This window comes from Klebsiella sp. KE9456 (genome assembly GCF_043832615.1).
Classification (GTDB): domain Bacteria; phylum Pseudomonadota; class Gammaproteobacteria; order Enterobacterales; family Enterobacteriaceae; genus Klebsiella; species Klebsiella indica.
In genome coordinates, this window is record NZ_JBDYQK010000009.1 from 1 (window position 1) to 115343 (window position 115343).

The 115343-nt window shown below is 53.7% G+C and carries 97 protein-coding genes, 2 other RNA genes and 2 pseudogenes; 39 read left to right on the forward strand and 62 right to left on the reverse strand.

The window, feature by feature from the left end:
* Together ABK821_RS10675 and ABK821_RS10680 are read left to right on the forward strand one after the other, a co-directional pair.
* Nucleotides 1-124, forward strand: a non-coding RNA gene (locus ABK821_RS10675) — RtT sRNA; the annotation flags it as partial.
* 46 nt (nucleotides 125-170) lie between these two features.
* A non-coding RNA gene (locus tag ABK821_RS10680) (RtT sRNA) lies at nucleotides 171-302 on the forward strand.
* A gap of 260 nt (nucleotides 303-562) precedes the next feature.
* Here the strand turns inward: ABK821_RS10680 and narI are convergent.
* From narI to ABK821_RS10705, 5 genes are all read right to left on the reverse strand, one after another.
* The gene (narI, locus tag ABK821_RS10685) at nucleotides 563-1240 is read right to left on the reverse strand and encodes a respiratory nitrate reductase subunit gamma (protein WP_012132187.1); all 678 of its coding nucleotides are present in this window, start codon (nucleotides 1238-1240) and stop codon (nucleotides 563-565) included.
* Nucleotides 1240-1950, reverse strand: a complete 711-nt coding sequence (gene narJ / locus ABK821_RS10690; protein WP_012132186.1) for a nitrate reductase molybdenum cofactor assembly chaperone — start codon at nucleotides 1948-1950, stop codon at nucleotides 1240-1242. The genes narI and narJ overlap by 1 nt, the downstream gene beginning before the upstream one ends.
* On the reverse strand, nucleotides 1947-3482 hold the full coding sequence (gene narH / locus ABK821_RS10695; RefSeq protein WP_012132185.1) for a nitrate reductase subunit beta: 1536 nt from the start codon (nucleotides 3480-3482) through the stop codon (nucleotides 1947-1949). The genes narJ and narH overlap by 4 nt, the downstream gene beginning before the upstream one ends.
* On the reverse strand, nucleotides 3479-7222 hold the full coding sequence (locus ABK821_RS10700) for a nitrate reductase subunit alpha (RefSeq protein ID WP_343178667.1): 3744 nt from the start codon (nucleotides 7220-7222) through the stop codon (nucleotides 3479-3481). The genes narH and ABK821_RS10700 overlap by 4 nt, the downstream gene beginning before the upstream one ends.
* 393 nt (nucleotides 7223-7615) lie before the next feature.
* On the reverse strand, nucleotides 7616-9004 hold the full coding sequence (locus ABK821_RS10705; protein ID WP_142501432.1) for a NarK family nitrate/nitrite MFS transporter: 1389 nt from the start codon (nucleotides 9002-9004) through the stop codon (nucleotides 7616-7618).
* 310 nt (nucleotides 9005-9314) lie between these two features.
* Between ABK821_RS10705 and narX the strand changes: the two genes are divergently transcribed.
* Complete coding sequence (gene narX, locus ABK821_RS10710) at nucleotides 9315-11093, forward strand: nitrate/nitrite two-component system sensor histidine kinase NarX (RefSeq protein WP_343178668.1); 1779 nt, start codon at nucleotides 9315-9317, stop codon at nucleotides 11091-11093.
* Nucleotides 11094-11103: 10 nt separating this feature from the next.
* Complete coding sequence (narL, locus tag ABK821_RS10715; protein WP_138360342.1) at nucleotides 11104-11754, forward strand: two-component system response regulator NarL; 651 nt, start codon at nucleotides 11104-11106, stop codon at nucleotides 11752-11754.
* Here the strand turns inward: narL and ABK821_RS10720 are convergent.
* From ABK821_RS10720 to nasR, 7 genes are all read right to left on the reverse strand, one after another.
* Nucleotides 11751-13130, reverse strand: coding sequence for a YchO/YchP family invasin (locus ABK821_RS10720; RefSeq protein ID WP_343178669.1), 1380 nt, complete (start codon nucleotides 13128-13130; stop codon nucleotides 11751-11753). The genes narL and ABK821_RS10720 overlap by 4 nt on opposite strands.
* A 187-nt stretch (nucleotides 13131-13317) precedes the next feature.
* Nucleotides 13318-15918: a molybdopterin-dependent oxidoreductase gene (locus tag ABK821_RS10725; RefSeq protein WP_395033939.1), complete on the reverse strand. Its 2601-nt coding sequence runs from the start codon at nucleotides 15916-15918 to the stop codon at nucleotides 13318-13320.
* Nucleotides 15918-19988 (reverse strand): nitrite reductase large subunit NirB, encoded by a 4071-nt coding sequence (gene nirB, locus ABK821_RS10730; protein ID WP_343178671.1) that lies wholly within the window; start codon nucleotides 19986-19988, stop codon nucleotides 15918-15920. The genes ABK821_RS10725 and nirB overlap by 1 nt, the downstream gene beginning before the upstream one ends.
* 10 nt (nucleotides 19989-19998) lie before the next feature.
* Entirely contained in the window at nucleotides 19999-20787 is a 789-nt protein-coding gene (locus ABK821_RS10735; RefSeq protein WP_138360339.1) for an ABC transporter ATP-binding protein, read from the reverse strand.
* A 10-nt stretch (nucleotides 20788-20797) separates the two neighbouring features.
* Nucleotides 20798-21682 carry a nitrate ABC transporter permease gene (ntrB, locus tag ABK821_RS10740; protein ID WP_138360338.1) on the reverse strand — a complete coding sequence of 295 codons (885 nt, stop codon included), beginning with the start codon at nucleotides 21680-21682 and terminating at the stop codon, nucleotides 20798-20800.
* Nucleotide 21683: 1 nt separating this feature from the next.
* Complete coding sequence (locus tag ABK821_RS10745; protein WP_138360337.1) at nucleotides 21684-22940, reverse strand: CmpA/NrtA family ABC transporter substrate-binding protein; 1257 nt, start codon at nucleotides 22938-22940, stop codon at nucleotides 21684-21686.
* Between the two features lie 245 nt (nucleotides 22941-23185).
* Complete coding sequence (gene nasR / locus ABK821_RS10750; protein WP_138360336.1) at nucleotides 23186-24382, reverse strand: nitrate regulatory protein NasR; 1197 nt, start codon at nucleotides 24380-24382, stop codon at nucleotides 23186-23188.
* Nucleotides 24383-24449: 67 nt separating this feature from the next.
* Between nasR and ABK821_RS10755 the strand changes: the two genes are divergently transcribed.
* Nucleotides 24450-24803 (forward strand): DsrE/DsrF/TusD sulfur relay family protein, encoded by a 354-nt coding sequence (locus ABK821_RS10755; protein ID WP_138360335.1) that lies wholly within the window; start codon nucleotides 24450-24452, stop codon nucleotides 24801-24803.
* Nucleotides 24804-25041: 238 nt separating this feature from the next.
* Nucleotides 25042-25284, forward strand: coding sequence for a DUF1883 domain-containing protein (locus ABK821_RS10760; RefSeq protein ID WP_002910387.1), 243 nt, complete (start codon nucleotides 25042-25044; stop codon nucleotides 25282-25284).
* Between the two features lie 35 nt (nucleotides 25285-25319).
* Here ABK821_RS10760 and ABK821_RS10765 read toward each other — a convergent pair whose 3' ends face one another.
* Both ABK821_RS10765 and chaB read right to left on the reverse strand, forming a co-directional pair.
* Nucleotides 25320-26000 (reverse strand): gamma-glutamylcyclotransferase, encoded by a 681-nt coding sequence (locus ABK821_RS10765; protein WP_138360334.1) that lies wholly within the window; start codon nucleotides 25998-26000, stop codon nucleotides 25320-25322.
* A gap of 149 nt (nucleotides 26001-26149) precedes the next feature.
* Complete coding sequence (gene chaB / locus ABK821_RS10770; RefSeq protein WP_343178672.1) at nucleotides 26150-26383, reverse strand: putative cation transport regulator ChaB; 234 nt, start codon at nucleotides 26381-26383, stop codon at nucleotides 26150-26152.
* A 265-nt stretch (nucleotides 26384-26648) separates the two neighbouring features.
* On the opposite strand from chaB, the gene chaA reads away from it, so the two are divergent.
* Nucleotides 26649-27749: a sodium-potassium/proton antiporter ChaA gene (gene chaA, locus ABK821_RS10775; RefSeq protein WP_142501436.1), complete on the forward strand. Its 1101-nt coding sequence runs from the start codon at nucleotides 26649-26651 to the stop codon at nucleotides 27747-27749.
* A 74-nt stretch (nucleotides 27750-27823) separates the two neighbouring features.
* On the opposite strand, the gene kdsA is transcribed toward chaA, so the two are convergent.
* From kdsA to hemA, 6 genes are read right to left on the reverse strand one after another with little or no spacing between them, the layout of a single operon-like run.
* The gene (gene kdsA, locus ABK821_RS10780; RefSeq protein ID WP_308561382.1) at nucleotides 27824-28678 is read right to left on the reverse strand and encodes a 3-deoxy-8-phosphooctulonate synthase; all 855 of its coding nucleotides are present in this window, start codon (nucleotides 28676-28678) and stop codon (nucleotides 27824-27826) included.
* 39 nt (nucleotides 28679-28717) lie between these two features.
* Nucleotides 28718-29530: an invasion regulator SirB1 gene (gene sirB1, locus ABK821_RS10785; RefSeq protein WP_138360330.1), complete on the reverse strand. Its 813-nt coding sequence runs from the start codon at nucleotides 29528-29530 to the stop codon at nucleotides 28718-28720.
* Between the two features lie 3 nt (nucleotides 29531-29533).
* Nucleotides 29534-29926, reverse strand: coding sequence for an invasion regulator SirB2 (gene sirB2 / locus ABK821_RS10790; RefSeq protein ID WP_142501438.1), 393 nt, complete (start codon nucleotides 29924-29926; stop codon nucleotides 29534-29536).
* A complete protein-coding gene (gene prmC / locus ABK821_RS10795) occupies nucleotides 29913-30761 on the reverse strand; it encodes a peptide chain release factor N(5)-glutamine methyltransferase (RefSeq protein ID WP_343178678.1) in 849 nt (282 codons plus the stop codon). The genes sirB2 and prmC overlap by 14 nt, the downstream gene beginning before the upstream one ends.
* The gene (gene prfA / locus ABK821_RS10800; protein WP_343178673.1) at nucleotides 30761-31843 is read right to left on the reverse strand and encodes a peptide chain release factor 1; all 1083 of its coding nucleotides are present in this window, start codon (nucleotides 31841-31843) and stop codon (nucleotides 30761-30763) included. The genes prmC and prfA overlap by 1 nt, the downstream gene beginning before the upstream one ends.
* Nucleotides 31844-31887: 44 nt before the next feature.
* Complete coding sequence (hemA, locus tag ABK821_RS10805) at nucleotides 31888-33144, reverse strand: glutamyl-tRNA reductase (protein ID WP_138360327.1); 1257 nt, start codon at nucleotides 33142-33144, stop codon at nucleotides 31888-31890.
* Nucleotides 33145-33403: 259 nt separating this feature from the next.
* On the opposite strand from hemA, the gene lolB reads away from it, so the two are divergent.
* From lolB to dauA, 4 genes are all read left to right on the forward strand, one after another.
* Entirely contained in the window at nucleotides 33404-34015 is a 612-nt protein-coding gene (gene lolB / locus ABK821_RS10810; protein WP_138360326.1) for a lipoprotein insertase outer membrane protein LolB, read from the forward strand.
* Nucleotides 34015-34872 carry a 4-(cytidine 5'-diphospho)-2-C-methyl-D-erythritol kinase gene (gene ispE, locus ABK821_RS10815; RefSeq protein WP_171034850.1) on the forward strand — a complete coding sequence of 286 codons (858 nt, stop codon included), beginning with the start codon at nucleotides 34015-34017 and terminating at the stop codon, nucleotides 34870-34872. The genes lolB and ispE overlap by 1 nt, the downstream gene beginning before the upstream one ends.
* A gap of 173 nt (nucleotides 34873-35045) precedes the next feature.
* Nucleotides 35046-35993: a ribose-phosphate diphosphokinase gene (gene prs / locus ABK821_RS10820; protein WP_015367113.1), complete on the forward strand. Its 948-nt coding sequence runs from the start codon at nucleotides 35046-35048 to the stop codon at nucleotides 35991-35993.
* A gap of 277 nt (nucleotides 35994-36270) precedes the next feature.
* Nucleotides 36271-37950 (forward strand): C4-dicarboxylic acid transporter DauA, encoded by a 1680-nt coding sequence (gene dauA / locus ABK821_RS10825; protein WP_395033940.1) that lies wholly within the window; start codon nucleotides 36271-36273, stop codon nucleotides 37948-37950.
* 361 nt (nucleotides 37951-38311) lie between these two features.
* Here dauA and ychH read toward each other — a convergent pair whose 3' ends face one another.
* Entirely contained in the window at nucleotides 38312-38587 is a 276-nt protein-coding gene (gene ychH / locus ABK821_RS10830) for a stress-induced protein YchH (RefSeq protein WP_138360323.1), read from the reverse strand.
* A gap of 272 nt (nucleotides 38588-38859) precedes the next feature.
* On the opposite strand from ychH, the gene pth reads away from it, so the two are divergent.
* From pth to ABK821_RS10850, 4 genes are all read left to right on the forward strand, one after another.
* Nucleotides 38860-39444: an aminoacyl-tRNA hydrolase gene (gene pth, locus ABK821_RS10835; protein WP_308561372.1), complete on the forward strand. Its 585-nt coding sequence runs from the start codon at nucleotides 38860-38862 to the stop codon at nucleotides 39442-39444.
* A gap of 117 nt (nucleotides 39445-39561) precedes the next feature.
* A complete protein-coding gene (gene ychF, locus ABK821_RS10840) occupies nucleotides 39562-40656 on the forward strand; it encodes a redox-regulated ATPase YchF (protein ID WP_138360321.1) in 1095 nt (364 codons plus the stop codon).
* 816 nt (nucleotides 40657-41472) lie between these two features.
* Nucleotides 41473-41595 carry a small membrane protein gene (locus ABK821_RS10845; protein ID WP_138360399.1) on the forward strand — a complete coding sequence of 41 codons (123 nt, stop codon included), beginning with the start codon at nucleotides 41473-41475 and terminating at the stop codon, nucleotides 41593-41595.
* A 301-nt stretch (nucleotides 41596-41896) separates the two neighbouring features.
* On the forward strand, nucleotides 41897-42541 hold the full coding sequence (locus ABK821_RS10850; RefSeq protein ID WP_138360320.1) for a hypothetical protein: 645 nt from the start codon (nucleotides 41897-41899) through the stop codon (nucleotides 42539-42541).
* Between the two features lie 867 nt (nucleotides 42542-43408).
* On the opposite strand, the gene ABK821_RS10855 is transcribed toward ABK821_RS10850, so the two are convergent.
* The 6 genes from ABK821_RS10855 to ABK821_RS10880 form a co-directional block, all read right to left on the reverse strand.
* Nucleotides 43409-44035, reverse strand: coding sequence for a transporter (locus ABK821_RS10855; RefSeq protein WP_138360319.1), 627 nt, complete (start codon nucleotides 44033-44035; stop codon nucleotides 43409-43411).
* A gap of 542 nt (nucleotides 44036-44577) precedes the next feature.
* Nucleotides 44578-45435, reverse strand: a complete 858-nt coding sequence (locus ABK821_RS10860) for a helix-turn-helix domain-containing protein (RefSeq protein ID WP_185929215.1) — start codon at nucleotides 45433-45435, stop codon at nucleotides 44578-44580.
* Between the two features lie 99 nt (nucleotides 45436-45534).
* On the reverse strand, nucleotides 45535-46944 hold the full coding sequence (locus tag ABK821_RS10865; RefSeq protein ID WP_138360317.1) for an efflux transporter outer membrane subunit: 1410 nt from the start codon (nucleotides 46942-46944) through the stop codon (nucleotides 45535-45537).
* A gap of 10 nt (nucleotides 46945-46954) precedes the next feature.
* Nucleotides 46955-50065, reverse strand: a complete 3111-nt coding sequence (locus ABK821_RS10870; RefSeq protein ID WP_142501444.1) for an efflux RND transporter permease subunit — start codon at nucleotides 50063-50065, stop codon at nucleotides 46955-46957.
* A 13-nt stretch (nucleotides 50066-50078) separates the two neighbouring features.
* Nucleotides 50079-51236, reverse strand: a complete 1158-nt coding sequence (locus ABK821_RS10875) for an efflux RND transporter periplasmic adaptor subunit (RefSeq protein ID WP_142501445.1) — start codon at nucleotides 51234-51236, stop codon at nucleotides 50079-50081.
* Between the two features lie 136 nt (nucleotides 51237-51372).
* The gene (locus ABK821_RS10880) at nucleotides 51373-52347 is read right to left on the reverse strand and encodes an NmrA family NAD(P)-binding protein (protein WP_138360314.1); all 975 of its coding nucleotides are present in this window, start codon (nucleotides 52345-52347) and stop codon (nucleotides 51373-51375) included.
* A gap of 111 nt (nucleotides 52348-52458) precedes the next feature.
* On the opposite strand from ABK821_RS10880, the gene ABK821_RS10885 reads away from it, so the two are divergent.
* Complete coding sequence (locus ABK821_RS10885; protein WP_142501447.1) at nucleotides 52459-53352, forward strand: LysR family transcriptional regulator; 894 nt, start codon at nucleotides 52459-52461, stop codon at nucleotides 53350-53352.
* Nucleotides 53353-53580: 228 nt separating this feature from the next.
* On the opposite strand, the gene ade is transcribed toward ABK821_RS10885, so the two are convergent.
* The 3 genes from ade to ABK821_RS10900 all read right to left on the reverse strand — a co-directional run bounded on the left by ade (nucleotide 53581) and on the right by ABK821_RS10900 (nucleotide 58509).
* Complete coding sequence (ade, locus tag ABK821_RS10890) at nucleotides 53581-55320, reverse strand: adenine deaminase (protein ID WP_138360312.1); 1740 nt, start codon at nucleotides 55318-55320, stop codon at nucleotides 53581-53583.
* Between the two features lie 67 nt (nucleotides 55321-55387).
* Entirely contained in the window at nucleotides 55388-57166 is a 1779-nt protein-coding gene (locus ABK821_RS10895; protein WP_138360311.1) for an adenine deaminase, read from the reverse strand.
* A 14-nt stretch (nucleotides 57167-57180) separates the two neighbouring features.
* Entirely contained in the window at nucleotides 57181-58509 is a 1329-nt protein-coding gene (locus ABK821_RS10900) for an NCS2 family permease (RefSeq protein ID WP_138360398.1), read from the reverse strand.
* Between the two features lie 692 nt (nucleotides 58510-59201).
* Here ABK821_RS10900 and ABK821_RS10905 point away from each other — a divergent pair.
* From ABK821_RS10905 to ABK821_RS10920, 4 genes and pseudogenes are all read left to right on the forward strand, one after another.
* Nucleotides 59202-59654: a MarR family winged helix-turn-helix transcriptional regulator gene (locus ABK821_RS10905; RefSeq protein WP_171034842.1), complete on the forward strand. Its 453-nt coding sequence runs from the start codon at nucleotides 59202-59204 to the stop codon at nucleotides 59652-59654.
* A gap of 773 nt (nucleotides 59655-60427) precedes the next feature.
* Entirely contained in the window at nucleotides 60428-60592 is a 165-nt protein-coding gene (locus ABK821_RS10910) for a hypothetical protein (protein WP_343178674.1), read from the forward strand.
* 139 nt (nucleotides 60593-60731) lie between these two features.
* Nucleotides 60732-62178: pseudogene (locus ABK821_RS10915) on the forward strand (sugar porter family MFS transporter).
* A complete protein-coding gene (locus ABK821_RS10920; protein WP_138360309.1) occupies nucleotides 62168-62599 on the forward strand; it encodes a PTS sugar transporter subunit IIA in 432 nt (143 codons plus the stop codon). Before ABK821_RS10915 ends, ABK821_RS10920 begins: the two are co-directional and overlap by 11 nt.
* 172 nt (nucleotides 62600-62771) lie before the next feature.
* Here the strand turns inward: ABK821_RS10920 and pckA are convergent, their stop codons facing one another.
* On the reverse strand, nucleotides 62772-64412 hold the full coding sequence (pckA, locus tag ABK821_RS10925; RefSeq protein WP_343178675.1) for a phosphoenolpyruvate carboxykinase (ATP): 1641 nt from the start codon (nucleotides 64410-64412) through the stop codon (nucleotides 62772-62774).
* A gap of 306 nt (nucleotides 64413-64718) precedes the next feature.
* On the opposite strand from pckA, the gene ABK821_RS10930 reads away from it, so the two are divergent.
* Nucleotides 64719-65612: a LysR substrate-binding domain-containing protein gene (locus ABK821_RS10930; protein WP_138360307.1), complete on the forward strand. Its 894-nt coding sequence runs from the start codon at nucleotides 64719-64721 to the stop codon at nucleotides 65610-65612.
* Between the two features lie 86 nt (nucleotides 65613-65698).
* Here the strand turns inward: ABK821_RS10930 and ABK821_RS10935 are convergent, their stop codons facing one another.
* The 11 genes from ABK821_RS10935 to hpxU all read right to left on the reverse strand — a co-directional run bounded on the left by ABK821_RS10935 (nucleotide 65699) and on the right by hpxU (nucleotide 76347).
* Nucleotides 65699-66436, reverse strand: coding sequence for a proteasome-type protease (locus tag ABK821_RS10935; RefSeq protein WP_138360306.1), 738 nt, complete (start codon nucleotides 66434-66436; stop codon nucleotides 65699-65701).
* An 18-nt stretch (nucleotides 66437-66454) separates the two neighbouring features.
* Nucleotides 66455-67270 (reverse strand): transglutaminase family protein, encoded by an 816-nt coding sequence (locus ABK821_RS10940; protein ID WP_138360305.1) that lies wholly within the window; start codon nucleotides 67268-67270, stop codon nucleotides 66455-66457.
* Entirely contained in the window at nucleotides 67267-68196 is a 930-nt protein-coding gene (locus ABK821_RS10945; protein WP_138360304.1) for an alpha-E domain-containing protein, read from the reverse strand. The genes ABK821_RS10940 and ABK821_RS10945 overlap by 4 nt, the downstream gene beginning before the upstream one ends.
* Nucleotides 68190-69629, reverse strand: coding sequence for a circularly permuted type 2 ATP-grasp protein (locus ABK821_RS10950; protein WP_138360303.1), 1440 nt, complete (start codon nucleotides 69627-69629; stop codon nucleotides 68190-68192). Before ABK821_RS10950 ends, ABK821_RS10945 begins: the two co-directional genes overlap by 7 nt.
* A 315-nt stretch (nucleotides 69630-69944) precedes the next feature.
* On the reverse strand, nucleotides 69945-71204 hold the full coding sequence (hpxK, locus tag ABK821_RS10955; protein WP_138360302.1) for an allantoate amidohydrolase: 1260 nt from the start codon (nucleotides 71202-71204) through the stop codon (nucleotides 69945-69947).
* Entirely contained in the window at nucleotides 71201-72442 is a 1242-nt protein-coding gene (locus ABK821_RS10960; RefSeq protein WP_138360301.1) for an alanine--glyoxylate aminotransferase family protein, read from the reverse strand. The genes hpxK and ABK821_RS10960 overlap by 4 nt, the downstream gene beginning before the upstream one ends.
* 15 nt (nucleotides 72443-72457) lie before the next feature.
* A complete protein-coding gene (locus tag ABK821_RS10965) occupies nucleotides 72458-73195 on the reverse strand; it encodes an amino acid ABC transporter ATP-binding protein (RefSeq protein ID WP_138360300.1) in 738 nt (245 codons plus the stop codon).
* The gene (locus ABK821_RS10970) at nucleotides 73176-73832 is read right to left on the reverse strand and encodes an amino acid ABC transporter permease (RefSeq protein WP_171034849.1); all 657 of its coding nucleotides are present in this window, start codon (nucleotides 73830-73832) and stop codon (nucleotides 73176-73178) included. The genes ABK821_RS10965 and ABK821_RS10970 overlap by 20 nt, the downstream gene beginning before the upstream one ends.
* Complete coding sequence (locus tag ABK821_RS10975) at nucleotides 73832-74497, reverse strand: amino acid ABC transporter permease (protein ID WP_138360298.1); 666 nt, start codon at nucleotides 74495-74497, stop codon at nucleotides 73832-73834. The genes ABK821_RS10970 and ABK821_RS10975 overlap by 1 nt, the downstream gene beginning before the upstream one ends.
* A 9-nt stretch (nucleotides 74498-74506) precedes the next feature.
* Nucleotides 74507-75292, reverse strand: coding sequence for a transporter substrate-binding domain-containing protein (locus tag ABK821_RS10980; protein WP_138360297.1), 786 nt, complete (start codon nucleotides 75290-75292; stop codon nucleotides 74507-74509).
* Nucleotides 75293-75507: 215 nt separating this feature from the next.
* Nucleotides 75508-76347: a MurR/RpiR family transcriptional regulator HpxU gene (gene hpxU, locus ABK821_RS10985; protein ID WP_138360296.1), complete on the reverse strand. Its 840-nt coding sequence runs from the start codon at nucleotides 76345-76347 to the stop codon at nucleotides 75508-75510.
* Between the two features lie 169 nt (nucleotides 76348-76516).
* Here hpxU and hpxW point away from each other — a divergent pair, with 169 nt between their 5' ends.
* The 4 genes from hpxW to hpxZ are packed head-to-tail and all read left to right on the forward strand — an operon-like array spanning nucleotide 76517 to nucleotide 80075.
* Nucleotides 76517-78100: an oxamate amidohydrolase gene (gene hpxW, locus ABK821_RS10990; RefSeq protein ID WP_308561361.1), complete on the forward strand. Its 1584-nt coding sequence runs from the start codon at nucleotides 76517-76519 to the stop codon at nucleotides 78098-78100.
* Nucleotides 78101-78109: 9 nt separating this feature from the next.
* Nucleotides 78110-78298 (forward strand): oxalurate catabolism protein HpxX, encoded by a 189-nt coding sequence (gene hpxX, locus ABK821_RS10995; protein WP_138360294.1) that lies wholly within the window; start codon nucleotides 78110-78112, stop codon nucleotides 78296-78298.
* Nucleotides 78295-79692: an AtzE family amidohydrolase gene (locus ABK821_RS11000; RefSeq protein ID WP_343178676.1), complete on the forward strand. Its 1398-nt coding sequence runs from the start codon at nucleotides 78295-78297 to the stop codon at nucleotides 79690-79692. Before hpxX ends, ABK821_RS11000 begins: the two co-directional genes overlap by 4 nt.
* A complete protein-coding gene (gene hpxZ, locus ABK821_RS11005) occupies nucleotides 79689-80075 on the forward strand; it encodes an oxalurate catabolism protein HpxZ (RefSeq protein ID WP_171034841.1) in 387 nt (128 codons plus the stop codon). The genes ABK821_RS11000 and hpxZ overlap by 4 nt, the downstream gene beginning before the upstream one ends.
* Nucleotides 80076-80236: 161 nt before the next feature.
* On the opposite strand, the gene puuE is transcribed toward hpxZ, so the two are convergent.
* From puuE to ABK821_RS11020, 3 genes and pseudogenes are all read right to left on the reverse strand, one after another.
* A complete protein-coding gene (gene puuE / locus ABK821_RS11010) occupies nucleotides 80237-81136 on the reverse strand; it encodes an allantoinase PuuE (protein WP_241675621.1) in 900 nt (299 codons plus the stop codon).
* A pseudogene (gene hpxA, locus ABK821_RS11015) lies at nucleotides 81054-81929 on the reverse strand (allantoin racemase). The gene puuE and the pseudogene hpxA overlap by 83 nt, the downstream one beginning before the upstream one ends.
* Nucleotides 81929-82645: a GntR family transcriptional regulator gene (locus ABK821_RS11020; protein WP_343178677.1), complete on the reverse strand. Its 717-nt coding sequence runs from the start codon at nucleotides 82643-82645 to the stop codon at nucleotides 81929-81931. The pseudogene hpxA and the gene ABK821_RS11020 overlap by 1 nt, the downstream one beginning before the upstream one ends.
* A gap of 145 nt (nucleotides 82646-82790) precedes the next feature.
* On the opposite strand from ABK821_RS11020, the gene ABK821_RS11025 reads away from it, so the two are divergent.
* Complete coding sequence (locus tag ABK821_RS11025; protein ID WP_138360289.1) at nucleotides 82791-84278, forward strand: NCS1 family nucleobase:cation symporter-1; 1488 nt, start codon at nucleotides 82791-82793, stop codon at nucleotides 84276-84278.
* A gap of 108 nt (nucleotides 84279-84386) precedes the next feature.
* The gene (gene guaD, locus ABK821_RS11030; protein ID WP_343178679.1) at nucleotides 84387-85706 is read left to right on the forward strand and encodes a guanine deaminase; all 1320 of its coding nucleotides are present in this window, start codon (nucleotides 84387-84389) and stop codon (nucleotides 85704-85706) included.
* A 671-nt stretch (nucleotides 85707-86377) separates the two neighbouring features.
* On the opposite strand, the gene uraH is transcribed toward guaD, so the two are convergent.
* The 3 genes from uraH to ABK821_RS11045 are packed head-to-tail and all read right to left on the reverse strand — an operon-like array spanning nucleotide 86378 to nucleotide 88561.
* Nucleotides 86378-86704 (reverse strand): hydroxyisourate hydrolase, encoded by a 327-nt coding sequence (uraH, locus tag ABK821_RS11035; RefSeq protein ID WP_138360287.1) that lies wholly within the window; start codon nucleotides 86702-86704, stop codon nucleotides 86378-86380.
* The gene (gene uraD / locus ABK821_RS11040) at nucleotides 86701-87201 is read right to left on the reverse strand and encodes a 2-oxo-4-hydroxy-4-carboxy-5-ureidoimidazoline decarboxylase (RefSeq protein WP_308561356.1); all 501 of its coding nucleotides are present in this window, start codon (nucleotides 87199-87201) and stop codon (nucleotides 86701-86703) included. Before uraD ends, uraH begins: the two co-directional genes overlap by 4 nt.
* A complete protein-coding gene (locus tag ABK821_RS11045; RefSeq protein WP_343178681.1) occupies nucleotides 87179-88561 on the reverse strand; it encodes a nucleobase:cation symporter-2 family protein in 1383 nt (460 codons plus the stop codon). The genes uraD and ABK821_RS11045 overlap by 23 nt, the downstream gene beginning before the upstream one ends.
* 348 nt (nucleotides 88562-88909) lie before the next feature.
* On the opposite strand from ABK821_RS11045, the gene hpxO reads away from it, so the two are divergent.
* Entirely contained in the window at nucleotides 88910-90064 is a 1155-nt protein-coding gene (gene hpxO / locus ABK821_RS11050; RefSeq protein ID WP_138360284.1) for an FAD-dependent urate hydroxylase HpxO, read from the forward strand.
* 94 nt (nucleotides 90065-90158) lie between these two features.
* Here the strand turns inward: hpxO and hpxR are convergent, their stop codons facing one another.
* Nucleotides 90159-91082, reverse strand: a complete 924-nt coding sequence (hpxR, locus tag ABK821_RS11055) for a LysR family hpxDE operon transcriptional regulator HpxR (protein ID WP_308562815.1) — start codon at nucleotides 91080-91082, stop codon at nucleotides 90159-90161.
* A gap of 125 nt (nucleotides 91083-91207) precedes the next feature.
* Here hpxR and hpxD point away from each other — a divergent pair, with 125 nt between their 5' ends.
* Both hpxD and ABK821_RS11065 read left to right on the forward strand, forming a co-directional pair.
* Nucleotides 91208-92245: a molybdenum cofactor-independent xanthine hydroxylase subunit HpxD gene (gene hpxD / locus ABK821_RS11060; protein WP_343178682.1), complete on the forward strand. Its 1038-nt coding sequence runs from the start codon at nucleotides 91208-91210 to the stop codon at nucleotides 92243-92245.
* A 12-nt stretch (nucleotides 92246-92257) separates the two neighbouring features.
* On the forward strand, nucleotides 92258-93226 hold the full coding sequence (locus ABK821_RS11065) for a PDR/VanB family oxidoreductase (RefSeq protein WP_142501456.1): 969 nt from the start codon (nucleotides 92258-92260) through the stop codon (nucleotides 93224-93226).
* 265 nt (nucleotides 93227-93491) lie between these two features.
* Here ABK821_RS11065 and leuO read toward each other — a convergent pair whose 3' ends face one another.
* Together leuO and ABK821_RS11075 are read right to left on the reverse strand one after the other, a co-directional pair.
* Nucleotides 93492-94475, reverse strand: a complete 984-nt coding sequence (gene leuO, locus ABK821_RS11070) for a transcriptional regulator LeuO (protein ID WP_142501457.1) — start codon at nucleotides 94473-94475, stop codon at nucleotides 93492-93494.
* A gap of 259 nt (nucleotides 94476-94734) precedes the next feature.
* Nucleotides 94735-95022, reverse strand: coding sequence for a hypothetical protein (locus tag ABK821_RS11075; protein WP_138360278.1), 288 nt, complete (start codon nucleotides 95020-95022; stop codon nucleotides 94735-94737).
* 46 nt (nucleotides 95023-95068) lie between these two features.
* Here ABK821_RS11075 and ABK821_RS11080 point away from each other — a divergent pair, with 46 nt between their 5' ends.
* On the forward strand, nucleotides 95069-95404 hold the full coding sequence (locus tag ABK821_RS11080) for a gamma-glutamylcyclotransferase family protein (protein WP_138360277.1): 336 nt from the start codon (nucleotides 95069-95071) through the stop codon (nucleotides 95402-95404).
* A gap of 51 nt (nucleotides 95405-95455) precedes the next feature.
* Here ABK821_RS11080 and ABK821_RS11085 read toward each other — a convergent pair whose 3' ends face one another.
* On the reverse strand, nucleotides 95456-96484 hold the full coding sequence (locus ABK821_RS11085) for an LLM class flavin-dependent oxidoreductase (protein WP_142501458.1): 1029 nt from the start codon (nucleotides 96482-96484) through the stop codon (nucleotides 95456-95458).
* A 570-nt stretch (nucleotides 96485-97054) separates the two neighbouring features.
* Between ABK821_RS11085 and ABK821_RS11090 the strand changes: the two genes are divergently transcribed.
* Genes ABK821_RS11090 through cmoB form a run of 3 tightly spaced genes read left to right on the forward strand, consistent with a single transcriptional unit; the run spans nucleotide 97055 to nucleotide 99240 of the window.
* Nucleotides 97055-97450, forward strand: a complete 396-nt coding sequence (locus ABK821_RS11090; protein WP_138360275.1) for an MAPEG family protein — start codon at nucleotides 97055-97057, stop codon at nucleotides 97448-97450.
* Between the two features lie 39 nt (nucleotides 97451-97489).
* On the forward strand, nucleotides 97490-98233 hold the full coding sequence (cmoA, locus tag ABK821_RS11095; RefSeq protein ID WP_138360274.1) for a carboxy-S-adenosyl-L-methionine synthase CmoA: 744 nt from the start codon (nucleotides 97490-97492) through the stop codon (nucleotides 98231-98233).
* Complete coding sequence (gene cmoB / locus ABK821_RS11100) at nucleotides 98230-99240, forward strand: tRNA 5-methoxyuridine(34)/uridine 5-oxyacetic acid(34) synthase CmoB (RefSeq protein WP_138360273.1); 1011 nt, start codon at nucleotides 98230-98232, stop codon at nucleotides 99238-99240. Before cmoA ends, cmoB begins: the two co-directional genes overlap by 4 nt.
* 114 nt (nucleotides 99241-99354) lie before the next feature.
* Here the strand turns inward: cmoB and cutC are convergent, their stop codons facing one another.
* Nucleotides 99355-100098: a copper homeostasis protein CutC gene (gene cutC, locus ABK821_RS11105; RefSeq protein WP_138360272.1), complete on the reverse strand. Its 744-nt coding sequence runs from the start codon at nucleotides 100096-100098 to the stop codon at nucleotides 99355-99357.
* A gap of 76 nt (nucleotides 100099-100174) precedes the next feature.
* Nucleotides 100175-100744 carry a VOC family protein gene (locus tag ABK821_RS11110; protein ID WP_343178683.1) on the reverse strand — a complete coding sequence of 190 codons (570 nt, stop codon included), beginning with the start codon at nucleotides 100742-100744 and terminating at the stop codon, nucleotides 100175-100177.
* A 293-nt stretch (nucleotides 100745-101037) separates the two neighbouring features.
* Here ABK821_RS11110 and argS point away from each other — a divergent pair, with 293 nt between their 5' ends.
* Nucleotides 101038-102771, forward strand: a complete 1734-nt coding sequence (gene argS, locus ABK821_RS11115) for an arginine--tRNA ligase (protein WP_138360270.1) — start codon at nucleotides 101038-101040, stop codon at nucleotides 102769-102771.
* Between the two features lie 254 nt (nucleotides 102772-103025).
* Nucleotides 103026-103454, forward strand: a complete 429-nt coding sequence (gene uspC, locus ABK821_RS11120) for a universal stress protein UspC (protein ID WP_138360269.1) — start codon at nucleotides 103026-103028, stop codon at nucleotides 103452-103454.
* Nucleotides 103455-103481: 27 nt separating this feature from the next.
* On the opposite strand, the gene otsA is transcribed toward uspC, so the two are convergent.
* The 5 genes from otsA to ABK821_RS11145 form a co-directional block, all read right to left on the reverse strand.
* A complete protein-coding gene (otsA, locus tag ABK821_RS11125) occupies nucleotides 103482-104906 on the reverse strand; it encodes an alpha,alpha-trehalose-phosphate synthase (protein ID WP_138360268.1) in 1425 nt (474 codons plus the stop codon).
* On the reverse strand, nucleotides 104881-105684 hold the full coding sequence (otsB, locus tag ABK821_RS11130; protein WP_142501462.1) for a trehalose-phosphatase: 804 nt from the start codon (nucleotides 105682-105684) through the stop codon (nucleotides 104881-104883). The genes otsA and otsB overlap by 26 nt, the downstream gene beginning before the upstream one ends.
* A gap of 159 nt (nucleotides 105685-105843) precedes the next feature.
* Nucleotides 105844-106824 (reverse strand): L-arabinose ABC transporter permease AraH, encoded by a 981-nt coding sequence (gene araH, locus ABK821_RS11135; RefSeq protein WP_138360394.1) that lies wholly within the window; start codon nucleotides 106822-106824, stop codon nucleotides 105844-105846.
* 14 nt (nucleotides 106825-106838) lie between these two features.
* A complete protein-coding gene (araG, locus tag ABK821_RS11140) occupies nucleotides 106839-108353 on the reverse strand; it encodes an L-arabinose ABC transporter ATP-binding protein AraG (RefSeq protein ID WP_138360266.1) in 1515 nt (504 codons plus the stop codon).
* Between the two features lie 62 nt (nucleotides 108354-108415).
* The gene (locus ABK821_RS11145; protein ID WP_138360265.1) at nucleotides 108416-109396 is read right to left on the reverse strand and encodes an arabinose ABC transporter substrate-binding protein; all 981 of its coding nucleotides are present in this window, start codon (nucleotides 109394-109396) and stop codon (nucleotides 108416-108418) included.
* Nucleotides 109397-110131: 735 nt separating this feature from the next.
* Here ABK821_RS11145 and ABK821_RS11150 point away from each other — a divergent pair.
* The gene (locus ABK821_RS11150) at nucleotides 110132-111643 is read left to right on the forward strand and encodes an MFS transporter (protein ID WP_171034848.1); all 1512 of its coding nucleotides are present in this window, start codon (nucleotides 110132-110134) and stop codon (nucleotides 111641-111643) included.
* Between the two features lie 49 nt (nucleotides 111644-111692).
* Here ABK821_RS11150 and ABK821_RS11155 read toward each other — a convergent pair whose 3' ends face one another.
* Both ABK821_RS11155 and azuC read right to left on the reverse strand, forming a co-directional pair.
* Nucleotides 111693-111944 (reverse strand): DUF2766 family protein, encoded by a 252-nt coding sequence (locus ABK821_RS11155; protein WP_138360263.1) that lies wholly within the window; start codon nucleotides 111942-111944, stop codon nucleotides 111693-111695.
* A 78-nt stretch (nucleotides 111945-112022) separates the two neighbouring features.
* Entirely contained in the window at nucleotides 112023-112106 is an 84-nt protein-coding gene (azuC, locus tag ABK821_RS11160; RefSeq protein ID WP_138360393.1) for a stress response protein AzuC, read from the reverse strand.
* A gap of 205 nt (nucleotides 112107-112311) precedes the next feature.
* Here azuC and ABK821_RS11165 point away from each other — a divergent pair, with 205 nt between their 5' ends.
* On the forward strand, nucleotides 112312-113733 hold the full coding sequence (locus ABK821_RS11165) for an MFS transporter (RefSeq protein WP_138360262.1): 1422 nt from the start codon (nucleotides 112312-112314) through the stop codon (nucleotides 113731-113733).
* A 40-nt stretch (nucleotides 113734-113773) separates the two neighbouring features.
* On the opposite strand, the gene ABK821_RS11170 is transcribed toward ABK821_RS11165, so the two are convergent.
* On the reverse strand, nucleotides 113774-114412 hold the full coding sequence (locus ABK821_RS11170; protein ID WP_138360261.1) for an RpiB/LacA/LacB family sugar-phosphate isomerase: 639 nt from the start codon (nucleotides 114410-114412) through the stop codon (nucleotides 113774-113776).
* Nucleotides 114413-114829: 417 nt separating this feature from the next.
* Here ABK821_RS11170 and ftnA point away from each other — a divergent pair, with 417 nt between their 5' ends.
* Nucleotides 114830-115327, forward strand: coding sequence for a non-heme ferritin (ftnA, locus tag ABK821_RS11175; protein ID WP_138360392.1), 498 nt, complete (start codon nucleotides 114830-114832; stop codon nucleotides 115325-115327).
* Nucleotides 115328-115343 lie beyond the last annotated feature (16 nt).

Here is a 115343-nt window from a genome sequence, read left to right on the forward strand (position 1 = left end):
CTCACGGGGAAGGATGAGAAGCTTCGACTAAGGTTCGATTCGAGCGCAAGCGAGAAAGCGTTGCCGAAGGCAACGACCCGAAGGGCGAGGCGCAACGCGCCGAGTAATCCTTCCCCCACCACCATTATTTCCTGAAAGCACACAAACTACTTTTAGTAACCTTGCCCCATATTCTGCCCTCACGGGGAAGGATGAGAAACTTCGACTAAGGTTCGATTCGAGCGGAAGCGAGAAAGCGTTGCCGAAGGCAACGACCCGAAGGGCGAGGTGCAACGCGCCGAGTAATCCTTCCCCCACCACCATTACTTCCTGAAAGCACACAAACTACTTTTAACAACCTTGCCCCATATTCTGCCCTCACAGGGAAGGATGAGAAACTTCGACTAAGGTTCAAATTCCTGTACTCCATATTTTGCCCGGTGGCACTCCGTTTACCGGGCCTGGATGATCGCATAACCACATGTTATGTCCGATCGTAGGCCGGATAAGGCGCAGCCGCCATCCGGCAGACAGACATAAAAAAACCCTGCCGAAGCAGGGTTTAGCCGCACGCAAAGCCATATCAGCGACGGGCACGCACGACCTGGTACTTACGCGTCAGGTACTCGACCGGCGCGCTCCAGATGTGAACCAGGCGCGAGAACGGGAACAGCAGGAACAACGTCATCCCCAGCACCAGGTGCAGGCGGAAAATGAACGCTACGCCCTCTAAATGCTCAGACGCGCCGCCGTGGAACGTCACCACAGATTGCGCCCATCCCACCAGTTTCATCATTTCGCTACCGTCCATATGTTGCGCAGAGAACGGAATAGTCAGCAGTCCCAGCGCGCACTGAATCACCAGCAGAGAAAGGATCAAAATATCCGCTCCCGTGGTCGTTGCACGCACGCGTGGGCTGAACAGACGGCGTTTAAGCAGCAGTACGCCACCGACCAGCGTCATCACGCCACAGGCGCCGCCGGCAATCATCGCCATTTTCTGCTTCACTTCAATCGGCAGGAACGCTTCGTACATCCAGTGCGGCGTCAGCATCCCCAGGAAGTGACCCGCGAAGATCCCCAGAATACCGAAGTGGAACAGGTTCGAAGCCAGGTTCATCCCTTTGCGATCCAGCATCTGGCTGGAAGCCGCACGCCAGGTGTACTGACCGTAGTCATAGCGCAGCCAGCTGCCAATCAGGAACACTGACCCGGCAATGTACGGGTAGATATCAAAGAAGAACATATTCAGGAAGTGCATTATTGCTGTCCTCCGGTGGTGATATTCAAATATTGCGGAGCGACAGCCCCGGCAAAACGACGCTGGTGAGCGGAAATCTCCGACTCACCGCAACCCTGCTCAGCAAAGAATTTCACCTGTTCTTCTTCCCAGACGGCATCCAGTGCTTGCGGGGTATCGTCACGGACTTCATCCGCAATTTTCTCTGCCACTTTGTCGCTGTCGATAACGGTATTAGCCAGCTTCAGCAGCAGATCGAACAGCACCGCATAGCGACTTTCCCGCTGTTGCAGACGTGCGCCCAGCAACGCCAGAATCGGCGCGATGTCCTGCAAGCCGCCAAGCGCGTCGTTTTTCGGCAACTGCGCCAGATACTCCAGATACAGCGGCAAATGGTCAGGCAACTCACGACTGTCGAGTTGCAGGCCGTGCTGCTCGTACTGCGCCATCAAATCGACCATTGCCTGGCCGCGATCGCGGGATTCACCATGAACATGCTCAAACAGCAATAGCGACGTGGCGCGACCGCGATCAAACAGTTCGCTGTAGCTTGCCTGTACATCCAGCATCTCCTGCGCAGTGAGATCGCGCAGGAAAACCGCCAGACTCTGGGCATCTTCTTTATCCAGGTTTTCGGATGACGCGAGTGCATCGAAAAGTTCCTGTTGATGCTGCCATAAGGCAGCATCCGGGTACTCGAGCAGACGCGAAACAATGACGAGTTCAATCATTGGTGCGGCTCCGTTTTGCTGCTCACATCGATGGCATCAATGCGGCGGCTGTTGAACAGGTTGAATTTGGTATCTGAACCGTGGCAACCATCGCCGAACGTAAAGCCGCAACCGCTTTTCTCCGGGAACGCCTCACGCGCCAGCTCACGATGGCTGCTAGGGATAACGAAACGGTCTTCATAGTTCGCAATTGCCAGGTAACGGTACATTTCCTGCGCCTGCGCTTCGCTCAGACCCACTTCTTCCAGCGCGCGGGTATCCAGTTTACCGTCAACGGTTTCCGCACGTTTGTAGTGACGCATCGCCAGCATACGTTTCAGCGCCAGCAGTACCGGCTGGGTGTCGCCTGCGGTCAGCAGGTTCGCCAGGTACTGAACCGGGATACGCAGGCTTTCCACGTCCGGCAGGATGCCGTTGCTGCCCAGTTCACCTGCGTCCGCCGCAGACTGAATCGGTGACAGCGGCGGCACGTACCAGACCATCGGCAGCGTACGGTATTCCGGGTGCAGCGGCAGCGCCAGCTTCCAGTCCATCGCCATTTTGTAAACCGGGGACTGCTGCGCCGCATCAATAACGCTCTGCGGAACGCCGTCTTTCAGCGCTTGTTCAATGACCGCCGGATCGTTCGGGTCGAGGAACACATCCAGTTGGCGTTGATACAGATCTTTCTCGTTCTCCGTGCTGGCTGCGCTTTCAATCGCATCGGCGTCATACAGCAGCACGCCAAGGTAACGGATACGACCCACGCAGGTTTCGGAGCATACGGTCGGTTGACCCGCTTCAATACGCGGATAACAGAAAATACACTTCTCGGACTTCCCACTCTTCCAGTTGAAGTAGATCTTCTTGTACGGGCAACCGGTGATGCACATACGCCAGCCGCGGCATTTGTCCTGATCAATCAGGACGATGCCGTCCTCTTCACGCTTGTAGATGGCGCCGCTCGGGCAGGTCGCCACGCACGCCGGGTTGAGGCAGTGCTCGCACAGGCGCGGCAGATACATCATGAAGGTGTTTTCGAACTGGCCGTACATCGCCTTCTGCATGTTTTCGAAGTTCTGGTCTTTGGCGCGTTTTTCAAATTCGCCGCCCAGAATTTCTTCCCAGTTCGGACCGCTGGTAATTTTGTTCATCCGCTGACCGGTGATCAGCGAGCGCGGGCGCGCAATCGGCTGATGCTTGCTTTCCGGCGCGGTATGCAGGTTCTGGTAGTCGTAATCAAACGGCTCGTAGTAATCATCAATGCCCGGCAGATGCGGGTTAGCGAAGATTTTACCCAGCAGCATCGCGCGGTTGCCCATGCGAGGTTGCAGTTTGCCGTTAATTTTACGGACCCAGCCGCCTTTCCATTTTTCCTGGTTTTCCCAGTCGTTAGGGAAACCGACGCCAGGCTTACTTTCCACGTTATTGAACCAGGCGTATTCCATACCTTCACGGCTGGTCCAGACGTTTTTACAGGTCACTGAACAGGTGTGGCAGCCGATGCATTTATCGAGATTCAGCACCATGCCGACTTGTGAACGAATTTTCATTTTACGCTCTCCTGTACCTGGTCATTGCCTTCGCCATCCAACCAGTTAATGTTCTTCATCTTACGCACCACAACAAACTCATCGCGGTTTGAACCGACCGTACCGTAGTAGTTAAAGCCGTAGGCCAGCTGCGCATAGCCGCCGATCATGTGGGTCGGCTTCGGCGTGATACGGGTTACCGAGTTGTGAATACCGCCGCGCTGCTGGGTAATTTCTGAACCCGGCAGGTTAACGATACGTTCCTGCGCGTGGTACATCATGGTCATCCCAGCCGGAACACGCTGGCTTACCACCGCGCGTGCCGTCAGCGCACCGTTGCTGTTAAAGACCTCGATCCAGTCGTTATCTTCAATACCCAGATCTTTGGCATCGGTTTCGCTCATCCAGACAATCGGCCCACCGCGCGACAGCGTCAGCATCAGCAGGTTGTCGCTGTAGGTGGAGTGGATACCCCACTTCTGGTGCGGCGTCAGGAAGTTGAGCGCTTTTTCCGGGTTGCCGTTAGATTTCTCACCCATCACCGCTTTCACTGAACGCGTGTCGATTGGCGGACGGTAAACCAGCAGGCTTTCGCCAAAGTCACGCATCCACTGATGATCCTGATACAGGGACTGGCGGCCAGACAGCGTACGCCACGGAATCAGCTCGTGAACGTTGGTATAACCGGCGTTGTAAGAGACGTGTTCATCTTCCAGGCCAGACCAGGTCGGGCTGGAGATAATCTTACGCGGCTGCGCCTGAATATCGCGGAAGCGGATTTTCTCTTCTTCTTTATTGGTCGCCAGATGCGTATGGTCGCGACCGGTGAACTCACTCAGCGCCGCCCAGGCTTTCACCGCTACGTGGCCGTTAGTTTCCGGCGCCAGCGTGAGGATCATCTCGGCGGCATCAATCGCGGTATTCAGCATCGGCTGGCCTTTTGCCGGGCCTTCAGCTTTGGTGTAATTGAGCTTACGCAGCAAATCCATTTCGCTCTGAGTGTTCCAGGCGATGCCTTTGCCACCGTTGCCGATTTTCTCCATCAGCGGGCCGATAGAGGTAAAGCGCTCATACGTCGCCGGGTAGTCGCGTTCCACCGGAATGATGTGCGGCGCGGTTTTACCTGGGATCAGGTCGCATTCGCCTTTTTTCCAGTCTTTCACGTCCAGCGGCTGCGCCAGTTCGGCAGCGGAGTCGTGCTGAATCGGCAGCGTCACCACATCGGTTTCTTTGCCAAGGTGTCCCACGCAGACTTCAGAGAATTTCTTCGCGATGCCTTTATAGATTTCCCAGTCGCTTTTCGATTCCCAGGCCGGGTCAACGGCGGCAGACAACGGGTGAATAAACGGATGCATATCCGAGGTATTCATGTCGTCTTTTTCATACCAGGTGGCGGTCGGCAGTACGATGTCGGAGTACAGGCAGGTGCTCGACAGACGGAAGTCCAGCGTCACCACCAGGTCCAGTTTGCCGTCAAGACCGTTATCCCGCCATTCCACTTCTTCCGGCTTCACGCCGCCCTGCATACCCAGATCTTTGCCCTGAATACCGTTTTCCGTACCCAGCAGGTACTTCAGCATGTACTCATGCCCTTTACCGGATGAACCCAGCAGGTTCGAGCGCCAGATAAACAGGTTACGCGGGTGGTTTTTCCCGTTTTCCGGCTGCTCCGCCGCAAAACGAATCGAGCCTTCTTTCAGCGATTTCACGGTGTAATCCACCGCCGTCATCCCGGCTTTTTCCGCCTCACGCGCGATGTACAGCGGGTTAGTGCCCAACTGCGGCGCAGACGGCAGCCAGCCCATGCGTTCAGCACGCACGTTGAAGTCGATCAGATGACCGCTGTAGCGGGATTTATCCGCCATCGGCGACAGCAGTTCCTGCGCGGTAACCGTCTCGTAGCGCCACTGGCTGGAGTGGTTATAGAACCAGGAGGTGCTGTTCATGTGACGCGCCGGACGCTGCCAGTCAAGAGCAAACGCCAGTGGCTGCCAGCCGGTCTGCGGACGCAGTTTTTCCTGGCCGACATAGTGCGCCCAGCCGCCGCCGCTCTGACCGATACAGCCGCAGAACACCAGCATGTTGATAAGCCCACGATAGTTCATATCGAGGTGATACCAGTGGTTCAGACCGGCGCCAACAATGATCATTGAACGGCCATGCGTCTTATCGGCGTTATCCGCAAATTCACGGGCGATACGGGTGATTTGCGCACGCGGTACGCCGGTTATCTGCTCTGCCCACGCCGGAGTATAGGCTTTAATGTCGTCGTAGCTGGTTGCGCAGTTTTCGTCGTTCAGACCGCGTTCCAGGCCATAGTTCGCCATCGTCAGATCGTAAACGGTAGTCACCAGTGCGGTGGTTCCGTCCGCCAGTTGCAGGCGTTTCACTGGCAGCTTGTGCAGCAGAACGTTTTGCAGCTCGACTTTGTTGAAGTGTTCAGTGCCTTCACCGCCAAAGTACGGGAAGCCCACTTCTGCGATATCGTCCAGGCTACCCAGCAGGCTGAGTTGCAGTTCGGTTTCCTCGCCTGACGTACCGTCACGCTGTTCGAGGTTCCATTTGCCTTTCTCGCCCCAGCGGAAGCCGATAGAACCGTTCGGCGCAACCATATCGCCGCGGGTGTTGATGGCAACGGTTTTCCATTCCGGGTTGTTTTCCTGACCCAGCGCGTCAATAAGATCGGCGGCACGCAGCATACGGCCAGCGGCATAGTAACCGTCGCGTTCTTCAAGCATCACCAGCATCGGCATGTCGGTATAGCGACGGACGTAATCGGTGAAATACTGGCTCGGGTTATCAAGGTGGAATTCACGCAGCATGACGTGGCCCATCGCCAGCGCCATCGCGGCGTCAGTCCCCTGCTTCGGCGCCAGCCACAGGTCGCACAGTTTGGCGATTTCAGCGTAGTCAGGCGTAACGGCAACCGTTTTGGTGCCTTTGTAACGCACTTCAGTAAAGAAGTGGGCATCCGGGGTACGGGTCTGCGGAACGTTAGAGCCCCAGGCGATGATGTAGCTGGAATTGTACCAGTCAGCGGATTCCGGTACGTCCGTCTGCTCGCCCCAGGTCTGCGGAGACGCAGGCGGCAGGTCGCAGTACCAGTCGTAGAAGCTCAGGCAAGTCCCGCCGATCAGAGACAGGTAACGCGCGCCGGATGCGTAAGAGACCATCGACATCGCCGGAATCGGCGAGAAGCCCGCTACGCGATCGGGACCGTAATTTTTGATGGTATAAACGTTGGATGCCGCAATCAGTTCGTTCACTTCCTGCCAGGAAGAACGAACGAAGCCACCACGACCACGCGCTTGTTTGAAGCTTTTTGCTTTATCGGCGTCTTCGATGATGGAAGCCCAGGCGTCTACCGGATCGCTGTGCAGTTTTTTCGCATCACGCCACATTTTCATCAGGCGCTTACGCATCAGCGGATATTTCAGGCGGTTTGCGCTGTAGAGATACCAGGAGTAGCTCGCGCCGCGCGGGCAGCCGCGAGGTTCATGGTTCGGCATATCCGGGCGGGTGCGCGGGTAGTCTGTCTGCTGGGTTTCCCAGGTGACCAGACCGTTTTTCACATAAATTTTCCAGCTGCAAGAGCCGGTACAGTTTACCCCGTGGGTTGAACGCACGACTTTGTCATGCTGCCAACGCTGGCGGTATCCATCCTCCCAGTCCCGGTTTGTTTCGAGAAGCTGGCCGTGCCCATTGGCAAAGGTTTCGCCCTTCTGTTTGAAGTAGCGAAACCGGTCCAGGAATTTACTCATCGGGTTTCTCCTGTGTGGAGCCTGATGGCTCTCTGATAAATCGACATTGCTGAATTAGCTGCGACGGTAACGCTATGAAGGCGGTCGGGAATTGATAACGATCAAGGCGAAATAGCTTATAAAGATGGTCAAAAATAACCATTACCACCAAGGTAGTATCTATTTATATTCTTTATCTATATGATTAATATGGCTTTTTATTTAAAAACATTGCTATCAATAGAGGTTTATTATTCCTCTGGGTATTAAGTGGTAGATGTCATAGTGGGTAATTTCTTTGTGATTTAAGTACGGTATAAAATAATTCAAAACAAATAGTATGTTGTAACTAATTAATACCTCAAAAAAAGAGCGCAAATATTTCTGCGCTCTTGAATGAAAATAGGCAAAAAATTATTTCTGCTTCCGCCCATAAGCGGCCCAGGTAATCACCACGCAGGCAATATAGAACACCAGGAAGACTTTCATCGCTCCGGCCGGAGAACCGGTGAGATCCAGTGAAATACCAAACGCTTTCGGGATAAAGAAGCCGCCGATAGCGCCAATCGCCGAGATAAAGCCTAACGCAGCCGCCGTGTCGGTGGCCGCTTCACGCATCGCCTGCGCGTCGCTGCCGCCCTGCTCTTTCACGCGATCCATGGTCATTTTACGGAAGATAACCGAGATCATCTGGAAGGTAGAGGCGCTTCCCAGCCCGGCGGTCAGGAACAGCACCATAAATACCGCGAAGAAGGCAATAAAATTACCGCCCTCGCCGTGAGATGGCAGCGTCAGGAATAACAGGCCGCAGAAGATTGCCATCAACACAAAGTTCACCAGCGTCACGCGGGTTCCACCCAGACGGTCGGAGATCGCGCCGCCGCAGGAACGCGCCAGCGCACCAATAAACGGCCCAAAGAAGGCGTAATGAAGGATCTGAACATCAGGAAACTGGGTCTTCGACAACATCGCGAAGCCTGCGGAGAAGCCGATAAATGAACCGAAGGTCGCCAGATAGAGCAGTGCCATAATCCACAGATGCGCACGCTTCAGCACCGGGAGCTGTTCGCGAAGAGAAGCCTTCGACGCCGACAGATCGTTCATAAAGAACCACGCCGCGAGGGTGAAGATAATCAGAAACGGTACCCAAATCCACGCCGCGTTTTCCAGATACAGCGTTGATCCATCCGGTAATTCGCTGCCCCTCCCGCCAAAGATGGCGAAAATCGACAGAGATACCACCAGAGGAGCGACCAGTTGCATCACGCTGACCCCCATATTGCCGAGGCCGCCGTTGATACCCAACGCGCCGCCCTGCTTCTGTTTCGGAAAAAAGAAGCTGATATTGGCCATACTGGAAGCAAAGTTCGCCCCCGCAAAGCCACACAACAGGGAGATAATCACAAATACGCTAAAGGGTGTCGCGGTATCCTGTACCGCGAAGCCCAGCCATACGCAGGGGACGATCATGATCCCGGTACTAAATGCAGTCCAGCGACGGCCGCCGAACAGCGGGACCATAAAAGCATAGGGCACGCGCAGAAGCGCGCCGGACAACGCGGGTAGCGCGGTCAGCATAAATAACTGATCGGTTGAAAACTGAAAACCGACTTTATTCAGATTGACGGCGACGGCGCTGAACAACATCCAGACGCAGAATGCCAGTAAAAGACAGGGAACGGAGATCCACAGATTGCGGCTGGCGACACGATGACCACGCTGCCGCCAGAACTCAGGATCTTCAGGACGCCAGTCGCTAATGACTGGGCTGTTAGTCTTCTCCGGGATTGAAGAGTGACTCATAGACACCTCTGATGATTCATATTAACCCTGGCTACCTTATGGGTTACCGGCGGCGGTAAGTTGATATAAATCAAAGCAAAAGCGGGCGAGAAATTCGCTAAAAAAAGCACATCCTCCCTAATGAGTAGCTATTTCTGCGCAAAAAAGTGTGTTTTATCACACGGCTGCTGTCATTCCACAAATGCGTGCCACCAGGCTATCAAAGACTGACAATTAAGGGGTAATCCTTTTGGGGTATGGGTATACTCCAGAGGATGTCCGAGAATAAGCCACACGCCCGGATGACTGGCCGATCAGGAGCCATTTTGCCATGTTGAAACGTCTTTTTACGCCGCTAACGCTGGTGAATCAGCTCGCGTTGATCGTTTTATTGGTTGCGGTGATAGGTGTTGCCGGAATGGCGATTTCCTCTCGCCTGGTGCACGGCGTTCAGGGCAGCGCGCACGCCATTAATAAAGCCGGTTCGCTACGTATGCAGAGCTATCGCCTGCTGGCGGCGGTACCGTTGCACGCCGATGACCAAAAACTGCTGGATGAAATGACGGCGACGGTCTTCAGTCCGGAACTGCAGTACGCCGCGCGCCATGACGATCAGCAGCAACAGCTTCAGGCTTTACAGCGCTACTGGCAACTGGAGCTGGCGCCGGAAATGCGCCGTGCGCAGCATCAGGCGACGGTAGCGGCGAACGTTGCCGGTTTTGTCAACCGCATAGATCAGTTGGTCACCGCTTTCGATCACACCACCGAAGAGCGGATAAAGCAGGTTGTCTGGACCCAGCGTTTGATGGCTGTCGGCATGGCGCTACTGCTGGCGTTCACTATCGTCTGGCTACGCGCCCGGTTGTTACGCCCCTGGAAACAGCTGCTGGCGATGGCCCGCGCGGTGAGCCAGCGCGATTTTACCCAGCGTGCGCAAATTGGCGGACGCAACGAAATGGCGACGCTGGGTATGGCGCTGAATAATATGTCGGAAGAACTGGCCGAGAGCTATTCGGTGCTTGAACGGCGGGTACAGGAAAAAACCGCCGGACTTGAACAAAAAAATGAGATCCTCGCATTCCTGTGGCAAGCCAACCGCCGTCTGCATTCGAACGCCCCACTCTGCGAACGTATCTCGCCCGTGCTTAACGGTTTGCAAGGGTTAACCCCGCTGCGCGATATTGAAGTCCGGGTTTACGATCTCGAAGATGAAGATAACCATCAGGAGTTTTCCTGCCACTCCGACATTCAGTGCGATGACCGAGGCTGCTATCTCTGCCCGCGCGACCTGCCGGCGTTGCCCAATGTCGGCACCACATTAAAATGGCGACTGTCGGATGCCCATAATCAATATGGTATTCTGCTGTCTACCCTCCCTACCGGTCTTCACCTGAGCCACGATCAGCAGCAACTGGTCGATACGTTAGTTGAGCAGATCGCCGGGACCCTGGCCCTCGATCGGCATCAGGAGCGCCAGCAGCAGCTTATCGTGATGGAGGAACGGGCGACTATCGCCCGCGAACTGCATGACTCCATCGCCCAATCGCTCTCCTGTATGAAAATGCAGGTCAGTTGCCTGCAGATGCAGGGTGACAGGCTACCGGAAGAGAGTCGCCAGCTTTTGGGGCAAATCCGTAATGAACTGAATACCTCATGGGCACAGCTGCGGGAACTGCTGACAACCTTCCGTCTGCAGTTAACCGACACCGGTCTGCGCCCGGCGCTGGAAGCCAGTTGTCAGGAGTACAGCGCCCATTTCGGCTTTACAGTGCGACTGGATTATCAACTACCGCCGCGTTTTGTGCCCTCGCACCAGGCTATCCACCTGCTGCAAATCGCCCGCGAGGCGCTAAGCAATGCCCTCAAGCATGCCAATGCCACAGAAGTCAGCGTTACGGTAACGCTAAAGGATAATCAGGTCCGGCTGGTGGTGGCCGATAACGGCCGCGGGGTACCGGAGAATGCGGAACGCAGCAACCATTACGGCTTAATCATTATGCGCGATCGCGCTCAGAGCCTACGCGGAGACTGTCAGGTGCAGCGTCGGGAAACCGGCGGCACGGAAGTGGTGGTCACCTTTATCCCTGAAAAATCGTTTTCAATCCAATAAGGAGAACGCTATGAGTCAACAGGAACGAGCAACCATCCTTCTCATTGACGATCACCCGATGCTGCGTACCGGCGTCAAACAGCTTATCAGTATGGCACCGGATATTCAGGTGATTGGTGAAGCCAGTAACGGCGAACAGGGTATCGCGATGGCGGAGTCCCTGGACCCGGATTTGATTCTGCTGGATCTCAATATGCCGGGGATGAACGGCCTCGAAACTCTGGACAAGCTGCGCGAAAAAGCGCTTTCCGGTCGCGTGGTGGTATTTAGCGTTTCCAACCATGAAGAAGATGTCGTGACCGCGTTGAAACGCGGCGCCGACGGCTACCTGTTGAAAGATATGGAGCCGGAAGATCTGCTGAAAGCGCTGCAACAGGCGGCGGCGGGCGAAATGGTGCTCAGCGAAGCATTAACGCCGGTGCTGGCAGCCAGCCTGCGGGCTAATCGCGCCACCTCCGAGCGCGACATTAGCCAGTTAACACCGCGCGAGCGCGACATTCTTAAGCTGATTGCTCAGGGTCTGCCGAACAAAATGATCGCCCGCCGCCTGGATATCACCGAAAGCACCGTCAAGGTGCACGTCAAACATATGCTGAAGAAAATGAAATTAAAATCGCGGGTAGAAGCGGCGGTTTGGGTCCATCAGGAACGCGTGCTCTAGGGCGTCTGCTGCCACGAAACGCCATCTGCAGGTAAGCTCTCCAGTGGCTCCGTCAGCGCCAGGGTGATCTCATTGGATGAGACGCGCTGACCTTTTTTATCCTCTACCACCACGGAAAGATGCCAGAGATTGCCCGCGCCGGCGTCACTGTTCCAGCGTGGCATAATCACGCTCCAGCCATCCGGACTACTGGCCTCTATCGGCGAAGTCAGACTTAACGCCTGGGTATCTCCCTGCCAGCTCAGAGACTTAATACCGTGCAGGCTACGAATTTGTAGCTTCAGTTGTACCGTCTCTCCCGGCCGAAGATCCCAGGGAGGCGTGGCCAGATAAACCGCCAGGGTTTTGCGCTGACGATACTCCATCACCGGCAGGTTATCCCGTTCCGGAGGATCGTAGCGGCTTCCGCGCAGCGCGCGTCTGACGGCGACTTCATCAGCCGCCAGTTGCTGTTTTAACGGGACGCCAAAGCGATAATTGAGTTTCAACCCCACATCGTTTTGACTGATACCGCTCTCACCTTGCTTATGTTTGGCGGTGACCGTGACCAGCGGAAAAGGCGTGTAATTCAGGCCGACCGACAACGCTATCGGATTATGATATCCGGTTCCCGAATCGAACAGATCGACGTTGTCGCCAAAATATTGTTCCACGCTGACGCTGGTATTAACGTACTGATAAAATGGCAGCCGCGCCTGAGCCGTCACATCGTAGCCGCTCGCCATACGCTGCAGTTGAGTCAGGCGACTTCCCTGCTGCCAGCCACCAAGCGGATGATAGTAATTAGCGGACAAACGCATCGACTCGCCCCAGGCTTCCGCGCCAATACTGCCGCGCGCCAGGTGGTCATCCAGCGCCTGATCGTAGAACGTGTTATAGCCCAACAGCCAGTTGCCCATTCTCCAGCGCTGACCGAGGCCAATATTCCCCACCAGTCCGCTGTCGCGCTGTGTGACCGAGTATTGATTCCAGGTGAGAAAGTCACCGTTATCCTGTAAGGGGACAAACCAGCTTCCCTTGCTGCCGGTAAAATGCCCCTCTTTATCAATCAACAGATCGACACTGGTGTTGCCCCATGGCGAGAGCCAGTCCTCCAGTTGCTGACTGACCTCATCCCCCAGTTTGTCGATGGCGAATACCCGCGCCTGCTCGCCAGCGGTCATCTCTTTATCACTCATACTGGCTTCGCCAAATTTTTTTACCATCTCGGCAAAGTGCTTTGCGTCATCATCCACCTGCGGCGCCAGACCAAGGTCCGGCAACGTATCCGCTGCACTGACCTCCGGCTGGTTATTCTGCTGCGCGCGCGCGACGGTACCTGTCAGCAGCAGGAGAAATGACAAATATGGGGTTATGCGGAACAACAAAGCGATCAAATCGGTTACATCTACTCACGAAGGGTGACAACAAACCGGCAGTCTATCGTCTTTTGTCACCCTACGCAGCTTTCAGGATGATTTCAGGAATATGCTGAATCGCTGATTGCGGGCAGCCTGCGCATGCCGGTAGCCGCCCGACGGAACCGCGCCTCCCCCCAGAGGCTGGAGAGTCATCACGCTCATCTCACGTTCGCGCCAGATTTTCCGCCAGCAACGTCTTCAGCTCTGGAATACAGGAACCGCAATTGGTGCCACATTTCAGTTTGGCGCCCAGTCCGTTAAGCGTATGACAGCCGTCGGCGATAGCTTCATTTATCGTCCGTTCCCCGACGCTAAAACAGCTACAAATAATACGCCCGCGAGGCACGCTATCCCCGCCCTTTCTACCGCTCAATAACGCATGACGCTGGGCGGCATCTTGCGGCGGCGTGCGAAACGCGGCGCTAATCCATTCGGCGTCGATGGACGGTTCATGCCCATCGCTCCACCAGCCGAGCATCAGCTCGCCCTCTTGCCATGCCAGCAGATTCCAGACCTTGCCGCCTTCGGCGACCTGCATCTGCCATCCCTGCTGCCTGCACCAGGCGACAAGCCATTCACGGGCGTGGATATCCCCCGCCAGAGACAGATGCGTAATACCCGCTAAGGCACGTCGTCGCCAGTGTATTGATGCGGGCAGAGGAACCGGCTGGCGAGAAAAAAGCTCCCCTTTCCAGGCCGGGAGCCAGGGGGCTATCGCGACCGCGACCTGTTTGCTCTCCGGTTGGCCGGAATGCGGGTCGATAACCGCAAACTGCAGGTTATTCACCCGTCCCTGGCGAGCAAATTGATTATTCCAGTGCATCGGGACAAACAACGATCCGGGACGCTGCCCGTCGCTGATAATCACTTTGGCCACCATCACCCCATGCGGTGACCAGATCCACGCCAGCTCGCCCTCCAGCAGGTGATAGCGCTGCGTATCCGGCGGCGCGACCTCCACCACCGGTTCAGCAATATGCTGCATCAGTCGCGGCACCGCGCCGGTACGGGTCATGGTGTGCCACTGGTCGCGTATCCGCCCGCTATTGAGGATCAGCGGATAAAATGCGTCGAGCGCCGCCCGGGTTGGCTGCGGGGCGACCGGCACCATCCGCAGTTTACCGTCGCGATGCCAGCCCGAATGCAGGCTCCACTGCGCCGGACTGCGGCTTACCGGCCAGCGCACCGGTGCCAGATCGTCCCACGCCTCGCGGCTCAAATCCGCCAGCCCGCCAATATCAAATGCCCGCTGGCCGTTATTTTCGAAACCTGAGAGCGCCGCATGTTCGCGGAACACCTCGTGAGGATGCCGCCAGGCAAAGGCTGCGCCAAAGCCCAACGCCTGCGCCACGCGGGCAATGATCCACCAGTCGGCTCTTGCCTCTCCCGGCGGTGACAGGAACGCGCGCTGGCGAGAGATCCGCCGCTCCGAGTTGGTCACCGTGCCGTTTTTCTCCCCCCACGCCAGCGCCGGAAAACGGATATGGGCAAACCGTCCGGTATCGGTACCGGCGACCACATCGGAGACGATCACCAGCGGACAGGCCGCCAGCGCTTCGCTGACCGCATGGCTGTCCGGCAGAGAGACCACCGGATTGGTGCCCATGATCCACACGGCTTTCACCTCGCCGCGGCCAATAGCGCTGAACAGCTCCACCGCCGTCAGCCCCGGCGTTTGCGCCAGCCTTTCGCTGCCCCAGAACCGTGCCAGACGCTGTAAATCGTCGGCTGTAAAATTCATATGCGCCGCCAGCATCGTCGCCATCCCGCCCACCTCACGTCCCCCCATCGCATTGGGTTGACCGGTCAGCGAAAATGGTCCGCAGCCCGGACGGCCATATTTCCCGCTTGCCAGGTGAACATTGATAATGGCATTGCATTTATCGCTGCCGCTGGCGGATTGATTAATGCCCATGGTGTAGAGCGTGATGGCGCGCGGCGCTGCGATAAATTCGCGATAAAAAGCGTCAATCTGCTGTCGCGGCAGACCGCAGAACTGCGCCACTTTTTCGCTATCCCACGCCTGCGCAATTTTCAGCGCCTGCCGCGCATCGCTGAAATCGCCGGCAATATCACCGCTGGCGGCAATGGCGTTAAGCAGGCCGACAAACAGCCCCCCGTCGCTGCCGGGCGCCAGCGCCAGATGAATATCAGCGATATCGCAGGTGGCGGTGCGCCGGGGGTCAATCACTACTACCCGCATCTGCGGATTATCGCGTTTAGCCTGTACCAGCCGCTGATAAAGTACCGGATGGGCCCAGGCCGCGTTCGAGCCCACCAGCACCACCAGATCGCTGTTTTCCACATCTTCATAACTGCACGGCACCACATCAGCGCCCAGCGCACGCTTATAACCGGTGACCGCCGAAGACATACACAGCCGCGAATTGGTATCGATGTTCGCCGCGCCGATGAATCCCTTCATCAGCTTATTCGCGGCGTAGTAGTCCTCGGTCAGTAGCTGACCGGAGGCATAGAACGCCACCGCCTGCGGGCCATACTGGTCGATTATCTCCCGCAGGCGCGAACCAGCCGCCGCCAGCGCCTGCGGCCAGGACACCCGTTCGCCGTCCACTTCAGGAGCCAGCAGCCTCCCCGCCAGGCCCACGGTTTCCCCCAGCGCTGCGCCCTTCACGCACAACCGGCCCAGGTTCGCCGGGTGCAGCTCATCGCCGCGCACGGTCACCTTGCCATCCTCATTCAGACTGGCGATAACCCCGCAGCCCACGCCACAGTAGGGGCACGTCGTCCAGGTTTCTGTCATCAGGACGCCTCCGCGCGAACCAGCAACTGCTGGTTGCCAACCCACACCTTACCGTTCTCCACTTTCACCGGCCAGGCGCGGACCGTCTGCTCGCTGCCGTCGCATTGGCGGCCATCGCGCAGACGAATACGCTGTTTATACAGCGGCGAAATGACAATCGGTTCACCGCCCGCGTCACCAAGAATGCCGCGCGACAGCACGTTGGCCTCGCTGCCCGGCTCCCGGTTATCAAGGGCGTAAACCTGATCGCCAAAACGGAACAGCGCAATCTGTCGCTCACCCAGCCGCGCACCAATCCCCGCCTGCGGCGGAATGGCGTCAAGATCGCAAATGGCCTGCCAGGGACGAGACGGCAGCGCCAGTTCGCCTTGTCCGGTCACAGGGGCTAACTGCGGCTGACCGCGCAGAGTTTGCCGCTGCACCGCTTCATCCGGCTCATCGCTATTGACGTAAGAACGGAACAGCGCCAGCCGTTGCGGGTCGTTAAGCGTGGTTTGCCATTCGCACTGGTAGCTCTCCACAACCCGCGCCATCTCCTGCTCCAGCTCTTCGCCGATACCGAGGCTGTCGTCGAGGATAACCTCGCGCAGATAGTCAACTCCGCCTTCAAGATTATCCATCCAGGTACTGGTGCGCTGTAAACGATCGGCAGTGCGAATATAAAACATCAGCAGGCGATCAATACTGCGGATAAGCGTCTGTTCATCAAGGTCGCTGGCGAACAGGTCGGCATGGCGCGGCTTCATCCCGCCATTACCGCAAACGTACAGGTTCCAGCCCTTTTCAGTGGCGATAACGCCGATGTCTTTCCCCTGGGCTTCCGCGCATTCTCGGGTGCAGCCGGAGACCGCCATTTTAATTTTGTGCGGCGCGCGCAGGCCCTTGTAGCGATGCTCAAGGGTTACCGCCAGACCGGTTGAATCCTGTACGCCATAGCGACACCAGGTCGAGCCGACGCAGGATTTCACCGTCCTCAGGGATTTACCATACGCGTGGCCGGTTTCAAAGCCCGCTTCCATCAGTTCACGCCAGATTGCCGGGAGTTGTTCCAGACGCGCGCCGAACAGATCGATACGCTGACCGCCGGTCACTTTACTGTAGAGCTGGTAGCGTTTGGCGATCTGCCCGATCGCAATCAACCCATCCGGCGTGACTTCCCCTGCCGCCATGCGCGGCACTACCGAATAGGTGCCATCTTTCTGGATATTGGCGAAGTAGCGATCGTTCGTATCCTGAAGCGGCAGATGCGCCGGTTTCAGCAGATATTCGTTCCAGCAGGAGGCCAGCACCGAGGCCACCAGCGGTTTACAAATTTCACAGCCGTACCCCTGACCATAGCGGGCAATCAGTTGGTCGAAAGTCCGGATATGGTTGACGCGCACCAGGTGGTAGATTTCCTGGCGTGACCATGGGAAGTGCTCGCAGATATCTTTTTTGACTTCCACACCCTGCTCCGCAAGCTGATACTCCATCACTTGTTTAACCAGCGCGCTACAGCCGCCGCAGCCGGTCGCCGCTTTGGTGCAGCGCTTTATCGCCGCCATATCGCTCGCGCCGTTGCTCACTGCCTGGCAGATATCGCCTTTGCTGACGTTGTGACAGGAACAAATCTGCGCGCTGTCCGGCAGCGCCGCCACGCCGAGCGCTTTTGCCGCGCTGCCCTCCAGCGCCGGAAGGATTAAGCTTTCCGGGCGTGCGGGCAATGCCATACCGTTAAGCATCATCTGTAGCAGCGTGGAATAGTCGCTGGCATCGCCGACCAGCACGCCGCCAAGCAGCGTTTTCCCCTCCTGGCTGACAACAATTTTTTTGTAGATCTGCTCCGGTCCGTGGGACCACTGGTAGCTCTGGCAGCCCGGTGTGCGCCCGTGGGCATCGCCAAAAGAAGCGACATCGACGCCCAGCAGCTTCAGTTTAGTGCTCATGTCAGCCCCGGTGAAGCTGGCCTCTTCACCTGCCAGCACTGCCGCCGCGGTACGTGCCATCTGATAGCCGGGGGCCACCAGGCCATAGATTTTGTTCTCCCACAGGGCGCATTCGCCAATCGCCAGCACAGCCGGGTCGGAGGTGCGACACTGATTGTCGATGCAAATCCCGCCGCGTTCACCCGTCTTCAGATCGCTGTTGCGGGCCAGCGCATCCTGCGGGCGAATACCGGCAGAGAACACCACCATATCGGTCACTAACGAGCCGCCATCGGCAAAGTTCAACTGCAACCCATGCTCATTCTCGACAATTTCCGTCGTCGCCTTGCTGGTATGTACCCCAACGCCCAGATCGCCAATCTTCTCGCGTAGCATCGCCGCGCCGCCGTTATCCAGTTGTACCGCCATCAGATTCGGGGCAAACTCGACAACATGGGTTTCCAGCCCCAGTTGCTTCAGCGCGTTGGCCGCTTCCAGCCCAAGCAGCCCCCCGCCGATGACCACCCCGCGGCGAGAATGCGCGGCGCGAGCGGCGATCTGGTCGAGATCGTCAAGCGTGCGGTAGACAAAGCAGCCAGCAAGATTATTACCCGGCACCGGCGGAACAAACGGATAAGAACCCGTCGCCAGCACCAGCTTATCCCAGTGCGTTTCGTGGCCAGACACATCGCGCACAACGTGCGCCTCGCGGTCAATACTGGCGACCGCCTCGCCCAGACGCAGCTCAATGCCGTGCCGGGTAAAAAAATCGCCTTCGACCAGCGACAGTGATTCCGCGCTGCGTCCGCTAAAGTATTCCGAGAGATGGACCCGGTCATAAGCGGCATAGCGCTCTTCGCAGAACACCACAATCCGGTATTGTTGATGAAGGTTACGGCTGACGCATTGCTCAAGAAAGTGGTGGCCGACCATGCCGTGTCCGACCAGCGCTAAAACAGGTTTTGTCATTGTCGTTTGCCCCGCAGCACGCGGCTGCATCGTTGAAGATGGATTGAAGAGCCACTCTGCCGGCGCGGAAGAGTATTCCCCCAGCAGAGAGGTGAGCGGCGCGGCGCTGGCGCAATCGCCCAGCAACAGGACGCCGCGCAGCTTGCCGTCACGCAGCAACAGGCGACGGTAGTGGCGATCCAGCGGGTCCCAGCTGGTGCAAATTTCATCCTGTTCATCCGCCCGCAGATCGCCGGCGCTGAACAGCTCAATACCGGTGACTTTCAGCCGCGTACCGCTATCCTGCCAGCTGAAATCCTCGCCGGGAGCGCCGCATAAACGTTCGGCGAGCACCTCGGCCTGACGCAGGCACGGCGCCACCAGTCCCCAGGTCTGACCGTCAATTTCGCAGCATTCGCCAATGGCGCTGATCCCCGGCAGGGCGGTAGCCAACTGACGGTTGACGATAATGCCGCGGCCACAGGCCAGGCCGCTGCGTTCGGCCAGTTGCTTATTCGGCTGGACGCCGGTTGCCAGCACCACCCGCGCAGCAGCAAACGCCCGGCCATCCTCCAGCAACACCTGATGTGCATTAATCGCCGCAATACGGCTTTCCATCACGCAGTGAATTCCGCGCTCCGCGAGCTGTATCTGCAATTGCTCACCGGCAAACGCATCCGTTTGCTGTTCCATCAGCCAGCGTCCGCGATGGAGTAAAGTGACATTGTCACCATGACGTCTCAGCGCCGCAGCGGCCTCCACGCCAAGCACGCCGCCGCCAATCACTACCGCCGGGCCATCGATAGCCAGAATGCCCTCGACGTCCGCCAGGGTACGGAAAGCAAAGACATGCGGGAGCTCAACACCCGGCAAGGGCGGAGTAAACGGCAGCGATCCCGTCGCGAACACCAGTTCATCCCAGAAAAGTTCACCACCGGTGGTTTGTAGCGAGCGGGCGTGAATATCGACCGCGATTACCGATTCGCCGTTACGTACCGTTACGCCATGCTGCCGATACCACTCATCAGGCAGCAGCCGAGTCTGGATAGCCATTTTCTCGCCGCCAAGCACCGGCGACAGCTGAATGCGGTTATAGGCCTGGCACGGCTCATCGCCAATAATGGTGATGCTAAACCGCTGCGCATCGCGCTCCGCCAGCGCCTGCGCCAGTCGGGTCGCCGCCATGCCGTTGCCGATAATCACCAGTCGCCGCGTCATTACCGTCCCCTTATGCCGCTTTCGGCTGTTTTTCATAGAGGAAATGCAGGATCTGCTGGCGCAGGTGGTGATAGCGGCTATCATCCGCCAGCTGAACACGATTACGCGGGCGCGGTAAATTGACGTCCAGGATCTCGCCCACCGTCGCCGCCGGACCATTAGTCATCATCAGCACCCGATCGGAAAGCAGCACCGCTTCGTCAACATCATGAGTAATCATCACGATGGTGGTATTGAGCGACTGTTGAATCTGCATGACCGCATCCTGCAAATGCGCCCGCGTCAGGGCATCGAGCGCGCCAAAGGGTTCATCCAGCAGCAATACCTTCGGTTTCATCGCCAGCGCGCGGGCGATGCCGACGCGCTGCTTCATCCCACCGGAGACTTCACCCGGCCGTTTGTGCAGCGCATGTCCCATCTGCACACGCTCAAGGTTGTGCGCAATCCACTCCCTGCGCTCGGCTTTGTTCATGCTGTGACGGAATACCTGGTCTACCGCCAGCGCGACATTGTCGAAACAGGTCAGCCACGGCAGCAACGAGTGGTTCTGGAACACCACCGCGCGTTCCGGCCCCGGTCCGGCAATTTCGCGGTTATCACATAACAAGCCGCCCTCCGTCGGGTGGGTAATACCGGCAATCAGATTCAGCAGGGTTGATTTACCGCAGCCGGAATGACCTATCAGGCTGATGGTCTCCCCTTCATAGATATCGAAAGAGACGTTTTGCAACGCCAGAAATTCGCCACTGGCGGTATTGAAACGCTGGCTGACGGCCTGGACCTGAATTAATGGTTTCATCTGCGACTCCTTATTTTTCCTGCCAGCTGAAACGCCGGGCGAGCAACATCAGCCCCTGCTCCAGCAGTAATCCGACCACGCCGATAATGATGATGGCGATGATGATGTTTTCTACGTTGAGGTTGTTCCATTCGTTCCAGATCCAGAAGCCGATTCCTAAGCCTCCGGTGAGCATTTCGGCGGCGACAATCACCAGCCAGGCGATCCCGATAGAGAGGCGAACGCCGGTCAGCACCGCGGGCAAAACCGCCGGAAAGAGGATCTTGCGCATCACCGTCCATTCGGAAAGCTGCAGTACTCTGGCCACGTTGAGATAATCCTCGGGAATACGCCGCACGCCCTCGGCGGTGTTAATCACCATCGGCCAGATGGAGCAGATAAAAATGGTCCAGCTGGAAGCCGGTTCCGCTTTCTGGAATAACAGCAGACCGATAGGCAGCCAGGCCAGCGGACTCACCGGACGCAACAGCGCAATCAACGGGTTAAACATGCGGGCGAAGAATAGTGAGCGACCAATCAGGAAGCCCAGCGGAATACCGGCCAGCGCGGCGAGACCAAATCCGACCGCCACGCGCTGCAGCGATGCCAGGACGTTCCAGCCGATGCCCATATCGTTCGGTCCGTCCCGATAAAAGGGGTCGGCGAAAATGGTCATCGCGGAATCGAGAGTGCTGAGCGGCGTGGGAAAACCTTTGCTGTTCATCGCCGCCAGTTGCCATCCCAACAGCAGTAATCCTAGCCCCAGCAGCGGCGGCAGCAGACGCTGGAAGATATCGCTCAGCCAGCGGCTCACCGGCGGCGTGGTTTTGCGAACCTGTACCGGCGGCATGGCGATCACTTCACCGGACGCTTTTTCAGCGCTGGCCTGCGGTTGCGTTTTGTATGCGTGTTTCATCTCATGCCCCCTTATATTGAATCGCGAAACTGCGGGCGTAGCCCTCAGGGTCAATCCCGTTCCAGACCTTACCGTCCAGTAACGTACTGCTACGCAGCAACTGCGTCGGCGTGCTAATACCGCCTACCGCCTGTGCCGCCTCTTTCCAGACGTCAATTCGGTTAATGCGCCGGGCCACCGCCTGATAATCCGGCGCTGATTTCAGCATTCCCCACCGGCGGAACTGGGTTAAAAACCACATACCGTCCGAGAGCCACGGGAAGCTCACCTCTCCCCCGGCGTAGAAGCGCATCGGGTGCGCATCCTGCCAGTGACGGCCAAGTCCGTTGTCGTATTCGCCGAGCATTCGTCCGGTGAGATACTGTTCTTTGGTATTCAGCCATGCGCGCCTGGCAAGAATGCGCGCCGTTTCACGGGTGTTATCCGCAGAGGCCGCGATCCAGCGCTGCGCCTCCATAAGTGCGGCCACCAGCGCGCGGGCACTATTCGGGTTACGTTCAACCCATTCGCTGCGGGTACCGAGAACTTTTTCCGGATGTTCAGGCCAGATATCCTGGGATGTGGCGGCGGTGAAACCGATGCGGTCATTAATGGCGCGCGCGTTCCACGGCTCGCCAACGCAGAAGCCGCTCATATTGCCGATGCGCATGTTCATCACCATTTGCGGCGGTGGCACCACAACGGTGCGTACATCTTCAAACGGATTAATTCCGCCGCTCGCCAGCCAGTAGTAGAGCCACATCGCGTGGGTGCCGGTGGGAAAGGTATGGGCAAAGGTGTAGGTGCCCGGCGCGCTCTGGCCGATCATTTTTTTCAGCCCGCTAAGGTCGGTTATTCCTTTCTCCTGTAACTCGCTGGAGAGGCTAATCCCCTGGCCGTTGCGGTTAAGGGTCATCAGATTCGCCATCGACTGCGGTTTACTGGCGATCCCCAGTTCAAGGCCGTAAAGCATGCCGTAGAGAATGTGCGCCGCATCAAGCTCGCCGGCGATCAGCTTGTCGCGCACCGCCGCCCAACTGGCCTCTTTACTCGGCACGAGCGTAATACCGTACTTTTTATCGAACCCTTTCAGGGAGGCAATGGCTATGGGGGCACAGTCGGTCAACGGAATAAACCCCACCCGCACGGTGGTCTGTTCCGGCTTATCCGAGCCTGCCGCCCATGCCGTCTGCATCATGCCGGGCAGCAGCATCGCACCGCCCAGCGCGGCACCAGCCTGTAATAAACGCCGCCGTGAAATCGTAAATTTTTCGCCCATACCTGCTCCAGAAACGCAAAAAAAAAGCGTCCGGCAGTGCTTACGCACTGCAGGACGCCTTTATCCATGGACATACGAACCGCCATTGGCTCGTTGCCCAAAACCTTTATTCACTCGTTTTGTATAATGCAAACCTGATGCCAGATCCGCACCGCGCTATTTTCCGCGGTTTTCACCGCCGCAATGGTCCGGCGGTCGCTAAAATTGCACCGTTGACTGGCAGCAAATGCCCACGGATTGTGCATCTACTCCTTTTGGGGTAACTGCCATAATGATTTCACCGTCAGCAGCGCGCGGGCGATCTCAACCATGCGTTGGTTCTTATCCATCGCCATTTTACGCAGTGCCTGCCAGGCCTGCTCTTCCTGCATCCCCTGGTGGGCCATCAGTACGCTTTTGGCTTTTTCAATCAGCTTGCGCTCTTCAAGCGCATCTTTCAGAGAGGCAAGCTGGGCGGAGAGCTGTTGCAGCTCATGGGCCTGCTGGCGCACCAGGGGTAAAAGCTGTTTATCCAGTCGATGAGCGTCGCCGATCTCACTATCCAGCCAGTCAGCGGGCGGGATCTGAATATCCTGTTCTTCGCCATTGAGCAGAGCATCGGTGGCGTTAAGCAAATCGACAATCAGCAGTTCTTCCACTCCACGCAACAGTTCCAGGCGCTGCGTCTGGGCGCTAAACCAGCGCAGCGCTGTTTCACCGTCATCCGCCGGAGGCTGACGGGTGCAGGCAATACGCCGTAGCTGCTCAATTTCCAGACTGGCCTGACACTGTTCAATAAACAGGGTGGTTTGCGGCGGATTGGCTAAAACCTGAAAACTGTCGAAACAGGGCTGCTGACCATCAATGCGATCCACCAGTTGCTGACGTAGATCATCGCTAAACTCTCCGCGAGCAAAGCCCAGCGCGCCCAGCGCGCGCTCCTGTCCGGTCAGTTCTTTGCCCTGCATAAAGCTGTAGAGCGCCACCATTCGCCCGGCAATTTGCGGATCGTCAATGCTCTCATTAAGCTGCGGGACGATATTCAGCAAATGGCGAATAATACGGCTGAACTGCTCTGTCGCCTCCTCGGCGGTCATCCCCCGCTCGCGCACGCGTTCGCGCAACGCCGTCAGCCGCGCGAGATGCCACACCGCGCCGGCGATACGCCAGCATAACGCGCTGCTGGCTGAGCGACGGGCCGGCGCCAGCGCCGCATAAAAGAGTATAAGTTGTTCATCAACCAGGGCGGCGCCCGCCCGGCATTCTGCGGCATAAAGTCGGCCATCGGAGCACAACCAGATATTTGACGCGCCGCGCTCGCACTGTAACATATGCACCAGAGCGCTTATCTGACTTGCCAGTGCCCCCTGTTCCGCCAACTGATGCAGTTGCTGTTTCTGTAGTCGACGCGCACGCACACACCAGTCGATCGCCTCCGGCGCATCACCAGCCGTATTATTCATACCCCCTCCCGGGTTAACGCTTTATACTTCAACCTAGCAATAACCGTGCCTTATAGAAGGAGTCCTTATGCAACGCATTGTGATTATCGCTAACGGTGCCGCCTACGGCAGCGAATCCCTGTTTAATAGCCTGCGCCTGGCCATTGCCCTGCGCGAACAGCAGTCCGACCTGGAGCTCAAGCTGTTTTTAATGTCAGATGCGGTCACGGCCGGGCTACGCGGTCAGAAGCCGACGGAAGGCTATAACATCCAGCAGATGCTGGAGATCCTTACCGCGCAAAACGTACCGGTGAAGCTATGCAAAACCTGCGCCGATGGCCGGGGAGTCAGCGCGCTACCGCTGATTGAGGGGGTGGAGATTGGTACGCTTGTGGAACTGGCGCAGTGGACGCTGGCGGCGGATAACGTCCTGACTTTCTAAAAAGTGGCCTTTAAACGGGATTTAATATCAGGCTGGCGGCGTTTATTAATCGAAAACAATGCCAGCTGAAAGCTTTCAGGCACAATGTCATTTTTGTTTAATCGTTACTCCATTTTTTGATCAAAATCAGCATCAGCCCGCCTTCCCTTTGGTGTTATGCATAGAACAAAGTGTGAACAATATCACGCGGGTTAATGGGCTGGCAGGACGCTGTAGACAGAAATGGGGTTGAGAGTAAATGGCAATGGTAAAAGCAAGTTTAACGTTGTTTGGCGGTGATACTTTGGTAGTGCGTTGCTCCGAGCGCTGCCATATTCATCTGATGAGCGCCAAAGTGCCTGGCGACAGTCATGCGGATATTCTGAGTGTGCAGGACAGAGATAGCGCGTATCTGACCGTGCCGTACAGCGGCACCTGGAACGTTCTCATCGACAGCCACAGCCAGTCGCTGGAGCACTCAATCAGCTACGTTCCCGCCTGATAACCTTCGCCCGGGGCAAACCGGGCGATTTATCCTCAAGCCAGCCCAGGCTGGCTGTTTTCCCCCAGCAAATGACGCACCTTCCCGACCAGATCGTCGAGGCACGCATCGTACATGCCGAGTTTACGCAGCTCCTGATCGAGCGCAAACAGATACTGCGCATTGGTGCCAAGCGGACCGCTGGCGCGCGCGATCAGCGGAGCGATCACCTGCGCGCTGGTATCCGCTTCAAACAGCGGGTGGCGCGGATCCATAATAAAGACTAATGCATTAACCTGGCGGCCATCATCAAGATCCAGTTTACACCAGGTCGGCAGATAGCAGCCGGTGATCATCTCTCGCTTCCACAGGAGCGTCAGTTCTTCTTCGAGGGTTTCATCGGGCAGGCGGTAAGCGACGCCGGTGGTGCGTCCGCCCTCTTTCAGCGCCAGCATGCGCCCCGGCTGATTCACGCTACCGCGTCCGGCGGTGAGCCGCAGACAAAACGCACGATGCCAGCCCGGCAATGTACCGGTACAGGATTCACGGTACTCCAGCGCCGGATTCCACATCAGCGAGCCATAGCCAAAGATCCACACCGAGCCATCATCTGGACGACAGGCCAGCGTTGCTGCCAAAGACGCAGCTCGTTGCTCTGCTGACCAGAGAAGCGATTCCTCAATAGCGCCAAACGCTGTTTTACAATCCGCATTGATCAAGAAATCACGAGTTAACACTTTCTACTACCTCCGCCACTGCCCGCTTCCCCGCGATTCTCCGATCCATCCGTGAAGTATTGCCGAATTATTATCCGGCTTTATTTGACAATAAGCAATGGAGGACCCGCGGGCAAGGGCCGGGACAGCAGATAACGTAGCCAAAGCGATTATTTTTTCTTATGCCACTTATCATCATCATCGCCTTTTTGATAAGCATTTTTAACCGCTGCCCAGGCGACTTTGTGCGCCGTTTCTTCACGACTGGCGTTATCTCGTCGCTCTTCTTTATGCTTATACTGTTCCCAGGCGCTGTTAAAAGCCTCTTTATACATCTCCTGGGCATGCGCAGGCAGGACGTGCCGGACGCTATCGGGTAATTCACGCTTGCAGCTATAGGGCATATTGACCTCCAGAATACGGCTGAACATACAGTCTGGAACAGGGTTTTATGTCTGGCAAGCGGATGGATAAATGCGAAAAACATTTTAGTAATTATCTGAATAATAAATACAAAAAATTACTAACCCCATTTTATGGCGATTTACGCTGCTTATTGGGCAAGAGGGGTAAATTTAAGTAAAAAAGTAAATTATCTCCATCAATGTCTGTTATTTTATGCAGTTACGGTATCTATAATTCTAACACCTGCACACCTGGAGATGGTTCATGACCGATGCACATGAGGCGGTAAAAACCCGCCACAAGGAGACTTCCCTCGTTTTTCCGCTTCTGGCGCTGGCAGTGCTGTTTTTCTGGGGAAGCAACCCGTCACTGCCAGTCGCCATTGCCATTAATATCCTGGCGCTGATCGGGATTTTGAGTAGCGCATTTAGCGTCGTGCGCCACGCCGACGTCCTGGCACACCGGCTGGGTGAACCCTATGGCTCATTAATTTTGAGCCTCTCCGTGGTCATTCTTGAGGTCAGCCTCATTTCTGCATTAATGGCCACCGGCGACACTGCGCCCACGCTGATGCGCGATACGCTTTATTCGATCATTATGATTGTCACCGGCGGTCTGGTCGGTTTTTCATTGTTGCTGGGCGGCAGTAAATTCGCTACCCAGTATATGAATCTGTTTGGCATCAAACAGTATTTGATCGCCCTCTTTCCGCTGGCGATTATCGTGCTGGTGTTCCCGATGGCGCTGCCCGGGGCCAACTTTACCACCGCACAGTCGCTGTTGGTCGCGCTGATTTCCGCCGCCATGTACGGCGTGTTCCTGCTGATTCAGACCAAAACGCACCAGAGTCTGTTTGTTTATGAACATGAGGATGACGGCGACGACGATGATCCGCACCACGGCAAACCCTCGGCACATAGCAGCCAGTGGCATACCGTCTGGCTGCTGATCCACCTGATTGCGGTCATTGCCGTTACCAAAATGAACGCAATTCCGCTGGAGACGCTGCTAACCAGCATGAATGCTCCCGTCGCCTTCACCGGTTTTCTGGTCGCTCTGCTGATTCTCTCCCCGGAAGGCCTGGGCGCGCTGAAAGCGGTACTTAACAATCAGGTACAGAGAGCGATGAATCTGTTTTTCGGTTCGGTGCTGGCGACCATTTCCCTGACGGTTCCGGTCGTGACGCTTATCGCCTTCCTCACCGGCAACGAATTGCGCTTTGGCCTCGGCGCGCCGGAAATGGTGGTGATGGTCGCTTCGCTGGTGCTGTGCAAAATCTCCTTCTCCACCGGACGCACCAATGTACTGAATGGCGCGGCGCATCTGGCGCTGTTCGCCGCTTATCTGATGACCATTTTTGCCTGAGTGTTCCCCGCCTGGCGGGGAATAAAAAAGCCTGCCGGTTTTGCAACGGGCAGGCTTTGGCATTTCAGAAGCAATTACTTGCTGGTGTCCAGCTCAGGGAAGCTTTTAACCAGATCGTCGATGGCTTTCATCTGCTTGAGGAACGGCTCCAGTTTATCCAGCGGCAGCGCGGACGGGCCGTCGCATTTTGCGTGTTCCGGATCCGGATGCGCTTCAATAAACAGCCCGGCGATGCCAACCGCCATGCCCGCGCGCGCCAGTTCAGCCACCTGCGCGCGACGGCCGCCGGAAGCGGCGCCAAACGGATCACGACATTGCAGAGAGTGAGTGACGTCAAAGATAACCGGTGAGTTGCTGGAGGCTTTTTTCATCACCCCAAATCCCAGCATATCGACAACCAGATTGTCGTAACCGAAGTTCGAACCACGATCGCAAAGAATCACTTTATCGTTGCCGCCTTCAATGAACTTATCAACGATATTCCCCATCTGACCCGGGCTGACAAACTGCGGCTTCTTCACGTTGATAACCGCGCCAGTTTTCGCCATCGCTTCCACCAGGTCAGTCTGGCGAGCAAGGAACGCGGGGAGTTGAATAACGTCAACCACATCAGCCACTGGCTGCGCCTGACTGGCCTCATGAACGTCGGTGATAATTTTCACGCCGAAAGTTTGTTTCAGCTCCTGGAAAATCTTCATTCCTTCTTCCAGACCCGGCCCGCGATAGGAGTGAATGGAAGAACGGTTAGCTTTATCAAAAGAGGCTTTGAACACGTACGGAATACCCAGCTTCTGCGTGACGGTGACATACTGTTCGCAGATACGCATCGCGAGATCGCGGGATTCCAGCACGTTCATCCCACCAAACAGGACGAATGGCAGGTCATTTGCTACGTTGATATCACCAATGCTAACCACTTTTTGTTTCATAAATTTGCCTTATCAGGGAGTAACCGGAATGGTTTCAGACTAATGCAATGTAATTTGTTTATGTGAAATGTTGTTGATCTGAGCACGGATCATTTCGCTGATCGGATCTTCCGGACACTGTTCAACGAAATAATTAAGATCCTGCAACGCCACATGATCGCAATCCAGTTGCGCGTATATAAGCCCGCGATCGCGAATTTCATACGGGTCTTCCGGGTTGAATTGCAGCAGGGTTTCGCTGGTCCGTAAAGCCAGTTCCATCTGCCGCTCTTCCATCAGCGCCGATTTCAGGGTATCGAGCAGCTTACGAATCACTTCTGCGTTGTCGGCCTCATCAAGGTCTTCGTTAAACAGCTCGGCGATCGGACTGATATTCCCCTTCAGCCACACTTCCAGCGTGTGCTCATCCAGCGTTTCGCCGTTAAACGGGTTAACCAGCCACATTTCCTGGCTCTCTTCAGGATCGGCGCGAAGCAGCATCTGCGTCGGAAAAATCACCGGCACCACCGGCAGCGACAGACGCTGGGCAATCCAGAGGAAAATGGCGCCTAACGATACCGCGCTCCCCTGGCGATTATTCAGCACTTTATCCAGCCACAGCGCATCGGACAGACGGTAAACGCCATGTGAGTCGCTGAATCCCCAGTCGTGATAGAAAAGCTCCAGCAACCGCGCTATCTGGCGCTCATGGTCCCATGAAGAGGCAATTTCTTCCTGCGCCAGGGCCAACAGCCGCTCCAGTTCATCCTGTACATAATGCGTCGGAAAATCGTCGCGGATTAATTCAGAAATGAGGACCATGCCATCACATAACGGCGCTTTATTAAATTCGAAATCAGCTAACGACCTCATGACTTACCCCAATAACGGTATTCTTGTGATGGCGAGTTGAATAATGATAAACAACACCACCAGAGCCAGCAGAAAGGCGATAAACCGGCTCTGCTGACTGCGCGGACGACGACGGCCCAGCGCGATAAAACCCAATGCGATATAAATGATAACGCCAAACAGCTTCTCAGTCAGCCATGTCCCGTCGTCGGTGAACGGCAGATAGTGCGTTATTGCCATTAACGCGGCGCCGCTGAGAAACAGCAGCGTATCGCTACAGTGCGGTGTAATGCGTACCCAGCGCTGGTGGCGCAGAGGGTTATCGCTCCAGCTCCACCAGTAGCGCAGGATGAACAGGCTGACCGATACCACCACGCAGGCGATATGCAGATACAGTACCGTGTTAAACAGATTCATATGTCCCCTGATATTGCCCGATCGTCAGGCGCTCGTTGTCGCCATAATCACGGCAGGTAGCAACATGACGATATCCCGCCTCGCGGAAAATGCCGCGCACCGCTTCCCCCTGCATCCAGCCATGTTCCAGCAGCATAACACCGTTGTGCTCAAGGAAACGGCGGCCTTCGCGGATGATATGCGCCAGATCGGCCAGACCTGAATCGGCGGCGACCAGCGCCGTTTTCGGTTCAAAACGCACATCACCCTGTTCAAGATGCGGATCGATTTCGTCGATATAAGGCGGATTGCCGACGATGATGTCGAACCGCTGGCCTTCGAGCGCGCTGAACCAGTTGCTCTGCAACACATTAACATTGGTAATCGCAAGATGAGCGACATTGCGCGCGGCCAGGGCAACCGCGTCAGGTATAAAGTCAACGGCGGTGACGTCGCAATCCGGACGTTCGCTGGCCAGCGCCAGAGCGATAGCCCCGGTGCCGGTGCCTAAATCGAGGATTCGGCACGGCGTCGACGGTAGCCGCGCGAGCGCCTGTTCAACCAGGCATTCGGTATCCGGGCGCGGGATCAGCGTGGCGGGAGAAACAAACAGCGGTAACGACCAGAACTCGCGCTGCCCCACCAGGTGGGCTACCGGCTCGCCCTGCTCGCGACGGCTCAGCAGCGTTTCAAGTTCCGCCGCTTGTTGCCCTGTCAGAACCGTTTCTCCAAATGCGAGAATCCAGGTCCGCGCTTTGCCGGTCACGTGACCGAGCAAAATTTCGGCATCCCGGCGCGGACTTTCACTTTGGCCAAGACGAGCGATAGCCTGGATCAACCACTGCTGAAAAGTCATCATTCCTGCTCGGAAAGCGCGGCCAGCTGGTCGGCCTGATATTCCTGAACGATCGGCTCAATCAGCATATCCAGCTTACCTTCCATTGCCTCATCCAGCCGGTAAAGCGTCAGGTTGATGCGGTGATCGGTAACGCGCCCCTGGGGATAGTTATAGGTGCGGTTACGATCGCTGCGATCGCCGCTGCCCAGCAGGTTACGGCGCTCGGAGGCTTCCGCCTGCTGACGTTTAGCGACTTCCGCTGCACGAATACGCGCCCCCAGCACCGATAGCGCTTTAGCTTTGTTTTTGTGCTGGGAGCGTTCATCCTGGCACTCAACGACAATACCGGTCGGCAAGTGGGTAATACGGATAGCCGAGTCGGTGGTGTTAACGTGCTGACCGCCTGCCCCGGAAGAGCGGAAGGTATCAATACGCAGATCCGCCGGGCTGATATCCGGCAGTTCCGCTTCCGGCAGCTCCGGCATCACCGCCACGGTACAGGCGGAAGTATGGATACGCCCCTGAGATTCGGTGGCCGGTACACGCTGCACGCGATGGCCGCCAGACTCGAACTTCAGGCGCCCATAGACGCCGTCGCCGCTGATCTTGGCGATCACTTCTTTAAAACCGCCATGCTCGCCTTCATTAGCGCTCATGATTTCGACGCGCCAGCGGCGAGATTCCGCATAGCGGCTGTACATGCGGAACAGATCGCCGGCGAACAACGCCGCTTCATCGCCGCCGGTTCCGGCGCGGACTTCCACAAATGCGTTACGTTCATCATCGGGATCTTTTGGCAACAGCAGCACCTGCAGTTGCTGTTCCATCTGCTCGCCTTTTTCTTTCGCTTCGCGTAGTTCTTCCTGCGCCATTTCGCGCATTTCCGGATCGTCAAGCATCAGCTGCGCGGCGTCAATATCATCCTGCAACTGACGCCAGTCGGTATAGCAGCGGGCGACGTCGCTGAGCTGTGCATATTCCCGCGACAGCGCGCGGAATTTATCCTGATCGGCAATGGTCGAGGCATCGCCGAGTAACGCCTGAACTTCCTCATGGCGTTCGTAAAGGGCTTCCAGTTTGGCAACAATAGAAGGCTTCATAGGCGTGAATTCACCCTGTCCTGAAAAAAGAGAGATAAGGTGCGCTATTCCAGCCCGAGGCTGTTGCGCAGAATATGCAGGCGTTCATCATCCCCGTCACGGGCAGCCTGCTGAAGAGATTTCGTTGGCGAGTGGATCAGGCGATTAGTCAACTTACGCGCCAGATCCTGCATGATTTCCTGCGCATCGCCGCCCTGACTCAGCGCCGCCAGCGCTTTTGCCGTCAGTTCCTCTCGAACCTGCTCGGCCTGGGCGCGATATTCACGAATCGTCTCGCTGGCGCTCTGAGCGCGCAGCCAGGCCATAAATTCGCTGGTTTCCTGCTCGACAATGGTTTCCGCCTGCACCGCCGCAGCCTGACGCTGGGCCAGGTTATGCTGAATGATATTTTGCAAATCATCCACGCTATAGAGATAGGCGTTGGCCAGTTTACCGACTTCCGGTTCAACATCACGCGGCACGGCAATATCCACCAGCAACATCGGCTGATTGCGGCGCGCCTTCAGCGCCCGCTCCATCATCCCCTTGCCGATGATCGGCAGCGGGCTGGCGGTGGAACTAATGATGATATCGGCGTCTTTCAACCTTTCATCAATATCGCTTAATGCGATCACTTCGGCGCCGACTTCATCAGCCAGCGCCTGAGCACGCTCGCGAGTGCGGTTAGCAATCACCATTTTACGCACCTTATGCTCGCGCAAATGGCGGGCCACCAGTTCAATGGTTTCCCCGGCGCCAACCAGCAACACGGTAACACTTGTGAGTGATTCAAAGATTTGTCGCGCCAGGGTGCAGGCGGCAAACGCCACGGAGACTGCGCTGGCGCCAATATCGGTTTCGGTACGCACGCGTTTGGCCACCGAGAACGATTTCTGGAACATACGCTCCAGTTCGCTGACGTTCAGATGCCCACGGCTGGAATCAGCGAAGGCTTTTTTTACCTGCCCGAGGATCTGCGGTTCGCCCAGCACCAGCGAATCAAGACCGCTGGCGACACGCATCAGATGACTGACCGCATCGTTATCCTGATGCCAGTAGAGACTTTTGCGCAGATCGTCTTCGTTTAAGCCATGGTAATCGCACAGCCAGCGAATAAGCGCTTGCTGGAGGTTATCCTGCTCTTCAACGCTGAGATAGAGTTCCGTACGGTTACAGGTCGACAGCACCACCCCACCCTGCACCATGGGTTGAGCCAGTAAGCTCTCCAGCGCCTGATCGAGCGTATCCGGCGAAAACGTTACACGTTCTCGCAGCGCTACCGGGGCTGTTTTGTGATTAATACCAAGAGCTAAAAGGGTCATTGTGAGGGAGTAGTACCAGCGTTGCTAAGGTTAGTCTGCAGGCATCATACAGGATGCGCGTAATCAATAAAAGAGAGGCCCCCCTTTTGGAGTAATAGCCATTAACAGTAATTTTTTGATTTCAGACAACTTGAACGTAGACGCTACCGCCCGTCAACGCTAGCATTAAAGGCTATTATTGCAACCCGCTACACAAATCGGCCGCCTCTTTATTCCATTCGCCGCATTTCACTGTAGACATCAAGGATTTGTCATCATTATGAATCGACTGTTCCGTCTGTTGCCGCTGGCAAGCCTCGTTCTGACCGCCTGTACCATTAATGCGCCGCAGGGACCGGGCAAAAGTCCGGACTCTCCGCAGTGGCGTCAGCACCAGCAAGATGTCCGCAACCTCAGCCAGTTCCAGACGCGCGGAGCCTTTGCTTATCTTTCTGATGAGCAAAAGGTGTATGCCCGCTTCTTCTGGCAACAAACCGGCCAGGACCGCTATCGCCTGCTACTGACTAACCCGCTCGGCAGCACCGAGCTCTCGTTAACCGCACAACCCGGTAGCGTACAAATTATTGATAATAAAGGCCAGACCTACACGGCGACCAATGCGGAAGAGATGCTCGCCCGCCTGACCGGCATGCCGATCCCGCTTAACAGCCTGCGCCAGTGGATTATTGGCCTGCCTGGCGCGGCCACTGATTACGCGCTGGATGACCAGTACCGCCTGCGCAAACTGAGCTACAGGCAAAACGGTAAAACCTGGCGCGTCACCTGGGACAGCTACTCCACCGACACGAAACCTTCGCTACCGACCAATATGGAACTCAACGATGGTCATCAGCGCCTCAAGCTGAAAATGGATAACTGGATTGTGAAATGATGACCCGCTGGCCTTCTCCCGCAAAATTGAACCTGTTTTTATATATTACCGGCCAGCGCGCCGATGGTTATCACAGGCTGCAGACGCTATTTCAGTTTCTTGACTATGGCGATACGCTGACTATTGAACCGCGTGACGATGGCAAACTGCAACTGCTGACGCCGGTTGACGGCGTGCCTGATGAAGAGAATCTGATTATCCGCGCGGCCAGGCTACTGATGCGAACGGCGAAACACGCCGGGAAGCTTCCGGCCGGTAGCGGCGCCGATATCCGTATCGACAAAATTCTGCCGATGGGAGGCGGTCTCGGCGGCGGTTCGTCCAACGCCGCGACCGTGCTGGTAGCGCTCAATCACTTATGGGGTTGCGGCCTGAGCGAAAATCAGTTGGCGGATTTAGGTTTGCAGTTGGGTGCCGATGTGCCGGTATTTGTCCACGGCCATGCGGCTTTTGCCGAAGGCGTCGGTGAAATTCTGACCCCCGCCGATCCCGAAGAGAAGTGGTATCTGGTGGCCCATCCCGGCATCAGTATCCCTACGCCGATCATATTTCGCGATCCTGAACTCCCCCGCAATACACCCCGGCGGTCACTTGAGACGTTATTAAAATGTAAATTCGGTAATGATTGCGAGGTTATCGCAAGAAAACGTTTTCGTGAGGTTGATGCGGCGCTTTCCTGGCTGCTAGAATATGCGCCGTCGCGCCTGACTGGCACCGGTGCCTGTGTGTTTGCTGAATTTAACACGGAATCCGCCGCTCGTCAGGTGCTTGAAAAAGCCCCGGCATGGCTGCATGGCTTTGTGGCGCGAGGTGTTAACATCTCTCCGCTCAAGCAAGCGCTGCTCCAGGCCTGCTGATTTCAGCAACGATGGAGAAAACGCCGGGGAAACTGAGTTACGGTGACAACGTCACCTTGTTCCAGACGTTGCATCGGGCTCTTTAAATACACCGCCTGGATGAAATCGTGCCCACCCGCACTTTTTTTTGGCTCATTTCATCCACCACTGGACGCATGCCTGAGGTTCTTCTCGTGCCTGATATGAAGCTTTTTGCTGGTAACGCCACCCCGGAACTAGCACAACGTATTGCCAACCGTCTGTACACTTCTCTTGGCGACGCCGCTGTAGGTCGTTTTAGCGACGGCGAAGTCAGCGTACAAATCAATGAAAACGTACGCGGTGGTGATATTTTCATCATCCAGTCCACTTGTGCTCCCACCAATGACAACCTGATGGAACTGGTTGTTATGGTCGATGCTCTGCGTCGTGCTTCGGCAGGTCGTATCACCGCCGTTATCCCTTACTTCGGTTACGCTCGTCAGGACCGTCGTGTTCGTTCTGCTCGTGTGCCTATCACCGCAAAAGTGGTTGCCGATTTCCTCTCCAGCGTTGGCGTCGACCGCGTGCTGACCGTTGACCTGCACGCCGAGCAAATTCAGGGCTTCTTTGACGTTCCGGTTGATAACGTATTCGGCAGCCCAATCCTGCTGGAGGATATGCTGCAGCTGAACCTGGATAACCCGATCGTGGTTTCTCCGGACATCGGTGGCGTTGTTCGCGCCCGCGCGATCGCCAAACTGCTGAACGATACCGACATGGCGATCATCGATAAACGTCGTCCGCGCGCTAACGTTTCTCAGGTGATGCACATCATTGGTGACGTTGCAGGCCGTGACTGCGTTATGGTCGATGATATGATTGATACCGGTGGTACGCTGTGTAAAGCGGCGGAAGCGCTGAAAGAGCGTGGTGCAAAACGGGTCTTCGCCTACGCGACGCACCCGATCTTCTCTGGCAACGCCATTCAGAACATCAAAAATTCGGTGATTGACGAATTTGTCGTCTGCGATACTATTCCGCTGACGCCAGAAATCAAAGCGCTGGATAAAGTTCGTACCCTGACGCTGTCTGGTATGTTGGCCGAAGCGATTCGTCGTATCAGCAACGAAGAATCTATTTCTGCTATGTTCGAACATTAATCGAGCCTGGCATAAAAACCCGCTGCGGCGGGTTTTTTTTGTCCCTGAACTTTTATTCCACAAAATCATTTCGGACACAGTAAGGCGGCAACGAAAATGACTGGCAACAGGTGGCTGACGCGCGGGGAGTCATGCGGCGCGTTACGGCCAGCAAGGTCCAGATCAGCCGGCGACCGCCGCCAGTACTGGCTTTCGGAATAATGACGTGGGAATGACTAATGCCTCCTTCACCTGCCATTCAGTTGACAGATGATGCGCTTATGGATCAAACATTATTGTGAACAGATTATTTTCCTCACATGTGATGCCTTTCCGCGCCCTCATCGACGCTTGCTGGAAAGAAAAATATACCGTTTCGCGGTTTACTCGCGATGTCATTGCCGGGATAACCGTTGGGATTATCGCTATTCCGCTGGCAATGGCGCTGGCTATTGGCAGTGGCGTGGCGCCTCAGTACGGTCTTTATACCTCGGCGCTGGCGGGGATCGTCATTGCGTTAACCGGCGGGTCGCGCTTTAGCGTTTCCGGTCCGACCGCCGCTTTCGTGGTCATTCTGTATCCCGTCTCGCAACAGTTCGGCCTTTCAGGGCTGCTGGTGGCGACATTACTTTCGGGGCTGTTCTTGATTTTTTTTGGTCTGGCGCGCTTTGGTCGCCTGATTGAATATATTCCGCTATCGGTCACGCTCGGCTTCACCTCAGGGATCGGTATTACCATTGGTACCATGCAAATTAAAGATTTTCTTGGTTTGCAGATGGCGCATGTACCTGAACATTATTTGCAGAAAGTCGCCGCACTGGTCATGGCGCTGCCGACCATTAATCTGGGTGATGCCGTCATTGGCATTGTCACACTGGGCACGCTGATTATCTGGCCTCGCCTTGGTATCCGGTTGCCAGGACACCTCCCGGCCTTGCTGGCGGGCTGTATGGTTATGGGCGTGGCTAACCTGCTTGGCGACAACGTCGCCACCATTGGCTCGCAGTTCCACTATATTCTCGCCGATGGTAGCCAGGGTAACGGTATTCCTCAGTTACTGCCGCAACTGGTACTGCCGTGGAATATGCCAGGTTCAGACTTCACGCTTAACTGGTCTTCATTACAGGCGCTGCTCCCCGCTGCGTTCTCAATGGCCATGCTCGGGGCGATTGAATCTCTACTCTGCGCCGTGGTGCTGGATGGTATGACAGGCACCAAGCATAAAGCCAACAGCGAACTGATTGGTCAGGGTCTGGGGAACATTGTCGCCCCCTTCTTCGGGGGAATTACTGCCACCGCAGCCATCGCCCGTTCCGCCGCTAACGTCCGTGCTGGCGCGACCTCGCCGATTTCCGCTGTGATCCACGCGCTGCTGGTGATCATGGCGCTGCTGGTCCTCGCGCCCCTGCTCTCCTGGCTACCGCTTTCCGCAATGGCGGCGTTGCTGCTGATGGTGGCATGGAATATGAGTGAAGCGCATAAGGTGATTAACCTGCTGCGCTACGCGCCAAAAGACGACATCATTGTGATGCTGTTGTGTATGTCGCTGACCGTGCTATTTGATATGGTCATCGCCATCAGCATCGGTATTGTGCTGGCCTCCCTGCTGTTTATGCGGCGGATTGCGCGTATGACCCGCCTTGCGCCAGTTAATGTCGAGGTTCCGGATGACGTGCTGGTGCTGCGCGTCATCGGGCCGCTGTTTTTCGCCGCCGCTGAGGGGCTGTTTACCGATCTGGAGACGCGAATCACGGGCAAACGCATCGTGGTGCTGAAATGGGATGCGGTGCCGGTGCTGGATGCCGGCGGGCTGGATGCCTTCCAGCGCTTCGTGAAAAAGCTGCCTGAAGGCTGCGAACTGCGCGTCTCCAACCTCGAATTCCAGCCGCTGCGTACGCTGGCCCGTGCCGGCGTCAAACCGATTCCGGGTCGCCTGAGCTTCTACCCGGACCGTAACGCCGCGCTGGCGGATCTTTAATTACCCGGCGGCAGGCCCCGCGCCTGCCGCACCATCTTGCCGGGCACCTGGCTCTCCTCCATATCTCCTTCGTCAATGCGGTTCCTGCTCTATGGCGTAACGAAGCGTCGGCTGATTTACGCATGGTATCTGTGTAGATTACGCACATCCGAATGCCCTGCATCACCGCGCATCTGGATGTCCGCCGATGCAGGCAATAGTGATCCAGGGAGTAAGACACCATGGGTAATCCGTTCAATAGCATCGCCACGAAAGTGCGCTCACAATATGATGACCAATACAGGGGACAATAAGTGGACTGCCTGAACAGGCTACATTAAAACGCACCAGCCGTTATCAACGGCTGGTGAAAGGAATTTACTTAACTGTGGCGATGCTGATCGCGACGGCAGCGTTTATCATAGTGGCGAACCCACCAGTATCTGTCGCTGACCTGCTCATGACCGCCGATACGTGCGCCCGCCAGCCACAGCACCGCGCCAACAAAAATACTCAGGATCGCGCCATGCGCGAAAATCTGCGGCAGGTCAAGCTGTGGAAGCTGGTTTAAAATAGAGTAGCCAACGCCGACAACCATGACGACCAACCCCATCCCCATCAGCACATTACCGAGTAACGAAGCGTTTCTGCGTTTCATATGTCACCTCCGGAACCTTGGGTTGCATGGGAATATCCCCAAATCCTATGGGTATAGTATAGACAATGACCAATCTGCTGATTGCGTGAGCGGTCACATAAGCACACCGCGCGCTAACAAAAATTTACAAATAAGCCCCTGAACAATATCAAATTCTAATTATTCAACCGGGTAATTATCCTTATCCGCCGCGCTTCGTTGGCAGAGTTTTGTCAACCGTGCGCGCAGACAGTACACTACGCCCCAGAGAACGATCCATGCAGGATAAAAAAGTGACGATAAAACTGATTGTCGGCCTGGCGAACCCCGGCGCTGAGTACGCGGCAACCCGCCATAACGCGGGTGCCTGGTATGTGGATTTACTGGCTGAGCGTCATCGTGCGCCGCTACGTGAAGAGAGCAAATTCTTCGGCTACACCTCGCGGATTACCCTTGCGGGTGAGGATATTCGTTTGCTGGTCCCGACGACCTTTATGAACCTTAGCGGTAAAGCCGTCGCCGCGATGGCGACCTTCTTTCGTATCAATCCGGATGAAATTCTGGTCGCCCACGATGAGCTCGACTTACCCCCCGGCGTTGCTAAGTTCAAACTTGGCGGCGGTCATGGGGGACATAATGGACTGAAGGATATCATCAGCAAGCTGGGTAATAACCCGAACTTTCACCGCTTACGCGTGGGAATCGGTCATCCAGGTGATAAAAATAAAGTCGTCGGTTTCGTCCTGGGCAAACCGCCAGCCGGTGAACAGAAGCTGATTGATGAAGCCATTGACGAAGCGGCTCGCTGCACTGAAGTGTGGATGAAAGATGGGCTCACCAAAGCGACCAATCGTTTACACGCGTTTAAAGCGCATTAACCGGTCGACGTGCGGAATTTTTATCACGCACCGTGTATAATAGGCGTAGTTATTAACTTTTCTGCAATCTGTTCATCGTAACAGATTGATTATCCAAAGATTAAGGTGATTTAAATCATGGGATTCAAATGCGGTATCGTCGGTTTGCCCAACGTCGGCAAATCCACCCTGTTCAATGCGCTCACTAAAGCGGGTATTGAAGCGGCCAACTTCCCCTTCTGTACCATTGAGCCGAACACCGGTGTCGTGCCGATGCCCGATCCGCGTCTGGACAAACTGGCTGAAATCGTCAAACCGCAGCGTATTTTGCCCACGACGATGGAATTCGTTGATATCGCAGGTCTGGTAAAAGGGGCCTCTAAAGGTGAAGGTCTGGGTAACCAGTTTCTGACCAACATCCGCGAAACCGAAGCTATCGGCCATGTGGTGCGCTGCTTTGAAAACGACAACATCATCCACGTAAATAACAAAGTGGACCCGGCTAACGACATCGACGTGATCAACACTGAGCTGGCGCTGTCCGATCTGGACACCTGCGAGCGCGCTATCCACCGGGTGCAGAAAAAAGCGAAAGGCGGCGATAAAGACGCTAAAGCAGAACTGGCGGCGCTGGAAAAATGCCTCCCGCATCTGGAGAACGCCGGTATGCTGCGTGCCCTGAAAGACCTGACCGATGAAGACAAAGCCGCCATCAAATACCTGAGCTTCCTGACGCTGAAGCCAACTATGTATATCGCAAACGTCAACGAAGATGGCTTTGAGAACAATCCCTATCTCGACAAAGTTCGTGAAATTGCCGCCGCCGAAGGTTCCGTGGTGGTTGCGGTGTGTGCGGCCGTTGAGGCTGATATCGCTGAGCTGGACGATGCCGATCGCGATGAATTTATGGCTGAGATGGGTCTGGAAGAACCGGGTTTGAACCGGGTTATCCGTGCCGGTTACGAGCTGCTGAACCTACAGACCTACTTCACCGCCGGCGTGAAAGAAGTTCGCGCATGGACTATCCCGGTTGGCGCAACCGCCCCTCAGGCAGCGGGAAAAATCCATACCGATTTCGAGAAAGGCTTTATCCGCGCGCAGACGATCGCCTTTGAAGACTTTATTACCTATAAAGGCGAACAAGGCGCGAAAGAAGCCGGGAAAATGCGTGCAGAAGGTAAAGATTATATCGTGAAGGATGGCGATATTATGAACTTCTTGTTTAACGTCTAATGAGAATGGCTCGTCTCATGAGGTTTTATCCAATCTCATGAAAACGCCAGAATCGGTAAAATCCACGCTATTGCGTGGATTTTTTATACATTTCCTTCCCTATTGCCGTATCTTCAGCAGCGGCCAGCCTTAAAATACCGCCGATAAATCATTACACCATCATATATCTGGCCGTATAACACCGTATTTTCTCTCTCCCGGATATCGACCGATCGGTTGCAGCCGCGTTTATCATCCGAAGTTCTAACTCCGCTCCGCGGTTATGAGAATTATTCGCCCGCCGGGGGCAAACGCCCGGACATAGCACTTCTGATGCAAACCCCTTCTCTTCCCCGCACAAAATGAATGCAGCAGGAACGAATTAATGTTCGGGAATATGTAAACCAGGATGACTCACTGGCTTGCACAGGTTTATATTACAATCGCCACATTAATTCGTAATGTCATGATTCGCTCCCCGAGAAAAATTAAAACTAATTCCCCCCATAAATACCAATAGCCATAATAATCACCACCGACACGTTATGCCGACATACCTCACTTAATAAGTGAATAACGACGACGCCTTAAAAATTCATTGAATGAATTGAGAGAAAAATGATTATTCAGCAAAATAAGCGGTCACAATGACTGATTAACAAAAAGCGCGTTATCCATTCATTGCAATTACTTATCAATACAGTTCATATCCTCACCAGCGAAATTTATTTCATATTTTCATTTTACGACAATAGGATTTTTCTTAATCTTATTATATATTAGTTCATGCCAGCCAGCACTCGCTCTGACATTAACGACACACGTATGAGGTATGAAATGGGAAACCTATTTTTCCTTGGGCTCGCTATTGTACTTTTAATCATTTCAATAGCATCTTTTATGTCATACATCAGAGACAGACGAAGAATCAAAAAAACATTTCAAAGCAGAAGAAGGTAAGACGGATGATTAACGATTCCCGTAAATAAATCAATCTGCATATGATTTACACACAGAACAGCAAAACAATCAAGATATGAATAAAATAAACGTCACTATTCATTCCTGTCATTATCGGATGATAGCAATCCAATATCATTATCACAAAATAAACCCAATTTCTACACCATCAGATGGTAAAAAGGCATTCAATTCAGAATTACGGTTATTATCGTGATACATGGTGCAATAAATTTATTTCAGTCGGATAACTTTCGTCACGTACAACCGTAAATAACACTGGTGAAAGGTATAACATATCATGCCCGATATTAGTAAATCTGCACGCAGAATGTCTGCGTTACAGAAAAACATTCTCATTGTGCTTGCCGCTTTAGATCAACGTAAGCATATGCCAGTCGCAACTAAGGATATTGAACGCGTACTTGAACAAGGAGGAGAAAAGCCCGTATACGGTTCGAACTTAAGAGCCGCCTGTAGAAAACTCGAGGAAGCCGGATTTGTTTGCACATTAAGGGCCAGGAATTTACAACTTGCTGTCGAACTGACAGAGACAGGCAAAGCAACTGCATACCCCTTACTTGAGCAAGAAAAACGTGAAGAACAGGCAAAAGCGCGTACGCAGGAATGCCACGTTTTACCCGCGTCTATAGTGACCACTGATATTAACGAAACTGAGATCGAAATTAATGATAAATGTTATTCCGTATACCGTTGTGCTTATGTTATACGACTGAATAAAACAACCTGTTTACAGTTATGGCGGTCAAATGGAAAACCTGTCAAACTAGAAGGCGATGCATTGCAGATCGCTGAATGGTATAAAAAGTGTTATGATGCTGGAATTCAATGTCGAATACAAATAAATGAAGGTGATAAATTAAGTCCCAAAAGCATACAATTGCTCTCAACCAATCATTATCAACGCTGTGGTGATACATTTTAACAAAAACAGAGGTAATAGAATATCTCCTTATTGAAACCTGAAGAACAGGGATGTTTTTGAATGCATAATATATACTGTCAGCGATCCTCACCATTTAAATCATTTAGCATAAAAAAACACAAAAATACCACACTATAAATAAAAGAGACAACAGTTATTCATACAATTAAAAGATAAAGCCCAGGGAATTATATTTATATTTATATTTATATTTATATTTATATTTATATTTATATTTTAATTAATGCAACCTGCAGAATAAAACAACTCACAGATTGTCGGGAACAAATTAGAACGCCGCGCAGCGGCAGCCAATAAGGATGAGGCACCTGAATGGGTCAGGTAACACAGCCAATACATATACAACCTTTTGCATGATGGAAATATTGTACTATTACAAAATATGTACAATATATTTATTACAATAAAAACAGAAATATTTTATTAATCATTACTCAGCACATCGCCACCAGGAAACCTCTTTCGGCATCACGGACAATGACGCTGTCATTCACGAAACGGCGCTCAGTCAATCATGATTCTCGAACACAGCGCAATGGCACATGGCCTCCGCTCACATGCTAATAATATTATATTAGCGCCTCATTGGTGGTTCAATTTGCTGGCACTAAGGTGATTCTCTGGCCGATCCTGCTGATACAGGCGGAGGGTACGCCCGCAAACTTACCCGGCTGAATGTCGTGCAAACCACCAGCCGCAGCTGCTGGTAGCACGAACTGACGGTAAGGATTAAAGTGGAATATTCAGGCAACTCATCGACAAGACGCAGCGCTTTCAAATAAGCCAGCGCATTCTACAGTGAGCATATCTCTGCGCATGGCAATATTTTACACTCGCTCTGCGAACTTATTCTGTCGGACGTTCGTTATACGAATTGTGCTCTGCTTTACGCTGGTAGAAATAATAGCCAATGCTCGACGTCAGGCATAGCACATAGCCAAACGATTCTGCCCCCTCTTCCACCATATTTTTAACTACCCGAACATATTGCTCTCTGAGCACTGTCTCCCACAATAAGTGCATACCAAATAATCGTGAAAAAACCAGTATACACAGTAGCCCGGAGATCATCATTCCATAGTAAGGCATCAGTGGGTAACGAGCGAGATCATCGAGTGCCTGACGGTAATTCCTCGCGGTATACGCAATAATCGCCACAGAGGTGCTCAGCGCAAACCATACCCAGCTACCGTGAGAAATTAAATCAAACAAACCATCCAGTTCACGAATAAGCATCGCAAGGAAAAAACCACCAATCAGGAGATGGCACTCGCGCATGTGCGCGGAATCTTTCACTAATTTGAAATGGATAAACACGATCACTGCCAGTATCGATTCCTGAAGTATTTCTGTCACCGAGACTTCACCGAGCTTGTCCTGTAGCCAACAGACATCAAGCCACAAACCTAAAACGACAGTGCTTGCAAGTATCACAGCAAGGAAAAAGTAAATAATAGAACGAATCAGTAACATAATAATATAAATATGAAAAATGAAGTAAACGTGTCATTGAATAGCTAACATTAGCATGTTAACGAACAGAAAATTTCGCTCAAATGGCTGTTTATCTTTCATTTTGCCTGTCCCGGTAAACTGACGGACAACGGAACTCAGCAGCATTCACGGCAAAATTAGCGTGCCGTGTCGTCAGAAATTCTCCGCCTGTTCCTACAGAGGTCATCGAGGAGGCCAGTCCGGATGCGGATCGCCCGGCGGAGAAAGGGCCAGTGAACGCAAAGGGATAAGAGCATTATCGACGCGCTATGCTTCCAGGGAAGAGGGACGGGGACGCTTTTCCTGTAGCAGACGGAAGGCCCATGCCGGTCGCGTCCCCGGCAGTTAAAATTGCATCCCGCCGCTTATCAGCATGCAGAGGTGATTACCCATAACGAAAAGTCAATCCGCTCCGGGCAGTCAATATAGGCCAGCACTGCGTTGTGTGGTTTAATGAGCAACTGCGTGACTGTCCTTAATACAGTGGCCGTTACACATTATCAGGAATCATCTCGCTACGCTTAATTATCGGTATAATCAATGGGCATAAAATATATGACTTTACGCATGTCAGGACTTCCTCGCACCTGCCCCCTGATCTGCATAAAATCGAGACCGTCTCTTTTAATCAATGGACATGCGGGCAAATAGTGGGTGTACAGGTATTCAGTTACCCTGTGTATCACCTCAGCGCTGACGCGCATATATAATACCGCATATCGTCCCTCATCCAGCACTTTGTAATTTATTCTCTCTTGCCCCTCTCTACTGTCAGGACGTAGCGCCTCCACCGGATGAATATACTGAGTTCCTCGTCGCTCAGAAGCCAACGAATTTATCTCAATAGCAAACCCGAGACTGTCCACATCAGCCTGCAGACGCTTCTGAAATCTCGTTACTTTTGACTGGATATAATGCCCTGAATGGTTAATAATGGCATTTTCGTCTGACATGGATATTTTTAAGCTGCGTATTTTCAATTCCGTATAAATAATCTTGTCCAGACAAAACCTATCGTTTGACTCCGGCCCGGGAAGCTGCTTTCTGAAGTCGGTAACCGGATCCCGCCTTGCCTGTAGAGGAGTACATCCGTACTGCAAGCGAAACGCCCGACAGAAGCTTTGTACCGTCCCGAACCCAAGACCAATCGCTATCTCTGAAACCGTGCGCGACGTAATTTTGAGTTCAGCGAAAGCCAGCGTCAGCCGCCTGCGTCGAATGTATTCGGCAACATTGATATCCATCACTTGACAGAAAACCCGATTAAAATACCATCGGGTATAGCCGGAGCGAGTCTCTATATCCCGCAGTTGAATATCCTCACGAATATTTTCCTCGATCCATACAAGCATACCGATTATTACTTCTCTCGCTGCCATAGACATACCATAAATTAATTAATGTCAGTTTTTTCATTCTTCTTGTTTTCTGCAACAGCCCCTCAGCCAATAGCGGGTATGGGCCGGGGGCGATGATATTTACCAGCCGCCGCCGAGTACTTTATATAAAGTAATATCTTGCTGCAGACTGGCCAGTTTTACAGAAATCACATCTTCTTCCGATGAATAAAGTTCCCGTTGCGCCACCAGCACATTAAGATGGCTGTCGACGCCGGCCTGATAGCGTTGCAATGCAAGGCCATAATAACGTTTGTTGGCATCTAAATCCTTTATTCGTGCCGCCACTTCCTTGCTGTAGGTTTCTTTCCCGGCGAGCGCATCCGATACCTCCTCAAAAGCCTGTTGTATTGACTTTTCATAATTCGCAATTTCGATACGTTTTTCCAGTTTGGCCACATCAAGATTGGCCTCGTTTTTCCCACCCGTAAATATCGGGATATTAATTTCTGGCAGGAAACTCCAGCCCGCCGTTCCACCTTCCAGCAAATGGCCAAGACTGTCAGACAACGAGCCCCCCGATGCTGTCAGGCTGATGCTGGGAAAGAATGCCGCCCTTGCGGCGCCAATATTGGCATTTGCGGCTTTAAGAGTATGCTCTGCCGCAATAATGTCCGGCCTTCGGGTCAATAAATCAGAAGGCATACCCGCTTTCACGGAAGGGAAGCCAACGTAATTCTCCAGCGTCATGTTTTGCTTAACCGATGCCGGCAAGGGAACGCCGAGCAGCAGACTCAGGGCATTTTCATCCTGTTTCAGCTGACGGGTGTATTTTTCAACATCCGCTTCAGCCGATCTGACTGACATTTCTGCCTGCATAACATCCTGTTCTGAAACGACACCATTGCCGCCAAGATACTTCCTCTGTGTTAACAGCCAGGTGTTTTTCTGGCTATCGGCAGTCTCTGTCGCGAGGCGAAGCAGATCATGATCAGCCGCCAGAGACATATATCCGGTGGCGACGCTGGCTATCAGGCTAATCCGCGTTGCCTGTTCTGTGGCTGCCGTCGCCAGATACGTTTCCAGCGCATTATCGCGGAGACTGCGTATCCGGCCAAAGAAATCCAGCTCCCAGCTGGTTATTCCGGCCGACAGTTCATATTGCTGATAGGTTGCCGCCCCCGTGCTTCTTGTGGAATAAAGGTTCGCCGGCACACGCTCCGACGTTTTATTCATATTGGCTTCAATCGTCGGAAACAGCGCGGAGCGTTCAATTCTGAACTGGGCCTGCGCGCTTTCGACGTTCAACGCGGCAACCCGCAGATCGCGGTTATTTTCAAGCGCCAGCTGAATTAAATTCACCAGCCGCCGATCGCGGTAGAATTTTTTCCAGTCTGTTGACGAATCCGCATCCCCGGATTGCTGTCCTTCCTGCCACTGCGCCGGAACAGGCATCGCCGGACGATGATATGCCGGCTGTAATGAACAGCCAGACAAAAGAATCAGACTCCAGGCCAGCAGCGAAGGGGCAAACGATGGTTTGATTTTCATGATATCCCCGCTACTTTTGCGAATTAAAACGGCTGAAAAAACGGACCACAATGACATAAAAAAGTGGGACAAAATAAATCGCCAGGAATGTTGCCGACAACATACCGCCCACCACCGCGGTACCGATAGAGTGCTGACTGGCCGCACCTGCCCCGTGCGAGATCGTGAGCGGAAATACCCCCAGCACAAACGCCATTGATGTCATGATAATTGGCCGCAAACGCAAGCGGGCCGCTTCACGCGCCGCGTACACAATATCTTTCCCCTCTTTCTCATGAATATCTTTCGCAAACTCGACGATCAAGATGGCGTTTTTCGCCGCCAGCCCGACCGTCGTTAACAGGCCAACCTGGAAGAACACATCGTTTTCGAGCCCCCTTACCAGCACGCCAATAATTGTCCCCATTACCCCTAGCGGAACAACCAGTAACACTGAAAATGGAATCGACCAGCTTTCATACAATGCCGCCAGGCAGAGGAACACGATTAACACCGAGAAGAGATATAAGGAGACTGTCTGTGAACCGGCCAGTTGCTCTTCATAAGACAGGCCATGCCACATTATTTTGTATCCTCCGGGCAATTTTTTGAATATTTCCTGCACGGCTTTAACCGCATCACCGCTACTGTATCCCGCTGCTGGTGAGCCCATAATATTCACAGCTGAAATACCATTGAACCGTTCAAAGCGCGGAGAATCGAATACCCATTTACCTGAACCAAACGCTGAAAACGGCACCATTGTTCCGGATGAATTTCTGACATACCATTTATCCAGATCTTCCGGAACAACACGCGAACCGGCATTGCCCTGGATATACACCTGTTTAACACGTCCTTCATACATAAACTGGTTTACATAGCTTGAGCCCCAGGCCGCGGATAATGTGTCATTAATATCTTCAATACTGACGCCCAGTGCTCTTGCGCGTTCATCATCAATAATCAGTTTATATTGAGGCTCATCAGCCATACCGTTATGCCGAACCATTGTCAGACGCTTATCCTTCTGCGCGAGACTGATAAACTCCTGCATGGTTTTCATCAGGGCATCATGACCTTTACCGTTCAGATCCTGGAGGTAGAAATCGAACCCGGTCGAGTTCCCCAGTTCCATTACCGCAGGCGGAATGAGCGCAATCGCCACCCCCTCCTTCATGGACGCAAAATGCGCCATGGTCCTGTTGGCCAGCGCCTGCAGGCTCTGCGAGTCTTTTTTACGTAAGCTCCAGTCTTTTAGACGGACGAATGCGTTTGCCGTATTTTGTCCACGTCCGGCAAAACTGAAGCCATTCGCCGCAAAAATCGAATCCACAACGTCTTTCTCCTGAGTCAGCAGATAATGCTCGACCTCATCAATCACCTGCTGGGTCCTTTCGGCAGAGGCATTCGAGGGTAATGTGATCTGCAGCATCATCAGAGCCTGATCTTCATCGGGTAAAAACGTCGTGGGTACCCGGGTAAATAGGTATCCCGTTGCCGCCACAAGTGCGAGATAGAAGGCCATGAACAGTGCGCGTTTGTTTAAGACCTTTTCAACGCCATGGGTATATCGCAGCGTCCCCCGGTCAAACATTTTGTTGAAGAAGCCAGAAAATCCCCGGGTTTTCGTTTCCGGATTTACCGGTTTCAGCATTGTTGCGCAGAGTGCCGGCGTAAAAATCAGCGCCACAAGTACCGAAAGGATCATGGCGGAGACAATGGCGACGGAGAATTGCCGATAAATTATCCCTGTTGAACCACTGAAGAACGCCATGGGTAAAAGCACGGCGGATAACACCATTGCGATACCGAACAGCGCGCCCTGAACCTGCTCCATTGATTTAATCGTGGCTTCTTTTGGTGGCAGTCCATCCTCATGCATGACACGCTCAACGTTTTCCACCACCACGATAGCGTCATCCACCAGTAACCCTATGGCGAGCACCATACCAAACATGGTCAGGATGTTAATGGAATAACCGAAAGCATAGAGCACGCCAAATGCGCCAAGCAAAACAACCGGCACCACAAGGGTGGTAATGATTGTTGCCCGCAGGTTTTGCAAGAAAAGCAGCATCACCAGGAAGACCAGAACAATAGCCTCGCAGAGGGTTTTCACCACTTCATGAATGGATGCGCTAACCACCGGAGACGTATCATATGGGAAAACAACATGAACGCCCGCCGGTAAGGAGGATTTGATACCGTCGATCGTTGCCTTCACCGCCCTGACCGTATCCAGTACGTTCGCGCCGCTGGCCAGACGCAGGGCTATCCCTGCAGACGGCTTACCATCATAGGTACCTGAAATGCTGTATGTTTTAGGTCCAAGTGCGACTTTCGCCACATCTTTCAGGCGAACCTGTGAACCGTCCGTGTTCACTTTGAGCAGGATATTCTCAAACTGCTTGACTGTCGTCAGGCGCGTTTTCCCGATAATCGTTGCGCTGAATTTGGCATTGGCAACGGTGGGTAATCCTCCCAGCTTACCAGATGAAACCTGGACGTTTTGTTCCTTGATCGCGGTAGAAACATCGCTCGGAACAAGTGAATATTTATAGAGTTTGGCCGGGTCCAGCCATATACGCATACCATATTCCGACCCCATCACCAGAAAGTCGCCGACGCCGTTAGTACGGGAAATCGGGTCCTGTAATTTCGAGACCAGAATATCACCGAGATCGCCATCGGTCAGTTTTCCATCATCAGAATAGAGTCCGACAACCAGCATATAGTTCATCTGGTATTTGGCGACATCAATACCCTGATCGACCACTTCATCCGGTAACTGAGATTCGGCCAGTGACACTTTATTCTGTACCTGAACCTGGGCAATATCTGGATTCGTTCCCTGATTAAAGGTCACAATAATTGTTGCACTGCCGTCACTGTTACTTTGTGATTCAATATAACGAAGATTATCAATACCACTGAGCTCCTGCTCGATCACCTGGACTACCGTTTTTTGCGTGGTGTCAGCATTTGCCCCCGGATATGTGACGGAAACAGAGATGGCCGGTGGCGCAATATTCGGATACTGATTGACAGGGAGATTCTTAATAGCAAGAGCGCCTGCAATCATAATAATGATTGCAATTACCCACGCAAATATTGGGCGTTCAATAAAGAATTTAGACATCACATTTTCTCATTTATTGAGCCGAAGGATCGGTCATAGACAATGTTTTACTTGCGGTATTATCCTGACGCGGCGTCATTTCAGTCGGAATGACTTTTGTTCCTTGCTTTATCATCTGAATACCCGCTGTCACTACCCGCTCACCGGGACGAACACCTGAGGAAACGATCCATTTATCGCCCAGTGTCCCCTCCGTTTTTATGTGACGTAATTCGACAATATTGTTCGGACCGACAATATAAACGTAGGGATCGCCTTTCGTATCATGTCCGACCGACTCCTGGGGAACCAGCGTACTTTCTTCGCGGATCCCTTGCTGCAGGACGGCATGCACAAACATGCCTGGCAATAGCATCCTGTCCGGATTGGGAAAGGTAGCCCGTAAGATGACAGAACCGGTACTTTCATCAACCCGCACTTCAGAAAAATCCAGGCGACCATCGAGCGGATAAGCCGAACCATCCTCCAGCACTAAACGGACATACGCTTCATGATCGTTAAGGGTTTTTATCTGCCCGCTCTTAATTCTTGCCCTTAGCTCCAGAAGGCTGCGTGACGATTCGCTAATATCAACATAGATTGGATCAAGCTGAGTTATGGTGGTCAGGTAATCTGATTGCCCGTTAGTCACCAGCGCGCCTTCGGTTACCAGCGAGCGGTCGATCCTGCCGGAGATGGGAGCCCGGACTTTCGTGTAATCCAGGTTTATCTGCGCGGTTTCAAGATCCGCTTTGGCCTGCGCAGCGCTGGATACCGCATCATCATAATCCTGTTTGCTGATAGCATTGGTTGCAACCAGCGCGCGATACCGGCGTTCCAGCGCGTCAGCACTCGTCAGGGTTGCTTTCGCTTTATCATAGGCTGCCTTATACGTTGCAGGATCTATCTGATAAAGCTGCTCCCCGGCTTTGACTTCCGTCCCTTCTTCAAACATCCGCCGAAGAATAATACCGCTAACCTGAGGCCTGACTTCCGCCGTTCTGACGGCGGTCGTCCGCCCCGGCAGACGGGACGAAATCACCACGGGCTGAGTTTTAAGTGTAAAGACATCCACCTGGGGAACAGCCTGCTGAGATGCGGAATTTTTATTACCGCCATCGCAAGCAGTCATTAAAAAGATAACAGGAAAGATCACACCCAGAATTTTTCCGGCGGACTGGATAACAGGCATAGAAAACCACCACTGTTGTAGATGAAAGAGTCTGTCCTGGAGAAAATCTCCAGGGGGAAAAAGGCCGGCATGAATATTCGCCGGCAAACCTTCCCCCATTGGACGTGAGGAAGTAACAGGAAAGCAAAATGTGTGGTCAGACGATATCTTTCCAGTTGGTAATCCCTTTCTCCCATATGTAACTGTAATTACCGATGATTTCTTCCGCTGTTTTCGGATATGACGATGTCAGTTTATAAAAATCATCGGAGCGAATATCCATCAACCCTTCAGCAATACTGGCTTCATTAGTTACCATATCGTTACCACACCACGGAACTGGAGATAATGAGAAATCTTGATCGGTATCGCGAGGGATTCCCATTTCATCAAGATATTTATAAAATTCATCCTTACCAACAGGGCAATATTCAATGTTAATACCAGAAGCCTTGCTGACAATAGCGCAGAGATCGCGCTGCGAGACCGACTGACGCCCGGTAATATTATAAGCCTTATTATTTTCACCCGCGCCCAGCAGCAGTGCGGTGGCGGCTTTTGCGCAGTCATCTTTTGCGATAAATGTTCCCTTGCCTTCGCCCGCGGTAGTATACCATTTATTTCCTGACATCAGCGCCAGCATCACGGATGTTGTCAGATAGTTTTCCATGTAAAGATTATTGCGCATTATATTATATTTAAATTCTTTTTTCTTACTCAGAAATTTAATATAAGCTTCGGTTGCGGTATGATCCGGTGTAACATAGACGTGCTGATAACGCGGATCGGAAGCACCAACAAAAGAGCAATATGTGATATGTTGAACACCGGCGCTTAACGCTGAGTCAATCACATTACAGTGTTGTTTGACGCGTTTTTCTCCGATCAATATTCCTGAAATCATAAACATCCGGTCGGCACCGGCAAAAGCGCTAAGCATCTGTTCCGGGTTGTCATAATTGGCAGCACGAATTTCAACCCCTTTCTTAACCCATTGAGCAACTTTATCTGCCGGAATTCGTTGTGGGTCTGGACAAGTAAATATCAGCTCTTGCGGGCTTACTCTACTCAACATATTCTCGGCGATACGACCCCCAAGCTTCCCGTCACAACCCGTTACAAGATATTTCATACCATCCTCACCACTTGAATTAATCTTGTTTTTACTTTACCTGATAGATTTTGAAGTGTTTAATGGAAACAATTAATAGGCTATGAAAGATTTTTATTACGGTGTAATGCTATGAAAATCATACAATTAAGATGTTTTGTCATCCTGTGCGAGACCCTCAGTTTTTCACAAACCGGCGAAATCCTGCATTTGACGCAACCCGCGATATCCCATCAAATCAAAAAACTTGAAAGCCTGTTACGCTTTCAGCTTTTCGTCAGAACTAACCATAAAGTTGAATTAACGAAAGCCGGTAAGCATTTTTACTATAACGCCAAAGAGTTCCTTTCGCGCTTACAAATCGGGATTAATGAGGCATCTTTAATCAACCGGGGAAAACACAGCGTCATAAAAATTGGTTATGAAGGACATAATGTTGAAGTAGATAATCTATCGCGAATGATTAACGGATTTACGGCATTAAATGCCGACGTCCAAATAATGGTATTAAAAACAAATCATAAAGAAAGAAAAAACGCATTACTCTCAGGCGCCTGTGACATAATAATGACGGTAAAAGATGATATTGAAAATACGGATGGTGTGATATATAAAGAGATAATGAATGAGGGTATCACCTGCCTGATTAACCGTAACAGCAAGTTGGCGTCAAAAACACTGATCGATTTCGAGGATATTCGTCAGGAAACCATCATACTTCTCGATTCTAATCATGGTCCTAAAGAGTGGAATGTTGTTCAGCAGCGTCTGATTTCAACGTTACCAGATAGTCAGTATATTTTCTCGGATTCAATCGTCTCCGGTGAAATTTACATTAAGTCCAATATGGGCGTGGCAATTATTCCGGCATTTTGTAATACCAATGAAGACGATCTTGTTTGCCTGCCATTCAATATTAATGAAACGTTCTCTTATGGCGTTGCTTATCTTAAAAGCAGCGTAAACCCTGCCATTATTGAACTTGCAAAATTTATCCATCAAAATTTCGTCTCATATTCCTCTTAGGACCGCACCATTACGAAAATTTCACGTAACAGTGAATGTGCAGACCTTTCCGCCGGGCGGCGGGTAACGCCTTACCCGGTCGGGAAAATCACAATGTTATCCCATTATGCATTTGCGGAAAGATCGCATACTCGACGCGCTGTCGGGCAATTCGGCAAGCGCGTACTTTGTCAACAATCGGAAACGGCCTGCAGGCCGTTTATTAAATAGCCACATGATGAACAGCGTTTACTCAGGCAAGCAAACCTCAACCCTGGCAAAACGAGTAACGTCAAAAAGCCCGGTGGACGTCAGTTTTAAGGCAGGAATAACCGGCAGAGTCATAAAAACCAGCGTCATAAGTGGCTGTATATCCTCATTGATGCCGAATGTTTTCTTAGCCAGACAGAGCATATGCTCCATCCGGGCGGCAACCTCTACCGCACTTTTCTCAGACATTAATCCGCCCACAGGAAGCGGCAAGTGCGCCAGAACCTTTCCCGCCTGACACAACGTAAACCCTCCGCCCATCTTTTTTATATCCTCAATCGCGGCCAGCATATCGGCATCATTATCGCCGACTACAACCAGGTTATGTGAGTCATGCGCGACTGTCGTGGCGATAGCGCCGTTTTTCAGGCCATAATTCGCCAGTATACCCAAACCGATATTGCCTGATGCATGATGGCGCTCAATCACGGCAAGCTTGTTCAGGCCCGGATTGAGTTTTGGATCGAAACATCCGTTGTCATCCGGCACCACGGTCAGCGTTAGTGAATCAGTCAGTACGCTCCCGGGCTTGACGCCAATCGCCCTCACCTGTTGACTGGTCAGAGGCAATGTCAGCTCATCCATGCCAATCGGCGCCAGGCGCACCGTATTGAGGACGGTCTCGGCAACATAATCCGGCAATTCAACTAACAGCTTACCGTTTTGCGCGATTTCCTCTCCCTCAATCAACACATGTCGGGCGGCGAATTCCGTCAGATTGTCCACGATCAGTAAATCGGCATCGTATCCCGGCGCAATAGCGCCCTTACCTGTCAGTCGATAACATTCGGCTGCATTCAACGTCGCTAATGTGACAGCCAGCAATGGATCAACCCCCGCTTTTACTGCCAGCCTCAAACTTTTATTAATATGTCCGGTCGCCAGGATATCCGCCGGCTCTCTGTCATCGGTACACAAAACGCAGCGTCTGGCGTTTGCCGGCGTCAGTCCGGGTACAAGCAAGAGCAGATCTTTGCAGGCAGAGCCTTCACGAATCAGAACATACATGCCCAGACGCAGCCTGTCCTGCATTTCCTCCAGTGAACTGCACTCATGGTCCGTCATCACGCCACCCATTGCATAGGCAGTCAGTTCCCGCCCTTTCACTCCGGGGCTGTGACCATCAATAACACGATTATAGCGCTGCGCCATCGTCAGTTTATTGATGACCTTTTCTGCATTATTAATTACCCCCGGATAATCCATCACTTCTCCCAGACCGTGAACGCCGGGGTCAGTGATTAATATCTCCAGATCATGCGCCAACAATTCAGCGCCGGATTCCTCAAACGGCGTGGCGGGAACGCAGGAGGGCAACATCATCCTGACATTCAAAGGCAGGTTTCGTGAGGCATCCAGCATGTAACGGATACCCTCTAATCCGCAGACATTAGCGATCTCGTGCGGATCAGCAATAATCGTGGTTGTACCATGAGGCAAGATACAGCGGGCGAACTGTGAAGGGATCAACGACGAAGACTCAATATGCACATGTCCGTCTATCAGACCTGGCAGAATATACCCCCCTTTTGCATCCAGTGTTTTTCGGGCGTGATATTCGCCAATGCCGATTATCTTGCCCATACCAATCGCCAGCGGACCATCGCACAGGCTTTGGGTAAAAACATCGACTATCTTACAATTGATAATGAGTAAATCTACCGGCGCTCGTCCCGCAGCCATATCAATCAATGCGGCTAAATCATTCTGCTTACCCATTTATTATCCCCTTTAAGAATAATTGCGTCATACTGCACCGGATGAAAGGTGCAGTATTGTGTCAAGCTTATTCGGCAGCCTCGAGTATCGGATCAAAGGGTTTCAGTGTTGCATAATCAATCGCGCCAACATCAGTCATGGCGTAATCCGGAATAGAGGTGATTTGCAGGCAGGACATATAAAATATGGGATCGGGCAAATCGCAACCTAACTCGCGGGCGATATTCAGCAGTCGGGCTTCTTCATCGGCCATTGCCTGCGGATCCAAATCTGAAACGATGCCGCAGATCGGCAAGGGCAGGAAACCCAGTATTTGCCCGTCGCGAACAATGACCTGACCTCCCCCCTGTTCTGCAAGGTGGTTGATAGCCAATGCCATATCGTCAGAATTGGTCCCGATGCAGACCACGTTGTTATCATCCGGCGCACACGAACTCGCCATCGCACCGGCTTTCAGTTTCCAGCCGGATACCAACGCTATGGGTCTGTTCTGCGTTTTACCAAAACGTTCTACAACTGCGGCGTACAAAACATCCTGCTGCAAATCGGGTAAGACAACGCCAGCATCAACATTCAGAATGACATCCCGACGCGTCCGGACAAAAGGCACGTCAAACGCGACTTCCATAGAAAGGGCTTTAACCTTGTCCGCTTGCAGTGAGGTATACAGCTTCATCTCTTCCGCACTAACAGCCGGCAATTTTATGCTTTGCAAAAGCGTTGCACTGCGTTTCGGCGGGGACAAATCCCATACCATCTTACCGTTAACCACCGTCAGCTTGCCTTTAGCAATCACGGTCTCAATGTCAAACAATCGCAAATCATTGACGAGCAGAATATCGGCAATACGTCCTGGAGAAATAGAACCAACCAGATGATCGATACGATACGCCTCAGCACTGTTAATCGACCCCATCTGTATTGCTGTCAAGGGGTCAACCCCAGCGGCAATGGCCATTCGAACCAGTTTATCCATATGACCATTCGCCAGAATGTCAGAGGCCGTCACATCATCGGTACAGAAACTGATACGACGCGCCAGACGCGGATTCAGGTGCGTCACCACTTTCATGTTTTCATGAAGAAAATGCGAGATCGAGGATTCGCGAATCAGCATGTACATCCCTTTTCGGATCTTTTCCAGCGCCTCTTCATGTGTGTAACTCTCGTGGTCCAGCCTCAGACCTGCGCTCAGAATAGCATTCAGGCGCTTACCGCGACACATCGGCGCGCAGCCAAAGACAGGCAACCGGTTTTCACCGGCCAGTTCAATGGCCTTAAGAACATCAGGATCCTGATTTTCAACAAATTCAGAGACCGTTTCCCAGACGCCATACACTTCTGGCCATTTTTGGACTTCCGCGTGCGTTTCTCCGGTAATGTTAAAACCGACATTGGACTTTGGCAGCGTGTAAGGCATTGTGTACGGCAGCCCCCAGAAGACCTTTAAAGGCCCCTGCTGGATTTCATTCAGCACTTCGCGCACACCATCCAGCCCCGCGGTAATCAGGTACTGATCCAGCCCGGATACAATACTGGTCGTGCCATGAGGAATAACGGCTTTAGCAAAGCTGGTCATTGACAGTTTGCTGCACTCAATATGTAAATGACCATCGATCAGGCCGGGAACCAGATACTTATTTGTGGCATCAATTCGCTGAGTATTCGGCCCAATATAGTCCCCGACATCGCCAGTTGCGACAATACGAGATCGATATATCGCCACATCAGCAGGATAAATTTCTGATGAGGTGACATTCACAAGCAAACCGCCACAGATTACGATATCCGCCGGAATTTTACCTGCGCCGGCGTCAATCAAGTCAGCTAAATTTTCTTTAATCATAACAACGTCTCCATTTACAGAAAGACATAACGGACAAGGAACAGCACGGTCATAATCGCAGTACATAACGAGATTTCACGCCAACGGCCTGCTCCCAGCTTCATTGCCGCATAAGCAATAAAACCCGTCGCAATGCCCTCGGTAATCGTGAATGAAAAAGGCATCATCACCGTTGCAACAAATGCCGGCACGGCTTCAGTAAGATCCTCCCACTGCACGCGCACCAGTTCCGCCACCATTAACACCCCGACGTAAATGAGTGCGCCGGCGGTTGCATATGCCGGTACCATTTTTGCCAACGGGGAAAAAAACATTGCCAGCAAAAATAATACCCCGACACCAACGGCCATCAGCCCGCTTCGCCCCCCCACGGCAACACCGGACGCGCTTTCAATGTAAGCGGTGACCGCGGACGTTCCCATAAAGGCCCCGCCCATGGAACAGACACTGTCGATATAGAGTGATTTTTGTTGATTTGGATACCGCCCTTGCCGATCGGCCAGACCCGCTTTATCGGTAACGGCAATTAGCGTTCCGGATGACTCAAAAAGGTTGATAAGCATGACTGAAATGATGATACCCACTAACGAAATATCGAGCGCGCCAGCCAAATCAAGCTGGCCAAAAACCGGGGAAATATCAGGCGGTAAACTGGCGATCCCCTGATACGTTACATCACCAAGCAACCAACCGATGAGAGTGATTACGACGAAAGAGATAAGGATGGCGGCATGAAGTCCACGGTATGCGAATATGCATATCAGGAGAAAACCCAGTGCGCTCAGTGCGAAAGGAATAGATTTAACATCGCCAATGGTCACCATTGTATCCGGATTGGCAACAATAATACCGGCGTTATGCAAGCCTATCAGTGCAATGAGTAATCCGCAGCCACTACCGATGCCAATACGTAGTGAAAGAGGTATATTGGCAACCATCCAGTAACGAACGCGAAATAGCGATAAAAGAAAAAAACCGCTGGCGCCAAGAAAAATAATAGCCATTCCTGTTTGCCATGAAAGCCCCATGCCTCCGGCGAGCACAAACGCGAAATAAGCGTTGATCCCCATCCCCGGCGCAAGCGCTATCGGTAACTTCGCAATTAGCCCCATCAAAATGCAACCAATAGCCGTAATCATACAGGTTGTGACAAATACCGCCTGCTCGTTCATCCCGGCATGTGACAAAATTTGCGGGTTCACGAAAATCACATAAACCATCGTTAGAAACGTTGTGAAACTGGCTATCAGTTCGGTTTTAACACAGGTACCTTTTTCTTTAAGGGAAAACCAGCGATCCAGAAAAGAACGTGGATCCGATCTCTTAGTGGCTGTTTCGGACATATTATTTACTCCGTATAACGAGCAAACTAAAGCTGATGGACAAGAGCGCCAAAGGCTCACAGATGGATACTGTGTGGCTGGTTACACACCTACCGTTGAAGTTAACATCGCGTGATAACAGTAGGCCGACCACTTTTAGCACCCTTACCTTTCGGAATATTTTGATTTTAATCAAAAGTTAGTTAGTCTAACTATTATTAATAGTAAAAATGATAGAACAGGCCGCATTTTCACGCCCCTACTTCGTGGATCGGACGATCTCAGTTTTACGTACCGTCATAGTTTGACTCTCGGTTTATTTTTCCCTGTCACGCTGTGTCCCCTCTGAATAATTATCGACAACGTCGAAAAGTTGCATTTATCTTATTGAATTATTTTATAAAATAATCCTGGCGGTATGCTGAAAGGATTTGCGTGGATTCCCCAGTGACGACGAGCGGCGTTCAGGCGCCCTCGCCAGGGCATCCGTAATCTGAACGATGAGGGAGATAGCCTGAGCGTCCTCACAACGCCTTGTCATCGACAACTTACCCGTTCCTGAATGGGATTTATTTTTTGTGCGACTTTTTTTATTTTTTAATTTGAGTACCACCGCCCACATGGTAGGATAAAACGCTATATATTATGGATATTACTTTAATCTGTTGCTAATGGCCTTATAAAATGACGAAGCATGCAATAAGATGAAAAAAATGACTGAATTAAAACCTGATGCACCGGAATCAATCGACTTCATAAAAACAGAGCAGGCGTTGTTACGGCTAAGCCGGTCGTTACTTGACTTCTGGCGTCGTTATGATCAACAAACCCCGATAGGAAATATTAGCTGGAATGAATATTACTATATTAATGCGCTGCGCGATGGGCCATTGAGTTTAAAAGAACTGGCACAAAAAGTTTCGGTAAAAACATCCTCGGCCAGTGCCATGGTCAGTAAACTGGAACAACGTAACATGATTTGCCGTTTTAAAAGCCAGCAAGATCGGCGAATAATTCATTTGCAACTGACGACTGAAGCAAAAGCGCAATTAGCGCTGGAATGGAATGTTTACCAGGAATTCCTTTGCAATTTGCAACAACGCATGCCAGAGGATGAATTTACGGCTCTCTGCAATTTACTGATAAAAAACGCCAGATACTTCTAATTCATATGGCCTGTTTTCTGCGCGCCGTCGGCGCTCGCGGCGCACAGGCAAACACTTTGCGTGGTGAACGCCCTTCAGGGCGATTCATAAGCAGCGCCAGCCAATTATCCCCACATATTACATGTCCACTCTGATGTTTTATATTGCGCCCTCCAGGCTGGTCATACCCTTTACGCCTGATGGAATAACGGATTAAGCTGACAATACCAGGCGTAACACGGTGGACATTTTATTCTCCTCAGAGTCTGGCCCGCAGAGTTACTTACAACATGCATAATGATGGACTGGGCATTCGGGTCAGACAACACTCAGACACTAAAAAGGATGACGCGAATAACCACATAAACGGCGTGAAAAAAACGTCGCCTGATGACAGGCTGGCATGGACGCATTCCCTCACCGCTCCCTTCTCCAGGATGTCTCAAAAATCGAACAAAAATTAAAATAAATACAACAATAGAATATAAATTTCATAATGGAGTGCATTCTCAAATGTGACACGTATCATAATTTTAACATTTCGTTTAACTATTGCGGAATTTTAGCGTTGGCTGAAATGAAAAAAATCACTTTGCATATCAATTAATTATAAAAAACCCCCTTTTGGCAGGATAAAGATAACATATTCTTTGTGCGCCAAAATCGAAATGAAATTTTCAAAATGTGATCTATTTGCATTTACATTTCATTAATAGTGGCAATAATATCCCTGATTACATGCACGCTGGACACCTTACTGGTGAAGCAGAAATCCTTACCCCCCGGAGGATGTGATGAAGAAAGTGAGCGCAGGCGTTATGGGTACAACGGATACGGTTTTTTGTTATCCCCACATCTGTTGGTATCAGGAATCTGCCGGGGATAGTGTAAACACCAACCCACCGGAGAACATCGCACATACTGATGATTTATTATTGATCAATACAAAACCTCTTTGACCGGTTTTATTTAGCGTCTTGCCGTAAGCGCTAAATAGTAGCACCAGGAACAAAAAATCGTTTCATAACAGTCATACGCAACGTGACTGGGATGACGCATTTTTATCTCGCGCCGTTAATCAAAACAAAAGGTATAAAAATGTCTCTTATTATGAATCTGAACCTACAACAGAGAAAGCGACTACACCAAATAACCTTAGTGGCAACATTTGGTGGCCTTCTATTCGGTTATGACACTGGCGTCATTAATGGTGCATTTTCCTCACTGAAGCAATATATGGCATTAACCCCGACGACTGAAGGTCTGGTAATGAGCGTGTTGCTGATCGGTGCCGCATTAGGCAGCGTTTTCGGAGGGAAATTCGCAGATTTCTTTGGCAGAAGAAAGTACTTACTCTTTTTATCACTGTTTTTTTTCATCGGCGCGCTGATGTCCGCCTTTGCGCCCGATATTACCGTGCTCCTTATTTCTCGCTTTATTCTTGGTTACGCTGTTGGCGGCGCCTCGGTAACCGCCCCAACATTTATCTCCGAAGTCGCGCCAACAGAGATGCGCGGTAGACTGACCGGGTTAAATGAAGTCGCAATTGTTGTCGGTCAACTCGCCGCCTTTGCCATAAACGCCATTATAGGCGTCGTCTGGGGGCATCTCCCTGATGTCTGGCGATATATGTTAATGGTCCAGGCCATTCCGGCTATCTGTCTCTTTGTTGGCATGTTGCGTTCACCGGAAAGCCCTCGTTGGTTAATCAGCAAAAAACGCGAGGAAGAAGCGCTGGAAATACTGAAACAAATTCGTCCCCTTGAACGTGCGGTGAAGGAATTCAATGATATCAAAACATTAATAAAGGCTGAGGAAGACAACAAGCTGACTTCGCAAAACGCCTTTGTGACCATCATTCATACGCCATGGATTTTTAAACTTCTGCTGATCGGCGTGGTGTGGTCTGCCATACAGCAGACTACCGGGGTCAACGTCATTATGTACTATGGTACAGAGATCCTGAGCACCGCAGGATTCTCAGAGAGAACCTCATTAATCTGCAACGTGCTTAATGGCGTGTTCTCCGTGGGGGGAATGTTATTTGGCGTGCTATTTCTCGTTGACCGGTTTAAGCGTAAAACCATTATTATTTATGGTTTTGCTATCATGGCCACGCTGCACCTTATCATTGCCGGCGTCGACTACACCCTTGTTGGCGATATCAAAGCGACGGCCATCTGGCTGCTTGGCGCACTGTTTGTTGGTGTAATGCAGGGCACCCTCGGATTTATCACCTGGGTGGTATTAGCTGAACTGTTCCCGCTCAGATTTCGCGGGCTGTCAATGGGCATTTCGGTATTTTTCATGTGGGTTATGAATGCCATCGTCAGCTACCTGTTCCCATTGTTACAAGCCAAACTTGGTTTAGGGCCGGTATTCCTGATTTTTGCCGCGATTAACTACCTGGCCATTATCTTTGTAGTAACAGCTCTGCCCGAAACATCAAATAAATCGCTCGAGCAACTCGAAGAAGAGCTGTCCACCAATAAATACGATGCACAAATCAACACTGCGACGAAGGAAAGCGGGTTATGATCGATAATATTACGCAAGATAATCTACATCTGTCGTGCCAGGCGAAAAACAAAGCGGAAGTGCTGGCAATGATCGGTGCTGATTTCAAGGCCAAAGGTTACGTCAGTGATGATTGCGTGGCTTTTCTTGGTGAAAGAGAGCGTCAGGTCTCCACCTTTTTAGGTAATGGCATTACGCTACCGCATCTGCCTAAATCAGCAACCAACATCATTGTTAAAACCGGCATCGAAATCTATCAGTTTCCGGATGGCGTGATCTGGGACAGAAATAACGTAATGTTTATTGCGATTGGCGTTATCGCCAAAGAGAGTGAACATATTGATGTTTTGAGAGATATTGCCTCGATCTTTAGTGATGAGATCATCGCAAAAGCGCTCTCCTTGATATCGAATAAGCAGGACTTCCTGAAAATTCTGCAGCAGCACTGATCGCTCGGGGCAGGAATGGCCACAGATCCTGCCCCTGTTACCGCGTCTATTTTGCCGACGCACGCCGACACCGCCCTCGCAGACGGGCAAAACGGTGTGATAACGGTTTTTTATTAAGAAAAACCCGGACGCTGTCCGGGTGACGCTCTGACGCTTCCGACGATAATATTAATTACGCCGCAACGGCTGATTTTGCAGGCGTCGGGCCCGCTAACGCTAACCGAGCTCCGGCTTCGGTATCCGTATATTGTTTAAAGTTGTCAATAAACAACTGTGCCAGACTCTCCGCTTTCTCCTGCCACTTATCGGCAGATGACCAACCGCTACGCGGATCAAGCAGCGCGCTATCCACGCCCGCAATGGCCTGAGGAATAGACAAGTCAAATACCGGCACGGTCTCTGCACGCATCTCTCCGGTGGTGCCGTTTAAAATTGCGCTGATGATATTGCGTGTATCACGCAAGGAAAGACGTTTGCCTTCACCGTTCCAGCCCGTGTTAACCAGCCAGGCTTCAGCGCCCACCTCTGCCATTTTCGCCGCCAGGACGCTGGCATACTGTGTCGGATGCAGCAGCAGAAACGCGGCGCCATAACAGGCTGAAAACGTTGGCGTCGGTTGTGTAATACCGCGTTCAGTTCCGGCCAGTTTAGAGGTAAATCCTGACAGGAAGTGGTACTGCATCTGTTCCGTCGTCAGGCGAGAAACCGGCGGCAGTACGCCAAACGCATCGGCGGCAAGGAAAATCACCTTCGACGGATGGCCTGCACGCGATACCGGCTTAACGATGTTCTCAATATGCGATAAAGGATAAGAGACGCGTGTGTTTTCAGTTTTGCTGCCATCGGCGTAATCAACGCTGCCGTCCGCTCTGACTACCACATTTTCCAGCAGCGCATTGCGGCGAATCGCGCGATAGATCTCCGGCTCGGCCTGCGGCTCAAGATTAATGGTCTTGGCATAGCAACCGCCTTCAAAGTTGAACACGCCCTCATCGTCCCAGCCATGCTCATCATCGCCGATAAGCTGTCGCTGCGGGTCGGTGGAAAGCGTGGTCTTGCCGGTCCCGGAAAGGCCGAAGAACAGCGCGACATCGCCCGCTTCACCGCGGTTCGCCGAGCAGTGCATCGACGCGATCCCCTGCTGCGGCAACAGATAGTTCATCACCGAAAACAGCCCTTTCTTCATTTCGCCGCCGTACCAGGTGCCGCCAATCAACTGAATATTTTCACTCAAATTGAAAGCCACAAAGTTCTCGGAGTTAAGCCCTTGTTCCTGCCATTTATCGTTGGTACAGCCCGCACCGTTGAGAACAACGAAATCCGGCGTAAATTCAGCCAGTTCCTCTGCGTTCGGCGCAATAAACATATTTTTAACGAAGTGCGCCTGCCACGCCACCTCGGTCACGAAACGCACCCCCAGGCGAGTCGCCGGACTGGCGCCGCACCAGGCATCAACAATATACAATTTTTTGCCGCTAAGCTGTCCGGCAACCCGTGCCTTGAGATCGGTCCAAATCTCAGTCGTTAACGGTTTATTATCATTCCGCCCCAGACCGGCATCAGACCACCACACGGTGTCACGCGTCACGTCATCTCTGACAATATATTTGTCACGCGGCGAACGCCCGGTAAAAATGCCGGTATCAACCGCGACCGCGCCGCACCCGGTCATCACGCCGCGCGCCTCACCGGTTAACTCCGCGCTGGTTTCATGTGCAATCAGCAAGTCGTAATCCGGGTTATAAAACAGCTCGCTGCTATTCTGAATGCCAAGCTCAAGAAGAGCCGCTTTTACTGATTCAATATGTGACATGGAACTCCTGACAAACAATTGGCTGGATAAGATGCATTTGCTTATTCAACCTGTTATTTACCACCGCCAGACTATTTTTAATAAACAATCCGCATTGCATTAAATAAACAGGCCAAACAGAGCCGGCGATTTAAAATCGTGCTCGCGTAGGGGGTCGCCTGTACTTAAGAAATATCGTTTAAAGAATAAGTCATAAGCTAAACTCCGGTAAAAATGTTAACACCTGTAGTTATTGATGTTAATTGCATAGTTTCTATGCGTTATGCTAAAATTGCATAGCCTTAAATGATATGTTGAGGAATAGCGGTGCTGGCGAATCTTGAAGTAAAATGGCTTTACGATGTGATTGCCCTGGAAGAGTCCAGAAGCTTTACCCTGGCGGCAAAAAGTCGAAATATTTCACAATCTTCCTTCAGCCGGCGCATTCAGGCGCTGGAAGCCTCGCTGGGCTTTAGTATCTTTGACCGCTCGGCAAACCCGTTACAGTTGACCAACCGCGGCAAAATTTTTGTCGGCTATGCGCGAAATATGCTTGATGATATGGATTTTCAAATCAGCCGTATTAAGGGATTAAGCAACACAACCCAAAAAATAAGAATCGATGCAGCACCTTCGCTTTCTGTTTTATTACTCCCCGAGATTATCGCCGGTTATACCGACAGAAAGAATAAAACATTTCATGTTGAATCGATTAACGTCAACGATGCGGTGTTCAATCTTAAAGAAGGGAAAAGCGATTTTATTCTGTCGTTTTATAACGAAGAGTTGATGAACTATCCGTTTATCAACCACAAAATTTTCGACTCCGCGCTGCATCTCGTTTCGCCCTGCGATAAAAATGGCCGGCCGCTTTTTTATTTACACCGCGGCGTGCTGCCGCTGATGAAATACGCCAACGACAGCTACATGGGACGGCAGGTTAACCAGGTTATTGACCGCAAACCTGAGATCACCTTTTCTCTGACTTTCGTTTCATCCATGAGCGAGCTGTTAAAACGCATGATCCTTAACGGAGACGGGGTTGGCTGGCTCCCGCAATACTCCATAAAGCGCGAACTTGAAGAAGGCCGCCTGGCGATTATGGATAAGAGCCTGTCGTTGCCGATCGGCGCCTATATCTATCGTTCCGGTTCACGACTCAACCAGTCCGCCGAACGCTTCTGGCACCATATAAAGTCCCGCAGCACTGCCACCGCGTAATTCATCCGCATTCAGCAAAAGCGCGAACCCTCAGGCAAAGCGAACGCGGGCCTGACACGCATCTGGCGGAAGCCGGCCAAGGCATATCAGTCACCGCCCGGCGTGAACGGCGGCAGTTTCTGAAACGTACCCAGCAGCCCCTCGGACCAGGCTTTACGAATAGTATTGAAATAAGGATCGCTGTCCGTTATTCGATGCTGTCCGGCGCTGCTCAGGCTGCCGCTACGGTATAGCAGCGTATCCAGCGGCAGCCCAACCGAAAGATTACTGCGCAATGTTGAATCGATTGAAATCAGCGCGCAGCACATCGCCTGCTCCAGCGGCGTATCCATCGTCAGTACCCGGTCAATAATCGGCTTGCCGTATTTACTCTCGCCAATCTGGAAATAGGGCGTATCGCGCGTCGCCTCGATAAAGTTACCTTCCGGATAGATATGAAAAAGACGGTGCGTTTCCCCGGCAATCTGTCCACCGAGCAGCAGATTGCAGTTGAAATTGGTATTGCCGCAGTTTTGCTGATTGCTGCTGTCACGCTGAATCACCTCCTGTAACGTTTTGCCGATTAACATCGCCGCATCGTATAACGAAGTGACCTGCATCAGGTTCGGCTCCTGCTGAGTGCGAATGCGCGCATTGAGCAGGCTAATCACGCTCTGCGTGGTGGCCAGGTTGCCCGCAGATTGCAGCACCATGACGCGCTCGCCATCCTGATGGAAAACGTGCAGTTTTTTAAATGTTGCAATATGGTCCACTCCCGCATTAGTGCGGGAGTCTGAGGCAAATACCAGTCCATCTGACAAACACATGGCCACACAGTAGGTCATCGTTCTTTGTTCCTGCCGTTATTGCTGCTGCGCCTGTTGCGAATGCTCGCGCACTTCAGCGTTAGTTAACATCACTTCTCCCCCGCCCCCAAGACGGGTACCGCGTACCGGACACGCATCAAGATAATCCAGCCCGGTCGCCAACCGCAAATGTTGATTCATATTGCGGGTATTATTGGTGATATCAAAAGAGTGCCAGCGATCGTTCAACCACACTTCCGCCCAGGCATGCATGGCGACGTGCCTGGCGTTGTCGCTATAGACATAGCCGCTCACATAGCGCGCCGGGATCTCCAGCGCGCGACAGCAGGCGAGGAATACATGGGTGTGATCCTGACAAACCCCTTTCGCCCGCGCAAACGCATCGGCAGCGGAATCCTGGACCTGTGTCGCCCCTGGCGAATAAGGCATTCTGAGCAGCAGTTCCGTCATTAAGCGGTTAAGACTCTCTTCCTGAGCATCCGGCAGGAACCAACGGCGGGCAAATTCGCGAATCTGGTCATCAGCACGGGTGAGCGGCGTACTGCGTAAAAAGACCAGCGGCGACAGCAGCTCCTGTTGTTCGGCGCCCATCTCCTCGCCCTCTTCCGCGATATCGACGATCCCGCTGGCGCGAATAACAATCTCTTTATGCGGATTATCCAGCGTCAGCACATGCAGGATGTTGCCCCACGCATCGGTGGTGGCAACCGTGGAGCCGTCCGGCAGCGTTAATGTCCAGGAGGTGATCTTTTGCCGCCCGTTACTGCGCGGCGTCAGGCGCAGATACTGGGTCGAAAACTTCACTTCTTCATCGTAGCCGTAGCGGGTCAGGTGATCGATAACCAGTTTCATAACGCCTCCAGATAAGTTTGTCTGATGCTGTCAGAAAGCGCGTTAATCCGCGCCAGCAGCCCATTGAGCGTAACCTGTAAATCGGCCTGCGCCAGATCGTCGCGAGTGCTGAAGCGCAAATCGACGTTGAGTTTATGCGCCAGGCGCAGCGGCAGGTATGAACGATCGTTGGCAATCTGTTCCAGTTGCCCGACCAGGTCGGAAATACTGGCTCTCAGCGATCTCGGCACATCATTACGTAAAATCAGCAGTTCCATCACCGTCTCACGGGTTAGCGGCTGACGGTAAATACTGTTGTAGGCCTCGCGGGCGCTGACCGCGTTGAGCAGGGTATCCAGCCGGTAATACTCACGCACCGGGTCCGGGTCGCTGTTCAGCTGCTGATCCTTAATCAACAGGAGTTGTGCGGTGGCGGACGCCCGCTCAATCAGCGTACCGATACCGATAAAGCTTAATGCGTCGTTACGCAGCAGGGTGCCGAGGATCGCCCCGCGAAACAGATGTACCCGCTCTTTTACCCATTCGAAAAAAGCGTCGTTACCCAGTTCGCCGATCCCCTGCTGGCGCAGTTTGCGCAGCTCAATACGCGTGGCGTTGATACTTTCCCACACTTCCGCCGACAGACTACCGCGCACCGCATGGGCATTATTCCACGCCATTTCGACGCAGCTAAAAATGCTGTACGGATTGTTCCCGTCAAGGGCGAAAAAATTAAGCAGATTGCTCATGGTGAAACGCGCGTGTCGCGCCTGAAATAACTCGTGGGTCAGCGACAAGTTTAGCGGTAAGGCCAAATCCCGCGACTGCTGGCTATGGCGGGGGATCATCGACAGCTTCCAGGTCACATCCAGTACCCGGGCATAGCTTTCCGCGCGCTCAAGATAACGCGCCATCCAGAAGAGTTCACTCGCTGTGCGGCTTAGCATGATGCATCATCCTCCATTACCCAGGTATCCTTAGTACCGCCGCCCTGCGACGAGTTCACTACCAGCGAACCTTCGGTTAGCGCCACGCGCGTGAGTCCGCCAGGCACCAGGCGGATCTCCTGGCCGGAGAGAACAAAAGGACGTAAATCAATGTGGCGTGGCGCCAGACCATCCTCGATAAACGTTGGACAAGTCGACAACGCCAGGGTGTCCTGGCCAATATAGTTGGCCGGGTTCGCCAGCAGACGCTGGCGAAACACTTCGCGCTCCTCTTTGGTTGAACGCGGGCCGACCAGCATGCCATAGCCCCCGGCGCCGTGAACCTCCTTCACCACCATCCGTTCAAGGTTGCTCAGCACGTAGCGAAGATCGTCCTCTTTGCGGCACTGCCAGGTGGGAATGTTACTCAGGATCGGCTGTTCGCCCAGATAGAAGCGGATCATCTCCGGCACGTAGGGATAGATCGATTTATCATCGGCGACGCCGGTTCCGATGGCGTTGGCCAGCACCACGCCCCCGGCGCGATACACCGACAACAGCCCGGGAACGCCTAACATGGAATCGGCGCGAAAGGCCAGCGGATCGAGATACGCATCGTCAATACGCCGGTAAATCACATCCACGCGCCGCGGTCCCTCGGTGGTACGCATATACACCGCCCCGGTTTTAATAAACAGATCGGCGCTTTCCACCAGCTCGACGCCCATCTGCTGAGCCAGAAAACTGTGCTCAAAATAGGCGCTGTTAAAGCGTCCCGGCGTCATCACCACCACGCACGGATCATCCACCGGCGAACTTTCGCGCAGGGTCTGCAGCAAATAGCTGGGATAACGCTCTACCGGCGCAATATGATGCTGTTCGAACATTTCGGGATACAGCCGCATCATCATCTTGCGGTTTTCCAGCATATAGGAGACGCCGGAAGGCGTTCGCAAATTGTCCTCCAGCACGTAATACTGGCCGTCGCTGTTGCGTACCATATCCACCCCGGTGATATGGGCATAGGTGTTATTGGGTAAATTAATCCCCTGCATACAGGGCTGATACTGTTCGTTGGCCAGCACCTGTTCCGCCGGAATCAGCCCCGCGCGCAGGATATTCTGGTCGTGATAGATATCGTAAAGGAAAGCATTCAGGGCTTTCACCCGCTGGCGAATGCCAAGGTCGATCCGCTGCCACTCGGTGGCGGGAATAATGCGCGGCACGCTGTCAAAAGGGATCAGTCGTTCAGTGCCCTCATCCTCACCGTAGACGTTAAAAGTGATGCCTATTCGGTGAAAGAGTAGCTCAGCCTGCTCTTTTTTCTGCCGGATAGAGAATTGATCGGTGTTGCGAAACCATTGCCACCAGGCGTTATAGTGCTGGCGCTGCTCTCCCTGTGCGGTAAGCATCTCATCATAATAATGCCCGTCTGGAAGCGTTATTTTTATCATGACCGTCTCCTCCGGTTATACTCATTTTGAGGTAATTCCGCTAAGAGATAAGCATTAATTATGCCAGGTAACGCAGCGTATCGCCGCGGCGCAATGCCGTTACACCTTTTTGCATATTTGAATAAATAATAACCAGACGCTTTGCTTATTTATGGCATGTTCCTTGCCTGAAATGCACCACAATAGTGCAAACTGACTCGCGCGATGCTAACCCCGCGGGGTAGCGGACGATCCCCCCAACGCCGCGAATGCCGGGACGCCCCCGGAAAAGGGCGTTATCCCGACAATACCCGCCGCCAGCACTTGCGGGATAACCTATTTCGCCGCCAGTTCCGACACCGCGAGGAAATAAGCCTCGATCGCCAGCGCCACATCGTCGACGGTAACTGACTCGGCAGGATGATGGCTGACGCCACCTTTGCAGCGAACAAACAGCATTGCCGACGGCCAGCGTTCGGCAATGGCGATGGCATCATGCCCGGCGCCGCTCGGCAGCGTCAGCGACCGCCCCTGAACCCTGCGCACCGCCGCGCTTAATACCTGCTGTAATCCGCTATCGCAGGCGGTCGCGGCAATACGGTAAAACTCTTCCGCGCGGAATCGCAACTGACGACGGGCGGCGATCTCCTCCCCCCGCATCAGCAGCGTGGTCAGGAGCGCATCCAGCGGCCGATCGTTCGGCCCGCGAATATCGAGGGTCAGCGTCACTTCGCCGGGAATAACGTTGACCGCGCCAGGCGCACAGCGCAGCGTACCCACCGTGGCAACAAGGTTCTCCCCGTACTCGCGGGTCATGGTCTCTGTCAGCACCATCCACTCTGCCGCCGCCGCCAGCGCATCTTTACGGTGGTTCATCGGCACCGTCCCCGCGTGCCCCGCCTCGCCGGTAAAGCAGCAGTTCAGGCGACGCGCGCCGTTGATCGCCTCCACCACGCCCAGCGCCAGCCCCTCCTGCTCCAGACACGGGCCCTGTTCGATATGCAGTTCCAGATAGGCGGCAATCTCCTCCACGCTGCGGGCGGCAAGATGAATGCGCGACGGATCCAGCCCGGCCAGCACCATTGCCTGCCCCACGCTGACGCCGTCGGCATCGGTCTGCGCCAGCCAGCCATCTGGCCAGGTACCGGTCAGCCCGCGACTGCCGAGCAGCGTGATACCAAAACGCGTCCCCTCTTCATCGCCAAAACCGACAATTTCTATCGCCTTCGTCAGACGCCGTCCCTGCTGATGCAGGCGATGCACCACTTCAATCGCCGTCAGCACGCCGAGCATCCCGTCGTAACGACCGGCATTGCGCACGGTGTCAAGATGCGATCCCAGCAAAATGGCGGGGGCGCCTTCCCGCTCTCCCTCGTAGCGCCCGCAAATATTGCCGACGCTGTCCTGCCAGACGATCATACCGGCCTGGGCCATCCACAACCCCACCTGCTGATTAGCCTGTAGATGCTGCGGCGACAGATATACCCGGGTCAGGGCGTCCGCTGTTTCGCTGATCGCGGCCAGCTCATCGGCGCGGGCCATCACCCGCGCAGCGGCCTGCTGCATCTCCGCCTGCTGGCGTGTTGTTTGACTCATTGCGCGCTCTCGGTGCGATAGTGATCCCATGCCGCCTGCATCGCCGCACCCTGGACGGTCGGAAATTTAAGATAGTTCAGCACTGACTCCAGCGCGCTAAGCGTGGTCATCACGCAGTCTTTACGCGCGTTGTAGCCCATGGTGCCGATACGCCACACCTTGCCGTGCAGCGGGCCAAACGAGGTGCCGATTTCAATGCCGAAATCTTCCAGCATCAGTTTTCGCGCCTGGTCGCCGTTAATCCCCGGCGGGATCACCACGCCAAGCACGTTGTTCATCTTATGTTTCAGGTCACCGAACGTCTCCAGCCCCATCGCCTGAATACCTTTTACCAGCGCATCCCCGTGCAGCTTATGGCGGGCAATGCCGTTATCCAGCCCTTCCTGGAGGATCAGCCGCGCGCATTCACGGGCGGCAAACAGCGCCGAGGTGGCTTCAGTATGGTGATTGAGACGCTCCGGCCCCCAGTAATCCATAATCATGCCGAGGTCGAAGTAGTTGGAGTAGACCATCTCATCGACGCCATCGAGGTGAGCATCGGTACGGATCCCCTCTTCAACGCACTTGCGGCGGCGAATCGCCTCTTCCATCCGCGCGCTAAGGGTAATGGGCGAAGTTCCGGACGGGCCGCCGAGGCATTTTTGCATGCCCGCCGACACCGCATCCAGTTGCCAGGCGTCGGTTTCCAGCGGGTTGCCGCCCAGCGAAGCGGTCGCATCGGTATAAAACAGCACATCGTAGCGGCGACAGATTTCCCCCAGTTCCGCCAGCGGTTGCAGCATGGTAGTAGAAGTATCGCCCTGCACCGTCAGCAGCAGCCGCGGGCGCACGCTTTTGATGGCGTCTTCAATCCGGTCCGGGGTAAAGACTTCTCCCCACGGCACTTCAATGGTGTGTACCTCCGCCCGGCAGCGGCGGGCGATTTCGCACAGCAGATGACCGAAGCGGCCAAAGACCGGCACCAGCACTTTGTCCCCTGGCCTAATCGCCGAAAGCAGAATCGCTTCAATCCCCGCCCGCGAGGTACCGTCGACCAGCATCGTCCAGCGGTTTTCCGTACGGAAGACACCGCGATACAGCGCCATCACCTCATTCATGTAATGGGTCATCGCCGGGTCATACTGGCCAATAAGCTGGCTCGACATGGCGCGCAGCACGCGGGGATCGGCGTTGATCGGGCCCGGTCCCATTAGCAGCCGCGACGGAGGGTTGATTTGCGAAAACTGAGTGATATCCATCGGAAAATCCTTTAATTAGTTGAGACCGCGCACGGATGAAATAAACTGCTTCAGTTCACTGGTCTGCGGATTAGCGAACAGCGTTTTACTGTCACCCTGCTCCCAGACGCGCCCCTGATGCATAAACACCACGCGGTCGCCCACTTCGCGGGCAAAATTCATTTCATGGGTCACGAGGATCAGCGTCATACCTTCCGCCGCCAGTTGCTCCAGCACTTTGAGCACTTCGCCAACCAGTTCCGGGTCCAGCGCCGAGGTGATCTCGTCGCAGAGTAAAACTTTTGGCGACATCGCCAGCGCGCGGGCAATCGCCACGCGCTGCTGCTGGCCGCCGGAAAGATTGGCCGGATAGTAATCAATCCGGTCGCCAAGCCCCACTTTTTCCAGCATCTGCCGGGCCAGTTCGCGGCACTCGGCGGCGCTCTTTTTCAGCACCCGGCGCGGGGCCAGCATCACGTTTTCCAGCGCCGTCATATGCGGGAATAGATTAAAGCTCTGGAACACCATGCCGATAGAGCGGCTGATTTCCCGCGCCTGGGAATCGCGATCGGTAATGGTCATCCCGCCGAGCTTAATGCTGCCTTCCTGATAGCCTTCAAGGCCGTTAATACAGCGCAGCAGCGTACTCTTACCTGACCCGCTGCGGCCGATAATCGAGATAACTTCACCCATATCGATATCCAGATCGACACCCTTGAGCACATGGTTATCGCCGTAATACTTCTGCATTTGATTAATGGTGATGAGAGGCATTGAACTTGTTCTCCAGATAACGACTGTAGCGGGACAGCGGATAACACAGAATGAAGTAACCCAGCGCCACCAGCGCAAAGACTTTAAACGGCTGGTAGGTCACGTTGGTCAGCATGGTGCCCGCTTTCGTGAGTTCGACGAAGCCGATAATCGACGCCAGCGCCGTACCCTTGATAACCTGAACGGCAAACCCTACCGTCGGGGCGATGGCAATACGCAGCGCCTGCGGCGCGACCACCCGATACAACGTCTGAGCAAAGCTCAGCCCCAGACAGCGCGACGCTTCCCACTGCCCTTTTGGCAGCGCGCGAATACTGCCGTGCCAGATATCGAGCAAAAAGGCGCTGGTATACAGCGTCAGCGCCAGCGACGCCGCGGTCCACGCTGACACATCAATACCAAACAGCGCCACGCCGAAAAAGGCGAGAAACAGCTGCATCAGCAGCGGCGTACCCTGAAACAGTTCGATATAGCCACGAATCAGGCGTTGCACCTGCCGCCCGCCGGTCAGGCGCAGCAGCAATAGCGGCAACGTCACCAGCGCGCCGCCGACAAAGGCCACCAGCGACAGCAGTACCGTCCAGCGCCCGGCAAGCAGCAGATTGCGGACAATGTCCCAATCGGTAAAGGTGGTCATCATGCCTGCACCCCCAGCCATTTACGCCCTGCCGCCATCAGTAACTGACGCATCGATATAGACAACACTAAATAGATCCCCGTGGTCACCAGATAGACCTCAAAGCTGAGAAAAGTGCGCGACTGAATCAGGTTGGCGGCAAAGGTCAGTTCCTCATAAGAGACCTGCGACACCACCGATGATCCAAGCATCACGATAATGCACTGGCTCACCAGCGCCGGATAAATGCGCTGTAACGCAGGCGGCAAAATCACCTGCATAAAGGTCTGCGTCCGGGTGAGTCCCAGTACCCGACCGGCTTCCCACTGCCCTTTCGGCGTCACCTGAATACCGGCGCGCACGATCTCAGTGCTGTAGGCGCCGAGATTCACCACCATCGCCAGCAGCGCGGCCTCGCCCGCCGTCATCTTTAGCCCCAGATTCGGTAAACCGAAGACGATAAAAAACAGCTGTACCACAAACGGCGTATTGCGGATCAGTTCAACATATCCGCCCCACATCCGACTAAACCAACTGGCGCGCCCGCTGCGAATGGCGGCGCCGAAGATGCCCAGCGTCAGGCCGCCGATCGTCGCCAGAACCGTGAGTTGAATGGTCACCCACAGTCCCGCCAGTAGCTCCGGCCAGTGCGGCCAGAGCGCAGAGAAATGAAGTTGCTCCGTCATGCCCGGCCCTTATGCGCCGAGGCTGGCGGGCAGCGGCGCTTTCATCCACTTCTCGGACAGACCATTCAGCGTGCCGTCTTTAATACCCTGTTCAATCAGCGTATTCACCTTCGCCTTCAGCGCCGGTTCATTCTTTTTCAGGCCGATAAAGCACGGCGAATCCTTCAGCATAAAGCTCACGACCGGCGCTTTAGTGGGATTCTGGCGGGAAATGGCCGCCACCACCAGGTTGCCGGTCGCCACATACTGTACCTGGCCGGAAAGCCAGGCTGACAGCGTGGTATTGTTATCTTCGTAGCGTTTAATCTGCGCATCTTTCGGCGCCACGCTGGTCAGTACCATGTCCTCCACCGCGCCGCGGGTCACGCCAACGCTTTTACCGCTCAGCGCCGCCGGATCCTTCAGCTCCTCGCCTTTCGGGCCAAACACACCAAGGAAAAACGGCGCATAGGCGCGGCTGAAATCGATCACCTTCTCCCGTTCCGCATTTTTGCCGAGACTGGAAATCACCAGATCAACCTTATCGGTTTGCAGATACGGCACGCGGTTGGCGCTGGTGACCGGCACCAGTTGCAGCTTGAGCTTCATCTCTTTGGCGAGATAGCGCGCCATATCAATGTCATAGCCCTGCGGCTGAAGGTCGGTGCCTACCGAGCCAAACGGCGGGAAATCCTGCGGCACCGCAATGCGGATAACGCCGCGCTTTTCAATATCCTGTAGCTGGTCAGCCCGCGCGGCTGACAGATTGGTTAACAGACAGGCGACCCCGGCCAGTGCGATCAACAGTTTTTTCATCGTATTTACCCGTTACGTTAGCATGAAACAAAAGATTCTTTAAATTAACTTTTGCAACTAATGTGCCAGGTAAATATCACGATAATGCAATCAGCCACTTCACAGTTAAAAGACGATAAAACAAGAAAAAAATCGACATAAAGTGGAAACAATACTGCGTTTCCTCTTTATGTCGATTGCACCAAAATAATGCAAAGCACCACGCTGGCGCCCCATTATCGCTGTTCGAGCTCATCCAGGTGCTGGTAAAGGTTGGCGATCTCGTGAATACGCGGACGGCCTTTATCGAGGATTTCGTGCAGGAAAGCATTCGCCAGCAGATTGATCAGGCTATTTACCGAGGCGTAGCTATCATAGGCCGAGACGCTATCCAGCGGCGCGCAAAGCTGCCACCGCGCCAGCGGAAACAGGCCATGCGCCTGCGGTTCGCACATTAACAATACCGGAATGCCGCGGCTCTGAAGCTGCTGCAACAGCGGACGAATAATGCGCGGACGGCGGCGAAACGCCATCACCACCACCAGGTCTTCAGCGGTTAAATCCACCAGCTCTTCGCTTAAACTTTGCCCTGGCTGCGGCAACACCTGAATCTGTCCGCGGGCCTGTAAAAGCTGCTGACGAAGATGCAGCGCCGCCGGCCAGGAGTTGCGCATACCGACGATAAAAATGCGTCGCGCGGCGACCAGCGCCTGAATCGCCCCGGCGAATTGCTGAACATCCAGGGCATTGACCCATTGCGTCAGGTTCGCCATCTCCTGTTTATAGTGGCGCGCCAGCAGCGTGTTACCCTGTACCGCATCGCGATTATCGGTGAGCGGCATTCCGCTCTGGCGCAAGGTACGCAGCTCATCGCGCATATCTTTATATTTCTCATAGCCCAGGCGCTTGAACAACCGGCTGACGGTCGCTTTCGATACGCAGCTCAGGCGCGCCAGTTCCGCGCTGTTGTAACTAATCAGATCATCGAAATGGTCGAAAATAAAATCCGCCACCCGCTGTTCCTGCGGCGATAAAGACGCGTACTGCGCTTTCAGTCGTTCATCAAGCTGTTGCATAAGACCTCTGTAACTTTCGTTTCACCGCACTATAGCGTTAACCGCTTTCATAATGCATGCCAGTTCCGCAAAAAATACGCATCGCAGACCACGGTTGAAACGTTATGTTCAGACATGGAACAGCTTTTGCAACCCCCATACGGACAATCCGCTTATTTGAGGACAACTCATGCAAAGTCATGTTGCCGCCCACGGGATGGCGGTCGCCCCCCATCATCTGGCCAGCCAGAGCGCGCTGGCGGTGCTGCGCGAAGGCGGGAGCGCGATAGAAGCCATGGTCGCCGCCGCCGCCACGATCGCCGTGGTGTACCCACATATGAATGGCCTCGGCGGCGATGGTTTCTGGCTTATCGTCCCGCCCGATGGCGACCCCATTGCCATTGATGCCAGCGGCGCTGCAGGTTCGCTGGCGACGCCCCAGGCCTATGCCGGGCTGGCGCAGATCCCCCACCGCGGCCCAAAGGCGGCGCTGACCGTAGCGGGCACCGTCAGCGGCTGGGATGAAGCGCTGAAAATTTCCCGTGATTTAACCGGTAAAGAACTGCCGCTGACGCGCCTGCTGGAAGATGCTATCGGCTACGCGGCGGACGGTATCCCGGTCACCGTCTCACAGGCCAGCGCCACAGCCGACAAACTCCACGAGCTACGTGAACAACCCGGTTTTGCCGAAACCTGGCTGGTGAATGGCCAGCCGCCGCAAGCCGGTAGCCGCTTTTTGCAACCGGCGCTGGCCAACACCTTGCGCCAGTTAACGGAGGAAGGCTTAGACAGTTTCTATCGCGGGCCGCTGGCGGAGCATCTGGCGCGCGGTATGGAAAAGTACGGAATGCCCGTCACCTTAAGCGACCTGCGACACCATCGCGCACGGCGCGTGCAACCGCTCAGGCTTGAACATCAGCACGGCGAACTGTGGAATCTCGCGCCGCCCACTCAGGGACTGGTTTCACTGGCGATCCTCGGCATAACCGATCGGCTGGCCATGACCGACGCCGACGAGGCCATGACCGTCCACCGCCTTGTTGAAGCCACCAAGCTGGCTTTTGGCCTGCGCGACGCGCATATCACCGACCCGCGCCATCTGAATGTCGATATCCAGAGTCTGCTGAACCCCTCAGAGCTTCAGCCGCTGGCTGACACCATCAACGACCAGCAGGCCGCACCGTGGGGGACGGGTAAAGGTCCGGGCGATACGGTGTGGATGGGGGTAATCGATAAAAGCGGCCTTGCGGTCTCCTTTATCCAGAGTCTCTATCACGAGTTCGGCAGCGGCGTGGTGCTACCGGAAAGCGGCATTGTCTGGCAGAACCGCGGGGCGTCGTTCAGCCTCGATCCGGCTCACCTGCTGGCTCTCGCACCCGGTAAACAGCCGTTTCACACGCTCAATCCCGCCGCCGCACGGCTTAACGATGGCCGGGTGATGGTTTACGGCTCAATGGGCGGCGACGGCCAGCCGCAGACCCAGGCCGCTATCTTCACCCGCTACGTGATGCAAAATGCGCCGCTACAGGAGAGCATCAGCCGACCGCGCTGGCTACTGGGGCGAACCTGGGGGCAGACCTCCGACTCACTCAAGCTGGAAGGCCGCTTCAGTACCGAAAGTATCGCCCGTCTGCGTGAACTGGGGCACGACGTTGAAATACTGACCGATTTTAGTGAAGTCATGGGCCACGCAGGGGCCGTTGTTCGCCATCCCAATGGCCTGATTGAAGGAGCCAGCGATCCGCGTAGCAACGGCTCCGCCGCCGGATATTAGGAGTCAATAATGAATATACCGCAAGCCGAATGGGACGTTTATCTTGCACAAATGGAACAATTGCTGGCGCTGGAGCTGGACGAGACCCGACGCGCTGAACTCAGATTGCAGTTTAGCCGCATTGCCGCCATGGCCGGTCCGCTGCTGGCCTTTCCCCTCGACGAACGCGTCGAAATCGCCGGAGTGTATAAAGCATGAAGCTACATGAATTAACTATCCACGACATACAGCGCGCACTGGCAAGCGGCGATCTCAGCGCCAGAGAGATTGCCCGCCATACTCTGGAGAGCATTGCGCGCGTTAACCCGCAGATCAACGCCTGGACCCACGTCAGCGAAAAGCGCATGTTCGCCGAGGCGGAGAATATTGACACCCTGCGACGGGAAAAAAAGCCCCTGCCCGCGCTGGCAGGCATTCCCTATGCGGTGAAAAATCTGTTCGATGTCGCCGGTCATACCACCCTTGCCGGCGCCCGGCTGTTTAGCGACCGATCTCCGGCCGTCGCCGATAGCTGGGCGGTGCGTCAGTTGCACAGCGCTGGCGCGCTGCTGTCCGGGATGCTGAATATGGACGCCTACGCTTACGGGTTTACGACGGAAAACAGCCATTATGGCGCAACGCATAACCCGCACGATCTTACCAAAATCGCCGGGGGATCGTCCGGGGGATCGGCGGCGGCAGTAGCCGCGGGGCTGGTGCATTTCACGCTGGGCAGCGATACCAACGGTTCCATTCGCGTCCCGGCTTCGTTATGCGGGATCTTTGGTCTGAAACCGACATTTGGCCGTTTGTCGCGCTCCGGTAGCCATCCCTTCGTCGCCAGCCTCGACCATATTGGCCCGTTTGCCCGCTGCGTTGGCGATCTCTCCGCGGTTTATGACGCGCTACAGGGGCGCGATCCTGCCGATGGTTTTCAGGCGGACAAAGCCAGCGAACGTACCGCTAATCTTTTAACTCGCGGCATGGAGGGGTTACGCTGCGCCACGCTCGGCGGTTATTTTTCGACCTGGTGCGATAACGATGCGCGCGCGGCGGTCGCCCGCGTCGCTCAGGCGCTTGCAGCGCATGATGAGCTGAACTTCCCGGAGGCCGAACTGGCCCGTTCGGCGGCATTTATTATCAGCGCTTCAGAAGGCGGTAATCAGTATCTGCCCGAACTCCGCCGCCAGCCCGAACGTTTTGAGCCGAACTCCCGCGAACGCCTGCTGGCCGGGGCGATGATCCCGTCGGCATGGTATATTCAGGCCCAGCGCTTTCGCCGCCATGCGCAGCAGGCGTTTAAAACCCTGTTTACCCACGCCGATGTGCTGATCGCGCCAGCTACGCCATGCTGCGCCACCCCCATTGGCGCCCAATTGATGGAAATAAACGGCCAGGCGTTACCGATCCGCGCCAGTATGGGGATACTCACTCAGCCCGTCTCCTTCCTCGGACTGCCGGTGGTCACGGTGCCGCTACGCACCCCGAATGGGCAGCCGATCGGCGTGCAGTTAATTGCCGCCCCGTTTAATGAACAAGCCTGCCTGCGCGTGGCGCGGGTACTGGAAGAGATGGGCATCACCGATGCCCGCCCTGCGGAGATTGCAGCATGATGACACAAGACCATATTAACCGGCCGCTGATTCTCGCCGAGGTCACCGCGGCGTTTTACCGCTATGAGGAGGCGCTGGTAAGCAATGATGTCGAGGTGCTGGACGAGCTGTTCTGGCACGATAAACGCACGGTGCGTCTGGGAGCCGGAGAGAATCTGTACGGCATCGACGAAATCCGCGCTTTTCGCGCCGCCCGGCCTGCCGCCGGGTTGCAGCGCGAGCTGCGCCACACCACCATCACCACCTTCGGCGAAGATTACGCGGTATGCAGCACCGAATTCACCCGTGAGGGGAGCGAACGCATTGGTCGCCAGCAGCAAACCTGGGTACGTTTCCCCTTTGGCTGGCGCATCGTCGCCGCCCATGTCAGTCTGATGAGCTAGGTCTTTTGTCCCTCCGGTGACGCAGCCGGACCGGCTAAACGCCCGCCTCCGGGAATCGCCCTCTCGTGCCAGCCCTCTCCCGAAAAGAGAGAGGGTCTCCAGCGTAGCCAGAGTTTATCTGTGGACTTTCCGGGCAGGAGGACACACGCATCCGCAGGCCATTACGCGCCGAACGGATGCACCTCGCGCCAGTGATCGGCAATCTGCTGACGGGTACAGACCCATACCCGTTCATGCTGCTGAATATAGTCGAGAAAACGCTGCAATGCGCGGAAACGGCCCGGACGCCCCAGCAGGCGGCAATGCATGCCAACGGACATCATTTTCGGCGCCTGTTCTCCCTCCGCATACAGCACATCGAAGCTATCTTTCAGATAAGTGTAAAACTGCTCGGCGGTATTAAACCCCTGGGCGGTGGCGAAGCGCATGTCATTGGCATCAAGGGTATATGGCACAATCAGATGGGGTTTACGCGTGCCGTCGCTGCACGTCACCTCGCTCCAGAACGGCAGATCGTCACCATAATAGTCGCTGTCATAATCAAAGCCGCCGTGCTCAACCACCAGTTGCCGGGTGTTCGGGCTATCGCGCCCGGTATACCAGCCGGTGGGGGGCTTGCCGAACAGCGCGGTTAATACCTGAACCGCCTTGTTCAGGTGCGCCCGTTCCTGCTCAATGGACATATTCTGATAGTGAATCCAGCGCCAGCCGTGGCTGACCACGTCATAGTTCGCCGCCTTAATCGCCGAAACCACATCGGGATGACGCGCCAGCGCCATGGCGACGCCAAATACGGTCAGGGGCAATCCGCGCTTGCTGAACTCCCGATGAATGCGCCAGAAACCGGCGCGGCTGCCATATTCATATAACGAGTCCATCGACATGTGGCGATCGGGGTAACTGGCGGCGCCAATAATATCGGACAGGAATTGTTCGGAACCGGCATCGCCATGCAGCACGTGGTTTTCCGAGCCCTCTTCATAGTTCAGCACAAACTGCACGGCTATCCGCGCGTTTTGCGGCCACCGCGCGTGCGGCGGATGCTCGCCGTAGCCGCGCAGGTCGCGAGGATAATCATCTGCCAAAAATACCATCGCCTACTCCTTCAATTTAAAATGGGTTTAGCGCCTGAAATTTGCCGCTTAACGCCTTGGGTTCCGGAAATGCCAGATCGCCCTGTTTGCTGGTGGACAGCCCTAACGCCACCAGCGACTCAACCATTTTGACCGCCGCGCTGACGCCATCGATGACCGGCACCCGCAGCTCATGGGTCAGTTCCTGCGCCAGCGTCGCCATTCCGCCGCAGCCCAGTACGATAGCCCCGCAACCATCTTCTTTCAGCGCCTGGATACAGCGCGCGCGCACCTTCTCCTGCGCCATGCCGCTGCCGTCTTCCAGCGCCAGCACCGGTAAATCAATGGCGTGCAGAGCGGCGCAGTGGTGCTGAAAGCCATATTGTTGCAACAAATGGCGCGCAATAATTAAAGTTCGCGGTAGCGTGGTCACGATAGAAAACCGGGTGGCGACCAGCGTTGCCATATGCATCGCCGCTTCCGCAATCCCCACCACCGGCCCTTGCGCCAGTTCACGCGCCGCCAGCAGGCCGGGATCGCCAAAACAGGCAATCACATGGCCATCCACGCCCTGGCGACGGCCAACGGCAATCTGCTCCAGCACGCCGACGGCGGCAATGGCTTCGTCAAAGTGTCCCTCTATTGACGGCACGCCCTCGCGAGGACAGACCGCCAGAATCTCGGTTCCCGGTGCGGCGACCGCTCTGGCTGCGGCGCCAATGGTTTCTGTCATCCCGGGACTGGTATTGGGATTAATCACTTGTATACAAACAGGCGGCATTATTGTTCCTTATAGGCGGCGAACAGCCGGGCAAAATCAGGTAAGGTGACACCAGATCGCTCAAAGCAAAGGCTGGCGACGATATGCTCAAAATGGTGCGTTAACGCGTCGCTCAGAGGCTGTAGCGCTTTGTCGCGCAGCAGTTGAATAAGCTGTTCATGATCGTCACAGCGACAGCCCTGACGCCACGGCGATCCCCATGCCGCAATCACTAATGAAGAGCGCTGGCTCAGACGGGTCACCATCTCAGTGAGCACCTGATTGCCGGAAATCGCCTGCATCTGAATATGGAACTCTGCGGAGTAGCGGATCGCCGCCGGGCCATCATAATTTTCGTGCGCCAGCTGCTCCTGACGGGTAATCGCTTCCAGCGCGGCGAGGTGCGGCGGCTGGCAGCGAGCCAGCACATCCGGCAAATTGGCCACTTCCAGCAGCGCCCGGGTACGGAAGATCTCCTGCGCCTCTTCAACAGTCGGACTGGCCACCTGTGCACCACGTTTGGGCGTTAACGTGACCATTTGCACAGTCGCGAGTCGTTGCAGCACCTTTCTGATCCCGGTGCGGCTCACGCCAAACACCTCTGCCAGCGCCTCTTCGGGCAGTTTGCTTCCCGGCGGCAACTGATGTTCGACAATCGCGGTCATCAACGCCTGATAGATTGATTCGTCTTTGTCATGCAGAGCTGGCGCGGTCTGCAGACGATGTTGATTACTCATTAACCACTCCGGTTTTAATCATTCGAACGCCAAATCGTATACATATAACGAAATTATTGCATACAAGATTATCTTTTTTGGCCTGATTCCTGCAACCGCCTCAGCGATCCATCTAACAGGGTTTTCATTGACAGGAGCAGGTTTCATGCCAAACACACACAATACCCATCAGGTTAAGGCCGCTGATCCCCACGCCGGCTACAGCCCACGCCTTAGCAATGAGGATCTGGCGCCGACGCGCGACCAGAACTGGAGCTGGTACAACATTTTCTCTTTCTGGATGTCCGATGTGCACAGCATGGGCGGATACGTGGTCGCCGCAAGCTTCTTTACTCTCGGACTGGCGAGCTGGCAGGTGCTACTGTGCCTGCTGGTGGGGATTTGTATTGTCCAGTTATGCGCGAATCTGGTGGCGAAGCCCAGCCAGATGGCCGGCGTCCCCTACGCCGTTATCTGTCGTCAGGCATTTGGCGTCTTCGGGGCCAATATTCCGGCGGTGATCCGCGGCCTGATCGCTTTTGCGTGGTACGGCATTCAGACTTACCTCGCCGCTAACGCGCTGATGCTGGTACTGCTGAAATTCTGGCCGTCGCTGTCGACGCTGACCGAAGCCAGTTTCCTTGGCCTGTCGCATCTGGGCTGGCTCTGCTTCGCCACCATGTGGCTACTGCAGGCGATGGTGTTCTGGCATGGGATGAACGCCATTAAGCGCTTTATTGATATTGCCGGTCCGGCGGTATACGTGGTGATGCTGGCGTTAGCAGGCTGGATTGTATACAAAACCGGTTTAGACGGGATCTCCTTTACCCTTGCCAGTAAATCGCTCAGCGCCGGGGAACAAACCTGGCAGATGATCACCGCCACCGCGCTGGTGGTCTCCTACTTCTCCGGTCCGCTGCTCAACTTTGGCGATTTCGCGCGCTACGGTAAAAGCATGGGCGAGATTCGCCGCGGCAACCGCTGGGGCCTGCCATTTAACTTCCTGCTGTTCTCTGTGGTTACCGTGGTGATTGTCTCCGGTACCCAGTCGCTGTTTGGCCGCATGATTACCGACCCGATTGAGACGGTAAGCCGCGTCGGCAACGATCTGGCGGTGGCGATTGGCCTGCTGACCATGATCACCGCCACCATTGGTATCAATATCGTGGCGAACTTTGTCTCCCCGGCATTCGATTTTTCTAACTGCTCGCCGCAGAAAATCAGCTTCCGCACCGGGGGAATGATCGCCGCCGTCGGTTCAATCCTGCTGACGCCGTGGAACCTGTTTAACTCGCCGGAGCTTATCCACTACACCCTTGATGTGCTGGGCGCCTTTATCGGCCCGCTGTTCGGCATCCTGATTGTTGACTTCTATTTAATTAAACGCGGGCAGGTGTCGGTCAACGATTTGTTCGACGACACGCCAAAAGGCCAATACTGGTACCGCAACGGCGTTAACCCGAAAGCCATCGCCGCGCTGGTGCCCTCCGTCGCCATCGGCCTGATCATCAGTTTTATTCCGGCCCTGCATGAGGTAGCGAACTTTAGCTGGTTTATCGGCGTACTGCTGAGCGGAGCGGCCTATCGCTGGATTGCCCGCGACGAACGCGTCGGCGCCGCAGCCAGATTCAGCGCCATTGCCCAGAAAGAGTGATGACTCTCCACCGCCGCGGCCCCTGTCGCGGCGATTCGCCGCCCACGCAAACTGGCATCAATTTTGCCTGACTCATCTATCCTTTTGCTAATCCACAAGGCAGCTATGATGATTAACTACGAGACCGCAATTCGCGGCGCATTTTTTGATATCGCCGCGGTTGCCGATAGCGCCGATGATATTGCCCGCCATGCGCGCTATCTGGAAGACGGGATATTGTTTCTTCGGGATGGGCGCATTGAGGCGCTGCTGCCGTGGCAGGCGGGTGAACAGCACCTGCGGCCGCAGGAAGGCTACCGCGATCTGCGCGGTAAACTGTTGCTACCCGGCTTTGTCGATGCGCACGTACACTACCCGCAAACCGAGATGATTGGCGCGTTTGGCGAACAGTTGCTGGAGTGGCTCACCACTTATACCTTTCCGGTGGAGAGCCAGTTTGCCAATGCCGACTATGCCGCGGAGATCGCCCAATTTTTCGTTAAACAGTTGCTGAGCCACGGCACCACCACCGCGCTGGTATTTTGCACCGTGCATCCTGAATCGGTGGATGCGCTGTTTAACGAAGCGCTGCGGCTGAATATGCGCCTGCTCGCCGGGAAAGTGATGATGGACCGCCACGCGCCGGACTATCTTAGCGAAAGCGCGGAGCAAAGTTACCAACAAACCCGAGAGCTTATTGCGCGCTGGCACCGGAGGGGCCGCCTCGGCTACGCTATTACGCCACGCTTCGCGCCGACCTCGACGCCTGAGCTGCTGGCGGCGGTGCAACAATTGCGGGAAGAGTTTCCTGATACCTGGCTGCATACGCATCTGAGCGAAAACCTCAATGAAGTGGCATGGGTAAAAAGCCTGTGGCCAGAGCATGAGCATTATCTTGATGTCTATCACCACTATCGTCTCACCGGCGAACGCAGCGTGTTTGCCCACGGTATTCATCTTGCGGATGCCGAGTGGCAATGTCTGCACGAAACCGGTTCAGCGCTGGCCTTTTGCCCGACGTCAAACCTGTTTCTCGGCAGCGGGCTGTTTCGTTTACCGACCTGCTGGCAGAAAAAGGTACGTATGGGCATTGGCAGCGATGTCGGGGCTGGCACAACGTTCAGTATGCTGCGTACTCTGGGCGAGGCTTACAAAGTTGGCCAGTTGCAAAGCTATCGTCTGCGCGCCAGCGAAGCGTTTTACCATGCCACCCTCGGCGGCGCGCATGCTCTGCGTCTTGATGAGAAAATTGGTAATTTTCAGCCGGGCAAAGAGGCCGATTTTGTGGTTATTGACCGGGCGGTCACGCCGCTGCAGCGCTTACGCAGCGAACGGTGCAACGATATCTACGAGCAGTTGTTCGTCCTGATGACCCTGGGAGATGAACGAAATATCAGCGAGACATGGGTAAACGGCGAACGCGTATGGGGAGATGCGGCTGCGGAGTAACACTTTTTCCGGGAGCATCGCGGTGCTCTGACGGTGCAGTGTCCGGCTGGCTGAGCGGTTCTGTTAATCGGTGGTTCTGGCGAAAATGGCGCATTTTTCATTTTCGCCCATTCAGATTCCGTGGCCTGTTCCGTTCACTATAAATACGCGGATATTCGTTATATCCACAGCGTGTGAACGGGCAGGGGGACGTTTCGCCCGTCCCCCTGCACCCCCGGCATTGCGCTGAAAACCTGCCGCTCCGCGGTCCGCTCCACTCCGGCTTCATCTGGCGGACCGGGCGGGACTCGACGCTACTCGTCCCATCCCTGGGACTCGCCCTTCCAGGGCCAGCGCAAGCGCTGTTCAAAATTGCTCCCGGCAATTTTGTCCCTGTCTCGACCCGCCCTCTGGCCGCCGTCCTGGCGGCCAGTCCTGGATGCGCGCCTGCGTTCCCGCCAGGTTTCCTTGATGCGCCCAACCCCCATGCGGTGAGTCCGTTATTCGTCAGGGGCTTTTCAGAGGCTGAAAATCATAAAAAAGTTATATCTTTTATATTTCAGCCCGTATCAGCTCAGTAACCGAATCAGATTTTCGTTTAAACCACCGATAATGCGATTGCCACAGGCAAATAAAACAGAAAACAACACCGATGATTTGCTTAAGTGCACGGCATTACTGGGGGACTGAAATCAGCTGCCGCGATAGGTTGACCAACCGCCAGGAGCAATTAAAAACGGCAAATGATAGTGATCGCCTGCCGCCTCACGAATAGCAAAATCAATCTGCGCATTCAGATATAGCGTATCGCGCCCGCTGGCGGCAAACCACTCGCCAATCTCCGCCGTCAGCCGGTAGCGCCCTGTCGCCAGCGACCCACCGCTCAGTTCACCAATACGACCATTATCATCAGTAATACCGCTGGCTATCCGCGCCCCTTCCCGTTCCAGCACAACTTTCACCCCCTGTGCCGGCAGGCCCGTGGAGATATCCAGAATATGGGTGCTTAACGTACTCATTCGCCAATGACTCCTTGCAGTCTTAATAAGGTGATTTCGCGCAACTGCGCTAACGCTTCCTGTACCTCTTCGCTATCACTGTTATGCAAACGCCGCGACAGCGCCTGTAAAATCGCCTCCCCGCTGCGCCCTTTCGCGCGAATCAAAAATACCCGCCCGAATCGGGCTTCATAGCGGGCGTTACCCGCCAGAAGCGCCTGCGTCAGGCGGGCGTCGCGGTCATCAACGTCCCCCTGCTCCTGACGCGATAACGCCGCGTGCGCCTGTTGCCCGACGGGTTTCTCGCCAATACGCGGATGCGCGCTCAGCGCCTGAGTTAACTCCGCTTCGCCCCACTCAGCCATCAGCTGCCGCGCGGCGGTGAGCAACTCGTGGCAGTTACGCCAGGGACGGCCGTCAACCAGCGCCGCCGTCCAGCCGGGAACGGCAACGCAGGGCGCCAGCAGTGAGGCCGCTTCTTCCCCGCTAAGCTGGTTAAAGTGATTCAGCGCGATCATCGTTGCTCCTTGTTGTCGCCCCCACGGCCTGTTTCTCTTGCGGAATAATCAGGTTCAGCACAATGGCCACCAGACCGCCGCTGGTCGCCGCGGAACCGAACAGGTTACCCACAATCGACGGAAAATGGGACAGCGACGCGGGAACGGCCTCAATCCCCAGACCAAACCCAAAGGCCAGGCCGACAATCAGCATATCGCGGCGGGTCAATGGATTCTGGGTAATGATGCGGATCCCCGCCGCGACGACGCAGCCAAACATCACCATCGTCGCGCCGCCGAGCACCGGGGCCGGGATCTGGCGCAGAACGTCGCCAAACGGCGGAAACAGGCCGAGCAGAATCAAAATTACGCCGATATAACGTCCGACATAGCGGCTGGCGACGCCAGTCATCTGAATCACGCCGTTATTTTGCGCAAAAGTAGTATTAGGGAACGCGCACAGCATCGCTGCCACCATACAGCTGATCCCGTCGGCAAGAATACCGCCTTTCAGTCGCGAACGAAAAGCGCCGTCATCAATCGACTGCTTAGAGATAAGGCAGTTGGCAGTTAAGTCGCCGACAGCTTCAAGAATGCAGACCAGCGACACCAGCGCAACGGGTAAAAAGATGGCGCTGTTAAACTGAAAACCAAACGGAAACAGTTGCGGCATACGGAACCAGACATCGCCAATACCTTTAAGCTGAAATGTGCCGCTAAGCGCCGCCGCCAGGCAGCCCACGGCGATCCCCACCACCACCGAAGAGAGACGCAGCCAGCGGTTTTTCGCGCAACTCAGCAAAACAATCGTCCCCAGAGTGACCGCTCCGAGGGCGATATTGCCCATACTGGCGAACGCTTTTGTCTGTTCACCGCCGCACCAGTTAATCACGCTGACTTTAATCAGGCTCATACCGATCAGCGCAATCACGCTGCCGGTAATAATTGGCGTAAAAATCCGCTTCAGCGGCTCAATAAAGCGGCTGACAACGCAGGGAACCAACGCGGCAACGAAATTCACGCCAAACAGCATAGCCATAATATCCTGCGGCGTTCCCCCCTGCCCCTTGACCCACATCCCCCCCGCAATCGCCACACCGAGAAACGCGAAGCTGGTGCCCTGCATACAGATCATCCCGGCGCCGATTCCCCAGACCCGGTTAGATTGTAAAAAGGTGCCAATACCGGATGCCAGCAGAGACATACTGATTAACCAGGGCAGCCACTCCCCCAGCCCCAGCGAGGTGCCGATAATCAACGGCGGCGTGATGATACCCACCAGCCCGGCCAGCACGTGCTGTAAGGCGCTAAAAAATGCCGGGAGCGGCGGGATCCGCTGATCCAGGCCATACAGTAAGCCACCGTTCTTTTCATCTGACATGGTCGTTCCACCCTGTTACCAATAAGCGTACTGTGTCGGGTGCACAAAACAGGCCAAAGTCGCTCACATCTGAGCAACATTTACTTCTTTTTTATATTTTTCAACCAAATAGAATGTTCCCGCGCCGCCCCGTCGTCCACCAGGTGGCCATAACGCCAATGAAACATTAGATTCTTAATAGCCATGAAAGAAATTATTGATTCATAAAAAGGCAATAAAAACGCTTTTATGCACCAATTGAAAGCATCCGCACCGTTACCGAAAGCACCAGCCCGTGAAATGCGCGCCTGTGACATTGTGGTACGCAAATTGCTCAAGCCTGTAACGACGTATGTAAAGGAGAAGTAAATGAAAGCATTAGTTATCGGCGGCGGAATTGGCGGCCTGAGCGCGGCGGTTGCATTGAAAAACGCAGGTATCGACTGCGACGTTTTTGAGGCAGTAAAAGAAATTAAGCCGGTCGGCGCGGCGATCTCCATCTGGCCTAATGGCGTTAAGTGTATGAAACATTTAGGCATGGGCGATATTATTGAGAGCTACGGCGGCCCGATGCATTTTCTGGCTTACAAGGATTATCAGCGAGGGGAGATCCTTACTCAATTCAGCCTCTCCCCTCTGGTGGCGCGAACCGGGGGCCGCCCCTGCCCGGTTTCCCGCGCCGAATTACAACGTGAAATGCTCAATTTCTGGGGACGCGATAGCGTGCAGTTTGGTAAACGCGTCACCCGCTGCGAAGAAAATGCTGACGGCGTTCGCGTCTGGTTTACCGATGGTTCGACGGCGCAGGGGGATTTTCTGATTGCCGCCGACGGTAGCCATTCGGCGCTGCGTCCGTATGTGCTCGGCTATACCCCCGAGCGCCGCTATGCAGGCTACGTGAACTGGAACGGTCTGGTGGAAATTGATGAAGCGATTGCCCCCGGCAATCAATGGACCACCTTTGTCGGTGAGGGGAAACGCGTCTCGCTGATGCCGGTTTCGAGTGGACGATTTTACTTTTTCTTTGATGTTCCGCTACCGGCGGGGCTTGCCGAGGATCGCAGCACCCTGCGGGCGGATCTTAGCCGTTACTTCAGCGGTTGGGCGCCCCAGGTGCAGAAACTGATTGCCTCCCTTGACCCGCAAACCACCAACCGGATTGAAATCCATGATATCGAGCCGTTTGATAAGCTGGTGCGCGGCAAGGTGGCGCTGCTGGGCGACGCCGGGCACAGCACCACGCCGGATATCGGCCAGGGCGGCTGCGCGGCGATGGAAGATGCGGTGGTACTGGGAGATCTGTTCCGCCAGAGCCACGACATTGCCAATGTGTTGCAGCAGTACAACGTACTGCGCTGTGACCGGGTTCGCGATCTGGTGCTGAAGGCACGTAAACGTTGTGATGTAACGCACGGTAAGGATATGGCGCTGACGGAAGCCTGGTATCAGGAGCTGAAAACCGAAACCGGGGAGCGGATTATCAATGGCCTGTGCGAAACCATTCAGGGCGGTCCGTTGGGGTAAGCGTTGTAAGCCCGCCGGTTAAGTACGAGTACGGTGTTACTCGCTCTCCCTCGCAGCGAGAGTCGGGGCGAAGGCATCACGCCTGAAAACGGTGTTACGATCGCTCCATCGCCCCGGCCTGCATCTCCTCCATAACCACCGTCAGTTTCTGGATGGCCATTTGCGCCGGGCGGGAAAGCTGACGCGAGGGGGCTGTGCATAAGGCCAGGGTCAACGGCCGCAGCAGCGTATTACGCAGCGGGACAAACGCCAGTTGCCCGCTTTTTACCTCATCGAAAACGTCCAGGCGACTGAGGATCGTCACGCCACTGCCTTTAAGCACCAGCGATTTTATCAGCCGGATATCGTTGCAGTTGATGCTGTTCGCCGGAGAAAAATCGTAGTGGCGATAGAGCATCGCCACGCGTTCGTGCACAATCAGCGGCGCGCCGGGGACGATATGTCGTGCTTCACTCAACTCCCCCAATGACAGCCTCGCGCTCTGTGCCAGAGGATGGGCAGGCGACATGATCACGCCCATCGCCAGTTCAGCAAAAGCCAGCACGCTCAGCCCCGCCTGGCCTTCCGGATCAAGAATCAAACCAAAATCGAGATCCGCCTGGCGCACCTTCTGGCTGACCGTGTGACTATCCGCCACCTGCAGATTCAGCTCCAGCCACGGCCAGTGGGCAATAATATCCGCCAGCGCGGTGGCAAAGCATCCCTCCGCCAGCGCCTGAACCATCCCGACGCTGACGGTGCCCCGCTTAAGCCCCTGAAGCTCATCAAACTTTTGTCGCGTCAGACGGAACTCCTTTTGCCAGCGCAACAGATTATCGTATAGCAGTTCCCCGGCGGTCGTCATACGCAACCCTTCCGGCAGGCGCTCAAACAGCGCGGTGCCAAATGCGTCTTCCGCCTGCAAAATTTGCCGGTTAATGGCCGAAGCGGAAATGTGCAGTTTTTCCGCCGCTCGCCGCAGACTCCCGCAGCGGGCCACTTCGGCAAAGTAGATAGCAAAACGCGAAAATGGGCTCATCTTTTACCTGTTCTCTTTTTTGCAACGGATTGCTGAATTAATGCTGATGGATGTCAACACCCTAATATGGCAACAATAAACTCACAACAATTAAACAAATGTTTTTGTGAGCAGGAAGAGAAGCCATGAACAGACAGCACCCCACGCCCCCCGCCCATTGCACTTTTGATCCTGAGGACTGGCTACGGCTGGCAAAATGCTGGCACCCGGTGGCCCGCGCCTGCGATGTCGGGCCTGCGCCAGTGAAGGCCACGCTGCTTGATGAGCAGTTGGTTATTTATCGCATTAAAGATCAGGTGGTTGTCGCTCGCGATGTTTGCCCTCATCGTGGCGTGCCGCTGACGCTGGGATTTCACGATGAAGAAGGGATCGTCTGTCCCTATCACGGTCTGCGCTTCGGCGAAGGAGGCCGCTGTAATCGCATCCCTTCCAGCCCCAATCAGCCAGTGCCGGCAAAGCTCAATCTCACCAGTTTTGCGGTGGAAGAGCGTTATGGCCTGATCTGGACCTGCCTGGCGTTCGACCCGGACAATCCAATGCCGCTGCCGGTGATGCCGCACTGGCACGACGATGGCTTTCAGCAAATCAACTGTCCGGCATTTGACGTCAACGGTTTTGCCGGTCGCCAGGTCGAGGGATTCCTCGATGTCGCCCATTTTGCATGGATCCATACCGATACCTTCGCCGACCCGGATAACCAGGTCGTACCGGACTACAATCCGCAGGAGACCGAATTTGGTTTTATTGCCGATTACTGGAGTTCCGTCGGCAACTATCCTGCCAGTGCCGGATTTCGTGCGCCTGAGGGCTTTCAGTGGCTGCGCCATTTCGAAATGCATCTGCCGTTTACCGCCACCCTGACGATTCATTTTCCCGGTGACGCCAGGCTGGTAATTATGAACGCCGCCTCGCCGGTTTCATCGCGGATAACCCGAATGTTCGCGCCTATCGCGCGCAATTACGACCTCCATGTGCCGGTGGAAGAGGTTCACGCGTTTAATCTGCGCGTCTTTGAGGAAGATCGCCTGATGGTGGAGACTCAGCGTCCGGAAAGATTACCGCTGGATTTAACACTCGAAGCGCATATTCCCGCCGATCGCAGCTCCATCGCCTATCGACGCGGGCTGAAGAAAATGGGCTTCGGCGACTTTTTCCTCGTGTAAGTGGAGAAAATAATGAGTGATGTAATCGAGGTTATCGTTGACGGCCTCTGGCGCCAGGGGAGCCAGAGCCTCGCCGTCCGGCTGGTGGCGCAGAGCGGCCAGCCGCTTCCGGCGTGGCAGCCCGGCGCGCATATTGATGTTCACCTGCCCTGCGGGATGATTCGCCAGTATTCGCTCACCGGTCCTGAGACTGTTGACGATGGCTACCTGATTTGCGTGGCGCTGGAGAACGCCTCTCGCGGCGGCTCTCGTTACATTCACCAGCAGTTACGTCCCGGCCAGACGCTGCTGATTTCTCGCCCGCGAAATCTGTTTCCTTTATGCCCTGCGCAACGGGTGACGCTGCTGGCCGCCGGGATCGGTATTACGCCGCTGTATGCGATGGCGCTCAAACTGGACGCGCAAGGGGTGCCTTTTACGCTGCACTATTATCTGAAAAGCCGCGCACAGGGGGCCTTTGTGCGCGAACTGCAGCAACGCTTCAGCGCCGACAGGGTAATCATTCACTGCTCCAGCGACGGGGACAGCGCACGGCATAATCTGGCCCCGGCGCTGATTGATGCGGATAGCGGACAGGCTCTTTATCTCTGCGGGCCGACGGGATTTATGGCCACCGCGCGCCAGGTCGCGCTGGATAAAGGCTGGTCAGAAAGCCAAATCCATAGTGAAGCATTTCAGCCCACCGCCACGGCGTCCACGGCGCAGGAGGGGGACGCCTTTATCGTGACCCTTGCTTCGTCGGGCGAACAGTGGCCAGTGCCTGCAGACAAAACCATTGCTCAGGTACTACAGGAGAATGGCGTCGCGGTTCCGCTCTCCTGCGAAATGGGGATTTGCGGTGCCTGCCTGACGCCGGTCATCGAAGGGATTGTCGACCATCGCGATACCGTGCAGTCAGAGGCGGAAAAATCCGCCAGCGCGCAGCAGATTGCCCTGTGTTGTTCCCGCAGTCGATCGGCGACTTTATGCATTGATTTATGACGACGGCCTTAGCCAACGAAAAGTCATGCCTCGCCCGTAACGTCGATATCCTTCGCTCCGCTCTCCGGTCAGACGGGCTGGCGACATTGACGTTCCGCCGTTCTCGCCGACGGGCGATCGCCAGGGTTACGTTGACAAACTACCGGTAAAATCCGCGGCGCTGAGGAGCGGAGCGTCTTGCGTTATCGGGCGCCGGGCATGATATGCCGCCCGGTTTGCCGCATGCCCTACCGCAGCGCGGCCCGGAACGGGCCGCATCATTGTGTCATTGCCAGTAGGCATCGTCCGCCTTTGGCCTATCCTGGCGCTGGCAGATTTCTATCAGTTGCTCCGCCATCCAGCGGTGACATTTTTCCTGTCCCGCCGTTTCATGCCATGAGAGGTAACAGGTTCGATTGTTCATGTCTAAAGGCAGCGGCAGCAGTTCCAGCGCAAATTGCCCGGCAAACTCTCTGGCCAGCCACTCCGGGGCGATAGCCACCATGTCGGTTCGCGAGACAATATTCAGCACGCTCACCATGGCGTTACCGTGAAAAGCGATGCAGGCCTGTTGTTCCGCGGAGCTATACCAGGGATAGCTAAAAGAAGCATAGCGATCCAGTGCCACCGCGGCATGCTGCTCTTGATAAATACCCTGTTCAGTCAACGGCGCTGCGATGCGCGGATGCTTGCGCCGGGCAACTAATACCATCTCATCGTTAAACAACGGAACGCTGGTAAATTCCGGGTGATTAAATTTGTTGTAGTCGATAACAAACTCAACTTCCTGGTAGCGCAACTGGTTGATAACCTGCTGACTCAGTGAAGATTTAAATGTTAATTTGACCCGCGGCGCTGTCTGGCTAATTTTATTGAATATCAACGGGGTCAAAGCGTTATCCAGAGGGCTACAAACGCAAAGATTATAAATATGCTCATAGTCCTGCGGATCAAAAAGCGTATCCGGCAACTCGTTTTGCACCAGCTGTAGCGCGCGACGAACCGAACTGCAAAGCTGAAAAGCGCGATCTGTGGGTTTGATCCCTCGGCCATTGCGGACAAACAGCTCATCCTTAAACAACTTTTTCAGGCGGGAAACCGCGCTGCTGACCGCGGGTTGCGACATTCCCAGCACATGCGCAGCTTTGGTTAAGCTTTGTTCCCGCATCACAATATCAAAGATAGTCAGAAGATTAAGATCCACTTTCCGCAATACGGGTTGCAGATCTTTCGGTTCTGCGGTTGGTTTAAATATTATATTGTCGTTCATGTTGGCAACTCCACCAGCACATTAATCAGCGATTCTGCTTCGTAACACTGAGACCTTTTGCCAAAGAAAAAAGATGGGCAGATAAATCACCATCGGCAACAGTAGCCATGTGTTATCTGTTTCCAGCAGCACGCTTAAATGTATGAAACTTATTAGCAAAATAGAAAAAAGCAAAACAATATGCAGTGTATTGTGTTTCCTGGAAAAAATGGCGTAACGATACAGCATTATATTTCCCTTCGTTCACTCCTGGAACGAGTTATAATACCACACAAAAAACAATGAAATTTCTGAAAAACACGCGAATTAATCCTAATAAGTAAATTCTTACTGCAATATCAAGGAAGGCGACAGCAACCTGGATTATGGCAAGTACAAATCCATCGCCAACAATATACAGGCGATGATATAAATAAGAGGCGCACCAACCGCAGTCAGCCCGCCGATATAAACAAAACGTTGCCAGAAGATAACCAAAAGTACGCTTTATCTTACCGCCAATCCACGGACGTCTTGCCAGACCTGTTTTTACCTCGTATTTTGGCACTTCCTTTGCCCATCAGGGCGTTCATCGCTTGCGTTAACGAGGAATAATGGAACGCTTATTTGTCTACGGTACGCTCCGCCCGGGCCAGTGTAATGCTCATATTCTGGAAGATATAGGTGGAGAATGGTTGCCAGGTTATGTGACCGGCACGTTTTATGAACGCGGCTGGGGGGCGGCGGCGGATTTTCCGGGAGTCGTTCTTGATAAAAACGGCGCGCGTATTTCGGGTTATCTGTTCCTGTCCGCGCACCTTACCGCGCACTGGCCCATGCTGGATGAATTTGAAGATGGCTACGATCGCGTTGCCACTGAAGTGACCCTCGATGAGGGTCAGCAGGTGACCGCGTGGATCTATCAGCTACAGCCGAAAAATAATCCGTAAATATGTCTGCCCCGCATCACGTAAAGCTGCGGGGCGTTATCCATTTCACAGTTACTCGTCGCGCCAGCCCATTGCCGGTGCGACATGTTGCAGAATGGACTCAATCACATGGATATTATAATCCACCCCCAACTGATTCGGTACGGTGAGCAATAACGTATCCGCTTCGGCAATCGCTTCATCCTGTTTCAACTGTGCGATCAGCTTATCCGGCTCTGCGGCATAGCTGCGCCCAAAAATCGCTCTTGTATTTTGATCAAGGAAACCAACCGAATCGCTACTCTCGCCGCCTGAGCCGAAATACATGCGATCGCGATCGTCCATCAGGGCAAAAATGCTGCGGCTGACCGAAACGCGAGGCGTACGCGTGTGTCCAGCCGCCGCCCAGGCCTCGCGATAAGCCCGGATCTGTTTTGCCTGCTGAATATGAAAAGGCTCGCCGGTTTCATCATCTTTCAGCGTCGAACTTTGCAGATTCATCCCCAGTCTCGCCGCCCATATTGCCGTGGCGTTCGAACCGGCTCCCCACCAGATACGCTCGCGCAAACCTTCTGAATAGGGTTCGGGGCGCAACAGGCCCGGCGGGTTGGGGAACATTGGCTGCGGATTAGGCTTCGCAAAACCCTCCCCTCGCAGGGCGTCAAGCAGAACTTCAGTATGGCGGCGCGCCATATCAGACGCGTTTTCCCCTTCCGCGGGGACGTAACCAAAATAGCGCCAGCCATCCATCACCTGCTCCGGCGAGCCACGGCTGATCCCTAACTGTAAACGCCCGCCGGAGATTAAATCCGCCGCGCCCGCATCTTCGACCATATACAGCGGATTTTCATAGCGCATATCAATAACGCCCGTACCCATTTCAATACGCCGTGTTTTCGCCCCTATCGCGGCCAGCAAAGGAAATGGAGAACTGAGCTGACGGGCAAAATGATGCACCCGAAAATAAGCGCCATCCGCGCCCAATTCTTCAGCGGCGACGGCCAGATCGATGGATTGCAATAGCGCATCCGCGGCGGAACGCGTTGCGGAGTGCGGCGACGGTGTCCAGTGGCCAAATGACAAAAAACCGATTTTTTTCATAACGTAGGTATACTCTAAATAATTAGAGTTGCAGGAAGGCGGCAAGAGAGCAAATCCCCAGGAACATAGATAGCTATGTGACTGGGGTGAGCGAGCGCAGCCAACACACATGCAACTTGAAGTATGACGAGTATATCCTGATTTTCAGGGGAAAGCCGGGGAACAACACCGCACCCAGGCCTTTTATATACAGCGGGTATAACGAATTCCACCGTATTTATCGTGAGCGGAACAGACCACTGACAAAAACACACATACGCTTTTTCGCCAGCCGGAAGCAGAGCGCCATATGGGCAAACACCCCGCGTAACAATCTCAACACGCTGCTTAACTGATCCTCATTCTATTTTTGTCGGATTATTCGCTTACTCTACGCATTATCTGCGGAGAATAAATACGGTTTGTTTAACCGAATAGATCAAATATATTGTTGAAGTCAGTGATTAACGCGTAAATAATCCCCGCATTATCCTGGTGGAAAAAGGGATACGCTATCAATTACGCAGTAAGCCGCTTTTTTCTGCTATCCTAAACGGCGCTACCGGACAGAATGAAAAGGGAGTTTTTAGTATGATCAGCGCGCTATATGCGGTTTTAGGTGCGTTATTGCTCATTAAGTTTTCTTATGATGTCGTGCGCTTGCGAATGCAATATCACGTCAGCTACGGCGATGGCGGTTTCAGCGAACTGCAGGTGGCTATCCGTGTACACGGGAACGCGGTTGAATATGTCCCCATCGGTCTGGTTCTGCTGCTGTTTATGGAAATGAACGGCGCACAGACCTGGATGATTCATCTCTGCGGTATTTTACTGATCGCCGGGCGTCTGATGCACGCTTATGGATTTCATCATCGTCTTTATCGCTGGCGTCGCTCCGGTATGAGCGCGACCTGGTGTTCGTTATTGCTGATGGTCATCGCGAATATCTGGTATATGCCCTGGGAGTTGGTTTTCTCCGTCCGTTAGCGCACAATACGCCGTTTTCGATTTTTCGGGTTTAAGGTTATGTCTCATCGCGATACGCTCTTTTCCGCGCCGATTGCCAGTCTCGGCGACTGGACCTTTGATGAACGGGTTGCTGAAGTCTTCCCGGATATGATTCAGCGCTCTGTTCCCGGCTATTCCAATATTATTTCGATGATCGGCATGCTGGCTGAGCGTTTCGTTCAGCCGGATACCCAGGTCTACGATCTTGGCTGTTCGCTTGGCGCGGCGACGCTGTCCATCCGCCGCAATATTGCGCATTCCGGGTGCAAAATTATCGCCATTGATAACTCTCCGGCGATGATTGAACGCTGCCGTCTCCATATTGACGCCTATAAAGCGCCGACGCCGGTCGAGGTGATCGAAGGCGATATTCGTCACGTCGCCATAACAAACGCCTCACTGGTGGTACTCAATTTCACGATTCAATTTCTTGAGCCGGGCGAACGCCAGGCCATTCTTGATAAAGTTTATCAGGGGCTGAACCCTGGCGGCGCGCTGGTGCTGTCGGAAAAATTCAGCTTTGAAGATGATAACGTCGGCGAACTGCTCTTCAACATGCATCATGATTTCAAACGCGCCAACGGCTACAGCGAACTGGAAATCAGCCAGAAACGCAGCATGCTGGAAAACGTGATGCTGACCGACTCCGTGGAAACCCATAAAGCGCGTCTGCGCAAAGCCGGTTTCGAACATGCCGAACTCTGGTTCCAGTGCTTTAACTTCGGATCGTTAATTGCCGTCAAATCCGGAGAACAGGGATGATTGACTTCAGTAATTTTTATCAATTGATTGCCAAAGGTCCCCTCTCGCACTGGCTGGAGACCCTTCCCGCGCAGGTAGCCGCCTGGCAACGTGACGCGCTGCACGGGAAATATCGTGAATGGGAACGCGCCGTCGAATTTTTGCCTGAATTTGCGCCCTGGCGTCTGGATTTATTGCACAGCGTTACCGCCGAGAGCGAAACGCCGCTCGGCGACGGCCAGCGTCTGCGCATTGAAAATCTGCTGAAAAATCTGATGCCCTGGCGTAAAGGGCCCTATTCCCTCTACGGCGTGCATATTGATACCGAGTGGCGTTCTGACTGGAAGTGGGAGCGCGTGCTACCGCATCTTTCCGATCTTACCGGGCGTACCATCCTTGACGTCGGTTGCGGCAGCGGATATCACATGTGGCGAATGATCGGCGCTGGCGCCCGGCTGGCGGTCGGTATCGACCCGACGCAACTGTTCCTCTGCCAGTTTGAAGCGGTGCGTAAGCTGCTGGGCAACGACCCGCGCGCACATCTGTTGCCGCTGGGGATTGAGCAACTTCCGGCGCTGAATGCCTTTGATACCGTGTTTTCGATGGGGGTGCTGTACCATCGCCGTTCCCCGCTCGATCATCTGTGGCAGCTAAAAGATCAGCTGGTTCCCGGCGGCGAGCTGGTGCTGGAGACGCTGGTGGTGGAAGGCGACGAAAATCGCGTTCTGGTGCCGGGCGACCGCTATGCGCAAATGCGTAACGTCTACTTTATTCCTTCTGCGAACGCCTTAAAACAGTGGCTGGAGAAGTGCGGGTTTATTGACGTGCGAATTGTTGATGCGTGCATAACCACCACTGATGAACAGCGCCGCACCCCGTGGATGACTACCGAATCGCTGGCCGACTTCCTTGACCCGAACGATAGCAGCAAAACCCTTGAAGGTTATCCCGCCCCGCTGCGGGCCGTGCTCATTGCAACAAAGCCGGAAACCCAGCAATCTTTAGCGGCGAAAAAAGCAGGACGATAATCTTCCGCCTGGACAAGCCCCATATTGTGCACAAAAAAAGGCCCCTGTTTAATGGGCAGGGGCCTGGTACGGGCAATCATCATATTGGGCGACATGATGTGCAGTAAAAACGGGCTAATCTCTCCGCGCGAGAATCGTATTCTTCATTTTCGCTACCGCTTCGCCGTTCACGGCGTAACGTAAATATTCTGCGGCGTCAGTGCCGGTTGACATCGATAATCCAGGATGGCGAAAACGCATCGGGGACGGTAACCACTGACCTGCCGAACTGTGCACTTCTTTTACCCCTGCCTGGATAAACAGCGGTAAGTTGGCGGCACGCACGCCTGCCCCTGCCATAATGATTGGAGTACGGGTTAGGGTAATAAGTTCCCTGATAAGTGAAATTCCTTTTTCAGCCGTCGCCTGCTGGCCCGATGTCAGGATTCGCTTAACGCCGAGTTCGAATAGTTCAGCACAGGCCTGGCGCGGGTTTGCACACATATCAAATGCCCGGTGAAAGGTCACGGCCAGCGGGCCTGCCGCCGTCATAATTTTTTCCATTCGTGCGCGATCGACCTGGCCGTCAGCATCCAGAATACCGATCGCCAGTCCGGGAAAACCCAGTTCCTTCACGGCGGCGATATCGTCAAGCATGGCGGCGAACTCGCCAGCGCTATAACAAAAATCACCGCCGCGCGGACGAATAATGGGATGCACGGGGATCGTCACCCTTTCACGCACCGATTTCAGTACGCCCAGCGACGGCGTCAGCCCTCCCTCCTGCGGCGCGGCGCACAGCTCAATGCGATCGGCGCCGCGATGCTGGGCCTCCAGCGCGCACGCCATGCTGTAACAACAGACTTCCAGTAAAGTCATTCTTTTCTCCGTTGACATAACAGACGCCATAGCGTGTCACGATTTATCCGCGCCGACGCCGCATGACTTCACACTGTCACCCTTCAGCCTGCTCACTGGCGACAATTTGTTCAATCGACCACGGATGAAATTTAATCGTCACGTTGCCATCCGTGACCGCCAGAGTCGGGTTGGGTAAGCGCTCGCGTTCCCCTTTTGGCGAGCTGGTTTTGACAAAAATACCCGGCTGGCTAAGACCTTCATCGGAAAGCAGCGCCAGCGCCCGGGCGTTCAGCGTGTCAGGCTCACCTGGCAGGACGATTTCAATATGTTCCCAGCCCTCATGGGGATAACGCTTTTCACCCGGCCACGGCAGTTCCACAATATGCAGGCGCCAGTGTGCGACGCAAATCGGCTCATCCAGTTTGAATAAGCAGATAGGGCGACCATTAATAATATTTTCCGACAGCAGCGTGCCGCATTGTTCAAACCCGCTACGCCAGCGCTCCGCCGTGGTATTCTGATGGCAGCGCAGAGAAATATGGTCAGCATCATGCAGCGCCATATCCAGACCAAGCCGACTGGCAAGCGCATTTAACGCCTCGGTGAAATGCACCAGGTCCGCGGAAATATCGTTCAGTTTATCAATCTGCTGCCAGTTCGCCATTGTAAGCCTCGGTTCGTACCAAAAAGCGCTAATTTATCGCGTTTCGCCAGGCAGACCAACCGGCAATCTGCAGTCATCATCAGTGAACGGTTATTCGTTAAGCATGCCCGGTGTAAGGTAAGCTTACCTTGTATTGACACGCAAAATGGCGGCGAAAATAAAAATAAAGTCTTCGTCAACGCCCGCGCGCAATGCTGACGCACAGGCGTAAATACAGTATACTTCCGCCCTTATTTGTCCACATTCCAGCGCCGCCCCGTCAGGGCGATAGCGTGTAAACGTAAGGTATTTCGGTGAATATTCAGGCTCTTCTCTCAGAAAAAGTCAGCCAGGCCCTGATCGCAGCAGGTGCGCCTGCCGATTGCGAACCTCAGGTCCGCCAGTCAGCAAAAGTCCAGTTCGGTGACTATCAGGCCAACGGCGTGATGGCCATTGCTAAAAAACTGGGCATGGCGCCGCGACAACTTGCAGAGCAGGTTCTGTCTCATCTCGACCTGAACGGGATTGCCAGCAAAGTTGAAATCGCCGGTCCGGGCTTTATCAATATTTTCCTCGACCCGGCATTCCTGGCGGAAAACGTCAGCAGCGCGCTGAAATCTGAGCGCCTGGGCGTTTCTCAGCCGCAGCCGCAGACGGTGGTCATTGACTACTCCGCGCCAAACGTCGCAAAAGAGATGCACGTCGGGCATCTGCGTTCCACCATCATCGGCGATGCCGCCGTGCGAACGCTGGAGTTTCTTGGCCATAACGTCATCCGTGCTAACCACGTGGGCGACTGGGGTACCCAGTTCGGCATGCTCATCGCCTACCTGGAAAAACAACAGCAGGAAAATGCCGGTGACATGGCGCTGGCGGATCTCGAAGGTTTCTATCGCGAAGCGAAAAAACACTACGATGAAGATGAAGCTTTCGCCGAGCGCGCACGCAGCTATGTAGTTAAGCTGCAGAGCGGTGACGACTATTTCCGCGACATGTGGCGCAAGCTGGTGGACATTACCATGTCGCAAAACCAGCTCACCTATAACCGTCTGAACGTCACTCTCACCCGTGACGATGTGATGGGTGAAAGCCTGTATAACCCGATGCTGCCGGAGATCGTTGCCGATCTGAAAGCCAAAGGTCTGGCCGTTGAAAGCGAAGGCGCAACCGTTGTTTTCCTTGATGAGTATAAAAACAAGGAAGGCGAACCGATGGGCGTCATCATCCAGAAAAAAGATGGCGGCTACCTCTACACCACCACCGATATCGCTTGTGCGAAATACCGTTACGAAAAACTGCATGCCGATCGGGTGCTGTACTATATCGACTCTCGCCAGCATCAGCACCTGATGCAGGCATGGACCATCGTCCGTAAAGCGGGTTACGTACCAGATTCCGTCCCGCTGGAACACCATATGTTCGGTATGATGCTCGGCAAAGACGGCAAACCGTTTAAAACCCGCGCGGGCGGTACCGTGAAGCTTGCCGATCTGCTGGACGAAGCGCTGGAACGCGCCCGTCGCCTGGTTGCCGAGAAAAACCCGGATATGCCTGCCGACGAGCTGGAAAAACTGGCTAACGCCGTCGGGATTGGCGCAGTAAAATACGCTGACTTGTCCAAAAACCGCACCACCGACTACATCTTCGACTGGGATAATATGCTGGCATTTGAGGGCAACACCGCGCCTTATATGCAATATGCCTATACCCGGGTGCTTTCCGTATTCCGCAAAGCGGAAATCGATGAAAGCGCGCTGGCGGCTGCGCCGGTCCTCATTACCGAAGATCGTGAAGCCCAGTTGGCTGCGCGCCTGCTGCAATTTGAAGAAACCCTGTCAGTTGTCGCGCGTGAAGGAACGCCGCACGTCATGTGTTCTTATCTGTACGATCTGGCGGGCCTGTTCTCCGGCTTCTACGAGCACTGCCCGATCCTGAGCGCTGAAAGCGAAGAGACGCGCAACAGCCGCCTGAAGCTGGCTCTGCTGACCGCGAAAACCCTCAAACTGGGGCTCGATACGCTGGGTATTGAAACCGTAGAACGGATGTAATTCTCGACAAAATAGCGCTAAATGCCGATGATTTAACCCGATCATCGGCATTTTTATCGTCTCGTGTTTGCCGGTTAGTCTCCTCTTGCATCCGTCCCTGATTCCGGATGCGCACCAGGAACGCCGTTAAAAACAAAATCGTTATCCCGCCATACGTTTCCCCCCTATTTTCAGTCGCGAATACCCCTTGCGAAAACAGAGTAATCGGAGTAAAGACAATAAAAAGGGTTATTTGCGTATCTCAGGGAGGTTCAATGCCCTACTCACATCTGCTGGTCGCCGTTGCCCCAACCCCGGAAAGCCGGATGCTTCTTCAGAAAGCGGTTTCCATCGCTCGTCCCGTCAATGCAAAAGTCAGCCTGATTACGCTGGCGACGGACCCGGAACTGTATAATCAATTCGCGGCGCCAATGATGGAAAACTTACGCGAATTGATGCAGGAGGAAACGCGCGGATTTCTGGCGGAGCTCGCCCGCCACGCTGATTATCCAATTGCGAATATGACCATCGCCAGCGGCGAACTTGGCCATCATGTGAAAGATTTCTGCCAGCAGTATCACGTTGATCTGGTTATTTGCGGTAACCACAACCAGAGTCTGTTTTCTCGTGCGACCTGCTCGGCGAAGAGTATTGTCGGCTGTAGTGGCGTTGATGTGCTGCTGGTTTGTCTCGAAAAACGTTAGCGCCAGCGCGGCGCTAACGTTTTCGTCTCAGGCAAGTTTAGGGAAAGTCGCGACCTTACGTTCTAAATGGCTTTTCTCACTCCCCGGCTCAACCGCCTTTAGATCGGTAATAAACCTCTCCTGCCAGCGCTGAATATCATTATCCTTGATGACCGCCAGCATTGCCGAATGGCGAGCAATACGCTCAGCCAGCGGCATGGTTAGCGCCCGATCCAGCGCCGCCGCCACCTCATCACGATCGTAAGGGTTGACGATCAATGCCGTTGGTAGCTCATTCGCCGCGCCGGCAAACTGCGACAGAACCAGCACGCCCGGATTTTGCGGATCCTGCGCGGCAACATACTCTTTTGCCACCAGATTCATCCCATCGCGCAGCGGTGTGACCAGGCCGACATCCGAGTAGCGGAAGATTTTCATCAGCAGCTTGCGTTCAAAATGTTGGTTCAGGTAGTAAAGCGGCGTCCAGCCCAGTTGGCCGTATCGACCATTGATGCGGCCGGCCGCGTTTTCCAGCTGGTGACGAATATCCTGATACGCCTGAACATCGCCACGCGAGGTCGGCGCAATCTGGGTATAGCGGATCTTACCGTGATGCTGCGGATAGTTTTCCAGCAGCGCTTCATAGGCGAGAAAACGTTCAGGCAAACCTTTTGAGTAATCCAGTCGTTCAACGGAAAAAATATTCTGTACGCTCTTAAGTTCGCTTTTCAACTGCGCCAGTTTTGGCGGTAACGGCCCTTTTGCGTTACGCGCGATTTCGTCGGGATCGATACCTATCGGGTAAACTTCGCTGCGGAAGGGTTTACCCCAGGCAACGTGATTTTTCCCGCTGCGCGTGGTCACCCGGGTCTGCGTTGATACGCAGTCGAGAAACGCCAGCCGGTCGTTCTCGGTCTGAAACCCCAACAGATCGTAATCACAGAGCTGTTCAAGCAGTTCCGCATTTGGGGGTAAGGCATTGAAAATTTCCGGCGTCGGGAACGGGATATGCAAAAAGAAGCCGATGCGATTGTTCACGCCGCGTTGACGCAACTCAGCAGCCAGCGGCAGCAGGTGGTAATCGTGGACCCATACGATGTCATCAGGTTCAATCAGCGGCAGCAGCTTGTCTGCCAGGCTGGCATTCACGCGTTGGTATCCTTCCCAGGCATCACGCTGAAAATCCACCAGATCGAGGCGGTAATGGAATGCGGGCCACAACACGGCGTTAGAAAAGCGATTGTAGTATTCATCATGGTCTTGCTCGCTGAGGTTGAATGACGCCCAGGTAATATTCCCCCGCGTCACTTTTTTCAACGGCTGCTGGTCATCGCCAATTTCCCCGCTCCAGCCAAACCATAATCCTCCGGCTGCTTTTAACGCCCCCATAATCCCTACCGCCAGACCTCCGGCGCTGGCCTTTTTATCATCTGGAGGGGCAATACGATTAGATACTACGACTAAGCGACCCATGATCATTTCTCCTGTCGGTTAGCGCATCTGGTTGTTGCCCATGATTCGCGATATCACTTATCCAAAGATGTACTGCGGTCACATCCGGCAAGCGCCAACGCGCCTGCGTTTCGCCGCTGCCGACTTTGACCGATACACCACCCAATCGATTGACGACGGCAAAGCCTGCTTCATCGGTTAAGTCATCACCGACAAAAACCGGCTTGCGCCCTTTGAAGGGCGTTTCCTGCATAAACGCGGCGATCGCCTCCCCTTTATCCACGCCATGCGGTTTGATCTCTATCACGCATTTACCTGGCTGTAACGCCAGAATCGGATAGCGTTGCACCACCTCTTGCGCCAACGCCAGCACCGCCTGCTGCTGCTGTGGCGCCTGCCGGTAATGCACCGCAAAAGCCATTCCTTTGCATTCCAGTTCGCAGCCGGGCAGCGCCGCCACTGCCGCGGTCAGCTGCGCAGAGAGCCTGTCGAGAAGCGCATCAGGTAAGGCGACAATATGCGTTTTACCATTGATATCACGGCGCTCAGCCCCGTGGACACCGGCAAGCGGCAGCCGGTAAGGACGGGTAAGTGCATCCAGCTCAACCATTGAGCGCCCTGAAATCAATGCCACCGCGCCGTTGTGCTGCTGCGTAAGCCGTTGCAGCGTCTGAAGAACGTCAGCAGGAATAACGACCTGATCGGGATGGGGTTTGATACCGGCAAGGGTACCGTCGAGGTCAAAGAAATACGCGTAGTTTCCGGTTAACGCAGGCGGTACAGAAATCTGGTCATCCACCCTGTTTCCTCCTTATCATGGTCAGCGACATGCTGAGTAGTAACGAAAGTTAGCCATGTAAGTATAGACAGTGTGACGAGCCTCGCCATTTTTGCTTATCATCGCCGGCGCAGCGGGCGCCAGCGATGATTCAGGATTACACTAAAAGATTGGGAATAATCAAGCGATACGCTTCGCTTTCTGTTTGTAGCGGTCGAAGATGACTGCCGCCAGCAAAATCAACCCGCGTACCACATACTGCGAGAATGGCGAAATATTCAGCAAATTCATCGCATTCTCTACCGTGCCCAGGATCAGAATCCCGGCAACCACATAGGAGATTTTACCGATCCCGCCTTTCAGCGATACGCCCCCCAGCACGCAGGCCGAAATCACAATCATCTCATAGCCAATCGACGTCATCGGCTGACCGCTGGTCATGCGCGATGCCAGAATGATGCCCGCAGCAGCCGAAACCAGCCCAGAGAGGACAAAAATAATAATCTTGGTGCGAACAACCGGGACTCCCGCCAGGCGCGCCGCTTCTTCGTTACCGCCAATCGCCAGCGTATTGCGGCCGAAGGTGGTTTTATTCAGCAGCAGGCCAAAAATAATCAGGCAGGCAACGGTCAGCCAGATAGGCGCAGGCAAACCAAACCAGTTGGCATAACCAAGGGCAAAGAAGCGCTCGTCTTCAATCCCAACGGCTTTACCGTCAGAAATAATATAGGCCAGACCGCGAACGATCTGCATCGTGGCCAGAGTGGTGATCAGCGCGTTAATCTTTAAACGGGCAATAACAAAACCATTTATCAGACCGCACAACGCGCCCAGCAGCAGGCCGGCGGCAATACCAATCCACATGCTTTCGGTGAGGTTAATCACCACCGCCGTGGTCACCCCGGCACAGGCGATAACCGAGGCTATCGACAGGTCAAAATCACCGGATGACAGGCAAAACAGCATTCCACAGGCCACCATCCCGGACATAGAAATGGCCAGTCCCAGGCCTTTCATATTAATAAATGAGGCAAAATTAGGCACAAAAATCACGCAGGCGATAAACAGCACCGCAAAAACGACCAGCATGCCGAACTGATCCCAGACGCGGGAAAAACTGAAAGCCGTGCGGCCGGAACCTGAAGTGGTAATTGATGACATCATAAACTCCTTACTCAGGCGACGGCCTGGCTCACTTTTGGCATTGCAAGGCTTAATGCCTGCTGTTCGTTGGCATGTTCATGCAGCAGCTCTCCGGCGATTTCACCTTCGCGCATCACGACGATACGGTCTGCCACGCCAAGGACTTCAGGTAAGTCGCTGGACGCAAATACCACCGCGACGCCAGAGTCTGCTAATGAATAGATGACGTTGTAAATCTCATGCTTAGCGCCCACATCAATACCCCGGGTCGGCTCATCAAGCAGGATGACTTTCATCTCCTCCGATAACCAACGTCCGAGAATCGCCTTCTGCTGGTTGCCGCCGGAGAGGTTCATAATCAGTTGTTCCGGACCTGGCGTTTTAATATTGAGCGACTTGATATGCTGATCGGCGTTTTCCGCTTCCCAGGCCGTATTGATGATGCAGCCCGCGAGAATATGCTTACGCCTGGCGCTGATATTGATATTCTCGCGTACCGAGTGGACCGGAATAATCCCTTCCGCTTTGCGGTCTTCCGGGCACAGCATCATACCGGCCTGAATCGCCTGCGCAGGTTTGCGAATATCAATGGCCTGGCCGTCGATATACACCTGACCGCCGGTAATTCTGCTGCCACCAAATATGCCTTTCATCAGCTCACTGCGCCCGGCCCCCACCAGACCAAACAGGCCGACGATTTCGCCGCTGCGGACCGACAGACTGACTGGCTGTCGTACTCCCGGCGCTTTCACCTGCTCCAGACGCAAACGCTCTTGACCATATTCACGCGGCCGCCAACCGTAAATATCCCCCAAATCACGCCCGACCATCGCCTGAACCAGAGCGTCGTGGTTAACTTCCTGCATATTGTCGAAGGTGCGCACGTAGCGGCCATCTTTGAATACCGTAATGGCATCGCTTAGCGCGAAAATCTCAGCTATACGGTGGGAGACGTAAATAATAACCCGCCCTTCCTGACGCAGTTCGCGAATCACCCGGAACAGGTTTTCGATTTCCCGGGCTGAAAGCGAACTCGTCGGTTCGTCAAAGGCGATGATTTTGGCGTTACGCGCCAGCGCCTTGGCAATCTCCACCATTTGCCACTGGCCAATGGAGAGATATTTCAGCGGCGTTTCCGGGTCGATATCGAGTCCCAGATGCTCAAGTTGCAAACGCGCCTCATAGTTGAGCAGCGAACGGTTGACGATCCCGCCTTTGTGCGGAAGCTGTCCGAGGTAGATATTTTCCGCCACGGTCATTTCCGGGATCAGATGCAGTTCCTGATAGATAATCGCCACGCCGGCGTTCAATGCCTCGGTGGTATTATTAAATACCATCTGCTGGCCTCTGATTTGCAGACTGCCAGCAGTCGGTATGTAGTTACCGCTGAGAATTTTCAGCAGCGTGGATTTCCCGGCGCCGTTTTCTCCCATCAAAGCGTGAATCTGTCCGGCATAGCAGTCAAAGCTAATATCGGACAGCGCTTTAACGCCCGGGAAGGTCATGGTAATGCCGTGAAATGAGAGATAAGGGGTTGACTGTTGCATAACGACTCCGCTTTTCTGGACTGGGCCTCCCGTTGATGACGAGAGGCCCGATCAATCAGGCCTTATAGCCCCTTTTTCGCCAGCTCTTCTTTATAGTTGTCGCGGGTAATCAACACCACGTCGGTCACGGCTGTGAATTTCGGCGGTTCAACGCCTTTCGTCACCCAGTTGTAAAGCATCTCGCTGGTTTTATAGCCGTGGATATCCGGGCTCGGCAACAGAGAGCCATAGAAACCGGTTGCCTGCGCCTTAGACAACTCATTCACCGCATCCACCCCGTTAATGCCGATACCAATGACGTCAGATGCTTTAAAACCCTGGCCTTCGGTGGCGCGCACGCCGCCCAGCACGGTATTGTCATTCATGCCGACAATCAGCCAGTGTTTTACTTCAGGATGTTGAACCAGCATGGAGTTACCGGCATCAAAAGCGCCGGGGATATCGTTAGATTTGGTTGGCACACGATAGATCTGCTTTTCCGGGAAACCGGCGGCTTTCAGCGCATCCATTGAGCCGGTGGTACGACGGCGGGCGGTATCGAGTTCATCAGCCGTGATCGCCATCACCGCCGTATCCTTCACATCCCAACCCCGTTTCTGCATCTCTTTATACAGCTCCTGTCCCTGACGTGCGCCAATTTCGCTGGCGGCCATCATTACCAGTGGCACGCTGTCCATCGGTTTACCCTTAGCATTGACAAACTGGTCATCGACGGTAATGACTTTCATATCATAGCCGCGTGCCTTAGCGACAATCGCAGGCCCAAGTTTCGGGTCCGGCGTACAGATCACGAAACCTTTCGCTCCGCTGGCCGCCAGACTATCAATGGCGTTCAGGGTTTTCTCGCCGTCGGGTACGGCAATCTTAATCACATCGAAACCTAAATCTTTACCGGCCTTATCGGCAAATTTCCACTCGGTTTGAAACCATGGCTCTTCGGGTTGTTTCACCAGAAAACCCAGCTTAAGCGTCTCAGCCATAGCTGATTGTGACATAACTGCGGCGAGACCAATCGCCGCCAGGGCTTTAGTAAATATGTGCATGGTAAACTCCAGCTTTTATTCGCTCTTATGTAGGGAAAAATCGGAATTAATTTTTAAATCAGACGAAAAACAAGGCATTAGAAAAATCTCGATCATGACTGCCATTGTTAAAACAGTATTAACCGGAAATTATTTCTCCATACGAGAGCGCAATCACATCGCGGAATTACAGTAATTGCGTACATAAAAACAGCGAAAAAAGCCATAAAAAAAGCGCCAATTATCATACAATTGACGCTCATAATAGCAGTATCATCTATATCACCAGCAGGCTTATCCTTGTGGGTACATTGAGTATGCCTCGTATGACTGAGTATGCGAGGCACCTTCCCCAGCAAACAGACTGCACGGTACGCACAAATTCAGACGGAAGGCGAATCAATTTAGTTCTCTGAATACCGCGCGCAGCCAGTGCCGCACCTGCATATTCTGTGTCGACGCTTTAGCGTAAAACAGACGCATTATCACCATCACTATCGTTACTCATCGCCATCGTTTTAAAAACATTTTTCGCTAATAACCCGCTTTTAAATTCAAAAAATGAATTAAAAATTTTTAAACAGATCACATTAATGCGCAACAGACAGGTTATGAAAACTATTGGTGATCTCGATCACATTTAAAACCATAATCTAATAATATAAAAACAGCGTTTCAAAAATTAAAAACTTGGAGTTTATTTTAATGGCAAGATACACGGCTTCAGCCTCTGAAGGGCTGCAGGGAAGACCGATTTTGTTACGCCATCAGTTAGCCTACGGCGGCGGAAATTTACTGGGAAGCGGCGCACTGGCGATCAGCGGCGCGTGGCTACTCTATTTTTATACAACATTTTGTGGGCTGACGCTGATCGAAGCCTCTTTTATTTTCTCCGTCGCCAGCATTATCGACGCAATCAGTAACCCGCTAATGGGGTATCTCACCGATAACTTTGGCAAAACGCGCCTCGGTAAACGCTTTGGCCGTCGTCGTTTCTTTTTATTAATCGGTATCCCGCTGATGATGTTTTATCCACTGTTATGGATAGACGGACTCGGCTTTTGGTACTACCTGTGCACCTACGTGGCCTTTGAAATTATATACACGTCAATTATGGTCCCATACGAAACGCTGGCGACCGAGATGACCGACGATTTCTCGTTGCGGTCGAAACTCACAGGTTACAAAGCGATTTTCGGTAAACTGGCTAACTTTCTGGCGGCATTTATTCCCGGTCAGTACATCCTGCTTTACGGCAAAGAATCCGCTACGCCGTTCTTCCTGACCGGCCTGACCTACGGCGTCATTCTCATTATCGCGATCTCCTGCTTATGGTATTGCAGTTGGGAGCGACCGCGCGAAGAGGAAAACCGCCGCGAAGAGAGAAAAGGATTACTCAATACTCTTCTTATGCTGGCGAAAGATATGCGCTCGACATTTTATCTGCGCGTATTCCGTAAACACCTCGGTATGTATCTGTGTGGGTTTGGCGCCGAATGGCTGTTTGCCTCTATCTTTACCTACTTTGTTATTTTCGTTCTGCAACACGATCCGGCGATGGTCGCCGGTCTTAACAGCCTGAACTCTATTCTGCAATTGATCTCTACCGCGCTGTTTATCGGCCTGTGCGTGAAAAAAGGGTTCAGTAAACCCTACATTCTGGCATTGGGCGTGGTTATCTTTTCCGTGATGCTTTATACGTCGTTATGGTTCTTCCATTTGCCTGCTCACCTGGCCACCATCCTGATGTTTGGTATCACCGTACTGTTCGGCCTGGGTACCGGTGGCGTGTATTACATTCCGTGGACCGTATACACTTTTTTAGCCGATGTTGATGAGATCTATACCGGCCGCCGTCGTGAAGGTATTTATGCAGGGGCAATGACCTTTTCTGGCAAAATTTTACGCTCAATTATCGTCTTCACCATGGGCGCTATACTCAGCTTTTATGGCTTCCAGTCAAAAGCGCATACGCAACCGGAAAGCGCAGTAACCGCTATTGCGGTGGTGTTCTGTGTGGGAGTGATTCTGCTGGCTCTGGCGGCAATTGTCTTTAGTAAGCAGATGAAGCTCGATCGTAAAGCACATATGTTGGTTCTGCAGGAGGTTGCGCGCATTAAAGCGGGGGGAAAAATTGCTGATATCGCACCGGATGTTCGCCTTGTTGTTGAAGATTTAGTTGGCCATCGCTATGAAGAGTGCTGGGGTAACAACAAACTGTTCAGAAATACCGGGGAGACGCCGACCCGCGCCGCGGTTTCCCACTAACCCAATGATATTGCTCCCGCTATCCTGACGATAGCGGGACGACAGACGTTTAGTGCGCGTCTTCCTGCGGGGTAAACTTCAGTTCAATCAGGGCAATGGCTTTTTGCACTGCCCGCAGCGTCACCGGATCGGCAGAGGCGGGATGACTGGCAAAATCGATAGCTTTTAACTGGGTGGTCATTTTTTCACGCACCTCAACAGGGGCAATAATATCAATGACATCAAGAATTTGTTTGATAACTAACTGGCAGGCGACCACGTCGGAAACCAGTTCGTCATGTTCGGTGAGCGGTTGAGACATTTTTTACTCCTTTTTTCAGGAGCATAATAGTAACCTAAATCTTGAGAGATAAAAAAACCTGCCGCAGCAGGTTTTTTATCAGAACATACCGCCAGGAGGTACGTCTTTGAAGGTATTGCAGTAGTTTCTGAAAATGTTTTTCAGGATTTTGCGCAGTTTCATGAGTGACTCCACTTTTTGTTATGCCGATGTTAATCTCTATGTGGTTATAATATGATCTGCATCACATTAAATCAATAGAAATGTGCGCTAAATCACACTTTACCATCAAAATAAATTTAAGAATTAAAAAAAACAAACAAAATCGGATAGTTATAGCAACCATGCCCTGTCGTGGTTCACCCCTTTCTCTTGCAGTGACACAACAATGAGCGCAGATATTTCCTCCAGCGACGACCGTTCCTTTTCCGCCCCGGCATTATTGGTGGCTGGCGCATTTTTTATGGAATACCTGGACGGTACGGTTATCGCTACCGCCCTGCCTGACATGGCGAAAGATTTTGGTGTTGCTGCGGTCGACCTGAACATCGGCATCAGCGCGTATCTTATCACTCTCGCCGTCCTGATACCCGCCAGCGGCTGGATAGCGGACCGCTTTGGCGCGCGCAAAGTCTTTACCCTTGCGCTGGCAATCTTCACCCTGTCGTCCGTTTTTTGCGGGTTGTCAACCAATGTCGATACCTTCGTGGCAATGCGAATTCTTCAGGGAACAGGCGGTGCGCTGATGGTCCCTGTTGGCCGACTGGCCGTTCTGCGTAGCACGCCCAAGCATCAGCTGATTAAAGCCATTGCCACCCTGACCTGGCCCGCGCTGGTCGCCCCCATTATTGGCCCGGCACTGGGCGGATTCATCACGAATTACACCAGTTGGCACTGGATCTTCTTTATTAATGTGCCGATCGGACTCATCGCTATCGCCCTGTCGTTACGCATCATCCCAAATATTCGCGATGAGGAAAGGCGCCCCTTCGATCTTCCAGGCTTCGTTGCTACTGCCGTCGCTATGGTGTGCCTGGTCGCCGCGATGGAGGTTCTCGGCGATCGCCAGCCATTGAGCTGGCAACTGCTGGCGCTGTTGCTACCAGGGTTTGGCTGTATGCTCTTCTCCTTGCGGCATTTTCGCCGGGCAGAGTGCCCAATGGTGCGCCTTGATGCGCTGCAAATTCCCACCTTCCGGGTCACCATGTACGGCGGCTCCCTGTTCAGGGCCTCAATTAGCGCGGTCCCCTTTCTGTTACCCCTGCTGTTTCAGGTCGGATTTGGCATGGACCCGTTCCACTCCGGGCTGCTGGTGCTGGCAGTATTCGTCGGCAACTTAACCATCAAACCGGCGACGACACCACTGATTCGCAGGCTCGGTTTTCGGCGCCTGCTGCTAATCAATGGTGCATTAAACGTACTCTCGTTACTTGCGTGCGCCTTTTTAACCCCACAAACGCCGGTTTGGCTGATCTTTATGATTCTCTATCTCGGGGGCGTCTTTCGCTCAATCCAGTTTACCGGTGTCAGCACGCTCGCTTTTGCCGATGTGCCGTCAGCCCAGATGAGCTATGCCAATACCCTGTTCAGCACGGCTTCACAGCTGGCTGCCGGGCTCGGAATTACCCTCGGAGCAATCGGTATTCGTATTGGGGAAAAATTCAGTGAATGGTTCAGTCTTGCAAATCAGCCGGGGATCAGCTTTCGCCTGTCATTTATCTTTATTGCGCTGATTTGCCTGTTGGGAATGATCGATAGTTTGCATTTGACAAGAGAGGCGGGCAGCAGTGTGTCGAACAAAAAAAAATGAACGGGCCAGCCACGCTGGCCCATGTTAAGTTGACTGAAGATCAGCCGACAATCTGACGAACAAACGCTTCGATCTCTTTATCCTGGCAGTTTTCAAAGAAGCACTGCTGGAAGCGCGGACCGGAAACAGCGGTTTTCACCAGTTCGGGATCGATCGCACGCAGTGTATCCAGATAGTTATCTTTCACAACAGCGGCTTTAACGGTGTTCAGTATTCCGGCATTGCGAACCTGCGGTTCTTTACGTTCAGGCGGATAACCTTCACCTTTACGGCCAGTAAACGCTTTCTCAAAGATAAAGCGAACGTTCAATTCGGCTCCCCAGCCAAAACCTTTTGCAAACGGCAGAGAAAGCGCATTCCCGTTGTTGATCTGCGCAAAAAGGAAAGCGTCAGCCGGATCGATACAGTAGCCGCAAACCACTCCCGGATGAATATTCAACGACATCATGGCCCCCTGGCCGGTACCACAGCCGGTAACTACAAAATCTACCGCTTTCGAGTTCAGCAAAATGCTGGCCATAATACCCAAATGAATATAAGTCAGGTGGTGGTCGTTTTCATCGCTCATACCGACGTTGTAAACCGGGAAGCCTTTTTCCTCAGCAACGGCGTTTAACTCATTGAGGATAATGGCGTTTTTGTTCGCCTGGCTATTTTCCATCATCAGTGCGATTTTCATGCTTTACTCTCCTGAATGCTGTGCGGGTTCGCCCGCGATAGTTCGTTAGCGTTGCCCTTAACGATAGCACCACATAAACATACTTTCAAATTTTATGAAAAGTTGTTTTATAAATTGCATATCCCCTCACACTTTTCATTCTCCCCCCTGCACAGCCTGACTCTCCCCGTTGCTGCTCAAACCATTTCCGACGTGTTGTCTGCGGGTGCCCGTTTTTAGCACGAGATCTGCGGTGATAATGAATAACGTGAAATATTAAATTAAAACCATTCTCATTATTCATTAAAGTGCCAATGCGTGTTATTCCCATTTGCATTATTAATAAATCATTTTATTAATTTACTTTTTGCAAATAAATTAATAACAAATTATAGTGACGACAAAATATGCTTTTATTTTATTTGCGGAGAAAACCTGATGCTAAAAACAGAAATGATCGACAAGCTCAATGCACAGATGAACCTTGAACTTTACTCCTCTCTGCTTTATCAGCAAATGAGTGCATGGTGCAGCTACCACAGTTTTGAAGGCGCCGCGGCATTTCTGCGTCGCCACGCGCAGGAAGAGATGACCCATATGCAGCGCCTGTTCGATTATCTGACGGATACCGGTAGCCTGCCCTGCATCGCAGCTATCGAATCACCGGCGGCGGAATATGCTTCACTGGACGAACTCTTCCGCGCCACCTATAAACACGAACAGTTAATTACGCAGAAAATTAACGAACTGGCGCATGCGGCGATGACCGGTCAGGATTATCCGACCTTTAATTTCCTGCAATGGTACGTTGCAGAGCAACATGAAGAAGAGAAACTGTTTAAATCTGTTATTGATAAACTGACCCTCGCAGGAAAAAGCGGCGAAGGTCTGTACTTTATTGATAAAGAACTGGCAACGCTCGATACGCAGAATTAAGCAAAATAATGGCGAC

What these genes read in the sequence shown, in the direction of transcription:
- ABK821_RS10975 (WP_138360298.1), bottom strand. Translation starts at nt 74,497, where the DNA reads ATGACGGAGCAACTTCATTTCTCTGCGCTCTGGCCGCACTGGCCGGAG.
- ABK821_RS10935 (WP_138360306.1), bottom strand. Translation starts at nt 66,436, where the DNA reads ATGACCTACTGTGTGGCCATGTGTTTGTCAGATGGACTGGTATTTGCC.
- ABK821_RS10885 (WP_142501447.1), top strand. Translation starts at nt 52,459, where the DNA reads ATGAAAATCATACAATTAAGATGTTTTGTCATCCTGTGCGAGACCCTC.
- ABK821_RS10700 (WP_343178667.1), bottom strand. Translation starts at nt 7,222, where the DNA reads ATGAGTAAATTCCTGGACCGGTTTCGCTACTTCAAACAGAAGGGCGAA.
- guaD (WP_343178679.1), top strand. Translation starts at nt 84,387, where the DNA reads ATGATTAACTACGAGACCGCAATTCGCGGCGCATTTTTTGATATCGCC.
- ABK821_RS10965 (WP_138360300.1), bottom strand. Translation starts at nt 73,195, where the DNA reads ATGCCTCTCATCACCATTAATCAAATGCAGAAGTATTACGGCGATAAC.
- ABK821_RS11155 (WP_138360263.1), bottom strand. Translation starts at nt 111,944, where the DNA reads ATGTCTCAACCGCTCACCGAACATGACGAACTGGTTTCCGACGTGGTC.
- chaA (WP_142501436.1), top strand. Translation starts at nt 26,649, where the DNA reads ATGACCGATGCACATGAGGCGGTAAAAACCCGCCACAAGGAGACTTCC.
- narL (WP_138360342.1), top strand. Translation starts at nt 11,104, where the DNA reads ATGAGTCAACAGGAACGAGCAACCATCCTTCTCATTGACGATCACCCG.
- nasR (WP_138360336.1), bottom strand. Translation starts at nt 24,382, where the DNA reads ATGAATAATACGGCTGGTGATGCGCCGGAGGCGATCGACTGGTGTGTG.
- hpxD (WP_343178682.1), top strand. Translation starts at nt 91,208, where the DNA reads ATGAACAGACAGCACCCCACGCCCCCCGCCCATTGCACTTTTGATCCT.
- uspC (WP_138360269.1), top strand. Translation starts at nt 103,026, where the DNA reads ATGCCCTACTCACATCTGCTGGTCGCCGTTGCCCCAACCCCGGAAAGC.
- araG (WP_138360266.1), bottom strand. Translation starts at nt 108,353, where the DNA reads ATGCAACAGTCAACCCCTTATCTCTCATTTCACGGCATTACCATGACC.
- prfA (WP_343178673.1), bottom strand. Translation starts at nt 31,843, where the DNA reads ATGAAGCCTTCTATTGTTGCCAAACTGGAAGCCCTTTACGAACGCCAT.
- hpxR (WP_308562815.1), bottom strand. Translation starts at nt 91,082, where the DNA reads ATGAGCCCATTTTCGCGTTTTGCTATCTACTTTGCCGAAGTGGCCCGC.
- ABK821_RS10980 (WP_138360297.1), bottom strand. Translation starts at nt 75,292, where the DNA reads ATGAAAAAACTGTTGATCGCACTGGCCGGGGTCGCCTGTCTGTTAACC.
- ABK821_RS11080 (WP_138360277.1), top strand. Translation starts at nt 95,069, where the DNA reads ATGGAACGCTTATTTGTCTACGGTACGCTCCGCCCGGGCCAGTGTAAT.
- narX (WP_343178668.1), top strand. Translation starts at nt 9,315, where the DNA reads ATGTTGAAACGTCTTTTTACGCCGCTAACGCTGGTGAATCAGCTCGCG.
- azuC (WP_138360393.1), bottom strand. Translation starts at nt 112,106, where the DNA reads ATGAAACTGCGCAAAATCCTGAAAAACATTTTCAGAAACTACTGCAAT.
- narJ (WP_012132186.1), bottom strand. Translation starts at nt 1,950, where the DNA reads ATGATTGAACTCGTCATTGTTTCGCGTCTGCTCGAGTACCCGGATGCT.
- ABK821_RS10735 (WP_138360339.1), bottom strand. Translation starts at nt 20,787, where the DNA reads ATGAAACCATTAATTCAGGTCCAGGCCGTCAGCCAGCGTTTCAATACC.
- sirB1 (WP_138360330.1), bottom strand. Translation starts at nt 29,530, where the DNA reads ATGAGGTCGTTAGCTGATTTCGAATTTAATAAAGCGCCGTTATGTGAT.
- hpxK (WP_138360302.1), bottom strand. Translation starts at nt 71,204, where the DNA reads ATGAGTCAAACAACACGCCAGCAGGCGGAGATGCAGCAGGCCGCTGCG.
- chaB (WP_343178672.1), bottom strand. Translation starts at nt 26,383, where the DNA reads ATGCCCTATAGCTGCAAGCGTGAATTACCCGATAGCGTCCGGCACGTC.
- ABK821_RS10755 (WP_138360335.1), top strand. Translation starts at nt 24,450, where the DNA reads ATGCAACGCATTGTGATTATCGCTAACGGTGCCGCCTACGGCAGCGAA.
- ychH (WP_138360323.1), bottom strand. Translation starts at nt 38,587, where the DNA reads ATGAAACGCAGAAACGCTTCGTTACTCGGTAATGTGCTGATGGGGATG.
- uraD (WP_308561356.1), bottom strand. Translation starts at nt 87,201, where the DNA reads ATGATCGCGCTGAATCACTTTAACCAGCTTAGCGGGGAAGAAGCGGCC.
- leuO (WP_142501457.1), bottom strand. Translation starts at nt 94,475, where the DNA reads ATGAACGACAATATAATATTTAAACCAACCGCAGAACCGAAAGATCTG.
- ABK821_RS10865 (WP_138360317.1), bottom strand. Translation starts at nt 46,944, where the DNA reads ATGAAAATCAAACCATCGTTTGCCCCTTCGCTGCTGGCCTGGAGTCTG.
- ABK821_RS11145 (WP_138360265.1), bottom strand. Translation starts at nt 109,396, where the DNA reads ATGCACATATTTACTAAAGCCCTGGCGGCGATTGGTCTCGCCGCAGTT.
- ABK821_RS10920 (WP_138360309.1), top strand. Translation starts at nt 62,168, where the DNA reads ATGATCGATAATATTACGCAAGATAATCTACATCTGTCGTGCCAGGCG.
- ABK821_RS10725 (WP_395033939.1), bottom strand. Translation starts at nt 15,918, where the DNA reads ATGACAGAAACCTGGACGACGTGCCCCTACTGTGGCGTGGGCTGCGGG.
- uraH (WP_138360287.1), bottom strand. Translation starts at nt 86,704, where the DNA reads ATGAGTACGTTAAGCACCCATATTCTGGATATCTCCACGGGCCTGCCG.
- cmoB (WP_138360273.1), top strand. Translation starts at nt 98,230, where the DNA reads ATGATTGACTTCAGTAATTTTTATCAATTGATTGCCAAAGGTCCCCTC.
- ABK821_RS10945 (WP_138360304.1), bottom strand. Translation starts at nt 68,196, where the DNA reads ATGCTAAGCCGCACAGCGAGTGAACTCTTCTGGATGGCGCGTTATCTT.
- ABK821_RS10900 (WP_138360398.1), bottom strand. Translation starts at nt 58,509, where the DNA reads ATGTCCGAAACAGCCACTAAGAGATCGGATCCACGTTCTTTTCTGGAT.
- otsA (WP_138360268.1), bottom strand. Translation starts at nt 104,906, where the DNA reads ATGGGTCGCTTAGTCGTAGTATCTAATCGTATTGCCCCTCCAGATGAT.
- ABK821_RS11110 (WP_343178683.1), bottom strand. Translation starts at nt 100,744, where the DNA reads ATGGCGAACTGGCAGCAGATTGATAAACTGAACGATATTTCCGCGGAC.
- araH (WP_138360394.1), bottom strand. Translation starts at nt 106,824, where the DNA reads ATGTCATCAATTACCACTTCAGGTTCCGGCCGCACGGCTTTCAGTTTT.
- ABK821_RS10940 (WP_138360305.1), bottom strand. Translation starts at nt 67,270, where the DNA reads ATGAAACTGGTTATCGATCACCTGACCCGCTACGGCTACGATGAAGAA.
- ABK821_RS11020 (WP_343178677.1), bottom strand. Translation starts at nt 82,645, where the DNA reads ATGAGTAATCAACATCGTCTGCAGACCGCGCCAGCTCTGCATGACAAA.
- ABK821_RS10870 (WP_142501444.1), bottom strand. Translation starts at nt 50,065, where the DNA reads ATGTCTAAATTCTTTATTGAACGCCCAATATTTGCGTGGGTAATTGCA.
- ABK821_RS10910 (WP_343178674.1), top strand. Translation starts at nt 60,428, where the DNA reads ATGAAGAAAGTGAGCGCAGGCGTTATGGGTACAACGGATACGGTTTTT.
- ABK821_RS10880 (WP_138360314.1), bottom strand. Translation starts at nt 52,347, where the DNA reads ATGAAATATCTTGTAACGGGTTGTGACGGGAAGCTTGGGGGTCGTATC.
- ABK821_RS11045 (WP_343178681.1), bottom strand. Translation starts at nt 88,561, where the DNA reads ATGTCAGATGAAAAGAACGGTGGCTTACTGTATGGCCTGGATCAGCGG.
- narH (WP_012132185.1), bottom strand. Translation starts at nt 3,482, where the DNA reads ATGAAAATTCGTTCACAAGTCGGCATGGTGCTGAATCTCGATAAATGC.
- ABK821_RS10875 (WP_142501445.1), bottom strand. Translation starts at nt 51,236, where the DNA reads ATGCCTGTTATCCAGTCCGCCGGAAAAATTCTGGGTGTGATCTTTCCT.
- lolB (WP_138360326.1), top strand. Translation starts at nt 33,404, where the DNA reads ATGAATCGACTGTTCCGTCTGTTGCCGCTGGCAAGCCTCGTTCTGACC.
- ABK821_RS11085 (WP_142501458.1), bottom strand. Translation starts at nt 96,484, where the DNA reads ATGAAAAAAATCGGTTTTTTGTCATTTGGCCACTGGACACCGTCGCCG.
- nirB (WP_343178671.1), bottom strand. Translation starts at nt 19,988, where the DNA reads ATGACGCGGCGACTGGTGATTATCGGCAACGGCATGGCGGCGACCCGA.
- ABK821_RS11065 (WP_142501456.1), top strand. Translation starts at nt 92,258, where the DNA reads ATGAGTGATGTAATCGAGGTTATCGTTGACGGCCTCTGGCGCCAGGGG.
- ABK821_RS10845 (WP_138360399.1), top strand. Translation starts at nt 41,473, where the DNA reads ATGGGAAACCTATTTTTCCTTGGGCTCGCTATTGTACTTTTAATCATT.
- hpxU (WP_138360296.1), bottom strand. Translation starts at nt 76,347, where the DNA reads ATGCAACAGCTTGATGAACGACTGAAAGCGCAGTACGCGTCTTTATCG.
- ABK821_RS10950 (WP_138360303.1), bottom strand. Translation starts at nt 69,629, where the DNA reads ATGATAAAAATAACGCTTCCAGACGGGCATTATTATGATGAGATGCTT.
- ABK821_RS10860 (WP_185929215.1), bottom strand. Translation starts at nt 45,435, where the DNA reads ATGGCAGCGAGAGAAGTAATAATCGGTATGCTTGTATGGATCGAGGAA.
- ade (WP_138360312.1), bottom strand. Translation starts at nt 55,320, where the DNA reads ATGGGTAAGCAGAATGATTTAGCCGCATTGATTGATATGGCTGCGGGA.
- ABK821_RS10705 (WP_142501432.1), bottom strand. Translation starts at nt 9,004, where the DNA reads ATGAGTCACTCTTCAATCCCGGAGAAGACTAACAGCCCAGTCATTAGC.
- ABK821_RS10970 (WP_171034849.1), bottom strand. Translation starts at nt 73,832, where the DNA reads ATGACCACCTTTACCGATTGGGACATTGTCCGCAATCTGCTGCTTGCC.
- ABK821_RS10745 (WP_138360337.1), bottom strand. Translation starts at nt 22,940, where the DNA reads ATGGGCGAAAAATTTACGATTTCACGGCGGCGTTTATTACAGGCTGGT.
- ABK821_RS10850 (WP_138360320.1), top strand. Translation starts at nt 41,897, where the DNA reads ATGCCCGATATTAGTAAATCTGCACGCAGAATGTCTGCGTTACAGAAA.
- hpxZ (WP_171034841.1), top strand. Translation starts at nt 79,689, where the DNA reads ATGATGACACAAGACCATATTAACCGGCCGCTGATTCTCGCCGAGGTC.
- narI (WP_012132187.1), bottom strand. Translation starts at nt 1,240, where the DNA reads ATGCACTTCCTGAATATGTTCTTCTTTGATATCTACCCGTACATTGCC.
- kdsA (WP_308561382.1), bottom strand. Translation starts at nt 28,678, where the DNA reads ATGAAACAAAAAGTGGTTAGCATTGGTGATATCAACGTAGCAAATGAC.
- ABK821_RS11000 (WP_343178676.1), top strand. Translation starts at nt 78,295, where the DNA reads ATGAAGCTACATGAATTAACTATCCACGACATACAGCGCGCACTGGCA.
- cmoA (WP_138360274.1), top strand. Translation starts at nt 97,490, where the DNA reads ATGTCTCATCGCGATACGCTCTTTTCCGCGCCGATTGCCAGTCTCGGC.
- ftnA (WP_138360392.1), top strand. Translation starts at nt 114,830, where the DNA reads ATGCTAAAAACAGAAATGATCGACAAGCTCAATGCACAGATGAACCTT.
- ispE (WP_171034850.1), top strand. Translation starts at nt 34,015, where the DNA reads ATGACCCGCTGGCCTTCTCCCGCAAAATTGAACCTGTTTTTATATATT.
- prmC (WP_343178678.1), bottom strand. Translation starts at nt 30,761, where the DNA reads ATGACTTTTCAGCAGTGGTTGATCCAGGCTATCGCTCGTCTTGGCCAA.
- ABK821_RS11025 (WP_138360289.1), top strand. Translation starts at nt 82,791, where the DNA reads ATGCCAAACACACACAATACCCATCAGGTTAAGGCCGCTGATCCCCAC.
- hemA (WP_138360327.1), bottom strand. Translation starts at nt 33,144, where the DNA reads ATGACCCTTTTAGCTCTTGGTATTAATCACAAAACAGCCCCGGTAGCG.
- cutC (WP_138360272.1), bottom strand. Translation starts at nt 100,098, where the DNA reads ATGACTTTACTGGAAGTCTGTTGTTACAGCATGGCGTGCGCGCTGGAG.
- hpxX (WP_138360294.1), top strand. Translation starts at nt 78,110, where the DNA reads ATGAATATACCGCAAGCCGAATGGGACGTTTATCTTGCACAAATGGAA.
- ABK821_RS11165 (WP_138360262.1), top strand. Translation starts at nt 112,312, where the DNA reads ATGAGCGCAGATATTTCCTCCAGCGACGACCGTTCCTTTTCCGCCCCG.
- hpxO (WP_138360284.1), top strand. Translation starts at nt 88,910, where the DNA reads ATGAAAGCATTAGTTATCGGCGGCGGAATTGGCGGCCTGAGCGCGGCG.
- ABK821_RS11090 (WP_138360275.1), top strand. Translation starts at nt 97,055, where the DNA reads ATGATCAGCGCGCTATATGCGGTTTTAGGTGCGTTATTGCTCATTAAG.
- pckA (WP_343178675.1), bottom strand. Translation starts at nt 64,412, where the DNA reads ATGTCACATATTGAATCAGTAAAAGCGGCTCTTCTTGAGCTTGGCATT.
- sirB2 (WP_142501438.1), bottom strand. Translation starts at nt 29,926, where the DNA reads ATGAATCTGTTTAACACGGTACTGTATCTGCATATCGCCTGCGTGGTG.
- ABK821_RS10960 (WP_138360301.1), bottom strand. Translation starts at nt 72,442, where the DNA reads ATGGATATCACTCAGTTTTCGCAAATCAACCCTCCGTCGCGGCTGCTA.
- ABK821_RS10855 (WP_138360319.1), bottom strand. Translation starts at nt 44,035, where the DNA reads ATGTTACTGATTCGTTCTATTATTTACTTTTTCCTTGCTGTGATACTT.
- ABK821_RS10760 (WP_002910387.1), top strand. Translation starts at nt 25,042, where the DNA reads ATGGCAATGGTAAAAGCAAGTTTAACGTTGTTTGGCGGTGATACTTTG.
- hpxW (WP_308561361.1), top strand. Translation starts at nt 76,517, where the DNA reads ATGCAAAGTCATGTTGCCGCCCACGGGATGGCGGTCGCCCCCCATCAT.
- ABK821_RS10905 (WP_171034842.1), top strand. Translation starts at nt 59,202, where the DNA reads ATGACTGAATTAAAACCTGATGCACCGGAATCAATCGACTTCATAAAA.
- ABK821_RS11170 (WP_138360261.1), bottom strand. Translation starts at nt 114,412, where the DNA reads ATGAAAATCGCACTGATGATGGAAAATAGCCAGGCGAACAAAAACGCC.
- ABK821_RS10895 (WP_138360311.1), bottom strand. Translation starts at nt 57,166, where the DNA reads ATGATTAAAGAAAATTTAGCTGACTTGATTGACGCCGGCGCAGGTAAA.
- ychF (WP_138360321.1), top strand. Translation starts at nt 39,562, where the DNA reads ATGGGATTCAAATGCGGTATCGTCGGTTTGCCCAACGTCGGCAAATCC.
- ntrB (WP_138360338.1), bottom strand. Translation starts at nt 21,682, where the DNA reads ATGAAACACGCATACAAAACGCAACCGCAGGCCAGCGCTGAAAAAGCG.